This is a genomic window from Bacillus sp. PS217 (assembly GCF_037963535.1).
Classification (GTDB): domain Bacteria; phylum Bacillota; class Bacilli; order Bacillales; family Bacillaceae; genus Bacillus; species Bacillus subtilis.
The window spans coordinates 3,936,658-4,052,000 of the sequence record NZ_CP150157.1 but is presented as its reverse complement, the minus strand read 5'-3'; the positions used below and the strand labels follow the sequence as shown (position 1 = coordinate 4,052,000).

Sequence of the window (115,343 nt, the reverse complement as noted above, 5' to 3'; positions counted from 1 at the left end):
AAGTGCTTCAGTCGACAGCTGCTTATGCGGCGGAAACGGTGTTTTCTCAAAATAATGGAGCATCTGGCTTTTTGCCAGGAAGATATGATGTACAAGCGATGGCGCCTGCCATGTTTAACTGGTCACGCGAAAGCCGGTTCGCCGGAAATACAGACGGGACGCTGAAATGGCAAAACGACATCAGAACGACTCCGCAAAATGGAGCGGGGGCTGTGATTGACGGAGACGGCACAGTATATCTTCATTCCAGAGACGGGGAAATGAAAGCCTTTAATCCAGACGGCTCAGTCAAATGGGTGACTGGCAATCTTGGAAAAACATATACGCAATCTCCTGTACTTGGGACCAACGGCGTTATCTATTTGGCATCCTATGACAAAAAGATTTATTTTATTGACAAAGAAACGGGAGAAATTTTAACAACGGTTCCGTTAAGCGGCGGGCCAAGCTCTGAAACGGTGATCGGTTCAGACGGGACGTTGTATTTCTCAACACTTGATAATTATGTTCACGCGATCAAACCGACGTCAAAATCAACCTGGACAGAGCGCTGGAAGTTGAAAACAAATGGTGTCGTCAGCTCTGTGCCGGTGCTTGCCAAAAACGGCACCGTGTATGTCGGCACATATAATTACGTGTTTTATGCGATCAACTCCGGAACCGGACAGGTGAAATGGTCCAGAACGACGTCAAATGCGTTTAAAGGATATCCGGTGATTGATAAGGACGGAAACATTTATGCCGGCAACCAAGATGGACAGCTGTATGCCTATACATCAACAGGCAGTTTGAAATGGACATTCCCGTTAAACGGGTTCTCCAGCTCATCTCCTGCGATTGATCATAATGGCAATATCTACATCGGCTCAGGAAGCGGCGAGCTGTTTTCCATCAGCAAAAACGGGGATATGAACTGGTCATTCTATACAGACGGTCCTGTCAGAACGGCGCCGCTGATTGACGCGAAGGGAACGGTGTATTTCGGGTCAGATGATATGAAGGTTTATGCGGCAGACGCAAACGGCAATGAATTATGGAGCTATCAAACCGACAGCAACGTCGTGTCTTCTCCTCAGCTCGCTGAGGACGGAACGCTTTATATTGGAAGTTATACGAAGCTGATGGCTTTTGGGAAATAGTAAAACAGGCTGGCGAGGTTAACTCGGCAGCCTGTTTTTTTGATCAATCAAGATATTTATTTTTATAGACAACCTTTGTCCCGCAAATATAATCATGTAATGCCAGTTTAGAGGGAAAGGCCGCCATGATAAAACCGATATATAAGATCTTAGATAATGTGTAAGCGAAGAAACGGCCGAAGCTGTGCCAAAAAGAAATACGCTCGCCATACTGATTGACAACGATGATGCCCATGAGTTTTTTCCCAATGTTGCTTGCATGTTTGAGGAAGTCAGCAAGCTATAGTAAAGAATAGCGAAAATAAATATGATGGCCAAAACAGGGATTGTGCCAATGATCAACATGAAAAACTCATATTGGGCTTCTGACATGTGTGTACCTGCTGCATCAATGAGTGGCAACACAATGAAGGTGTTAATGAAAATCATAATGAAAGAGAATATAGCTATAATAAATACATCAATAATCGAGGCGGCTGCCCGAATCCAAAATCCTGCTGGTTTTTCCATGTATCATTTTACTCCTTTAAAGTTTTCTGGGTATTATACGTTAGGGGCTGCAGGGTTTCAATGAGATAGACTAGAGGAATTTTGTCTCGTTTGAAAATTGTATTTTATCACTTTTAATCTCTTTATTTAGGTGATATAAAGATAAAAAAAGAACCTGCAAGATGATGCAGATTCTCTTCATTATGATTATTTAGAGGCTTGAATAAATACACCCTTCTCATGAGAAAACTCTTTGAATCCGTATACCCCATGATAGGAGCCGATTCCGCTTGTGTTGACGCCGCCGAATGGCAGGTTGACGTCACTGAAATGGACGACGACATCATTGATGGCCGCATTTCCTGATGTCGTGTGCTGAAGGACGTTGTCAATCAGGTCTTGGTTTTTGCTGAACACATAAAGTGCAAGCGGTTTATCGCGGTCATTTACGTAATCGATGACCTCGTCGATGTCTTCATAGTTCATCATTGGCAGAATCGGTGCGAAGATTTCCTCCTGCATGATTTTCATATCAGGCGTGACGTTTTTCAAAACGGTTGGCGAGATCGTGCGGTCGCTGGCATCAAATACGCCGCCGAACACCACTTCCGCCCCTTTTTCGATGGCATCGTCGAACAGATCTTTGACGCGGTTGAAGTTGCGGTCATTGACGATCTGCGTAAATTTGCTGCGGTCTGGGGTATGATCATCCTCCATAAATCCAGCGTTGACGACTGTTTGTAAAATCCCCGCGAACCTGTCCTGAACGTCTTTTTTAATGAACAGGTAATCAGGTGCGATGCAGGTTTGGCCGGCGTTTACGAATTTCCCGACGGCGATCTTTTTCGCTGCGTCCATCAGATCGTATTCACTGTCAATAATCGTCGGGCTCTTGCCGCCAAGCTCAAGTGTGACAGATGCCAAGTGTTTGGCAGCCGCTGTCATGACGATTTTCCCGACATTTGTGCTTCCAGTGAAGAAAATATGGTCGAACGGCTGATCAAGTAGTTCGGTTGCCACCTCAACCTCTCCTTCAAAAATCGCGACTTCTTTTTCATCAAAAGCGTCTCTTATCACTTTAGCGGCAATGTTGCTCGTGTTCATCGTGAAATCGGACAGCTTCACAATCGCGCTGTTTCCGGCTGCGAGAGAAGCGGCAAGCGGCGCCATCGTCAGCATAAACGGATAGTTCCACGGGCCGAGGATGAGTGTGACGCCTTTAGGCTCGTACATAAGAATTCCGTTTGCGTCAGGGCTTAACGATGAACCGACTTCTTTAGGCGCCATCCATTGTTCCAGGTTATTCATATTATCTCTAATCGCTTTTTTTGTTCCTTCGATTTCCGCTTTTTTGACTTCGTGATATGGTTTGCGGACGTCTTTGCGGATCGCTTCGATGATTTCTTCTTCATGGGCGATGACGGAATCTAAAAAGCGCTGAAGCTTTTCTCTCCGCTGTTCCGCTGTTGAAGCGCGCAAGGCTTTTTGCTGTTTTTTCTGAAGCTGAAAGACACGCTGGATGTCGTCCTTTACTTGCTGTTCCATTGTAAAATCCCCCTCATTTGCTTTCTTCTTTTCTCGGACCTATTATAAGGTGGTACCTTTTCTGTAAGAAAGACAACGGTGAACCATCTATACGTTACCGTACATATATCGAAGATCTGTCTAATGATTGGAGGTGTCTTTTGTGCCGGAATCTGCCGAAGCTCAAGTGAAAGAGGCGCTGCTGGCTTTATTGAAAGAAAGAGATATTCAACACATCACAATGAAAGAAATCGCTGAGAAGGCCAAAGTGAGCCGCGGATCGCTCTACCTTTATTATGAGGATAAGTTTTCAATCATTGAGGATGTGATCGAAGATATGAAGGAAGGACTGGGCAAAGCGCTTTTTGATGCCTTCAGTCATATGGATACCCTCCATTTGAACAAAAAACGGCAAACGGTGCATCCGACGCTGTCCTTTGTTCATGAGCATCGATCCTTTTTTTCTGTGATGATGAACAGAGGGCATTTCCATCGTTTTTTTAAGGATGTGTTTCAGCAGGATGTTCTGCTGACTCCGGTCCATGTGAATTTGACGCCGATCGAACGGGAAATTTACGGACATTACCGGGCCTTGTACACGTACGCGATTATCCTGTATTGGCTGAATGAGGATGCGGCCGCGACTCCGGAAGCTATCAGCCAAAAGGTATGGGAGCTTGTTTCTCAAAAGAGATTTTATTGGCTGTTTGGACAAGCTGTGCCAGGAGAGCGAGAGAAGGACAAGCAAATCGACAGGCGTGTGGTTCGAACGAGAGAGGCGCTCCAGAAGGCATTTCTGGACGTGCTGGCGGAGAAAAAAGACTACGCAGCCATCACGATTTCGGATATTACCCGAAAAAGCAATATCCGCCGCGCAACCTTTTATGATCACTATGCCAATAAAGAGGAATTGCTCCAAACCATGATACAGCGATCATGTGCGGAGATCATTGATCACCTGACGATTGCCTCCAGCCCGAATGAATTTTCCTTAAAGGAAGCGGAGAAGGCGCTCGCCAGTCTGCTTTCTGCTTTGTCAAATATGCCCATTGTCCATTTTCTCAATCGGGAATGGGGTGTTCCTCATGTGATACCTGATATGTTCAAAGCGCTGGAATCGTTTTATCTGCATCAGCAAACTGATATTCACGCAGAGAAAAAGCTTTATGCCCATTATGTATCCGCAATGATTATCGGGTTGCTTTTGTATCGGCTGGATGAAGGAAAGTCGCATCCGCCTGAAGTGCTGGCCAGGGAATTTTTGCAGTTTTTGGATGTGAAAAAGTATAAGGTTGTATTGCTTTGAAAGACAATAAGAGAGGGACATCCCCTCTCTTATTTCGTTTCTTTCTTCCATTTCTCATCAATCAGCATTTTCCCTGGCCATGTGTATGCCATGATGCCGCCGTCTGCGGTGATGTCCTCTCCTGTGACGTATGAGCTGTCGTCTGACGCGAGAAACAGCGCCACTGTCGCCATTTCCTTCGGCTGGCCGAGGCGGCCGAGCGGCGTGATCCATTTGTTGGCTTCGCGGAACTTTTCACCCATTTCCTGTTCTGTGGTGCCTGCTAATTTGTCAATCAGCGGGGTTTCGATCGTACCCGGTGAAATGGAATTGACGCGGATGCCGTTTCGTGCGTAGTCGATTGCCATTGCCTTTGTCAGGTTGGTGATGCCGCCTTTTGCGGCGTTGTAGCCGGAGCGGTCAAGGTCCGCGGCACGGCCTGACATGGAGGAGGTATTGATGATGGAGCCTCCTTTTTCGAGCATGAGCGGAATCAGATATTTGCTGCAAAGGAATGTGCCGCGCAGGTCGACAGCGATAATGCGGTCAAACAGGTCAACCGGATATTCGTGCACCTTTCCGCCTTCCTGATCAACGCCGGCATTATTAAACAGAATATCAATCGTTCCGCATGCATCCTTGATTTGATCAGCAAATGCTTTCACACTGTTTTCATCTGACACATCGAGGTGAAAGGATTCGGCCTGTCCTCCGTTTTTTCTGATTGCGTCAACTGTTTCTTCCATTTGATCTTTATTGATATCTCCGATGATCACACGCGCGCCTTCATTGGCAAAAACTTCTGCCGTCGCTTGCCCAATGCCTGTCGCGGCGCCTGTGATCACTGCTGTTTTGTTTTCAAGTCTTCCCATGATACGAGACCTCCTTTTTCTATTTGTCTTCCCGCTATGTGCAGTGATAAACATGCGAGAAAAGAAAGGCCAGCATATGTTAAGATGAATTAGAAATTGTTGGGAGGTTTGTATGTTTGAAGGTACAGCATAAGAAGGAGCTCAAGTTTTATTGCTTCATTACCATTCCATCTGCATTTGTTGTGCTGACTGTCATCTCTTTTTTATTGCAAGAGATTACGTTTCCGGTGACTGCAAGCGCATTTCTGAATGCTTCATGGCATAATCTTTTGTTTTTGATACCGTTCGGTTTGTTTTTCTACCCGGTGCATATATGGATGAAGCGGGAGTTTGGCCGCTGGAATGACACAGAAAAAAAGAGAGGATGATGAAGCCTCTCTTTTTTATGAGAATGAGTGAGAAAAAGAGTGAAAACAAATCCAACTAATGTTAAATTTACATATATATGCATCTATCAATCTAATTGACAATTGTCATCTTATGTGATAAATAGATGCTGAAAAGGGTTTACATAATGGTAAAGGAGCGATCAAGAGTGGCGAAAAAAGAGTTTAAAGCAGAGTCTAAACGCTTGTTGGATATGATGATTAACTCCATTTATACCCAAAAAGAAATTTTCCTGCGCGAGTTAATCTCCAATTCGAGTGATGCGATTGACAAAATCTATTACAAAGCGCTTACGGACGATGCGCTTACGTTTGATAAAGACAGTTACTACATAAAGGTCGCAGCTGACAAAGATGCGAGAACATTAACCATCTCTGATACGGGGATCGGAATGACAAAGGATGAGCTTGAACAGCATCTTGGAACAATTGCAAAAAGCGGTTCCCTCGCGTTTAAAAAGGAAAACGAGCTGAAAGACGGACATGACATTATCGGGCAGTTCGGTGTCGGTTTTTACGCGGCATTTATGGTTGCCGATGTCGTGACAGTCATCAGTAAAGCGCTTGGCAGCGAAGAGGCTTATAAATGGGAGTCTGCGGGTGCAGACGGCTATACGATTGAGCCGTGTGAAAAGGATTCTGTCGGTACAGACATTATCCTGAAAATCAAAGAGAACACAGAAGATGACAGCTATGACGAGTTTTTAGAGGAATATCGTTTAAAAGCGATCATCAAGAAGTACTCCGACTTCATTCGCTACCCGATCAAAATGGATACAACCATTAATAAGCCGAAGGAAGGCAGCGAAAATGAATTTGAAGAGGTGCAGGAAGAGCAGACGGTCAACAGCATGGTGCCGATCTGGAGAAAAAACAAAAGCGAGCTGACAGATGAGGATTATGAAAAATTCTATGCTGAAAAGCATTATGGGTTTGATAAACCGCTCACACACGTTCATATCAGTGTGGATGGAGCCGTTCGCTACAACGCAATTCTATTCGTCCCTGAAAACATGCCGTTCGACTACTATTCCAAGGAATATGAGAAAGGCTTGGAGCTGTATTCCAATGGCGTGCTGATCATGAATAAGTGCGCAGACCTGCTACCGGACCACTTCAGCTTTGTGAAGGGCATGGTCGATTCTGAGGATCTATCGCTGAATATTTCCAGAGAAATGCTGCAGCATGACCGCCAGCTGAAGCTGATCGCGAAAAACATCAGCAAGAAAATCAAAAGCGAGCTGCAAAGCCTGTTGAAAAAAGACCGCGAGAAATACGAGACGTTCTACAAGTCGTTCGGCAGACAGCTGAAATTCGGCGTGTACAATGATTTTGGCGCGAATAAGGATCAATTGAAGGATCTCCTATTATTCTACTCTTCAAAAGAGAAAAAACTGGTCAGCTTAGACGAGTATGTTTCCAGAATGCCAGAGGAGCAGAAATTCATTTATTACGCGACCGGTGATTCTTACGACCGCATTGAGAAACTGCCGCAAACGGAAATGGTGGCGGACAAAGGCTATGAAATCCTCTACTTTACTGAGGACATCGATGAGTTTGCAATTAAAATGCTGGCTTCTTATCAGGAAAAAGAATTCAAGTCCGTATCAAGCGGAGACCTTGGCATAGACACGGATGAGGATCAAAAGCAGTCCGAGGAAGAGGAAAGCAAGTATAAGGATCTGTTTGAGGAAATGAAAAACATTCTGTCAGACAAAGTGAAAAACGTCAGAATCTCAAAACGGCTTAAATCACATCCAGTCTGCCTTGCTGCTGACGGCGAAGTGACAATTGAGATGGAAAAAATCTTAAACGCGATGCCTGACAGCCAAAATGTGAAGGCGGAAAAAGTGCTGGAAATCAACCCGAATCACGAGGTATTCCAAACGCTGCAGGACGCGTTTGAACAAGATAAAGAGAAGCTGAGCCTGTACACAAACCTTCTGTACAATCAGGCGCTTCTCATCGAAGGCCTGCCGATTCAGGACCCTGTGGAATTTACGAACAATATTTGCAAGGTCATGGTGTAAACAGAAAAAGGAATCGTCCCATAAGGAGACGATTCCTTTTTTTATAATGTACGCTCATTCAGCACTTGGTTTTGGGTGCTTTTCTTCTTTTTAAACCGTTTTTTCAGGCTTGCTTCAATTTCCTCCAAGCTTTTCCCTTTGGTTTCGGGTACCATGTAGAACGCGAAGAAAAATGAGAGAAGACAAATGAATGAGAAAACCATAAAGACCCATGCGATGCCCATCGCGCTTAGCATCAGCGGAAAGACAAGCGACACGATCAGGTTAGCCGCCGATAACACCAAAGTCGTGAACCCTGTCGCGGCTCCGCGTGCTTTGGACGGGAAGAGCTCAGGCATGAGCACCCACACTACCGGACCCCATGTCGCCTGGTAAAAGACGATATAGACACCTAGAAAGACTACTGTCATCCACGCTGTAGATGCGGAAAGCCCCAGTGTCAGGAGCACGCCTGATAAAGCAGCAAGGCTCAGTGTGATGCCGACACTTCCCCAGATCAGAAGTTTTTTGCGGCCGACACGGTCAATTAAGATCATGGCAGTGATACACATGATGACGTTGAGGATGCCGATTCCCATTGTGCCGAGCGCCGAAGCTGATGGGCCAAGACCGGCCTTCGTAAAAATGGTTGGCGCGTAGTAGATGACCGTGTTAATGCCGACCGCCTGCTGGAAAATGGCAAGGCCGACGCCAATCAGAAGCATAGGGCGAATCCACTTGGCTTTTAGGACGCTGAGTGTCGTTTCTTTTTTCTCTGCTTCTCCTTGCTTCATCTCTGCCAATTCCATTTCGATGTCTTTTGGATCATGAGTGATGTTCATGATTCGTCTCGCTTCTTCTTCACGGCCGCGCTTCACGAGCCATCTTGGCGATTCTGGCATGAACGCGATGCCGATTAATAAAAGCACGGCAGGCACTGCGGCCAGACCGACCATCCAGCGCCACGCTTCAAACGGTGTGAACAGGTAGTTAACGATATAGGCGAGCAAAATCCCGGTGACAATCATTAAGTTGTTCATTGTGCCGAGTGTCCCGCGAATTTTCGTCGGTGCCATTTCGGAAAGATACACGGGCACAAGTGCCGTTGAACCGCCGACGGCCAACCCGAGTATCACCCTAGATGCAATCAGCATGCCGATTGTTTGAGAAAATGCGCAAGCGAGCGCGCCGATAATAAAAATGATGGAAAGGACAAATACAACCTTTCTCCTGCCCCAGCGGTCTGAGCATGTGCCGCTCAAGGCAGAACCGAAAATCGCGCCAAGGAGCAGCATGCTGACAACCAATCCTTCTGTCAATGTCGTTAAAGGAATATCGTTATTGATAAACAGGAGTGCTCCGGAGATAACACCTGTATCGTAACCATATAGCAGTCCCCCTAAAGCGCCGAAAAAGTAGATCATATATTTCCTTGTGTCTTTCTTCACAAATGTCTCCTCCTCAGTTGTTGAGCCAATGAGTATCTAAAATGTATAACAAAGTTAATAGATTAGTACCCATTTCCTATCTCATTTGAAACATTTGTTTTGAACAAACGGAAACGTTAAAGCCAAAAGAGATGATCACAGATCCGCTGAGTTTAGGAAAAACGAAATAACTTTATGCTCAGAGAAACCATTAAAAAAACCTTACCCGCGCGGAGTAAGGTTTTGATTAAGACATTTTTATTCTTATGCTTCGTTGACGAAAACCAAGGCGGAGAAGCCTTTTTTCTTATCAAATTGCAATTCAACGACGGTAACGTCCGGATTGAAGTTGTGGTATTCCTCTAAGAACTGAATAATGCCTTCTGAAATGTCATCTGACATAAGCTGCTTGTGGTGCAGGCCAAATGTAGCTTCAGCGAAGAACCCTGTACGCTTGTTATAAGATAGCTCCTTTACTTCAACGTCTTCAGGGTAGATATCTTCTTCATTGGAAATATACACGCAAATTCCGTCTACAATTTCTTGCTCATTTAATATTAATCTCATCGCCTAAAATCTCCTTCTGTACGTCTTCGGTGCTTTAAATGCGCGAATCAATGCGATGACAATGATTAAAATAATGATCAAAGCGATGATATCCACGATCCAGGCAATGGGTGAAGCGCCATAAGAAACATAGCCGGGGCCTCCGGCTGGATGATAGGTGTAACCCCACGGGTGCATCATGCTGATCATGAACATACCCATTGTAAATCCGCTATAATATCCAAACCATCCTGATGGCGCGAAACCTGCGTGATAGTAATGATTGACTGAAACATATCGTCCGCCAACATAGGCTTTAGACGTTTTTCCGCTGTATGTCTTTCCGGTTACTTTTGATGTAGCGCCGGAAAAGGTGCCTGACGATTTTTTAGAGCTTGAGGAGCTTGCCTTTTCTGAAGGCTTCTTTTTAAGCGAAATCGATGATGATGAATCGTCAGACGTCTTGGATTTTTTGCTAGAAGAGCTTGATCCTGAGCTGTAGCTTGATTTCGGGCTTGATTTATAGCTTCCGCTGTATGACGAGCTTGAACTTCGGCTGCTGTAACTAGATGATGAGCGGCCGCTGAAGCTCTTTGCATGAGAAATCGTTGATGGTAGCAGTACACCTAAAGCAACGGTTACTGCAACTAAGGCTTTTACATATTTAAGTTTCATTCTGTTTCCTCCATAGACCGCCGAAAAGGTCCGCTATTCTGACCAGCAAATAAAAGAAGCTGGGTCAGCTTTATTTCATATGAGCTAGATGATATGAACGTTTCATACTTTTGCTTTCTCAATCACTTTCTTTCTGAGATAAACTACCTTTATTTTATCGGATTTATGGCTCATTTTGTAAGGTTTTGCTTCAAAATCAGTTATTTAGGAATTTATCGCACAAAAAAACAGCCTTCTCCAATGGAGAAGGCTGCTTTCTTCTTATGCGAACAGCTTATCAATAAATGAAATATCCTCTTGAGAAAGCGTCACGTCGGCTGTTTTGATGTTATCAATCAGCTGATCGGCACGTTTTGCTCCCGGGATTAAAATATCAATTTCCGGTCTTGCTAAATACCAGGCCAATACGATGTGAGGGATATCCACGTTGTGTTTTTCGGCAATCGGCGCAAGCTTGTTGACCTTTCTGATATTTTCTTTGAAACGCTCGCCCTTGAAGTGTTCCTGTTCGTTTCGCAGGTCGCCTTCTGGGAACGTTGTATCTTCTGTATACTTTCCTGCCAATAAACCTGATACGAGCGGGAAGTAAGGGATAAATGAAATATTATGCTCCTTCGTATACGGGAAGAATGTTTTTTCCGCTTCACGGTTTAACAGGTTGTATTCGCCTTGCAATACATCTACCAAACCGTCTTTGTTTGCTTCTTTCAATTGCTCTAAAGAGAAGTTGGATACACCGATGGAGCGGATTTTTCCGGCTTTCTTCATCTCATTCAGCGCGTTAACGGCTTCATCCTTAGGCGTATGTTCGTCAGGGAAGTGAATGTAGAACAAATCGATATAATCGGTATTCAAGCGCTTCAGGCTTTCATCAACTGATTTTTTAAGAAATTCTGGTGAATTATCAAAGACAAAGTCATTGCCTTGTTTTCTGTGAGCGGCTTTTGTCGCGATGACAACATCTTCACGGTTGAATTCACGCAGCACTTCACCAATTAATTCTTCGGAACGGCCGATCCCGTAAATATAAGCGGTGTCTAACATTGTCACGCCATTACGGATCGCCTCGCGCACCAATTCTTTTCCGGTTTCTTCATTTAGGTTCGGGTAGAGGTTATGTCCTCCGACAGCATTTGTTCCTAATCCGATAGGGAATACCTGCAAGTCTGATTTTCCGAGCTTCGCTTTTTTCATGATCTGCCTCCTAGAATAAAATGGATGATAGACTCTCAACACTATTGTAAACGTTAGGCTAGATGAATGCCGATCTGATGCTCATTGCAGTACTGCGTGTACTCGTCGTCTAATGGCTGAGAGGTTACAATGCAATGCAGCCTGTCAAACGGTGCATACGTCAGAAGCGTTGATTTTCCGAATTTAGAATGGTCAGCCAATAGATACACTTCTTTTGCTTTTTCTGAAATCCTCTTTTTAATTTCATACTCCAGCAGATCCGAATTGGTCAATCCGTGTGTCAGCGTCGTTCCGGTAGCGGACATAAAGGCTTTGTTGATATTGTACTTATCAAGCATAGCCGGGTCGTCCATGCCGACAAAGGAGCGGGTTTTTCTCTTATAGTTGTTTCCGATAATGATTAAGTTGATATTCTTCAAAGCTGACGCCGCATTGATAATGTCTAAACTGTTGGTTAAGATGGTGACATTTTTGGCTGGATCAAGCGTATCAAGAATAGACTTTGTCGTCGTTCCTGAATCAATGAAGACCAAATCGTGATCTTCAATAAATCGGGAAGCATAATGGGCGATTTTTGTTTTTTCATCCTGGTGCTGAATGGTGCGATTTTCAAAAGGAACTAATGCGGTTTTTTCAATAGATGTTACGCCGCCGTATACTTTTTCAATCGCACCCTTTTCTGTTAGCTTGTTGATATCACGTCTGACTGTGTTTTTGGAGACATTGAACACCTGGCATAGCTCATCTAAGGAAACAGTGCCATGCGATAAAATGTACTCCTCCATTTCCTGAATCCGCATCAGTTTCATATTAAAAACTCCTTCTTGAATCTTTACGTAACATAAATATATAATAAAAACCAAAAGTTAATCAATAGTTGCTTAAAAAATGATAACATCGGTGTATATCTTTTGCAAGATTCGGCGGGCTTCTCTTACCTCTCTTACTTGATTAAAAGATTAATATAATAAAAATAATGAAAAAATGTAGTGTTTATGATTGACTTATGGGTATTATACGATTAGAATATAACCAAGAAATGACCAAAAAGTAACCTGTTGTGCATGAAATGGTTGCTTGTATGTAAATATGCATCCGCCATTTATTTTTTTGGTTTTTTTGAAAGCGTTTAATTCTTGGCTTACTGAAAAGTGGATATTGATATGAATCTATCCTGAACCATCCATACAAGTGTATGTGTTTACTAATGAAGGAGGCAATAAGAATGGAAGAAATCAGAAAATTAAAAAACTATATCAACGGTGAATGGGTTGAAAGCAAAACAGATCAATATGAAGATGTCGTCAATCCGGCGACGAAAGAAGTGCTATGCCAAGTGCCGATTTCTACAAAAGAAGATATTGATTACGCAGCGCAAACAGCGGCTGAAGCATTTAAAACATGGTCGAAGGTGGCGGTTCCGCGCCGTGCCAGAATTCTATTTAACTTCCAGCAACTGCTGTCCCAGCATAAAGAAGAACTGGCTCATCTGATTACCATTGAAAACGGAAAAAACACAAAAGAAGCTTTAGGTGAAGTGGGACGCGGGATTGAAAACGTAGAGTTCGCCGCTGGAGCACCTTCCCTGATGATGGGAGACTCGCTTGCCTCCATCGCAACGGACGTTGAAGCGGCGAACTACCGTTACCCAATCGGAGTTGTCGGCGGAATCGCGCCATTCAACTTCCCGATGATGGTTCCTTGCTGGATGTTCCCGATGGCGATCGCGCTCGGCAACACATTTATTTTAAAGCCGTCTGAGCGGACTCCGCTATTAACAGAGAAATTGGTTGAGCTTTTTGAAAAAGCGGGCCTTCCGAAAGGGGTATTCAACGTCGTATACGGTGCGCATGACGTTGTGAACGGCATCCTCGAGCATCCCGAAATTAAAGCGATTTCATTTGTAGGCTCCAAGCCAGTCGGCGAATACGTCTACAAAAAAGGAAGCGAAAACTTAAAACGCGTTCAATCTCTGACTGGTGCGAAAAACCATACGATTGTCTTGAACGATGCGAATCTTGAAGACACGGTCACAAACATCGTCGGAGCTGCCTTCGGTTCTGCCGGTGAACGCTGCATGGCTTGTGCGGTTGTGACGGTTGAAGAAGGAATCGCCGATGAATTTATGGCGAAGCTGCAGGAAAAAGTGGCGGACATTAAAATCGGTAACGGCCTTGATGACGGCGTGTTCTTAGGACCGGTGATTCGCGAAGACAACAAGAAGCGCACGCTCAGCTATATCGAAAAAGGTCTTGAAGAGGGTGCCAGACTCGTATGTGACGGACGTGAAAATGTGTCTGACGACGGCTACTTTGTCGGCCCGACGATCTTTGACAATGTCACAACAGAGATGACGATCTGGAAAGATGAAATTTTCGCTCCGGTCTTATCTGTCATTCGTGTGAAAAACCTGAAAGAAGCGATTGAAATCGCCAATAAGTCTGAGTTTGCGAACGGCGCCTGCTTGTTCACATCCAACTCAAACGCAATCCGCTACTTCCGTGAAAACATTGATGCGGGAATGCTAGGCATCAACCTTGGTGTGCCGGCTCCAATGGCGTTCTTCCCATTCTCAGGCTGGAAATCTTCATTCTTTGGAACGCTGCATGCGAACGGAAAAGACAGCGTCGACTTCTATACACGTAAAAAAGTGGTGACGGCAAGATATCCGGCACCTGATTTCAACTAAACGACGAACAGCCGAACGGCGTCCATGTGCGCTGTTCGGACTCATTCTGCCAATAGAAAGAGGAGGGCTTCACTATGAGTTATTTGTTGCGTAAGCCGCAATCGCATGAGGTATCTAATGGGGTCAAACTCGTGCACGAAGTAACGACATCCAACTCTGATCTCACTTATGTAGAGTTTAAAGTGTTAGATCTTGCTCCAGGTTCAAGCTATACAGAAGAATTGAAAAAACAAGAAATTTGTATTGTGGCGGTAACGGGGAAAATTACAGTGACAGATCATGAGTCGACTTTTGAGAATATCGGCACGCGTGAAAGCGTATTTGAACGAAAACCGACAGACAGCGTCTATATATCAAATGACCGTGCATTTGAGATCACAGCGGTCAGCAACGCAAGAGTGGCGCTTTGCTATTCTCCATCGGAAAAGCAGCTTCCGACAAAGCTGATCAAAGCGGAAGACAACGGAATTGAGCATCGCGGGCAATTTTCAAACAAACGTACTGTTCATAACATTCTTCCGGATTCAGACCCTTCAGCTAACAGTCTATTAGTAGTTGAAGTCTATACAGACAGCGGCAACTGGTCCAGCTACCCGCCTCACAAACATGACCAAGACAACTTGCCGGAAGAATCTTTCTTAGAAGAAACGTACTACCATGAGTTAGACCCGGGACAGGGCTTTGTGTTTCAGCGCGTATACACAGATGACCGTTCTATTGACGAGACAATGACTGTAGAAAATGAAAACGTTGTCATCGTTCCTGCGGGATACCACCCGGTAGGCGTTCCGGACGGATATACATCCTACTATTTAAATGTCATGGCAGGGCCGACGCGAAAATGGAAGTTTCATAACGACCCGGCGCATGAGTGGATTTTAGAACGCTAACAAGTGAGGAGTGGCTGTTTACGATGAAGTATACATTCAATGAAGAGAAGGCTTTTGACATTATTGCCATCGGCCGGGCATGTATTGACCTGAACGCAGTCGAATACAACCGCCCAATGGAAGAGACGATGACATTTTCCAAATACGTCGGCGGTTCACCTGCGAATATCGCGATCGGCAGCGCGAAGCTTGGCTTAAAAGCGGGCTTCATCGGCAAAATTCCGGATGACCAGCATGGAAGATTCATAGAGTCCTATATGAGAAAGACCGGCGTTGATACAACACAGATGGTTGTTGATCAAGATGGACACAAAGCAGGCCTTGCATTTACAGAAATCCTCAGCCCTGAAGAATGCAGCATTTTAATGTATCGCGATGATGTGGCGGATCTTTATCTTGAGCCTTCAGAGGTAAGCGAGGACTATATCGCAAATGCGAAAATGCTGCTTGTTTCCGGGACAGCGCTCGCCAAAAGCCCGTCACGGGAAGCGGTATTAAAAGCTGTTCAATACGCGAAGAAGCATCAGGTTAAAGTGGTGTTCGAACTGGATTACCGCCCGTATACGTGGCAGTCATCAGATGAAACAGCCGTTTATTATTCTTTGGTTGCCGAGCAGTCTGATATCGTCATCGGCACACGCGATGAATTTGATGTGATGGAAAACCGCACAGGCGGAAGCAATGAAGAATCCGTCAATCATTTATTTGGCCATTCAGCCGACCTCGTTGTCATCAAACACGGCGTCGAAGGCTCTTACGCATACAGCAAATCCGGCGAGGTATTCCGCGCCCAAGCGTACAAGACAAAAGTGCTGAAAACTTTTGGAGCTGGTGACTCCTATGCGTCAGCCTTTATCTATGGCCTTGTCAGCGGAAAAGACATTGAAACGGCATTGAAATACGGCAGTGCTTCAGCTTCCATTGTGGTGAGCAAGCATAGTTCGTCAGAAGCGATGCCGACTGCGGAAGAAATCGTACAGCTTATTGAAGCACAGTCATAATTGAAAAAGATCGAGTAAAGGTGGGATCGTTTGTGGGCAAGAAAATTCGCTTAACAACAGCACAGGCGCTGATTAAATTCTTAAACCAGCAGTACATCCATGTTGATGGAAAGGAAGAGCCTTTTGTCGAAGGGATTTTCACAATTTTCGGCCATGGAAACGTATTAGGGATCGGGCAAGCGCTTGAGCAGGATGCAGGCCATTTGAAAGTCTATCAAGGGAAAAATGAACAAGGAATGGCGCATGCGGCCATGGCGTACAGCAAGCAAATGCTGAGAAGAAAAATATATGCGGTGTCTACATCCGTCGGACCGGGAGCGGCTAACTTGGTGGCGGCAGCCGGCACTGCATTGGCAAACAATATCCCAGTTCTCTTGATTCCGGCAGACACATTTGCGACAAGACAGCCAGACCCTGTACTGCAGCAAATGGAGCAAGAATACAGTGCGGCGATTACGACAAACGATGCATTGAAACCTGTATCGAGATACTGGGACCGCATTACGCGCCCTGAGCAGCTGATGAGCAGTTTGCTGCGCGCGTTTGAAGTCATGACTGATCCGGCAAAAGCAGGTCCGGCAACGATTTGTATTTCTCAGGATGTTGAAGGGGAAGCATACGATTTTGATGAAAGTTTCTTCGTCAAACGGGTTCACTATATTGATCGCATGCAGCCGAGCGAGCGCGAGCTTCAAGGTGCGGCGGAGCTGATTAAATCCAGCAAAAAACCTGTGATTCTCGTCGGCGGAGGCGCAAAATATTCCGGTGCGCGCGATGAATTGGTTGCCATTTCTGAAGCCTATAACATTCCGTTAGTTGAAACGCAGGCAGGAAAGTCTACTGTTGAGGCAGATTTTGCGAACAACCTTGGCGGAATGGGCATCACAGGTACACTTGCGGCAAACAAAGCGGCCCGCCAAGCTGATTTGATTATCGGCATCGGCACAAGGTATACAGATTTTGCGACATCCTCTAAGACCGCTTTTGATTTTGATAAAGCGAAGTTTTTGAACATTAACGTCAGCCGAATGCAGGCGTATAAACTTGATGCATTCCAAGTGGTAGCGGATGCGAAAGCGACGCTTGGCAAACTGCATGGCTTGCTTGAAGGCTATGAGAGCGAGTTCGGCACAACGATTCGGGAGCTGAAGGACGAATGGCTAGCTGAACGCGAGCGTCTCAGCAAAGTGACGTTTAAGCGGGAAGCATTTGATCCGGAAATCAAAAATCATTTTTCTCAAGAGGTCCTGAATGAATATGCTGACGCGTTGAATACGGAGCTTCCGCAAACAACGGCATTGCTGACAATCAACGAGACGATTCCTGAAGACAGCGTCATCATCTGTTCAGCAGGCTCACTCCCAGGAGATTTGCAGCGTCTGTGGCATTCTAATGTTCCGAATACGTATCACCTGGAGTATGGGTATTCTTGCATGGGCTATGAAGTGTCCGGGACACTCGGTCTTAAACTGGCCCACCCTGACAGAGAAGTGTATTCAATCGTCGGAGACGGCAGCTTCCTGATGCTTCATTCTGAATTGATCACGGCGATTCAATACAACAAGAAAATCAATGTGCTGCTCTTTGACAACTCAGGATTCGGATGCATCAACAACCTGCAAATGGATCACGGCAGCGGCAGCTACTATTGCGAGTTCCGCACAGATGACAACCAAATCCTGAATGTCGATTACGCGAAAGTCGCTGAGGGATACGGCGCGAAAACCTACCGTGCAAACACAGTAGAAGAATTAAAAGCGGCGTTAGAGGATGCGAAGAAACAGGATGTATCAACATTAATTGAAATGAAGGTTCTGCCTAAAACAATGACGGACGGCTATGACAGCTGGTGGCATGTCGGGGTGGCAGAGGTATCTGAACAAGAAAGCGTTCAGAAGGCATACGAAGCAAAAGAGAAAAAGCTGGAATCTGCGAAGCAGTATTAGAGGGGAGGCACCAAGATGGGCAAAAATGAAATCCTGTGGGGAATCGCTCCCATTGGGTGGCGGAATGATGACATGCCTGAAATTGGAGCGGGAAATACACTTCAGCATTTGTTAAGTGATATCGTTGTCGCACGTTTTCAAGGCACGGAAGTCGGGGGCTTTTTCCCCGAACCTGCCGTCCTGAACAAAGAGCTGAAGCTTCGGAACTTACGCATTGCAGGAAAATGGTTCAGCAGTTTTATTTTGCGTGACGGACTTGGTGAAGCGGCAAAGACATTTACCCTGCATTGTGAGTATTTGCAGCAAGTAAACGCGAATGTCGCAGTTGTCTCTGAACAAACGTACAGCGTGCAAGGCTTGGAGAAAAATGTGTTCACAGAGAAGCCGCACTTTACGGATGATGAATGGGAGCGGCTTTGCGAAGGGCTGAATCACCTTGGCGAAATTGCCGCTCAGCATGGCTTGAAGCTTGTCTATCATCATCATCTCGGCACTGGTGTCCAAACAGCGGAAGAAGTGGACCGCCTGATGGCAGGAACAGACCCTGCGCATGTACACCTCCTCTATGATACAGGCCATGCGTATATTTCTGACGGCGATTACATGGGGATGCTTGAGAAGCATATCGGGCGCATTAAGCATGTGCACTTTAAGGATGCCCGCCTGAATGTCATGGAACAATGCAGGCTCGAAGGACAATCGTTCCGGCAATCATTTTTAAAAGGCATGTTTACGGTTCCCGGTGACGGCTGCATTGACTTTAGAGAAGTATATCAGCTGCTGTTGAAGCACAGTTATTCCGGATGGATTGTCATTGAAGCTGAACAGGACCCCGATGTTGCAAACCCGCTGGAGTATGCATTGATTGCGAGAAACTATATTGATCAGCAGTTGTTGGATCTGGCTTAATGGGGAATGAACATATGGGCAATACCAATGGAGATTCAGCCTTCAATAAACGGACAATCGCGGCAGCATTGGCCAACTATATTGATGCCGGTTCAATTGTGGCAGGCTCCGCCGGTTTATCATTATGGGTCAGTTACCTTAAGCTATCCGATACGCAAATCGGGCTGCTTGGCGCACTGAGCGCAAATGCGATTTCTGCCGCTGTCGGCGCGCTGCTTGGCGGGTTTCTGGCTGATAAAGTCGGACGGAAGGCTGTTTATACCAATAGTATGCTGGTTTATGCACTAGGGATTTGTTTGGTTTTGTTCGGGGTTAATTTCCCCATGTTGTTAAGCGGTTACATCATTATCGGTTTATCAGTAGGAGCTGACATAACTGCGTCATGGACCATTATTGCGGAAAATGCGCCAAAGAAGAATCGGGCCAGACATTGCGGCGTAGCACAAGTCGCTTGGGCCGCGGGCGCTGTCGTTGTACTGCTCCTCTCCGTACTGGCCGGTGACTTGGGACTCTTGGGGAATAAAATCGTATTTGCCCATCTGCTTGTGATTGCGCTGATTACGTACATCCTGAGAATCAGGCTTCCGGAATCAGACGCCTGGCAGACAAAAAATCAGCCGGAGGATGCTCAGGCAGAGAAGCCGGCTGTACTGAATAAGACATCGTATTTTGATTTGCTCAAGCCTATGTATCTCAAAAGCATACTGTTTTTGATGGGTGTGTACTTGGTTTGGAACTTAGCCGCCGGAGTCATGGGCTTCTTTATGCCATACATTTATCAGCAGGTCGGCGGTGTATCTGCCAACATGGCCAACCTTTTGCAAATGGGGCTGTTTATCTTCACAGGATTGGGGGTCGCCTTGATCTTCATGCCCTTTGCCGACAAATATAGAAAAACCGTATTTGGAATCGCCGCTTTCATGGCGGTGATCGGGTGGACACTGTTTCTGCTGCCAGTTGAAGGCCTGCCGATTCTGCTCCTGTTTATTGTCGTGATCGGCATCAATAACGGAGCAGGGCAGCAAGCGAACTATCAGTTATGGGCCAGTGAAATCTTTCCTACGCAATATCGTGCTTCCGCACAAGGGCTGATGTTTTTCCTTGTCCGTATTTCAATAGGGATTTGGAGTCTGTTTGTCCCAATGATTATCACCAATTTCGGCATTGGAACGATGGCTGCAATTCTTCTCGGATGTGTGACGGCCAGTATGATCATCGGGCTGCTCTTTGCGCCGAATACGTCTGGCAAGTCGCTTGAACAAATTCAAGAGGAACTCTACGGATCTCCTCAGAGCCAAGTAAAGCAAGGAACAGAAAGCAAAATCATGTAACCAACAGAAGGAGTGGCTGTCAATGAGTTTACGTATTGGCGTAATTGGAACTGGAGCAATCGGAAAAGAACATATTAACCGCATCACCAACAAGCTGTCCGGCGCGGAAATTGTAGCTGTAACGGATGTTAATCAAGAAGCTGCACAAAAGGTCGTTGAGCAATACCAATTAAACGCGACGGTTTATCCAAATGATGACAGCTTGCTTGCAGACGAAAATGTAGACGCTGTTTTAGTGACAAGCTGGGGGCCTGCGCATGAGTCAAGCGTGCTGAAAGCCATTAAAGCCCAGAAATATGTGTTCTGTGAAAAACCGCTCGCGACAACGGCTGAAGGATGCATGCGAATCGTCGAAGAAGAAATCAAAGTGGGCAAACGCCTTGTTCAAGTCGGCTTCATGCGCCGTTATGACAGCGGTTACGTACAGCTGAAGGAAGCACTTGATAACCATGTGATTGGCGAACCGCTTATGATTCACTGCGCGCACCGCAACCCGACTGTAGGAGATAACTACACAACCGATATGGCCGTAGTCGACACGCTCGTTCATGAAATTGATGTGCTGCACTGGCTCGTCAACGATGACTACGAGTCCGTTCAAGTCATCTACCCGAAAAAATCGAAAAACGCGCTGCCGCATTTAAAAGATCCGCAAATCGTCGTGATTGAAACAAAAGGCGGTATCGTCATCAATGCTGAAATCTATGTGAACTGTAAATATGGCTATGACATTCAATGTGAAATCGTCGGAGAAGACGGCATCATCAAGCTTCCTGAACCATCAAGCATCAGCTTGAGAAAAGAAGGCAAATTCAGCACAGATATTTTGATGGATTGGCAGAGACGCTTTGTTGCTGCGTACGATGTGGAAATCCAAGACTTTATTGATTCGATTCAAAAGAAAGGCGAGGTCAGCGGACCGACGGCATGGGACGGCTATATTGCTGCTGTCACGACTGACGCGTGTGTAAAAGCCCAGGAATCTGGACAAAAAGAAAAGGTTGAATTGAAGGAAAAACCGGAATTCTATCAATCTTTTACAACAGTTCAAAACTAAAAAACAGAGGAGTGAAAATATGAAGTTAGCATTGGATCCATCCATGTATCGTGATGATTTAACTTTAGAGGAAACGGTCTATAAAACGGCGGAGCTTGGCTATGAATATATCGAATTGTCTCCGCGTGAGGATTTTTGCCCGTTTTATAAATATCCGAAAGTCGATTCAGCAAAGATCAAACAATTAAAGCGCCTTTTAAGAGATACAGGTGTTAAGCTTTCATCGCTTCTTCCTCTTTACCACTGGGCGGGTCCTGATGAAGACCGCCGGCAGGCAGCGGTGCGCAATTGGAAACGGGCAATCGAAATTGCGGTTGAACTTGAAGTGGATTTGATGAACAGCGAATTCAGCGGTTCAAAATATGATCCTTTAACAAGTGAAGAAAAATTTATCAAATCCATGGATGAGCTTCTGCCAGTCTTTGAAAAAGAAGGTATTAAACTTAATCTTCAAGCCCACCCATACGATTTTATCGAAACGCACAAAGGTGCGATGGATATGATCCGCGCGCTTGACAAGGATTGGATCAATCTTGTCTACTCGACTGCGCATACGTTCTTCTATGATGACGGCAAAGGCGACATCGAGACCATGTTTGACGAAGCCGGCGACCGCCTCACACATGTTTTATTTGCAGATACCTATAATCATAAAGCGGCTCATGGTCTTCGCTATATCGTCAATCCGCCTGACGCGCAAGTAACGGTTCACCAGCATTTGGACATTGGTCAAGGCGAGGTTGATTTTGATACGATTTTCAGAAAACTGAGAGAGATGAAGTTCGACGGAATTGCGACGAATGCCGTATTTGCTTGGGTCGATGAAAGAGCGGATGAATCAAGCCGATTTATGCTTAAGAAAATGAAAGAAGAATTAGGTCTGGCATAAGCTGAGCATGGAGTTCGGCGGGATATGGCGACAGCCTTCCTGCCGAACTCCCTTCATATCTAAAACGCAGATGGGGGAGTCTGGCATGAAACTTTGTTTTAATGAAGCGACAACATTGGAAAACTCAAACCTTAAACTGGATTTAGAACTATGCGAAAAGCACGGCTATGATTATATTGAAATCCGTACTATGGATAAGCTGCCGGAGTACTTAAAAGATCATTCATTGGATGACCTTGCGGAATATTTTCAAACCCACCACATCAAACCGCTTGCCTTAAACGCACTCGTTTTCTTCAACAACCTTGATGAAAAGGGCCACAACGAGATCATCACTGAATTTAAAGGCATGATGGAAACATGCAAAACCCTCGGTGTGAAATATGTGGTGGCCGTTCCGCTTGTGACAGAGCAGAAGATTGTAAAAGAAGAGATCAAAAAGAGCAGTGTAGACGTGCTGACTGAGCTGTCAGATATCGCGGAGCCGTACGGCGTAAAAATCGCGCTTGAATTTGTCGGCCATCCGCAATGTACGGTCAATACGTTTGAACAGGCGTATGAGATCGTAAACACAGTTAACCGTGACAATGTCGGGCTTGTCCTTGATAGTTTTCACTTCCATGCAATGGGTTCAAATATTGAGAGCTTAAAGCAGGCGGACGGAAAGAAAATCTTCATCTATCATATCGATGATACAGAAGATTTCCCAATCGGCTTTTTAACAGATGAGGATCGTGTATGGCCGGGACAAGGGGCAATTGACTTAGATGCCCACTTATCAGCACTGAAGGAAATCGGCTTCTCTGATGTTGTATCGGTTGAGCTCTTCCGGCCTGAATACTATAAGCTGACTGCTGAGGAAGCCATTCAAACAGCGAAAAAAACAACAGTGGACGTCGTATCAAAATACTTCAACATGTAATGGATAAAGGAGGGGTGGACATGGCTTTTGTATCGATGAAAGAGCTTCTTGAAGATGCAAAGCGGGAGCAATATGCAATTGGCCAGTTTAATATCAACGGCCTGCAATGGACGAAGGCGATTTTGCAGGCGGCGCAAAAGGAGCAATCACCGGTCATCGCCGCGGCTTCCGATCGCCTGGTCGACTATTTAGGCGGATTTAAAACGATTGCTGCCATGGCCGGCGCGTTAATGGAGGACATGGCGATTACCGTTCCCGTGGTGCTTCATCTCGATCACGGAAGCAGTGCGGAACGCTGCAGACAGGCCATTGATGCCGGATTCAGCTCAGTGATGATTGACGGCTCCCATCAGCCGATTGACGAGAATATCGCAATGACAAAAGAAGTCACCGATTATGCCGCAAAACACGGCGTATCAGTAGAAGCCGAAGTCGGCACGGTCGGCGGAATGGAAGACGGACTGGTCGGCGGGGTCTGCTATGCCGATATCACGGAATGTGAGCGGATCGTCAAAGAAACCAATATCGACGCGCTGGCCGCCGCCCTCGGCTCTGTACACGGCAAATATCAGGGTGAGCCGAATCTCGGATTTAAGGAAATGGAGGCTATCTCCCGCATGACTGATATTCCCCTCGTTCTTCACGGGGCATCCGGGATTCCGCAGGATCAGATCAAAAAAGCCATCACACTCGGCCACGCGAAGATCAATATCAATACGGAATGTATGGTAGCGTGGACAGACGAAACACGCCGCATGTTCCAGGAAAACAGCGATCTGTACGAACCGCGCGGCTATTTGACACCCGGCATTGAAGCCGTGGAAGAGACAGTGCGAAGCAAAATGAGAGAGTTCGGATCAGCCGGTAAAGCAGCTAAGCAGCAGGTCGGCTAAAGAGACCAGAAACCGCCGAGATGGCGGTTTTTTTGTGCGGTGTTGCGTCCATACGCCCAAAACGATTATGATGATGGCAGCAGTGTAAGAAACGGGAGTGGTTCAGTTTGAATAAAATCATGATTGTGGAAGACAGTGAAGACATTCGCGGACTATTGCAGAATTACCTTGAAAAATACGGATATCAAACAGTGGTCGCCGCGGATTTTACAGCTGTTCTTGATGCCTTTTTGCGGGAAAAGCCCGATGTGGTGCTGCTTGATATCAATTTGCCGGCATATGACGGATATTATTGGTGCCGGCAAATCCGCCAGCACTCCACAAGCCCGATCATCTTTATTTCTGCCAGAAGCGGGGAAATGGATCAGGTGATGGCGATTGAAAATGGGGGAGACGATTATATCGAAAAACCGTTTTCTTATGATATTGTGCTGGCGAAAATCAAAAGCAAGATCCGGAGGGCGTACGGGGAGTACGCCGCAAAGCAGGGAGAGAAAGTGGTTGAATATGCCGGCGTTCAGCTCTTTGTGGAACGGTTTGAACTGCGTTTTCAGGATGAAAAAAGCGAGCTTTCTAAAAAAGAAAGCAAGCTTTTGGAAGTGCTGCTTGAGCGGGGAGAAAAGGTGACGAGTCGGGACCGTCTCATGGAAAAGACGTGGGACACCGACATATTCATCGATGATAATACACTTAACGTGTATATCACGCGGCTCAGAAAAAAACTGCGGGAGCTGAATGCGCCTGTTTCTATTGAAGCGGTGCGGGGCGAAGGCTACCAGCTGAGGGCGCAGTCATGAAGCTGTTTCTCCGGTCTCATGCAGTGCTGATTCTGCTTTTTCTCCTTCAAGGGCTGTTTGTCTTCTTTTATTACTGGTTTGCGGGTCTGCATTCTTTTTCTCACTTGTTTTACATATTGGGCGTGCAGCTTCTTATTTTGGCGGGTTATCTTGCCTATCGCTGGTACAAAGACCGCGGCGTGTATCATTGGCTCAGCTCGGGGCAGGAAGGGACGGATATCCCGTATCTCGGTTCTTCAGTGTTCTGTTCAGAGCTGTATGAAAAGCAGATGGAGCTGATCCGGCTGCAGCACCAGAAGCTCCATGAGACTGAAGCCAAGCTGGACGCGCGGGTGACGTATATGAATCAATGGGTGCACCAAGTAAAGACGCCGCTGTCGGTCATTAATTTAATCATTCAAGAAGAGGATGAGCCCGTTTTTGAACAAATCAAAAAAGAAGTCCGGCAGATTGAATTCGGGCTGGAGACGCTTCTTTATTCTTCAAGGCTCGACCTGTTTGAACGGGATTTTAAAATCGAAGCGGTTTCCCTGTCCGAGCTTCTCCAATCAGTCATTCAAAGCTATAAACGATTTTTTATTCAATATCGCGTTTATCCGAAAATGAACGTTTGCGATGATCATCAGATTTACACCGATTCCAAATGGCTCAAATTTGCGATTGGCCAAGTGGTCACAAATGCGGTCAAGTATTCAGCGGGCAAGAGTGACAGACTTGAGCTGAATGTCTTTCGCGATGAAGACAGGACGGTGCTTGAAGTCAAAGATTACGGTGTCGGGATTCCCTCACAAGACATCAAGCGGGTGTTTGACCCTTATTACACGGGTGAAAACGGGCGGCGTTTCCAAGAATCTACGGGAATCGGCCTCCATCTCGTCAAAGAAATTACAGATAAGCTCAATCATACGGTGGACATCAGCTCGTCTCCCGGTGAAGGGACATCAGTTCGATTTTCATTTCTTACAAAAATGTAAGGCTGCGTTAAGAAAACAACATAGCCCGCTTTGTTTCCCCTTGATAACATGGATTTATGTCAAGGGGATTTTTATGTTGAACGTCCCGGCACTACATGAAAGCAGCCCAGATCAACAAGAATAAAACCATAAGGAGGATTTTCATGGCGAATATGCTTGAAGTCAAACATATAAATAAAACCTATAAAGGACAAGTGTCCTATCAGGCCTTAAAGCAAATTTCATTTTCAATAGAAGAAGGCGAGTTCACGGCGGTGATGGGGCCGTCCGGGTCCGGAAAAACAACGCTTTTGAATATCATTTCAACGATTGACCGTCCAGATTCAGGCGATATCCTGATTAACGGAGAAAACCCGCATCGCCTGAAGCGGACAAAGCTCGCTCATTTCCGCCGCAAGCAGCTCGGATTTGTGTTTCAGGATTTCAACCTTCTGGACACGCTGACGATCGGTGAAAATATCATGCTGCCGTTAACGCTTGAAAAAGAAGCGCCGTCTGTCATGGAAGAAAAACTGCACGGCATCGCGGCAAAGCTCGGTATCGAAAACCTGCTTAACAAGCGGACGTTTGAAGTATCCGGAGGCCAGCGCCAGCGGGCCGCCATCGCAAGAGCGGTCATTCATAAGCCGTCACTCATTCTGGCCGATGAACCAACTGGAAACCTTGATTCCAAAGCGACAAAAGACGTCATGGAAACGTTGCAGAGCCTGAATCGGGATGATCATGTCACGGCTTTGATGGTGACCCACGATCCGGTTTCGGCAAGCTACTGCCGCCGCGTCATCTTTATAAAAGACGGCGAATTGTTTAATGAGATTTACCGCGGGGAAAACCGCCAAGTCTTTTATGAACAAATTCTTGATGTGCTGTCTATGCTGGGGGGAAATGCAAATGACCTTTCTTCAGTTCGCTTATAAAAACGTCACGAGAAACAAAAGGGCCTATCTTGCATTCTTTTTAAGCAGCGCCTTTTCCGTTTTGATTTTCTTTACCTTTGCGATGTTCCTGTTTCATCCGGCATTAAAGGAAGGCTACCTGAATAACATCGCCAAAAAAGGCTTAACCGCTGCGGAATGGATGATCTTTGTTTTTTCTTTCTTATTTGTTCTGTATTCGGTTAATGCATTTTTGAAATCGAGAAATAAAGAATTCGGCATTCTGCTCATGCAGGGCATCACGCCGGGGCAGCTGAGAAAGCTCATTACTGCGGAAAATATGATCATCGGCGTCATGTCAATTGCAGCCGGCATTATCGGTGGATTCATTTTTTCAAAGACGTTCTTTACGGTCGGCGCTTATATTTTAGAAATGGACGCGCTGCCTTTGTATATGCCTTGGAAAGCGCTCGGTATTACGGCCTGCGGATTTCTGCTCTTATTTTTCTTTTTATCGCAGTTTACGATTCTTTTTGTCAGATCAAATACGGTTATCAAATTAATAAAGGGCACTGGCAAGGTTAAACCGGAGCCTAAGCCGTCCGTGCTTCTGTCCTTATTCGGCATCGCCTGTCTGTGCGGCGGGTACGGCATGGTTCTTAAAGGCAATGTCCACGGGGCCGAACCGTTTATCATTTTACTGCTCACCGTCATCGGAACATATTTCTTTTTCAGCCAAAGCAGCATATGGATTCTGCGCGCGCTGAAGAAGTGGAAAACCTTTTATCTGCGCGGGAAAAACGTCATTTGGGTTTCTGACCTTGTCTATCGTTTAAAAGACAACGCCCGCCTGTTCTTTATTGTCAGCATTATTTCCGCGGTTGCGTTTACTGCGACAGGCGTGCTTGCAATGTACAAATCGACCGTCGGAGCGGAAGAGTCCGCTTATGAAATGGAGTATTTATCTTACAGCAACAATCCAAAAGAACAGACTCATTTGAAAGATATTGACCATGAACTGAAAACACACGGCTTTACGTATAAGAAAGACAAAATAGATGTTTCCTATGTTCGCTATCAGGAAGGAGAAACTGTTCCCCCTGTTTACATGATCAGTGAATCGGATGCGGCAAAATACTTCCATGTCAAAGTGAACGGCCTGAAAGAAGACGAGGCTGTCTATTTCCCGGGAACGTATGACCGCAATTTCAAAAACGAAGCGCCGGATCAGCTGAAGCTGCTGAACCAAAAAGGGGAGCTGTCTGATCAAAAACTGTCGGTAAAAGAAGTCAAAAAACCGCTGATCTCATTGAATGCCATCATCGCGGTGAATGATCAAACCTTTGATCAGCTGAAATCACTCGGTGATCAAGCGTCATTATACGGCTACAGCTATGATCATTGGAAAGACAGTCTTGAGATCAGCCAATCCTTGCAAAATGAGATTTACGGCAATTATATCGACGTGCATTCTGATTTTGCTTCAAAAGCCGGGACTTACTATGATACGGTGCAGCTGCCGAGCCTGAGTTTATTTATCGGCCTGTTTATCGCAATTGTATTCTTTGTCGCGGCAGCAAGTTTCTTATATTTCAGGCTGTTCACTGATTTAGATGAAGACCGGGAGCGCTACCGTTCACTGGCCAAAATCGGCCTGAGTGAGCGAGAAATGGCACAAAGCGTGACAATACAATTGGCCATTCTTTTCTTCTTTCCATTTGTCATTGCCGTCATGCATACACTGTTTGCCTTGAGAACATTGGCTGTGGAAGGCTATTCCGATGTAGCGGGGCCGCTCAGTCTCACCATCGGAGGGTTTTTCATTTTTCAGCTTCTATTCTTCCTCGCGGTGCGGTCAAGCTATTTGAAAAAAATGAACAAGTAAGGGGAGTGCAAAGATGAAAAAAGCAATGGCAATCCTGGCCGTCTTGGCGGCTGCTGCCGTAATATGCGGGCTTCTCTTTTTTCATAACGATGTTACAGACAGATTTAATCCGGTTATTCACCAGCAAGATGTCTATGTTCAGATTGATCGAGATGGCAGACATCTTAGTCCGGGCGGTACTGAATATACATTAGACGGATATAATGCATCCGGGAAAAAAGAAGAAGTGACCTTTTTCGCCGGCAAAGAGCTTCGGAAGAACGCGTATTTGAAGGTGAAGGCGAAAGGAAAGTATGTCGAGACTTGGGAAGAAGTCAAGTTTGAAGATATGCCGGACTCCGTACAGTCAAAATTAAAGTGAATCATAAAAAACGGCACAGCGTCATGACTGTGCCGTTTTTTTATTTTTTATTTTCTTCGGCCCGTTTGATCAGCATGTCGGTGATGATATCCACCTGTTTGCTGACAGAAATCGGGTCGTACGGGTAGAACGTGTCAAAGTCATTGATAAACACGCGATTATGTTTAACAGCGTCAAGATTTTTCCAAATAGAGGAATTCTCCAGCTTGTCGAGTGTTTTGCTTTCGCCTTTCGGGTTGTAATCCGTAATGAACATATAATCTGCGGCATACTCAGGAATAACCTCTTGAGAGAGCTGTTTCATCTCTCCTTTTTTGATGACATCTTGCTCAATTTTTTCAGGCGCTTTTAACCCAAGTGCATTGTATACAGCTTGGCCGCCGCGTCCGCCATTGTCATTGAACACCCAGAATTCGCCCTTGTCTGTGTTTTCATAAATGCCGAAGGTCGCATCTTTGTCGATGACGCCGGCAATTTTCTTTTTAGCTGCTTCAGCTTTTTTGTTAAAGTCAGCCATAAATGATTTTGCTTTGTCTTTCGCTCCGGCGATATCTCCGAACATGCTGACTGTGTCTTCTACGTTTTTCGCTGTGTTATAAGGTATGACAACAGTCGGAGCGATTTTCTTTAATTTATCAACATTCTCTTCATTCATGACAACAATTAAGTCAGGCTGAAGCTCCATCACTTTTTCAACGCTGATTGGATCACCAACATCCTTCACATTTTTCAGCTTTGATTTTAAAAACGGATTATCAAATGACCATGAGCCTGAGCCGACAACATTGGCCCCGACAGACAGCAATTCACCGGCATAAAAATCAGTGACGATGCGTTTCGGATGTGCAGGAATGTTGACGTTCCCTTTTGGTGATTTGTATGTTCTCATTTCTGTTTTTTCGGAAGCAGAATCGCTTGAGCTCCCTTTAGAAGCCGTGCCGCTGCAAGCGCTGACAAACATGAGAAGCAGCACAAGCATGCCCACGAGCAATATGTTCTTTTTCATCAAGAACCCTCCCACTATGTAGCTCAATAGATTAGTAATGATTATCATTATCAATTAATAATATAGCAAGAAACCTGTTCTCCGTCTATCACTATTTTTAAGGGAAAAAGTTTTTCCCGTTTATGGGTGACGCGGTATGCCTAATCGATTATTATAGGTAAATAGGAGGAGAAAAATATGGGAATTACAAAAAGAGGTTCCGCTTGGGAATGGCTGCATAGCTGGTGGATGCTGTTTATTTTCATGCCTTTTGCCATTACCAGTTTTTTTGCCTTTTTATTTATTGGCATCAAGGTTAGAAATAGAAAGTGGATCATGTACGGCATCATTTATTTTTTCATTTTTGCGTTTGGTTTTGTTTTGCCCGATCTGCCCGGTGTTTTTATTGTGGTTCCGTTATGGGCGGTAACCATTATTCATGGATTTAAAGTGCGCCCGCTGTATTTGATTCAGCTGGATGTCTACAAAGATCATGTAGAGGCGCGGGCTTTTGCCGAGGCAAGAAGTGAAGCCGAGAGCAGATTTCATGCACCGAAACAGTCTATTCAGGATATACATATTCGCAAAGAACAGTAAGAAAAAAAGCTCAACACGCGCATTGTGTTGAGCTTTTTATATGTTACTGCTGGTAGGATTGCTGCTGAAATGGCGTGTTTTGGCCGAATGGAAGTGTAGACACATTCGTATTCATGACGCTGGATTGTCCAGTAAGTTCCTGTTGCATTTGGTTGCACATGTTGACAACCTGCTGGCACTTTTGAATCGCCATGTCATGCCCGTGCAGTGCTTGCTGAATGGTATGTGCAGCTTGTTGTTCGTGGTTTAGAATCTGCTGCAGCATTTGGATGTTTTGCTGTTCCTGATGAAGCATGTGGCGATATTGCTGGCTGCTTTGCTGTGTTTGCTGAATGAGCTGCTGAGCAGTTTGGCGGCATTGGTTCAGCTGCTGCAAGCCGTGTTGTGTATTATGCATGAATGATCCCTCCATGTGATCGATTGACGTGAGTCGGTATTATCATGCAACTTGAATGAAAAGAAATTCTGTCAAAGAGGAACTACAATTATTTTCCTCAGCCCCTCTATCTTTGAATGAAAACGGTAAAGATTGTATACTGGGTACAAACCCTTTTTATGTAAATGTTCCGTTTTAACATATAAGAAATGCGGAAAACGAAACCCTGAGATGGGAGAATCGTATTCCGCTTTTTTTCTTTGTTTCGCTCAGAAACCGCCTTCCCCTGCAGTAAATGGGATATTCAGCCGGTTTTCTACTGTACGGAGGCGCTGATTGAGCCGATTTAGGCGGCGTGTATGGCGTTCAACAGCCTGGCTTAACTGATTGACCTGTTCGGCAATCCGTGCAATTTCCCGATTTTGACGGCGGTCTTCGTTTGTCAGACGGGTTAATTCTCTTGACTGCTGTTCATTTTGCCGTTCAAGTGCTGCGATTCTTCTTTCCAATGCCGGCTGTCTGTCCATTTGGTATGGATCGTATACATCCTGCTGCGGATAAGGATTGTACTCATAGTGGCTATAGTAAGGTTCCTGCTGAGGCAGCTGAGGGCTGTAATATTGATAAGGGTTCATGTGATCAGTCTCCTTGTGGGTGAATTCCTTATAACTTATGTAGTCATTGGCACAGTGGCACGGCATTCGCCCAAAAAAGGAGGAAAGAATGGTGATCCCCTTGAGAAACAAATATGGCATTTTGTTTTTAATTGCTGTATGCATCATGGTATCGGGCTGCCAGCAGCAAAAAGAAGAGACGCCGTTTTATTACGGAACGTGGGATGAGGGGCGTGCCCCCGGGCCAACGGACGGTGTGAAATCAGCAACAGTCACATTTACCGAAGACGAGGTTGTGGAAACGGAAGTGATTGAAGGAAGAGGAGAGGTACAGCTGCCTTTTATGGCATACAAGGTGATTTCCCAAAGCACTGACGGGTCTATCGAGATTCAGTACCTCGGCCCCTATTATCCGCTCAAAAGCACGCTGAAAAGAGGAGAAAACGGGACATTGATATGGGAGCAAAATGGACAGAGAAAAACGATGACAAGAATCGAATCAAAGACCGGCAGGGAGGAGAAAGATGAGAAATCAAAAAGCTGAAAGACTGGTGGCAGCGGGGCTTGTTTTACATATCATTCAATGGATATTTATATTATGGGCTTTTCTCAAAGTCAAACATTTATTTAGTGACTATACGATCTATAACCCTAATGTCATCAGCGGCTCCATGCAGTCCTTATCGTTTATACAAATGATGCGCGCTATGATGTACTCAGGGGCAATCGTGAATTATGTTTTGTTTTTTGCCCTTGTATTGCTGATTTATGGCATAGTGCTTCATGCCATCCTGATCGTTCTGGAAATGGCGGCTTACGTCATGATCAGACGGAATCCATCATCTTCATGGGGGTTCTTTTTCATCGCGGCGGGTGTGAAGCTTGCCATCTTGAATATAACCGGCATTCCTTTTCTAGCTGCCGGCTTTCTGCTGATGAAACAGAAAAAAGCAGAAAACGGCGTCAAGGCAGAAAGAAAGCGGAAACCGCGCTTGCGTATCCGAAGACAAGGGCGTCGTCTAAATAGAATTCGGAGAAAACCATCCCTTCCGGTTGAATATCAAAAAGAAAAAACGATATGATGGGACTATAGCCTGAAAACGACATGAAGGAGATGCAGGATGTACAAACTAATTGCAATTGATATGGATGGAACACTTTTAAATGATCATCATGAAGTAACAGAGGAGGTCCGCGACGCCCTTCACGCGGCAAAAGCGGAAGGTGTCAAAATTGTGCTTTGCACCGGCCGGCCTATCGGGGGTGTGCAGAGATATTTAGATGAACTGAATTTAATTGAAGAAGGCGACTATGTCATTGCGTATAATGGAGCGCTTGTTCAAAATACGCATACAAATGAAGTGGTCTCGGAGCTGTCTCTCGGTTATGATGATTTGGCTTCATTATATGACCTGAGCTTAGAGCTGAAGACGCCGATGCATTTCTTTGACTCATCTAATCTGTATACGCCTAACCGGGATATTAGCGAATTTACCGTATACGAATCCTATGTGACACAGGTGCCGCTTCATTTCCGCAAGATTGACGAGGTGCCAAAAGATATCCTCATCCCGAAAGTGATGTTTATTGATAAACCGGAGAACTTAAGCCGCGTCATTACATCGATTCCAAAAGACGTGAGAGAAAAATATACAATGGTCAGAAGTGCGCCTTTCTTTTATGAAATTCTGCACCCGGAAGCCAGCAAAGGAAATGCTGTACGCCAGCTGGCTCAGCTGCTTGGAATTGAACAGGCGGAAGTCATGTGCATAGGCGACAATGGGAACGACCTGACAATGATCGAATGGGCGGGCTGCGGGGTTGCCATGGCAAACGCCATCCCAGAAGTATTGGAAGCCGCAAACTTTCAAACACGCTCCAATAATGAACATGGTGTTGCGCATGCGATTCACGAGCTTGTTTTGGCTAAATAATAAAAAATCCAGCCTCTTAGAAGGCTGGATTTTTTCGTTTTATTTGATGTAATGTCAATTCTTTGACGAACCGATTTGACTTTCGTTATGCTGATAAAACCAATTCGTTCACAATATGTATGATATTAATCTGAATTGAAAAGGGGACTGAATCAGATGTGCACAAGTCTTACATTGGAAACTGCTGACCGGAATCATTTATTAGCGAGAACAATGGATTTTGCATTTCAGCTGGGGACGGAGGTCATTCTCTATCCGCGCCGTTACAGCTGGAAGAGTGAAGCTGACGGAAAGGCCCATCAGACACAGTACGCATTTATCGGTATGGGAAGAAAACTTGGTAATATTTTATTTGCAGACGGCGTTAATGAAAGCGGTTTATCTTGTGCGGCACTTTATTTTCCTGGCTATGCGGAGTACGAAAAAACGATACGGGAAGATACCGTTCACATTGCCCCGCATGAGTTTGTGACATGGGTGCTGTCAGTCTGTAAGTCTTTGGAAGACGTAAAAGAAAAGATTCGATCTTTAACGATTGTAGAGAAAAAATTAGATCTATTGGATACAGTTTTACCGCTTCACTGGATATTGTCAGACCGGACGGGCCGAAGCCTGACGATAGAACCAAGAGCAGACGGCCTCAAAGTCTATGATAATCAACCTGGTGTCATGACGAACAGCCCCGACTTTATATGGCATGTAACCAATCTGCAGCAATATACAGGAATCAGACCGAAGCAATTAGAGAGCAAAGAGATGGGTGGATTAGCCCTTTCTGCTTTTGGCCAAGGCTTAGGAACTGTTGGTCTGCCGGGGGATTACACACCGCCTTCCCGGTTTGTCAGAGCTGTTTATTTGAAAGAACATCTAGAGCCGGCGGCCGATGAAACGAAAGGTGTAACAGCCGCCTTTCAAATTTTGGCAAATATGACGATACCAAAGGGCGCAGTGATAACGGAAGAAGACGAAATTCATTATACGCAATATACTTCCGTGATGTGCAACGAAACTGGAAACTACTATTTCCACCACTATGACAATCGGCAAATCCAAAAAGTAAATTTATTTCATGAAGACCTTGACTGTTTGGAGCCTAAAGTGTTTTCTGCTAAAGCAGAAGAGAGTATTCATGAGCTTAATTAATTCACATCAATCAGCTGATTCCGGTTTGAATATCTGGAGTCAGCTGTTTTTTTATACAATCGTTACGGCGTCTGAATGGATAGGCGGTTTGCAAAAGCGAAGAAAAGGAAGAAAAGGCAAAGGAAATGGCGAAATCTTATATGAAATTCTTGGATGAAAACTGAGTCTTTGCTTCATTAGACTCAGTTTTCTTGCCGATATAGAGGTTGCACTAGTTGAATGAATCAATGCCGTTCCATCATGGTCACGCAAGGGTCTTTTCGCTTGAATAGAAAAAATTAATCTTAACTCATTGACAAACGTCCAAGACAAAGGTACATTTTGATTTATTCATATTAAACGACTAGGAATATAGGAGTTTATTTTTCGGATTATTCAGCCTAAAAACATGATAAAAGGAGTATCGTCATGACAAGCAAAAAGAAACAAATCAAATTAGGGGTATTTTTAGCAGGTACAGGCCATCACGTCGCGTCTTGGCGGCACCCGGACGCGCCGTCAGATGCGAGCATGAATTTGGATTATTTTAAAGAGCTTGCGAAAACAGCGGAGCGAGGCAAGCTTGATATGCTGTTTTTAGCGGACAGCCTTTCGATTGACAGCAAATCACACCCAAATGTATTAACAAGGTTTGAGCCATTCACCCTGCTCTCTGCTTTGGCGCAGGTCACATCAAAAATCGGACTGACAGCAACAGCCTCCACTACATACAGCGAGCCATTCCATATTGCCAGACAGTTTGCGTCATTGGATCATTTGTCCAACGGCCGTGCCGGATGGAACGTCGTCACTTCATCTATTGAATCAACAGCGCTGAATTTCAGCGGTGAAAAGCACCTTGAACACCATTTGCGCTATCAGCGGGCAGAGGAATTTGTCGAGATTGTAAAGGGGCTTTGGGATTCATGGGAAGAGGACGCCTTTATCCGTAATAAAGAAACGGGTGAATTCTTTGACAAAGAAAAAATGCATGAGCTGAACCACAAAGGAGAATATTTCTCGGTTCGCGGACCTCTAAACGTTTCAAGAACGCCGCAGGGCCAGCCGGTCATTATCCAGGCAGGATCATCAGGAGACGGAAAAGCGCTGGCTGCCAGAACAGCAGAAGTGATCTTCACAGCACAAAACCACCTGGAATCAGCTCAGGAATTTTATCAATCCATTAAAGAACAGGCTGCGGAATTCGGACGTGATCCAGAAAAAATTGCCATCATGCCGGGTATTTTCCCAATCATTGCCGATACAGAAGAAGCAGCGCAAGCCAAATACAAGGAGCTTCAAGATCTGATTATCCCATCTGTCGGTCTGCAAATTCTCCAAAATTACTTAGGCGGAATTGATTTGTCGGCATATCCGCTTGATGGGCCGCTGCCGAAGCTTGACGCAGAAGCTTCCAATGCGGTGAAGAGCCGCTTCAAGCTTGTTCAGGAAATGGCTGAACGGGACAATATGACGATACGAGAGCTTTACAAATACGTTGCAGGCTCCAGAGGCCACCATATCTTCGTCGGCACGCCGGAGCAGCTCGCCGACAAGATGCAGGAATGGGTGGATAAGAAAGCGTGTGACGGGTTTAACATCATGCCTCCGCTTCTTCCAGAAGGAATTGAAGTGTTTGTTGATCAAGTGGTTCCGATTTTACAGGAGCGCGGCGTGTTCAGAAAAGAATATGAAGGCACAACATTACGAGAGCACTTCGGTTTGGAAAAGCCGGTAAACCGCTATGCAAAGTAAGGAGGAACGCTAGATGAAGCCACAATATCGCCTTGCAGTTGAACGTGATGCTGAACAGCTCCTCGCGCTGACATTGCGGGCTTATGAACCGATTCGAAAGCTCGGCATTCGTTTTGCTGCCGCTCATGCGGATTTAGATTTGGTGCTGAAAAATATTCGGCAAAATGCTTGCTACGTCATGGAAGAAGACGGGCGGATCATCGCGACCATCACCTTGAGAATGCCTTGGGGAAAACAGCCGGGACCGTATGGTGTTCCGCATATCTGGTGGTTCGCTGTGGACCCCGACACCGGAAAAAAAGGAATCGGAACAAAGCTGCTTCAATGGCTGGAGGAAACAATCCTTCGCGATACGTTAAAGGTTCCGTTTGTCTCACTCGGAACAGCGGATAAGCATCCGTGGCTGATTGAGATGTACGAACGAAAAGGATATGTCCGCTCAGGTGAACAAGACCTTGGAAAAGGGCATATCACAGTCTATATGAAAAAACAATTGCGACATGATCTATAAAAATAGAAAAGGCGGGAAAATCAAATGAAGATGAAAAAATGGACAGTGCTGGTCGTTGCTGCATTATTAGCGGTGCTCTCAGCTTGCGGCAATGGAAATAGCAGCAGTAAAGAGGATGACAATGTGCTTCATGTCGGTGCGACAGGACAAAGTTACCCATTTGCTTATAAAGAAAACGGAAAGCTGACAGGCTTTGACGTTGAAGTGATGGAAGCAGTCGCTAAGAAAATTGACATGAAACTGGACTGGAAGCTGCTTGAATTCAGCGGGCTGATGGGAGAGCTTCAAACAGGCAAGCTTGACACCATTTCCAACCAGGTAGCTGTGACAGACGAACGTAAGGAAACGTATAACTTTACGAAACCATACGCTTATGCGGGAACACAGATTGTCGTCAAAAAAGACAATACAGACATCAAATCAGTAGACGATTTAAAAGGCAAGACAGTCGCAGCCGTTCTCGGTTCAAACCACGCGAAAAACCTTGAAAGCAAAGATCCTGATAAAAAAATCAATATCAAAACGTATGAAACACAAGAGGGTACGCTGAAGGATGTTGCGTACGGCCGTGTAGACGCTTATGTCAACAGCCGAACTGTATTGATCGCGCAAATCAAGAAGACCGGTTTGCCATTAAAGCTTGCAGGAGATCCGATTGTTTACGAACAGGTTGCATTCCCATTTGCCAAGGACGATGCGCACGACAAGCTCCGCAAAAAAGTCAATAAGGCGCTAGATGAATTGCGTAAAGACGGAACACTGAAAAAACTCTCTGAAAAATACTTTAATGAAGATATCACAGTAGAACAGAAGCATTAAGAAACGGCGGTGACTCACCAGAATGAACACGATTGATTGGGAATTCATGATATCAGCGTTCCCGACTTTAATTCAGGCCCTTCCGATCACGTTGTTTATGGCCATAGCGGCTATGATTTTTGCCATTATCGGAGGACTTATTCTCGCACTCATTACAAAGAACAAAATTCCAGTGCTTCATCAGCTGTCAAAGCTGTATATATCCTTTTTCCGAGGCGTGCCGACACTGGTGCAGCTGTTCTTAATCTATTATGGGCTGCCGCAGCTATTTCCAGAGATGAGCAAAATGACAGCTCTCACAGCCGCTATCATCGGGTTAAGCTTAAAAAATGCAGCATATTTGGCAGAAATCTTCCGGGCTGCCCTCAATTCTGTTGATGACGGGCAGCTGGAGGCGTGCCTGTCTGTCGGTATGACAAAATTTCAGGCATACAGACGGATTATTTTGCCGCAAGCGATCCGAAATGCGATTCCGGCAACGGGCAATACATTTATCGGTCTCCTGAAAGAAACGTCACTGGCCTTTACATTAGGGGTCATGGAGATGTTCGCCCAAGGGAAGATGTACGCTTCAGGAAACCTCAAATATTTTGAGACGTACTTGGCGGTTGCGATCGTCTATTGGGTTCTTACCATGATCTACAGCATGTTGCAGGACTTGTTTGAACGTGCCATGAGCAAGCCATACCGGACTTAGAGGTGAAATCAGTTGATAACAGTAAAAAATATTCGCAAAGCGTTTAAAGATCTCGTCGTGCTAGATGGAATCGATCTAGAAGTGAAGCGCGGAGAAGTGGTGGCGATCATCGGTCCGTCCGGTTCCGGAAAATCAACGCTTCTCCGGTGCTTGAATCTATTAGAACGTCCGGATCAAGGCCTCATTGAAATCGGAGAAGCCAAACTGAACGCGGAAAAATTTACACGCAAAGAAGCACACCGGCTTCGCCAGCAAACGGCCATGGTCTTTCAAAACTACAATCTGTTTAAAAATAAAACGGCTCTGCAAAACATTACAGAAGCTTTAATCGTGGCTCAACATAAACCACGCGACGAAGCGAAACGTATTGGAATGGAGATTCTGAAACAAGTCGGTCTGGAGCATAAGGCTGATAGCTATCCGATCACAATGTCCGGCGGCCAGCAGCAGCGAATCGGCATTGCGCGGGCGCTTGCGGTCAATCCGCATGCGATTTTGCTGGATGAACCAACGTCAGCGCTTGACCCTGAGCTCGTCACAGGGGTGCTTCAGGTCATCAAGTCCATTGCGGAAAAACAAACAACGATGATCATTGTTACACACGAAATGGCGTTTGCAAAAGAGGTTGCTGATCAAGTGATTTTTATGGCAGACGGCCATATTATCGAGCAGGGAACGCCAGAGGAATTGTTTGACCATCCGAAAAACGAACGGACGAAACGATTTATCAAGCAGGTGGGAGAGCCTGCAGAGCTTATATAAGAAGGAGAGAAGAACAATGGCCGACAAAACGTTTCATACCCGTTTAATCAATATGCGGCGTGATCTTCATGAACATCCTGAACTGTCATTTCAAGAGATTGAAACGACGAAAAAAATCCGCCGCTGGCTTGAGGAGGAGCAAATCGAAATACTTGATGTTCCTCAATTGGAGACTGGCGTGATTGCAGAAATTAAAGGACGGGAAGACGGCCCCGTGATAGCAATACGAGCGGACATTGACGCGCTCCCGATCCAAGAACAGACGAATCTTCCATTTGCATCTAAAGTTGATGGCACAATGCATGCGTGCGGACACGATTTTCATACTGCTTCTATTATTGGCACAGCGATTTTGCTGAATCAAAGAAGGGCCGAGCTGAAAGGTACAGTCCGCTTTATCTTTCAGCCGGCCGAAGAAATTGCAGCAGGAGCAAGAAAGGTCATAGAAGCTGGCGTACTTGATGACGTTTCTGCGATTTTCGGCATGCACAATAAGCCGGATCTGCCTGTCGGGACCATTGGTGTAAAGGAAGGTCCGCTCATGGCAAGTGTTGACCGATTTGAGATCGTCATCAAAGGGAAAGGCGGGCACGCCGGCATCCCAAATAACAGTATTGATCCAATCGCTGCAGCCGGACAAATCATCAGCGGGCTGCAATCTGTGGTCAGCCGCAATATCAGCTCACTGCAAAACGTAGTCGTCAGTATCACAAGAGTACAGGCGGGCACCTCGTGGAACGTAATTCCAGACCAAGCTGAAATGGAGGGGACGGTTCGAACCTTTCAAAAAGAAGCGAGGCAGGCTGTTCCGGAGCATATGAGACGAGTGGCTGAAGGAATTGCAGCGGGCTATGGGGCACAAGCAGAATTCAAGTGGTTTCCTTATTTGCCTTCCGTTCAGAATGACGGCACATTTTTGAATGCGGCATCCGAAGCTGCGGCACGGCTTGGCTATCAAACCGTTCACGCTGAGCAGTCTCCGGGCGGAGAAGACTTCGCTCTGTATCAAGAGAAGATTCCGGGATTTTTTGTCTGGATGGGAACGAACGGGACGGAGGAGTGGCATCATCCGGCCTTTACACTGGATGAAGATGCCCTTACGGTTGCCTCTCAATACTTTGCGGAGCTGGCGGTTATTGTAATGGAGACCATCAAATGAGCAAACAAGGGCTGACAGCAGGTCTTGCAGCGGCTGTGAGAACGTCACAACCTGAGCATTCAGTTGACGCGATTCACGAAGCAAAAAAGGGATTACTTGATTTTACTGCCGCTTCATTCGCAGGAAGAGAAGATAAAGGAATTCAAAAGCTGCTCCGGCTGATAGAGGATGAAGGAGGCCTGCCTCTTGTTCCTATTATCGGACAGGGCAAAAAGGCCGCGCCATTACAATCCGCGATGCTCAATGGATTTATCGCTCATGCATTGGATTTTGATGATGTCCACTCCGATGTAAGAGGACACCCCAGTGCAGTCATCGTACCGGCCCTTATTGCATCTGCCGCTCGCGGACATAACGAGCGGCTTCTTGGCGCTTATGTTGTTGGTGTTGAAGTGATGGCACGGCTGGGAGAATCAATTGGCAGCCGCCACTATGAAAAGGGCTGGCATAATACAGGAACGCTTGGTGCCATCGCTGCTGCCTGCGCCGTAGGTTATGCTGAGGAGCTGACTCAGGAAGAGTTGGAAAAAGCAATTGGTTTTGCGGCTACGCAATCTGCTGGGATGAGGGTGCAATTTGGAACAGAAATGAAACCGCTGCACGCCGGTTTGGCGGCTCAGGCTGGCTTGCTGGCCGTTAAGCTGGCACAATCAGAATTTGGCGGGTCCCGCACGGCATTTGATGGAGAAACTGGTTTCTTCAGTCTGTACGGTGACGTTGAAAAACCACAACATACTTTGCTAAACGATTGGGGGGCACCGTGGAGAATTGTGCAGCCAGGTCTATGGTTTAAAATCTATCCATTTTGTTCCGCGGCACACCATGCTGCAGATGCGATACGGCAGCTTATCTCCGAAGAAACCATTTCTGCTGCCAATACCGAACGTATTGAAGTGATCTTTCCGCCAGGCGGAGATGCTGCATTGACGGAAAGATCTCCAAAAACTGGAGAGGAAGGCCGTTTCAGCGTTGAATATGTGATTGCTCTTGCTTTGCATGGACACGACCTGACCGTTGAACATTTCAACAGCCAGCCGATCCCAAACGGCATTCAAACGACAATAGGGCATATTCAGCGCGTATATGACAATGCTATTCAGCCGGCTCCTCATGCCGTTCCAAAAGGCCGTTTCACGATTGTCCGGGCCTATTTATCAGACGGCCGGATTTGCGAAGCGCGTGTGGACTGCCCAAAAGGGGCGCCAGGAAATGAGCTGTCTGAAGAAGACATAAAAGAAAAATTGACATTAACGGTCCCGCAAGAAAAAGCGCGGAGCATCATAACAGCCGTTGAAAAAGCCGATATAAAAGAATTTTTAGCTCATATTGAATAAGATCAACTCTATTCGGTGATTTCAGATGATATGATAAAACCAATCATACGTTTGAAAAAGGAGAAAACCATGACGGTGAATGACGCGGTTGTATTCATTTTGGCTGCCTTTTTACTATGGGGAGCGGCGGATTATTGTTTGGGAAACAGATGGGGGCTAGGCGAGCGGTTTGCGGCCGGCTTTAAGGCTATGGGGCCGCTGGCGCTGTCCATGATCGGAATTGTGTCGCTGGCGCCCGTGCTGGCAGCAATCCTGATTCCCATTGTTGCTCCGTTTTACACGGCGATTGGCGCGGACCCTTCTTCCTTTGCGAACACCATTTTGGCGATTGATATGGGAGGATATGCGCTGGCTGGAGAAATGGCGAAAGATCCGCAGGCCGGGCTGTTTTCATGGGTGTTTTTAGGAACAATGATGGGACCGGCAATCGTCTTCACGATTCCCGTCGCTCTTGGCATCATCGAAAAAGAGGATCATCCGTATTTTGCGAAAGGCATATTAATCGGGCTGTGCACAGTGCCGATCGGTTGCTTAATCGGCGGATTATGCGCAGGCTTTGACATCGGCATGATAGGTAAAAATCTTCTGATCCCGAGTCTGTTATCTGCTGTGATCGCTTTTGGGTTATGGCGATACACCGACAGAATGATTCAGTTGTTTCATCTCTTCGGGAAAGCGGTCAGTGTGGTTGCGATTATCGGGCTTGCAGCTGTTTCAGTTGAAACGATGACCGGCATTGTGCTGATTCCGGGAATGGAGAATGTCGAGACAGGGATACAAACGACAGGGATCATCGCCATTGCCTTGGCAGGGGCGTTTCCAATGACGGCTTTTATTACAAAAACCTTTAAAAAACCGCTTCAGGCCCTGGGGAAACACCTTCATTTAGATGAGACAGCAACAGCAGGATTAGTGACCTCTTTGGCGCATCATATCCCGATGCTGGCTTCATTAAAGAATATGACGCCGAGAGGAAAGGTCATCAATGTCGCGTTTGCGGTCAGCGGCGCCTTTGTACTCGGCAGCCATCTCGGTTTTGTGGCTGGAATGAAAAAAGAAATGGCGGCGGCCATGATCATTGGGAAATTAGCAGGCGGAGTCACAGCTGCCGCAGCGGCTGCTTGGATGACACCTGCACAATCAGCTAATCAGCAAAAACGTATCTCAGCCGGCCATAGCTGAGGCAGAAGCTGTTTCAACTTTGTCCAATCGGGAATGTTACAGTAAAGATTTCTGTGAAAGAGGGTTGGACACATGGCGGTGAAAGACCGGTACATGTCAAAAATAAAACAGGAAACCAAGCCTTGGATCAAACGATTCGGGAGGCTTGGTTATTTTGCATTCGGCGGCGTTTTTATTCTGCTTGGGGTTTTGGCCTTTATGACGACTGCCGGGGCAGGCCGCGCGAAAGATTCGAGCGGAGCGCTCCAAACGCTATCATGCATGCCGTATGGGTCACTATTGCTTTTTTTAATAGGTATTGGCCTTATCGGCTATGTGATCTGGATGGTGTTAAGCGCAATCAAGGACACGGAGGGGCACGGAAACAGCAGGCGAGGCCTGTCACGGAGAATAGGAAACTTTTTCAGTGCCGCCGTTTATACATCCATCGCTTGGAATGCCTTGCGATTTGTGTTTGGCCAAGGGGACGGCGGCACTTCAGAACAGACGTGGTCCGCTTATGTATTGGAGCAGCCATTCGGCCAATGGCTCACAGGGCTTACGGGTGCGGGTTTTATCGTATTTGCGATTGTTCAATTTATGAAAGGCGTTCGGGCTGCTTTTATGAAAGAATTTGATACGTCAAAAATGAACAAACAAATGATATGCATCACGAAAAACACCGGACGCGCAGGCAATATCGCCCGGGCCATTATTTTCTCTGCTATCGGCTACTTTCTCATCAAGACAGCCATGACCGCTGATCCCGACGACACAAGAGGCTTTGACGGCGCGCTCGCCGAACTCGCGCAGCAGCCGCATGGCAAATTGATTCTGTCTATATTGGCATTAGGCCTGATCCTATATGGAATGTACGCCATTATGAAAGGCATTTATCAGCATATGACCTGGGAGAAGTAAGCTCTGGGCAGGTCCGCGCCCAGAGCGTTTTTCAGTTTCTTAGAAATCAGGTGGATGAAAGTTGGCGCCAGCCTGTATAATAAAAGCAAATCAAAAGCAGTTTTATCAGGACTGATCCACAGGGAGGTGCAGAATGGATCGGGAAAAACAACAATTAAGCATAGAAGCGGCAAGGCTTTACTATCAGTCTGACTACAGTCAGCAGCAAATTGCTGAGCAGCTCAACATTTCAAGGCCAACCGTTTCCCGGCTGCTGCAATATGCAAAGGAAAAAGGGTATGTCCAGATTCGCGTCATGGACCCTTTTGAGGATTTGGATGCGCTCGGTTCCATACTTGAAGAGAAATACGGGCTCCTTGAGGCGCATGTTGTGTTTTCCCCGACACCCGATTATGCAGGAATTACACATGACCTAAGCCGCTATGGTGCAGAATATATGCATGAAACGGTAAAAGACGGCGACATTGTCGGCGTCAGCTGGGGAACCACCATGTATCAAATCGCACAAAACATGCAGCCGAAGCAAGTAAAAGGCGTCGAGGTCGTCCAACTGAAAGGCGGCATCAGCCATTCCCGGGTAAACACGTATTCGGCTGAAACGATTCAGCTGTTTGCAGAGGCTTTTCAAACGATGCCGCGCTATCTCCCGCTTCCCGTCGTGTTTGATAATGCGGATGTGAAGCGAATGGTGGAGAAAGACCGTCATATTGAACGGATCATTGAGATGGGCAAGCAGGCGAATATCGCTCTCTTCACGGTCGGGACTGTCCGTGACGAAGCGCTGTTGTTCCGGCTCGGATATTTTAACGAAGAAGAGAAAGCCCTGCTGAAAAAACAGGCCGTTGGCGATATTTGTTCACGCTTTTTTGATGCGAAAGGGAATATTTGCAGCAGTGCCATCAATGACCGGACCATCGGTGTTGAGCTTGAAGACCTCAGGCTGAAGGAACGCTCTATTTTAGTGGCTGGCGGAAGCAGAAAAGTATCTTCCATTCACGGAGCATTAACCGGAAAATATGCCAACGTTTTAATCATTGACCAGCATACCGCAAGGGCGCTTGTTAATGATTTGTGACACGTTCAAACCTTTCATTGAACAAAATTTCAATTACCAATTTACATATGTTCAAAAGTCGGTTATGCTAAAAAATATCTTAACAAAAAAGGAAGTGTGCGAAGGATGTCATTAGCCAACATAATTGATCATACAGCTTTGAAACCGCATACACAAAAAGCGGAAATTCTAAAATTAATTGAAGAAGCGAAAACATACAAATTTGCTTCAGTATGTGTCAATCCGACATGGGTGGAGCTTGCTGCAAAAGAGCTTAAGGGAACTGGAGTCGACGTTTGTACGGTCATCGGCTTCCCGCTTGGTGCCAATACAACTGAAACAAAAGCGTTCGAAACAAAAGACGCGATTTCAAAAGGCGCCACTGAAGTGGATATGGTCATTAATATTGCCGCTTTAAAAGACAAGGAAGACGATGTGGTGGAAGCTGATATCCGCGGTGTAGTGGAAGCTGCAGCCGGAAAAGCGCTTGTCAAAGTCATTATCGAAACGTGCCTTCTGACTGATGAAGAAAAAGAACGTGCATGCCGTTTAGCGGTGTCTGCGGGAGCGGATTTCGTAAAAACATCAACAGGCTTTTCTACAGGCGGCGCAACGAAGGAAGATATCGCCTTAATGCGCAAAACAGTAGGACCTGATATCGGCGTGAAAGCATCTGGCGGCGTCAGAACGAAAGAAGATGTAGACACAATGGTTGAGGCTGGAGCAAGCCGAATTGGCGCCAGCGCAGGCGTTTCTATCGTAAAAGGAGAAAATGCATCAGGCGGAGACAACTATTAAGAGCTGACGGAAGGCAGACTGCTTTCCGTTTTCTGAGGAAACAGTGATTGTAAGCGAATACAAATAAAGGAGAAACACATATGAAGTATTTGATTGGGATTATCGGTTTAATCGTGTTTTTAGGCCTCGCGTGGATCGCGAGCAGCGGCAAAAAAAGAATTAAGATCCGCCCAATTGTTGTTATGCTCATTTTGCAATTTATTCTTGGCTACATTCTCCTCAATACCGGGATAGGGAATTTCCTCGTAGGAGGATTTGCAAAAGGTTTCGGTTACCTGCTTGAATACGCGGCAGAGGGAATTAACTTTGTGTTTGGCGGCTTGGTGAATGCGGACCAAACGACATTCTTTATGAATGTTCTCTTGCCAATCGTGTTTATTTCCGCTCTGATCGGGATTCTGCAAAAGTGGAAAGTCCTCCCGTTTATTATTAGATATATCGGCCTTGCCCTCAGCAAGGTAAACGGTATGGGAAGATTGGAATCGTATAACGCAGTGGCTTCTGCGATTTTAGGGCAGTCAGAAGTATTTATCTCCTTGAAGAAAGAACTCGGTCTTTTAAATCAGCAGCGCTTGTACACGCTTTGTGCATCTGCGATGTCAACTGTATCAATGTCGATTGTCGGCGCGTATATGACAATGCTGAAACCGGAATATGTTGTAACAGCGCTGGTCTTGAACTTATTTGGCGGTTTCATAATTGCTTCTATTATTAATCCGTACGAGGTTGCAAAAGAAGAGGATATGCTTCGTGTTGAGGAAGAAGAAAAACAATCCTTCTTCGAAGTGCTCGGAGAATACATCCTTGACGGTTTCAAAGTAGCGGTTGTCGTCGCTGCGATGCTGATTGGATTTGTCGCGATTATTGCCTTGATCAATGGCATTTTTAATGCAGTATTCGGTATTTCGTTCCAAGGCATTCTTGGATATGTGTTTGCTCCATTCGCTTTTCTTGTCGGTATCCCATGGAATGAAGCTGTTAATGCTGGAAGCATTATGGCAACAAAAATGGTATCGAATGAATTTGTCGCCATGACGTCGCTTACGCAAAACGGTTTCCATTTCAGCGGCCGTACAACAGCGATCGTATCGGTATTCCTTGTGTCATTTGCGAACTTCTCCTCAATCGGAATCATTGCCGGTGCCGTAAAAGGACTGAATGAAAAGCAAGGAAATGTCGTCGCTCGTTTCGGCTTGAAATTATTATACGGTGCTACGCTTGTCAGCTTTTTATCAGCAGCAATTGTGGGCTTGATTTACTGAACTTAATCGAAAAGGATCGGTGACCAAATATGAGAATGGTAGATATCATCATCAAAAAACAAAACGGAAAAGAACTCACCACTGAAGAAATTCAATTTTTCGTGAACGGCTACACAGACGGAAGCATTCCTGATTATCAGGCAAGCGCGCTTGCTATGGCGATTTTCTTCCAGGATATGAGTGACCGTGAACGCGCGGACTTGACGATGGCTATGGTGAACTCCGGTGAAACGATTGATCTTTCTGCCATTGAAGGAATTAAAGTGGATAAACACTCCACCGGCGGCGTCGGCGACACGACAACACTCGTTCTCGCTCCGCTTGTTGCGGCTCTTGATGTGCCGGTTGCCAAGATGTCCGGCCGCGGCCTCGGCCATACGGGCGGCACGATTGATAAGTTAGAGGCAATCGACGGCTTCCACGTGGAACTGACGAAGGATGAATTTATTAAACTTGTGAACCGCGACAAGGTTGCGGTCATCGGCCAAAGCGGCAATTTAACGCCTGCTGATAAAAAACTGTACGCGCTTCGTGATGTAACGGGAACGGTCAATTCCATTCCGCTCATTGCAAGCTCGATTATGAGCAAAAAAATCGCTGCCGGGGCGGACGCCATCGTGCTTGACGTAAAAACGGGAGCGGGCGCCTTCATGAAAACAGAAGAAGACGCAGCTGAACTTGCCAAAGCGATGGTACGCATCGGAAATAACGTCGGCCGTCAAACAATGGCTGTCATTTCAGACATGTCCCAGCCGCTCGGCTTTGCGATCGGAAATGCGCTTGAAGTCAAAGAAGCGATCGACACGCTCAAAGGCGAGGGACCCGAGGATCTTCATGAGCTTGTCTTAACGCTCGGCAGCCAGATGGTTGTGCTTGCGAAAAAAGCCGATACATTGGACGAAGCGAGAGCGAAGCTGGAAGAAGTCATGAAAAACGGCAAAGCACTTGAGAAATTCAAGGATTTCCTGAAAAACCAAGGCGGCGACAGCTCAATTGTTGACGATCCGTCTAAGCTTCCGCAAGCCGCATATCAAATTGATGTGCCCGCCAAAGAAGCGGGTGTCGTCTCTGAAATCGTTGCGGACGAAATCGGCGTCGCAGCGATGCTGTTAGGTGCCGGCCGCGCCACAAAAGAAGACGAAATCGATTTAGCCGTCGGCATCATGCTCCGCAAAAAGGTCGGGGACAAAGTAGAAAAAGGCGAACCGCTCGTGACGCTTTACGCCAACCGCGAAAACGTTGATGAAGTCATTGCTAAAGTCTATGACAACATCCGCATCGCCGCGGAAGCGAAGGCGCCGAAGCTGATTCATACGTTGATTACTGAATAAAAAAAGCACATCCCATCCTGAGTGGGGTGTGCTTTTTTGATTAAAGGATGTGATCGGCTGGATATTCCTCTTGGCTGATTTTTTTCGCTTTTGTAACATTTCTTTTGAAATGGTAGATGAGATAGCAAAGGATGATACAAGGAACTCCGCAGAAAAGTGCGATTCTTTGATTGGGATCAAAAGCAAGACCGATACAAGAAGCTGAGCATAATAAAAGAGCGGCTATAGGCATAAGAGGATAAAGCGGCGTGCGAAATGTCAGATCTTTTACATTCCCCCCTTTTTTCAGAAATCTCTTTCGAAACAAGAGCTGGGACAAGGCAATGCTCATCCAGACCACGACTCCTGCAAATCCAGCAATTGCGACCATCACCACATAGACAGTTCCAGGGGCCACGATACTGGAAACGAGAGATAAACAAGATACAGCCATACTGATCATTAAGGCATTTAAAGGAATACCTTTAGAGGTCACTTTCTTAAAACGGGAACTGATCATGTTTTCATTTGCTAACGACCACATCATACGGGTCGAAGCATATAAGCCTGAGTTGGCGACAGACAGCAAGGCTGTTAATATCACGAAATTCATAATATCAGCAGCGTAAGGGATTCCGATCTCCGCAAATACGGCGACAAACGGGCTTTCAATCACGCCTGCGTCCTTCCACGAAATCAACCCGGATAATATGAAGACAGCGCCAATGAAAAAAATCACGGTTCTCCATGCGACATTACGGATGGATCGCGGTATATCCTTTTGAGGATTTGCTGATTCTCCTGCTGTAACGCCGATTAACTCTGTACCGGAAAAGGCGAAGCTCACAGATATCATCGCGATAAAAACGGCGAGAAAGCCATTTGGAAACAACCCGCCATGATCTGTGAAGTTTGACAACATAGGAGCATCCGCCGTTCCGTTTAAAGAGATCAGGCCAAACATGGCGGCTCCTCCTAAAATGATAAATAAAATAATGGTGACAATCTTTACGCTGGAAAACCAAAATTCAGTTTCCGCAAATAACTTAACTGAAAATGCGTTGCATATAAAAAGAAGGGCTGCAAAAATCGCACTCCACATCCATACACTGCTGTCAGGGAACCAGCGCTGCATGAGAATACCGGATGCGGTAAACTCAGAGCCTACCGTCACCACCCAATTGATCCAGTACATGATGCCGACCATAAAACCGGTAGATGGACCGATAAATGTTGTAGCATATTTTTGAAAAGAGCCGGTCACCGGCATGGCAACCGACAATTCGCCGAGACATTGCATGACGAGGTACATCATCAACCCGCCGATTACATAAGCGAGTATCGTACCGCCGGGTCCGGCTTGATGTAGCGTATAGCCGGTACTGAGGAAAAGTCCTGTGCCTATGACGCCTCCCAATGAGATCATAAATAGGTGCCTGCTTTTCATTGTGCGTTTTAGCTGTTGGCTGCTGTTCTCCTGAAGATTCACTGTCTCGCCCTCCTTTTAGCTGCCATTCCTTAGGCAGATGAGTTTCTTATACCCAAAATACAACCTGCCAGAAGATCACTTGAATGGGGAGAGTTTCATTCCTTTTAATGCGTGTAACAGAACATGAGCTGCAGCTCTGCTTGTCATATCTCGAAAATCGAGGGTAGGGTCGACTTCAACAATTTCAATCCCGGCAACATTGGGCTGTTGTGCGATGTACTTAACTGCTTCAAGCAATTCGTCTGTATAGAGGCCGCCCGGGCCAATCGCTGGACAGCCGGGTGCATGGGACTGGTCTAAGACATCCATGTCAACAGATATAAAAATGAAATCTGTTTTATCTTGAACAACAGGCAAAATCTCTTTTATCGTTGGGATTAGTCCTTTTTCCTGGATCATGTCCATCGTGTGAATGTTCACGTTATGTTTTTTTGCATATGCTTCATAGGCCTGGCTGTTGCTGAATTCTCTGATACCGAGCTGGATCAAATGTTGACCTTCAATGATCTCTTCATCCAAAAGGCGGCGGAAGGGGGTGCCGTTTGTCGGCCCCCCGTCCTCCGTATTGCGAACATCGTGATGGGCATCAAATTGAATCACCGCTGTCGTTCCTTTTGTTTGTGCTATCGCTTTTATTGTGGAGTAGCTGATAGAGTTATCTCCCCCAAGTATGAGCGGCACCCAATCCGGATGATCCGAAAGCAGAGCGTGCATGGTTTGGAAAATGTGATGATGTGACTTTACGATATCAGTGACATGAATATCGATATCCCCCAGGTCATATAGAAGCTCTGATACGACGTGCTCTCCAAGCTCAGCAGAATAGGCTGATGAATGTTTCAGAGCCTGGCGTATTGTTCCGGGTGCAAAGGAAGCGCCTGAATGACTGATGGAGGATTTTGATAGGGGGACACCTATCAACGCCGGTCCCTTAATGTCCTGGCCGTCCCATGTTGCGATCAGGTCGCTCATTTTTGTGACATCCCGGTCTTTAAACGAAGATCCGGCCTCTCTGAGAAAAGGGTACTTATCCAAGAATGGCTCCCTCCCTGTTGACAACAATTGTTCCATTTTTCATGACTTGATGTACATGATTGACCCCGTAGTGATACGGAATATACATATAGTTCGGGGCTTGCCAAATGACAAGATCAGCTGAGCGGCCGACTTTGAGCTGACCGGCTTCTTCTCCTTTCCCTATGGCATATGCGGCATTGACTGTGACCGCATGCCAAATTTCTTCTGCAGTCATTTTCAGATGAAGCGCGGCAATCGACATGATCAGCTGGATATTTTCAGTCGGCGAGCTGCCAGGATTAAAATCCGTTGCCAAGCTGACACATACACCTTCATCAATCATAGCTCTAGCCCTGGCGTATGTGCTTTTGCCAAGATAAAATGTCGTGCCCGGCAAGAGGACGGCGATCGTTCCTGCCTCAGCCAATTTCTTTATGCCTTCGTCCGATGCACCTACCAAATGGTCGGCTGAGACGGCCTTTAGCTCACCTGCTAATTCAGCGCCTCCAAGCGGATCGATTTCATCTGCGTGTATTTTTAATCCGAAGCCTGCCTCAGCTGCTTTTTGTAAATAACGGCGGGATTGGCTGACTGTAAAAACGCCTGTTTCTGTAAAAATATCAGCAAAGCTGGCGAGCTCCTGCTCTTTGATTTCCGGCAAAAGGGAAAGCATTTGATCCAGAAATTCATCTGGATCGTTTTGATATTCGGGAGGAATCGCATGGGCTCCCATAAATGTGGAAACAAGGTCAACAGGCTGGCTTTCATGCAGTGTCTTTGCGACACGCAACTGTTTGAGCTCTGTCTCTTTTTCCAAGCCGTAGCCGCTTTTCACTTCTGCTGTGGTTGTGCCGTAGGACAGCATTCTTTGCAGATGAAAATGGGCTTTTTGCAGCAGCTCTTCTTCTGAAGCCGCCCTGGTATCCTTGACTGTAGACAGAATCCCGCCGCCCTGCGCCAGAATATCCAAATATGAAATGCCCTGAAGCTTAAGGTTCATCTCCTTTTCACGAGATCCGCCAAATACAAGATGGGTGTGCGGATCAACGAGGCCAGGCGTTACAAGGCGTCCCGAACAGTCAATGATTTCGTCTGCCTCGTAACCGGCTTCAGCCCCTTTTTGTCCGGCGAACACAATTTTCTGTTCATGGATGCCGACAACAGCGTCTTCGATCACATGAAGATCCTGCATGCTTTTGCCTGCCCGCGGGCCGCTGCTTTCCATCGTCAAAAGCTGACCGATGTTGATGAGAATCGTATCAATTTGCTTTGGCATGTCATCACTCCTTTATTTTTGCATCGGCACGATAATGTCCTGTTCCTTCGCTACTTCAACGGCACGTTCATAACCCGCATCCGCATGACGGATAATGCCCATTCCTGGGTCGCTCGTTAAGACCCGCGCGAGCCGCTCGTCGGCCAGCTCACTTCCATCGGCCACTGCAACCATGCCGGCATGAAGGGAATAGCCCATTCCGACGCCGCCGCCATGGTGGAAGGAAACCCAGCTTGCACCCGCCGCCGTGTTGACAAGCGCATTTAGCACAGCCCAGTCACCGACAGCGTCACTTCCGTCCTTCATCGCTTCTGTTTCCCGGTTTGGAGAGGCGACAGACCCGCAGTCCAAATGATCTCTCCCAATAACGACAGGCGCTTTTAGCTCCCCGGTTCTAACCAGCTCGTTAATGGCGAGGCCCATCTTTTTTCGTTCTCCATATCCAAGCCAGCAGATACGGGACGGCAAGCCTTGGAAGGTGACTTTTTCCTGTGCCATATCAATCCAGCGGTGAAGGGCTTTATTTGTCGGGAACAGCTCTTTTAATAACGCATCCGTACGGTAAATATCTGCCGGATCTCCGGAAAGCGCCGCCCAACGGAACGGCCCTTTTCCTTCACAGAATAAGGGGCGGATGTAGGCAGGGACAAACCCCGGAAAATCGAAGGCATTCTCCAGCCCTTCATCCTTTGCGACTTGCCGGATATTGTTGCCGTAGTCAAATACAATAGAGCCCTTTTGCTGAAAGGCCAGCATGGCTTCGACATGTTTTTTCATGCTTTGCTTCGCAAGGCGCACGTAAAGCTCTGGAGTGTCTTGACGCAAACGGTCAGCTTCATCAAGGGAATAGCCCTCGGGAACATAACCGATTAAAGGGTCATGGGCAGATGTCTGATCTGTCACAATATCAATTTTGACGCCTCGGTTCAAAAGTGTGTGATGCACCTCAGCTGCGTTTCCGAGAAGTGCAATGGACAAAGGTTTTCCTGCCCGCTTTGCCTCTTCAGCCCAAGCTAAGGCTTCCTCAATCGATGCTGTTTTTCGATCGCAGTATTTTGTTTCGATCCGCTTGTCGATGCGTTTCTCGTCAACCTCGACGGCAATCACGACGCCTTCATTCATCGTGACTGACAGCGGCTGGGCGCCTCCCATTCCGCCGAGACCCGCTGTCAGCGTCAACGTTCCTTTTAAGCTGCCCCCGAAGTGCTGTCGCGCCAGCTCAGCGAAGGTTTCATAGGTTCCTTGCAATATGCCTTGTGAGCCAATGTAAATCCAGCTGCCAGCCGTCATCTGTCCGTACATCATTAACCCTTTTTTCTCAAGTTCGTGGAAATGCTCCCAGTCTGCCCACTTCGGAACAAGAACAGAATTTGCTAGGAGCACGCGCGGGGCCTGCGGGTGTGTACGGAACATGCCAACGGGCTTTCCGGATTGCACGAGCAATGTTTCATCATTTTTTAATGTTTTCAAGGAATGCTCAATGGCGTGAAAAGCGTCCCAATCTCGTGCGGCTTTGCCAATCCCGCCATATACGATGAGGTCCTCCGGCTTCTCGGCGACTTCTGGATCAAGGTTGTTTCGAAGCATCCGAAGCACTGCCTCTTGCTCCCATCCTAAGCATTCAAGCTCTGTTCCTCTGTTGGCACGGATTGATTTTTTTACATCAGTCATATGTTCATCCCCCTTAGTTCTTTATTCTGATGATCAGGAATTAAAGATTCCTTCTTCAGCCAGTCAGTCAAGCGTTCAATGTCATAGGAAAAAACACGGTCCTGCTGAATGGACGGCACGACTTTTCTCATTTCTTGAAAAAGCTGTTTCGTATAGGACGCTGCATGTTCTATGCCTCTGTATTCAACAGCCTGCAATGCGCAAATCGCTTCGATCGCAATGACTCTCCTTGTATTTGCGATCACCTGATAAGCATGCCGAGCGGCGATGGTTCCCATGCTGACATGGTCCTCTTGGTTGGCGGATGACGGAATGGAATCCACACTTGCAGGATGGGCCAGTGTTTTATTTTCAGAAACGAGTGAGGCCGCGGCGTACTGCATGATCATTGCACCGGATTGCAGACCGGGATGAGGGCTCAGGAACGGCGGCAGGTCATTCAGCTGCGGATTCACAAGTCGTTCGATCCGGCGCTCTGCGATATTTGCAAGCTCTGATATTGCGATTTTCAGAAAATCCATGGCAAAGGCGATCGGCTGTCCGTGAAAGTTTCCGCCGGAAATTACTTTGTCACCGTCATTGAAAATGAGTGGATTGTCTGTAGCTGCGTTCATTTCAATCTCTAATTTTTCTTTGACATAGCCTAGTGTCTGCCAAGTCGCACCGTGTACTTGCGGAATACAGCGCAATGAATAGGCATCCTGTACCCGCAGTTCTCCCTGGGAGGTTGTCAGGCCGCTGTCAGATAGATAAAAGCGAATTCGTTCTGCGACATCGATCTGCTCCTGATAGCCGCGGGCTGAGTGAATATCCTCGTCAAATGCATCGATAATTCCCCGCAAGCCTTCAATCGTTAAGCTGGCAATTCGCTCTGTTTGATAGGCTAGTTTCTCAGCTTCAATGTAGGCGACAACTCCCATTGCAGTCATGGCCTGAGTCCCGTTAATCAAGGCAAGCCCTTCCTTGGATGTCAGCGTTACCGGTTGAATACCTGCTTTTTTCAAGCCTGTCATTGCCGGCATTCTTTCCCCCTCAAAAAAGACTTCTCCTTGTCCGATCAGCGCAAGCGCCAGGTGGGAAAGCGGCGCCAGATCTCCGCTTGCGCCAAGTGATCCTTGCTGAGGGATGACAGGATGGACGCGTTTATTTAAAAAAGCAAGCAACTGTTCGATCAGCTCAGCGCGGACACCGGAAAAGCCTTTTAACAGCGCATTGGCGCGCAAAAGCAGCATTGCCCTGGAAACACACTCGGGAAAAGGGTCGCCGACTCCGCAGGCATGAGAAAGGATTAAATTCAGCTGCAGCGCCGCCGAGTCTTCTTTCTGAATCAGGACATCGCTGAATTTGCCAAATCCGGTGTTGATGCCGTAGATTGTCTTTTCGTCGCGTACAATCCGTTCCACTGCCGCTCTGCTTTTTTTCACGCGCTCCATACTTTCCTCGGAAGCCGCTGCCTCCTCAAAATCAAACAGCACACGAGCGACGTCGGCTGTTGTCAATGAAGAACCGTCTAAAGTCACCATAAGCCCAACTCCTTTTTCTTTACTTTGGTAAAGCGCCCATACAAAAAGGAGCTATGCTGTGAACATCTGTTTTCACGCATAGCCCCCTATCGTCTAAGATCTATGGGCTGTTTCATATGTGATTAATTCCAACACCGAATGTCTCGTGCTCAAGACCTTTAATCGGCGCACCGATTGTTCCGTAAAGCGAGACAGCAATCCAATCGCCTTCCGCTTCACTTTCATAAGGATTTCCCCTCAAAACGGCAAACCTCAAGCCCACCGTCCGAAGCAGCGATCCCAGCAGCATTTCACCTCTGGTCACGCCATGCAAAGCCTCCATCGTCGCATGATAAAGCGCATGTGACTCCCGATAACCCTCAGATTGAATGACACCGCTCTTTTTGGAAGCGGTTTCAATTGCGGCTACTACTTTATGCGCGTCCATTGATCCTACCTTGCCAAGACAGACCTTCCATCCGTCTCGCTCCAGCTCCTCAACCTGCGTACTCTCTTCCGCCTCATTCAGCAGCAGGAGAACAGACAGCCGGCCGATCCGACGCTCTTTGTGCAGTGTCATATGAATCACTCAATTCCTAAAAATTCTGATAACTATTAACTGAGTATTATATTAATTGGTTCAACAGCAGAAGTCAAAAGGTTTTTTACAGTCTTTAACAAGTTAGATTGCTATTGTAATAGCGCGACGCAGAAAGCAGCACATTGCACACGAATACCCAGACAGAAGTGCAAGCGGCCGCTGTTATATTGTTGACAATGAGAGGTAAAGTGCCAAAAAGAGGCGAAGTTGCCGGAGAAAAGTCGACGACTTTACAAGACCGGACAAAGCGTTCATTATGTACGCAAATGAAGAAACAGAAGTAATTGAAGAAGGAGAAACGGCAAAAGGGTTGAACTATGAATAGAGGTATGCAAGCAGCAGTTCTGCGCAAAACAGACAGACATCAGTCTGACTATGTAAGAGAACAGTGAGAAATCACCTATCTGTTTGAATATGAAAACATTCGGCTGTTTTAATAGGCCGGGGTATCTTCATAGGGAAATGTAAGCGTTTAAAATTTAATAAAAAAGAGAGGCGAATTGTTTAGATGTTCAACCGATTGTTTCGTGTATGTTTTCTTGCAGCTCTTATCATGGCCTTCACCCTGCCAAACTCCGCCAATGCACAAAAACCCGTATTTAAAGAAGTCAGCGTTCATGATCCTTCCATCATTGAAACAAATGGCACCTTTTATGTTTTTGGATCTCATCTCGCTTCAGCAAAAACAAATGACCTCATGCAATGGCAGCAGCTGACCACCAGCGTAAGCAATGACAACCCACTTATCCCGAATGTCTATAAAGAATTAAAAGATACCTTCGAATGGGCGCAATCCGATACTCTTTGGGCGGCTGACGTCACGCAGCTGGCGGACGGCAAATACTACATGTACTACAACGCCTGCCGCGGCGACTCACCTAGGTCCGCCATGGGTGTTGCCGTCGCTGACAACATCGAAGGGCCATACAAAAACAAAGGCATCTTTTTGAAATCAGGAATGGAAGGCACAAGCAGCGATGGAACACCGTATGACGCAACCAAACATCCGAATGTCGTCGACCCGCATACCTTCTTTGATAAAGACGGAAAGCTGTGGATGGTGTACGGATCATACTCAGGCGGCATTTTCATACTTGAAATGAATCCGAAAACGGGCTTCCCGCTTCCTGGGCAGGGCTACGGCAAAAAACTGCTCGGCGGCAACCACAGCAGAATCGAAGGCCCGTATGTTCTCTACAATCCAGACACCCAATACTACTACTTATACCTATCATATGGCGGTCTCGATGCAACAGGCGGCTATAACATTCGTGTGGCCCGCTCCAAGAAACCAGACGGCCCTTACTATGATGCAGAAGGCAATCCAATGCTCGACGTCCGCGGCAAAGAAGGCACATTCTTCGACGACCGTTCCATCGAACCATACGGCGTCAAACTCATGGGCAGCTACACTTTTGAAACAGAAAATGAAAAAGGCACCGGGTACGTCTCACCAGGCCACAACTCCGCATACTATGATGAAAAAACCGGGCGTTCCTATTTAATCTTCCACACCCGCTTCCCGGGCAGGGGTGAAGAACACGAAGTCAGAGTCCACCAATTGTTCATGAACAAAGACGGCTGGCCGGTAGCAGCACCATATCGTTATGCGGGCGAAACATTGAAAGAAGTAAAACAAAAAGACATCACAGGAACATACAAACTTATCCAGCACGGAAAAGACATCTCAGCCGACATCAAACAAACCATCAACATCCAGCTCAACAAAAACCACACCATTTCCGGGGAAATGACCGGAACATGGCAGAAAACCGGAAAAAACACAGCCGACATCACGTTAGCGGGCAAGAAGTATAACGGGGTATTTTTACGCCAGTGGGATTCGGTGAGAGAGAAGAACGTCATGACGTTTAGTGTGTTGAATGGCAACGGTGAGGCTGTTTGGGGATCTAAATAAGATGGAGAAGCGCCTTCGTAGGAAGGCGTTTTTTTATGAGTTTTATTGACTATAAGAAACAGTTAAGTGGGAGAAAAAATAAAAATGAAAGAGAGATTAAAGACTTAAATAAAAAGTCCCTCCTATGATTATTTTCTCCCTCTCATAAGGTGATTAGATCTATTTTTAGCATTTTAGAACCAGTTAAACACCTCTCAAGACAAACTTTTTTACCTATTTATCCAATATGATCCATCATGTAATATGAAAATAGTCTGTATTGTAAAGAATTTACACAGTTTGATAGAAACACGAGGTGTTGCGGCATGCATAGTGAAATGTTGTTACATTCGGTAAAAGCCGACTTACATGAAAAGCAGGAACAGATCCATCAATTAAAACGAGTGCTGCACGAAATTAGGCAAATCAAACACGATTTCTCTGAGGCCCAGCATCTCATTCACCGGCCTCATCTTAACCGGGAGGCATGGAGAGGAACACATGCTCAGCGGTTTGAAGATATTCGTGAAGGAATGAACAAAGCATATCAGCAAATCAAAAGCGATCAAGTCAGCGGAATCATCGAAAGCATAGAAGGAAAAATCCATTCATTAGAGGGCGATGTGTATTCTATAAGACGCCAAATTACGAGGATAGAGCATGAAATAGAGAAGGAAAAACATAAAAAGTGAGGTGAGCACAAATGGCACAGGAAATCAAAATGGTCTATGGCACAGTGAAGCAAGGGCTCTCTCAGCTTAAGAATTCAGCGGAACTCAAGTCCTCCTTGCCCGGCCATCTCTCAGGGCGAAACCATTTGAATGTGGTAAAGTCCATCGAGCAATTAAATGAGGACATCAAAGAGCTCACTGAAGCATATGCGTCCGTTCTGGACAAGCATATCGCACAAACGGAAAGCGCGGTAAACGCCATGAAGGAAACGGACGAAAACATATCATCTTCCATGAAATAAAGCGCGGGAGGACAAGGGATTGAAAACATTAGATGTCCACGCTCTTCACGAGGGCATTCAGCATACGATTGAGAAACTGGACAAGCAAAAACAACAGCTGGAAAAGCTGGAAAAAAGCGTTGAGCATCTGGCAGGCATGAAGGATGCGCTGAAAGGAAAAGGCGGAGATGCCATCCGGACCTTTTACGAGGAGTGCCACAAGCCTTTTCTCCTTTTCTTTGGCATGTTTATCGACGAATACAAAAAAGTGCTGAAACAAACACAGCATGCGATTTCCTCTGTAGAATCTGACTCCCACGGCATGATCGCAGAGGCTTTTCTCTCACACGATGCGAGACATGGGGTCAAGCATGCACGAGAAGTGACAGAGCAGCTCACTGACGCAGTCAATCGCCAGACATCAGCCATCGGCCACATCGTCAGCTTGCCGGCAGTCAATGATACCTTTTTCCGAATGGAAACAGAACAGGCTGAGCGGCTGATTTCAGACACCCTGCATAAGCTCTTTCAATTTGACGGCCAGCAAACCCAAGCACTAGAAACCGCAAAATCAGATTTTCAAACGATGAAAAAATATATAGACCAGCTCGGAACCATGTATACCGGTCCGAAAATTGAAATCACAGGCTACAAAAGCGGCTCTATCCTGAAATCACAGGAAGAAGAAAACATCAACCAAACCTTCGGCGCGATTAACCCGCAAATGAAGCAGGCGGATGATTCACCGATGGAGATGATGCTGAAGAAATTAGCCGAGAATGAAAAGTCTAAAGTGGATTCAGTTGTCAAAACGGGTCATTCTAAAAAGGTAAGTAAAAATATCATCGTTATCAATGGTAAAGTGTATAATACGAGTGAACATAGAGAACATATAAAAACTGATTTCTCAAATGCAGAGGTTAAGCAAGTCGTTTATAATGATACACTTTACAATGTATACATATCTGGTAATGACATGAAGCTTGAGCCTGTCGTCTCGCTTTCGGACATTAAAGTGGATGAGAATGGATATGTGAAAATTTTAGAGACAGCTGTAGAACTTACCGGCGTGTATGATCTTTTTAAGGCAGCCACGGGCAGAGATCCGGTATCAGGCGAAAAAGTCACAGGGAAAGACCGTGTTGTTGCCTCCATAAACTCAGTACCATTTGCCAAAATAGCTAAGTTAGAAAAGTTAATAGATATTAATAAACTTATTAATGATGGGAAAAAGGCTAAGAAGGCTTCGGAAGTTAAAAACGTTGCTAAGGATACGGGTAAGGGTGTACCTTCTTATGGAAAGAAGTCAGTACCTAAAGGACCTTACAGAGAAGTACATGGATTCCCAGTTAAAGTAAAGCCAGGTGCTCAAGAGAAACATATTCCTAATACGCCAAATTACAAACAAGAAATAGCAAATGGTAAAAACAAGAGTATTTTCTATGGTGATAATAAAACAGCACAGGAATTGCTTGATAAGTTTGCAGGAAAAGGTCAACTACTACCAAACGGTAAAAAAGAAAGAGTAGACTTTGGTAAACCAATTGGAAAATACTATGATCGTGATACTGGTGAATACATTGAAACTACTAGAGGAATGATTCATTACGGAAAAGACGGAGCGCATATAGTGCCTTCAGAACCATTAAAGAAGTAATAAGAGGAGGATATACATGGAATATGATCCTTTAATAAAAGCGTTAAAAGAGTATAAAGATAGTGACTTGATAATAGAGTGGGATAGTGGATTAAAGATTATTGGTGAACCAGACACACTCTTTGAAACAGACAATGGGTTGGATGACGATGATGTGAATTTTATCGAATATTATGCAGTTACATTTCAAGTAAATGATATTTTAGCTCATCCTACTAGTGAAGAAAGTAGTTTATATAATTGGTTAATACAAAAGAAAGGTTCATTAGTTGAAATTTCACTTTATGATGATCCGCCAAGTGCAGTTTTTTTAACTGACGGAGAAAGTATATGGAAAAGGAATAGTCAAAAATAAAACATATACCTTGATGGGCTAAATTGCCTTTCAAGGTTTTTTACTTTTATATTAAGTCAGCTGATATATTTGATAGTATTTTCGGAAAAATAAAACAAAATAGCTTCCCTCTATAACAAAACAGTCCTCAATAAGTATTCCCTTTAGTCAAAACCCAAAAATGAAAGCGTTGACATCCCTTGAATCTAGTGCTAAAGTATACCTACAAACAAATAAAACGACCCGTCAGGATTGTTACTGCGAAAGCAGGCAAAACCTAAATGGTGCAGGTGCAGGAGGAGACTCTCGCAATCTGTGTCCATTTAGGTTTTTTTTATTCTCTTTTAGGAGGTGATGCAGCATTTGATACAAAAAAAGCTGGTGAAAGGCGGCCACCTTTCTTCCAGCAGTCCCCTCATAAAAAGGAGGTATACACATGGATTATGATAAATTATCGAAGGACATATTACAACTCGTAGGCGGTGAAGACAACGTTCAGCGCGTGATCCACTGCATGACGAGGCTGCGTTTTAATCTTCATGACAATTCGAAGGCGGATCGCAGTCAGTTGGAGCAGCTGCCTGGAGTGATGGGCACCAATATTAGCGGCGAGCAGTTTCAGATCATTATCGGAAACGATGTGCCGAAGGTGTATCAGGCGATTGTGCGGCACAGCAATCTCAGTGATGAGAAGAGCGCTGGTTCATCCTCTCAGAAAAAGAATGTGCTGAGTGCGGTCTTTGATGTGATTTCTGGTGTGTTTACCCCGATTCTGCCTGCGATTGCGGGAGCGGGGATGATCAAAGGTCTTGTTGCGCTGGCAGTTACGTTTGGCTGGATGGCGGAGAAGAGCCAGGTTCATGTCATTTTGACGGCTGTCGGTGACGGCGCGTTCTACTTCCTGCCGCTCCTGCTAGCGATGAGTGCGGCGAGAAAATTCGGAAGCAATCCGTACGTAGCGGCAGCCATTGCGGCGGCGATTCTGCATCCGGATTTGACAGCCCTGCTCGATGCGGGGAAACCGATTTCCTTTATCGGGCTTCCTGTAACCGCTGCCACTTATTCGTCAACGGTCATCCCAATTTTGCTGGCGATTTGGATTGCTTCGTACGTAGAAAAATGGATTGACCGTTTTACACACTCGTCTCTCAAATTGATTGTGGTTCCGACATTCACGCTATTGATTGTCGTGCCGCTGACATTGATTACAGTCGGTCCGCTTGGCGCTATTTTAGGAGAATACTTGTCTTCTGGGGTCAATTATTTGTTTGATCATGCAGGGCTTGTGGCAATGATTTTGCTGGCGGGTACATTCTCTTTAATCATTATGACGGGCATGCACTATGCCTTTGTGCCGATCATGATCAACAACATCGCTCAAAACGGCCACGATTATTTACTGCCGGCTATGTTTTTGGCGAATATGGGGCAGGCGGGAGCATCATTTGCCGTCTTCCTTCGCTCCAGAAACAAAAAATTTAAATCACTCGCGCTTACCACAAGCATCACGGCGCTGATGGGGATCACAGAACCTGCGATGTACGGCGTGAATATGCGATTGAAAAAGCCGTTTGCGGCCGCTTTGATTGGCGGTGCAGCCGGTGGCGCGTTTTACGGCATGACGGGTGTTGCTTCCTATATCGTCGGGGGGAATGCAGGTCTCCCGAGCATCCCTGTCTTTATCGGCCCAACGTTTATTTACGCGATGATCGGCCTTGTGATTGCGTTTGCGGCGGGAACAGCAGCTGCGTATTTGCTTGGATTCGAGGATGTGCCTTCTGACGGCAGCCAGCAGCCGGCAGTGCATGAAGGCAGCAGAGAGATCATTCACAGCCCGATTAAGGGAGAAGTGAAAGCATTAAGTGAAGTCAAAGACGGAGTGTTTTCTGCCGGGATCATGGGAAAAGGATTCGCCATTGAGCCTGAAGAAGGAGAAGTTGTGTCGCCTGTTCGTGGAAGCGTTACCACCATTTTTAAAACAAAACACGCAATTGGCATTACGAGTGATCAGGGAGCTGAAATACTCATACACATTGGATTGGACACGGTGAAGCTGGAGGGACAATGGTTCACGGCTCACGTCAAAGAAGGCGACAAGGTCGCACCGGGAGATCCGCTCGTGTCCTTTGATCTGGAGCAAATCAAAGCCGCGGGATATGACGTCATTACCCCGGTGATTGTGACCAACACAGACCAATATTCATTTTCGCCGGTGAAAGAGATCGGTAAAGTACAGACAAAAGAAGCGCTGCTTGCTTTATCTTGAAAAAACTAATGGGGTGATCAATATGAGTTCAAACGCAAAACGATTTCCAGAAGGATTTTTATGGGGCGGCGCAGTTGCTGCCAACCAAGTGGAGGGTGCTTATAACGAGGGTGGTAAGGGGCTTTCGACAGCTGACGTATCGCCGAACGGGATCATGTCTCCATTTGATGAATCAATGACTTCCTTGAATCTGTATCACAACGGGATTGACTTTTATCATCGTTATAAAGAGGATATCGCCTTATTTGCAGAAATGGGATTTAAGGCGTTCCGCACATCGATTGCGTGGACGAGAATTTTTCCGAATGGCGATGAAGAGGAGCCCAATGAAGACGGCCTCAGATTTTATGATGATCTGTTTGATGAGCTGTTAAAGCATCATATTGAGCCTGTCGTAACCATCTCTCATTATGAAATGCCGCTCGGTTTAGTGAAAAATTATGGCGGCTGGAAGAATCGCAAAGTCATAGGGTTTTATGAACGCTATGCCAAAACGGTTTTCAAACGCTATCAACACAAAGTGAAGTATTGGATGACGTTCAATGAAATTAACGTGGTGCTCCATGCGCCATTTACCGGAGGCGGTCTTGTTTTTGAAGAAGGAGAAAACAAATTAAACGCGATGTACCAGGCGGCACACCATCAATTTGTGGCCAGTGCTCTTGCTGTCAAAGCGGGTCACGACATCATTCCTGATTCGAAAATCGGCTGTATGATAGCGGCAACCACAACCTATCCGATGACTTCTAAGCCGGAGGATGTCTTCGCGGCAATGGAGAATGAGCGCGAAACACTTTTCTTCTCAGATGTTCAGGCAAGAGGCGCATACCCGGGATATATGAAACGCTATCTGGCAGAAAACAATATTGAAATTGAAATGGCTGAAGGCGATGAAGAGCTCTTGAAAGAACATACGGTGGATTACATTGGATTCAGCTACTACATGTCGATGGCGGCGAGCACTGATCCGGAAGAGCTTGCAAAATCAGGGGGCAACCTGCTGGGCGGAGTCAAAAACCCTTACCTCAAATCATCAGAATGGGGCTGGCAAATTGATCCGAAAGGCTTGCGCATCACGCTCAACACCTTATACGACCGTTATCAGAAGCCGCTGTTCATTGTTGAAAACGGCCTTGGCGCTGTAGACAAGGTTGAAGAGGACGGCACGATTCAGGACGATTACAGAATCAACTATCTTCGTGATCATTTAATTGAAGCGCGCGAAGCCATTGCGGACGGCGTTGAATTAATCGGATACACATCATGGGGGCCAATTGACCTTGTCAGCGCATCTACTGCGGAAATGAAAAAACGCTACGGTTTCATTTATGTGGACAGGGACAATAAAGGACATGGAACATTTAATCGCATCAAGAAAAAAAGCTTCAACTGGTATCAGCAGGTCATCGCCACAAACGGAGAGAGTCTCTGACAATTTTTTGAAAACTCATGCGCTTCAATTGACAATAACGAAATGCAGGCGGACAATAAAAGAGAAAGATGAACCACCCACAGTCCGAAAGGCGGGAAGAGCATGTTTAACAAAATGTTAGTAGCGATTGACGGATCAGACATGAGTGCAAAAGCGCTTGATGCCGCAGTGCATTTGGCAAAAGAGCAACAAGCGGAACTAAGCATTCTTCATGTGGGGAGAGAAGCCGTCGTCTCGACTTCTTCTCTGACGGGAATTGTCTATGTGCCTGAACACTTTATTGATGAAATCAGGAACGAGGTTAAAAAAGAGGGCCTGAAAATCCTTGAGAATGCAAAAGAAAAAGCAGCCGAAAAAGGCGTTCAAGCTGAAACCATTTACGCTAATAGCGAGCCGGCGTATGAGATACTAAATCACGCAAAAGAGAAAGGCGTCAGCCTGATTGTAGTTGGCAGCCGGGGGATCAGCGGCCTGAAAGAAATGATGCTTGGAAGCGTCAGCCATAAAGTGTCTCAATTATCAACATGCCCGGTTTTGATTGTTCGATAGATTTGTAAAAAAAGCGCCCTTGGGCGCTTTTTTTTATTTAGAATAGAAGTGTTATAATATCTACATGTAAAAAAGAGGAATTCTATGTGTAGATTTCTGAATTCATAAAAAACAGTTTATGCTATGCAGTACTGGAGGTAGAATACGTTTGATGCAACAGGATCTTTCCATATCGTCAAAACAAAAATCAACAGCCGTAATCAAAATGGTCATCTCTATGGTGATTTTCGGCTCCATCGGCTTTTTCTCAGAGCATACCAATCTGCCGTCATTTGAATTGGTCTTTGTCCGCTGCCTTTGCGCAACGCTGTTTTTAGGTCTTTGCTGGCTGGCGTCCGGCCAGTATAAAACTGAAAAATGGAGCAAGAGAGACGTGCTGCAAACATTGGCGTGCGGTTTCTTTCTTGTATTCAACTGGGTGTTTTTATTTAAGTCTTTTGAAGAAACGTCCGTTACAATTGCCATCTCCGTTTATCATCTAGCGCCGGTGCTTGTTCTTCTTCTGGGGAGCTTCTTCTACAGAGAGAAATTAAATGTGATCTCCGTCAGCTCCATTATCATCTGCTTTCTGGGAACTGCGCTGATTTCCGGGATTAACGGCAGCACTTCATTGACACAGCTGATGGGATCAGGGATCATATGGGCAGTTCTCGCCGCACTGTTTTATGCGTTCACCACTTTATTGGGAAAAGGCATTCACAATCTCAGTCCTTACACGACCACCTTCTTGCAGACGGGTTTAGGGGTTATCATCTTGATTCCGTTTATTCACTTTGGCGCTTTTGCTGACCTATCTCAGGGAAACTGGATTATGGTGGTATCTACCGGCATTATCCATACGGGTATTGTATATTTGTTGTTTTTTGACAGCTTGCGATTTTTATCAACGAAATTTATTTCAATCATTGTATTTCTCGACCCCGCTGTCGCAATCGTGCTCGATACCGTCTTCACAGGCTTCCGCCCTGACCTCTATCAAACGCTTGGCATCGTAATGATCTTTGCGGGCATGGCCTTGACGCTTGTCAGGAGGCAGGGGAAGGTGAATGTGGCAGCTGAGGGTACGGATATTGAACAAATGCAATAATGGAAAATGTAAAAAGGCCTATGCGGCCTTTTTTTGTTTTAGGTCAATTGACTCTCGCTAATCCTTAAAATAAGATAAATTTTCTAGAAAAATATTGTAATAATATTTCAGTCTAGTTAAGATTATTGAGTAAATATTACTTTTATTACAGAAGGAGAGAGAAAATGAAAAAAAGAAAGAGGCGAAACTTTAAAAGGTTCATTGCAGCATTTTTAGTGTTGGCTTTAATAATTTCATTAGTGCCAGCCGATGTACTGGCAAAAACCACAGAAGAAGAGAATGGAAATCGTATTGCTGCCGATGATCCAGAAGAAACTCTTCAGAAAGAACAATCTGAGGAAGCTGTACCTTTTGATCCAAAAGATATAAACAAAGAGGGTGAGATCACCTCTGAAAGAACAGAAAATACAAAACTCTATTATGAAGGTGACGGTGTCTATAAACAGGAAGTATACCTTGATCCTATTCATACAAAGGAAACACCTGATGCCGACTGGGAAGACATTTCTCCTGAGTTAAAAGAGTCGACAAGCAAACAAGTCCAGACAGAGAACGCTATTTTGAATTCAGATTTTCAAAAGCAAATGAAGAACGGGCTTTATGCGACTTTTGAGCATAATGACCATAAGGTTACATATTCACTTGTAGAAGCGAAAGGCCCGAATAAAACTTCACTTACTCCGAAAGATACCTCAGCAGATTATAAGACTGACAGTAATGAGATTGTGTATCCGGATGTTTTTCCGAATATTGATCTTCAGACTTTCACATTCAATGAAAACATAAAAGAAGATTTAGTCCTTCATCAGTATGATGGATACAACACATTTACATTTCAGTTAAAAACCGATTTGCAGGCTAAAGAACAAGAGGATGGATCCATTGATTTTTCTGATGAAAAAGGCAAAGTTGTTTTTTCTGTGCCTAAACCTTTTATGACGGATTCAAAACTAGATGAGCTTTCCGGCGAGGTTGAACGGTCAGACAAAGTCAGCTATAAGCTAGAAAAGAATGAAGAAGGGTATTTGCTTCATCTTACGGCAGACGAGAACTGGCTGAAAGACCCAGAACGCGTATATCCAGTATCTATCGACCCGTCAACTTCTTTATCTGTTTCATCGGATACGTTTGTCATGAGTGCCTACCCGACGACGAACTATTCGGCCTCCTCACAAAAATGGGATGCTAATTTAAAGGCCTATGTACTGAAAACGGGCTATTATGACAAAACAACAGGCACAAACTATGCGTTCATGAAATTTAACAACCTAAAGCCAATTCAAAATATGACTGTCACTAAAGCTACATTAAAAACATACGTAGCCCATTCCTATTATGGAACAAAGGCAACCGGTCTTTGGCTGGATACGGTCAACAGCAATTATGATAATGCAAAAATGACATGGAACACCAAACCGGCATCTAAAAATATCGGAAAAGCCGACGTCCATAAAGGACAGTGGGCGAGTTATGATGTGACCGCTGCTGTAAAGTCATGGAACTCCGGCGGGGCCAACTATGGGTTTAAGCTTCATACAAACGGAAACGGTAAGGAATACTGGAAAAAACTAATTTCTTCAGCGAACTCCGCCAATAAACCGTATATTGAAGTGACGTATACCATACCAAAGGGAAACACCCCTACAATTAAAGCCTATCACAATGGTGATTCCACTGGTTATTTTGATATCAGTTGGAAAAAGGTTGAAGGTGCGAAAGGGTATAAGGTATGGATTTACAATGGTAAAGAATATCAAGCGATCTCTACAGGCAACGTCACGTCGTGGAGCACAAAAGGGAAAAAAATCTGGCCTACGAGCGCAGAAATTGCCTCCAAGCGATATAAACTGCATCTGGACGGCAAGGATGGAGCTGAATTGGCATTAGACCCATCCCCGGTCTATAAGAACTCCGGCGGAAGCTATGCCACAAGCAAAAACTATTGGATTGGCGTCAGTGCGATATTTGACCAAGGTGAAGGAGCGATGTCCGCACCGGCAAAGCCCGTTATCCCTAATGTAGGAAAAGCACAAGCACCGTCAGCAAAGGGCTACAATAATGGGAATGCCACAGGATACTTCGACCTTTCTTGGAAAGCTGTATCCGGTGCAACCGGCTATAAGGTTCAGGTGTTCAATGGGAAAGGCTTTGAGACACTTGATCTCGGAAATCAGACGTCTTGGACCACAAAAGGGAAAAAGATCTGGCCGACAAGTGCAGAAATCAAGGCGGGAAAATATGCTCTTCACCTAAAGGACGGAAGCGGAGCAGAGCTGCCGATCAATCCCGGACCAACCTATAAAAACGCCGGGGGAGATGGAGCCAAAAGAAATTACTCGTTTAAAATTATCGCATACAACAAAGACGGCGAAGCCATTGCATCCCCGGCTGCTAACCCGGCACTTCCTGATATCGCTAGGCCAAAGAATGTAACTGGCTATTTGTATACAAATACAAAATCGAGTCAAACGGGTTATGTGAATTTGATATGGGAAAAGGTTCAAAATGCGAAAGGCTATAAAGTTAACATTTACAACGGTAAGGAATATCAGTCCTTTGATGTGGGTGACGCGGATCATTGGACAACCCAAAATAAAAACATTTGGCCGACTTCTGAGGAAATCAAAGCCGGAAGCTATAAGCTTCATACAGATGGAAAAGGCGGGGAATTAGCCCTCGATCCGTCACCTGTCTATAACAATGCAAATGGAAATTACAAAGGGAAGAAGAATTATTCTTTCACGCTTGTCGCTTATGATGCGAATGGTGAAACGATTCCGACAGCGCCCTTTAACCCAACGTTCCATGAAGGAGCAGAATTCCTTGGGACAGAAGAATACTGGTCTATCATTGATATCCCAAGCGGCCAGTTAAATGGTGCGACAGGCAATGTCATTGTGAATGAAGAAGATTTGTCAATTGACGGACGTGGTCCGGGACTTGGCTTATCGAGAACCTACAACAGTCTTGACAGCTCTGATCATTTATTTGGGCAAGGCTGGTATGCTGATGCAGAAACATCTGTCATCTCAACGGATGGCGGGGCAATGTATATCGATGAAGACGCTACGACACATCGATTCACGAAAAAAGCCGATGGCACCTATCAGCCGCCGACCGGTGTATATCTTGAATTAACAGAAACAACTGATCAGTTCATATTAAAAACAAAGGATCAAACCAACGCTTATTTCAATAAAAAAGGCGGCAAACTCCAAAAGGTAGTGGATGGCCACAACAATGCAACTGTCTATACTTACAATGACAAAAATCAACTGACCGCCATTACAGATGCATCAGGCCGCAAGCTTACATTTACCTATGATGAAAACGGCCATGTGACGTCCATCACCGGACCTAAGAATAAGAAAGTCACCTACTCATATGAGAATGATTTGCTGAAGAAGGTTACAGATACAGACGGGACTGTCACAAGCTATGACTACGATAGCGAAGGGCGCCTTGTCAAACAGTATTCAGCCAACAGTACCGAAGCAAAGCCTGTCTTTACCGAATATCAGTATAATGGACACCGTCTTGATAAAGCGATTAACGCTAAGAAAGAAACATATGTCTATAGCTATGATGCTGATAAAAAGACGCTTCTCATGACACAGCCGAATGGCCGGAAAGTACAGTACGGCTATAATGAAGCGGGAAATCCGATTCAGGTCATTGATGATGCGGAAGGGTTAAAAATTACAACGAATACAAAGTATGAAGGCAACAATGTTGTAGAAGATGTCGATCCAAACGACGTCGGCACCGGAAAAGCAACGGAAAGCTATCAATATGACAAAGATGGCAACGTTACGTCTGTTAAAGACGCATATGGAACTGAGACATACGAATACAACAAAAACAACGATGTCACAAAAATGAAGGATACCGAGGGCAATGTCACGGATATTGCTTATGACGGACTGGATGCTGTATCCGAAACCGATCAGAGTGGAAAATCATCGTCAGCAGCCGTTTATGATAAATACGGAAATCAGATTCAATCCAGCAAAGATTTATCAGCTTCAACTAATATTTTGAAAGATGGAAGCTTTGAAGCGCAAAAATCCGGCTGGAATCTGACTGCTTCTAAAGACAGCGGCAAAATCTCAATTATCACCGATAAAAGCGGGGTTCTTTCCGGATCAAAGGCATTGGAAGTCTTGAGCCAATCAACGTCTGCCGGAACAGATCATGGGTATTCGTCAGCAACACAAACAGTTGAGCTGGAGCCGAATACAACCTATACATTAAGCGGGAAAATCAAAACAGATCTTGCGAAATCAAGAGCCTACTTTAACATTGATTTGCGAGACAAAGATCAAAAACGAATTCAATGGATTCACAATGAATACAGTGCATTAGCCGGAAAAAACGACTGGACAAAACGGCAAATCACTTTTACGACTCCAGCGAATGCAGGAAAAGCCGTTGTGTATATGGAAGTCGATCATAAAGATAAAGATGGCAAAGGAAAAGCATGGTTTGATGAAGTCCAGCTGGAAAAAGGCGAAGTATCGTCAAGCTATAACCCAGTTCAAAACAGCAGTTTCACCTCAGCAACGGAAAGCTGGAATGTAAGCGGAGCATCCGTTGATTCTGAAGAAGGCTTTAATGATGATGTATCATTAAAAGCTGCCCGGACCAGTGCGTCCCAAGCCGGATCAGTAACAAAACAAACCGTTGTCTTAGGGCAAAGCGCAAATGACAAATCGGTTTATCTCACACTGACAGGAATGTCGAAAGCAAGCAGCGTCAAATTTACAGATGAAAAAGACTATTCTCTGCAGGCGAATGTCACTTACGCTGACGGCAGCACAGGCGTCTACAATGCGAAATTCCCTTCTGGAACACAGGAATGGAACCGGGCAGCTGTCGTCATCCCTAAAACAAAGCCGATCAATAAAGTAGATATTAGTATTCTGTTCCAAAAGAGTGCGACAGGCACAGTCTGGTTTGATGATATCCGTTTGATTGAAGGAAGCCTTCTGACTAAAAGCACGTATGACAGTAATGGCAACTATGTGACCAAGGAAGAGGACGAACTAGGTTACGCCACTTCAACTGATTACGATGAAACTGGTAAGAAAACGTCTGAAACAGATGCAAAAGGTGAAAAAACAACCTATACGTATGATCAGGCAGACCAATTGACAAACATGACGCTCTCTAACGGCACGTCTATCCTTCACAGCTATGATAAGGAAGGCAATGAGGTAAGCAAAACCATCCGGGCGGGAGCAGATCAAACCTATAAATACGAATATGATGTGATGGGCAAGCTTGTCAAAACAACTGATCCTCTGGGCAATGTGTTAGCAAGCGAATATGATGCCAACAGCAACCTGACCAAAACCATTTCACCAAATGGCAACGAAGTGTCTCTTTCTTATGATGGAACAGACCGGGTGAAATCAAAGTCGTATAACGGTACAGAAAAGTACAATTTCACGTATGACAAAAATGGAAATGAAACGTCGGTCGTCAATAAAGAGCAGAACACCACAAAAAAACGGACATTTGACAACAAAAACCGTTTAACCGAATTGACTGACCGCGGCGGCAGCCAAACTTGGACATATCCTAGTGACTCCGATAAGCTGAAAACCTTCTCGTGGAGCCATGGAGATCAAAAAGGAACGAATCAATTTACGTATAACAAACTTGATCAAATGATTGAGATGAAAGACAGTACATCTTCCTATTCATTTGATTATGATGAAAATGGAAACGTCCAAACCTTTATTACGGGCAACGGCGGCGGAACAAGTTTTTCATATGACGAAAGAAACCTTGTAAGCTCGCTGCATATCGGCGACAAAAATGGCGGAAGCATTCTGACAGAAAGCTATGAATACGACGCCAACGGCAACCGCACAACGATAAACAGCTCAGCAAGCGGCAAGGTGCAATATGAGTATGGGAAGCTGAATCAGCTTGTCAAAGAAACCCATGAAGACGGTACTGTTATTGAATACACATATGATGGATTCGGAAACCGGAAAACCGTTACAACTATAAAAGACGGCTCAAGCAAAACGGTGAACGCTTCCTTCAACATCATGAACCAGCTGACAAAAGTCAATGATGAAAGCATCTCTTACGATAAAAACGGCAACCGCACATCCGACGGCAAATTCACATATACGTGGGATGCAGAAGATAACCTGACCGCCGTTACCAAAAAAGGCGAAGACAAGCCATTCACAACATATAAGTATGACGAAAAAGGAAACAGAATCCAAAAAACCGTCAACGGAAAAGTCACGAACTACTTCTACGACGGAGACAGCTTGAACGTCTTGTATGAAACAGACGCGGACAACAACGTCACAAAATCATACACGTACGGAGACAGCGGCCAGCTGTTATCCTACACAGAAAATGGTAAGAAATATTTCTATCACTACAACGCACACGGCGACATCATCGCGATCTCAGACAGCACTGGAAAAACCGTTGCCAAATATCAGTACGACGCATGGGGAAATCCAACAAAAACCGAAGCAAGCGACGAAGTAAAAGACAACCGCTACCGCTACGCAGGCTACCAATACGACGAAGAAACCGGCCTGTACTACCTCATGGCCCGCTACTACGAGCCAAGAAACGGCGTGTTCCTATCGCTCGACCCAGACCCGGGCAGCGACGGCGACTCATTGGATCAGAATGGGTATGCTTATGGAAATAATAACCCGGTGATGAATGTTGATCCGGACGGGCATTGGGTGTGGCTAGCCATTAATGCTGGATTTGCGGCTTATGATGCTTATAAAGCATATAAATCTGGTAAGGGCTGGCGAGGAGTTGCTAAAGCTGCAGCATTTGGTTTTATTGGTGGGGGAAGGTTAAAAATTGCTAGTAGGATAGGAAAATGGGCTACTACGACTAGATATTGGAGTAAAGGCACTTTTAAGAGTGCAAAGGCTTCTTTAAATTATCATCATAAAAAACATGTCGTTTGGAAAGGGAGATCTTACGGTAAAAAAAGATACACTAATGCAGCTAGGGCTTTTTATAGATCTAATAAACATTTAAGACAAAAACATGTTCTTTCTAACGGGAAAAAAGGCTATAAAATTAAGAATGGCAAAAGAGGAGGGTATTATACGAGAAGTGGTAAAATTATTACATTTTGGCATAACGGTTGGAAAAAAAGAAGATAGTGTTTTGTAAGACACAAATTATTTGGGGAGGGATAATAATTAAAAAGTATAAGCGTTACAATTTAGATAATGAGTTAATTTCCACCCTTGAGAGAATTAAAAGAGATTTAGAAGGTCCATTTCCTTCTGATATTGAGAAATTAGAGGAAGATTATAATGAATTTTGTTCAGCGGAAGATTTTTATGAATTTTTTATGCTCATCGTTGGAAGTCTAAGTTATGTTTTAGCAGATAAAAAACTGCCCAAACGCCAACTTGATTCATTATCAAAATCTTTTTTTGAACTATACCCAAGGTACTCTCAAATGAATGGAATTTTAGAAAACTATCCTGCACTAAAGCGAGAACTAGAACTACACGAGCGAGCAAGGAGATTATTAATTAAAATAATTTCTAATTAGCTAGCACTTTAAGAAATAGGTACGTACTACTTTCAATTTGAAATGATAGTATAAGCTTAGAAAATGTATTTAGAACTGGCACGGAAAGTTATTAAAAAGCAAAACCCCAGCCTTCACTCAAGGTTGGGGTTTCTGCATATGACGCGCCAAATTCTGAAGACAGTGGCTGCGTAAGTGAGGATAGCCGGAATAGTGATGCAATGAGAAAAATAGAAAGGATGTTTATGGTGTTATGAAGTATGGAAGCTTCAGCAGAAATAAACATTGAAAGCCGCAGTAAGACAGAGCATGAACAATATGATATAGCGGAGGGTATATTCACTTTGTTTGTATTTATCAATCATGGTTGAACGGTCGGAGTAAATCGGCTTCGTTCCGGGTGCGGCGGCAAAGATATGTGTGGTGTATTCAGAATAAACATGCTCCCATCCGGCATTTTCGAATATTTCAAGGTACTCATCTATGTTGTCATTATCGACGGCACGATAGTCTAAGCTGTAGATCAATTTCCGCGGCTCAGTTTTTCTAAGCTTATACCCCATAAACGCAAAAGAATCGAGTACCCAGCCTTTGCTGGCCATATCACTTAGTCTCTTCATATCCTTTTCTTCTGAAAAGGCCAATCCTTCAGACATCATAAATTTTTTCTGTTTCATGATGAATCCCCTTTCAATTGTTGAAAAGCACGTTGACCGTGTTCAGCCATCACTTTTCTGCGCTGAATTTCTTTTTTGAGTAGTTCTTGGCCGTGCAAGGTGGTTTGGTACACTTTGCGCCGTGGGTTGTCATTGTTGACAAGCTTAATGATTTCTTCTTGCAGTAATTTCTTTAACAATGTATATAAGGTAGCCGGGCCGATCGTAAAGGAGTCATCGGTCATGTCCTCAATCTCCTGCATGATCGAATATCCGTGTTTTGGCTCCAGCAAGGTTAAGACAATATAATAGGCTGGATCGGTAAGCTGATCCATTTCCTGCGGACGCTGCTTTGGCAAGCGGTCACCTCATTTCTTATATCAACTAATGATATATCACTTATTGATATAATAAAATCTTCCTTTTTGTTTGTCAACGCAATTTTTTTCTTCCTTCAGTCATCATAAAGAAACAATCACCGAGTATGGATTAATGTATTCGTTTTCATAGAGGGGGAGTCTTGATGAAAAAATGGATGGCAGCGGTTTTTGTGATGATGCTGATGCTGTGTTTTGGCGGGAATGAGAGTGTGAAGGCGGCGGAGCCGAAGGTGTATCAATTTGACTTTGGAAGCGGTTCGGTGGAGCCTGGTTATATTGGTGTCAGGGCGTTTGATCGATATGATCGGTCAAAGGGCTACGGTTTTCAAACACCGGAGAATATGAGGGATGTGGCGGCATCCGGGACTGGTGTGAAGAGTGATGCGGTTCAGTTTTTAGCGTATGGGACGAAAAGCAATAACACGTTTAATGTGGATCTCCCGAACGGCCTTTATGAGGTGAAGGTGACGCTTGGCAATACGGCAAGGGCCAGTGTGGCGGCGGAGGGCGTGTTTCAGGTTATTAATATGACAGGGGATGGCGCGGAGGATACGTTCCAAATTCCTGTCACCGACGGGCAGCTGAATCTGCTGGTGACAGAGGGGAAAGCTGGCACCGCTTTTACGCTTAGCGCCTTGAAAATAAAGAAATTGTCTGATCAGCCGGTGACGAACCGAACCATTTATGTCGGCGGCGACTCGACGGTGTGCAATTATTATCCGCTCAACAGCAGCAAGCAGGCGGGCTGGGGGCAGATGCTGCCTCACTATATCGATAAACACACCTTTCAAGTGAGAAACATGGCGTCCGGCGGGCAGATCGCGAGAGGGTTCAGAAATGATGGACAGCTTGAGGCGATCCTGAAGTATATTAAACCGGGAGATTATTTTATATTGCAGCTTGGCATTAATGACACAAATCCGAAGCATAATGAATCTGAAGCGGAGTTTAAAGAGATGATGCGTGATATGATTCGTCAGGTAAAAGCGAAAGGAGCGGACGTCATCCTATCAACGCCTCAGGGCCGGGCGACCGATTTTACTTCTGAAGGCATCCATTCGTCTGTAAACAGATGGTACAGGGCCTCTATTTTAGCTTTGGCCGAAGAGGAAAAAACACACCTCATTGACTTAAATGTCCTCAGCTCGGCATACTTTACATCGATCGGTCCGGAAAGAACACTCGGGCTTTATATGGATGGAGATACGCTGCATCCGAATCGCGCGGGGGCCGACGCACTGGCGCGATTGGCTGTTCAGGAGCTAAAACGCCAGGGAATCGATGGCTTTTAATACATCACTTTTCGACAAAACACATATGCCTTCGTCAATTAGAGTATAATGAGAACATCTGCAAGAGACAGGAGTTTATACATGAGTCATTTTAAAAACTATCAAATCAGTCATGACATTTTACGAGCATTGGAAGGACTGGGATATACAGAACCGACCAAGGTGCAGCAGAGCGTGATCCCCGCTGCCCTTGAACGAAAGGATCTTGTCGTCAAATCACAGACGGGAAGCGGGAAAACGGCTTCGTTCGGAATTCCTCTCTGTGAGCTGGCGGATTGGGATGAAAACAAGCCGCAGGCGCTTATTTTAACTCCAACCCGTGAGCTTGCGGTGCAAGTAAAGGAAGATATCACGAACATCGGACGATTTAAACGGATCAAAGCGACAGCCGTATTTGGAAAATCCTCCTTTGATAAACAAAAAGCTGAGCTTAAGCAAAAAAGCCACATTGTTGTCGGCACGCCGGGACGTGTTCTGGATCATATCGAAAAAGGCACGCTGCCGTTGGATCGTCTCTCTTATTTGGTCATTGATGAAGCGGATGAGATGCTGAATATGGGCTTCATTGAGCAGGTGGAGGCGATTATCAAGCATCTTCCGACTGAGCGTACGACGATGCTGTTTTCGGCGACGCTTCCGCAGGATATCGAGAAGCTGAGCCGTCAATATATGCAAAACCCCGAGCATATCGAAATCAAAGCGGCCGGGCTTACCACAAGAAATATTGAACATGCGGTGATTCAAGTAAGAGAAGAGCATAAATTTTCATTGCTGAAAGATGTGCTGATGACGGAGAATCCCGACAGCTGCATCATTTTCTGCCGAACGAAGGAGCACGTCAATCAGCTGACCGATGAATTGGATGACTTAGGATATCCATGCGATAAAATTCACGGCGGAATGATTCAGGAAGACCGATTCGACGTCATGAATGAATTTAAACGTGGCGAGTACCGTTACTTAGTCGCGACGGATGTCGCCGCGCGCGGGATTGATATTGAAAATATCTCCCTTGTCATCAACTATGATCTGCCGCTTGAAAAGGAAAGCTATGTCCACCGCACGGGCCGAACGGGACGCGCAGGGAACAAAGGAAAGGCCATTTCGTTTGTCACGGCCTTCGAAAAACGGTTTTTAGCCGACATTGAAGAATATATCGGATTTGAGATTCAAAAAATAGAAGCCCCTTCTCAAGAGGAAGTGGCAAGGAAGAAACCAGAATTTCTAGCTAAAATGAATGACCGTCCGGAAAGCAAAAAAGACAAAAGCGAAGAGCTGAATAAAGACATTATGAAGCTGTATTTTAACGGCGGAAAGAAAAAGAAAATCAGAGCCGTTGATTTTGTAGGAACGATTGCAAAAATTGACGGTGTGTCAGCTGACGACATCGGCATCATTACGATCATGGATAACGCCTCATACGTTGAGATTTTAAATGGTAAAGGTCCTCATGTTCTCAAAGTGATGAAGAACACAACCGTCAAAGGGAAAAAGCTGAAGGTGAATAAAGCGAATAAATGATGAATGACCTGCTCCCAGTTAAAGGGGCAGGTCATTTTGCTGCTGGCTGACATTGGCGCTGGTCTCCTCCGGAACAAAGGCAAGAATCACAATACCAATTACAAACAAAATGATCAGACTGAACACCGCAGTCGAGGATTTCCCGGTCAGCTGGGCTGTCACGGCAATGAGCAGCGGTCCCATAATTGAGGCGAATTTTCCAAAAATGTTGTAAAAACCGAAGAATTCATTGGCGTGGCGCTTTGGCACAAGCTTGGCGAAATAGGAACGGCTTAGGGCTTGAATACCGCCCTGCGAGGTGGCGACAAGCATAGCCAGTATCCAGAAATCAAGCGTTGTCTCCATAAAATAGGCATACACGCAAACGATCATATAAATGACGATCCCGACGTACAGCATGGTCTTCCCCGTGAAGCGTTCTGCCAGTTTTCCGTATATAATCGAAAACGGTGCAGCGACCACCTGAGTGACAAATAGGATGATCAGAAGGCTTGAGGAGCCGATCCCTAAATCTGATCCATAGGATGTCGACATCGTAATAATTGTGCCGACTCCGTCGATATAAAAGAAATAAGCGAGCAAGAAGAGGAAAAGTGCCCGGTATTGCCTGATCCGTTTCATCGTTTGGCCGAGCCGCTTAAAGCTGTTGATGACAATATGAGGTTCTTTTTTGATGTAATAGCGTTGATGGACATGTTTAATCATTGGGATAGTGAACAGCCCCCACCAGGCAGCCGTTATGAAAAAGGACAGCTGGCTTGCGGCCGATACAGACACTGGAATCGTCTCTGCTTGCGCGAGCAGGATGACAGCAATACTGATGATAAATGGAATCGTGCTGCCAATGTATCCTAAGCCAAAACCCCGTGCCGAGACGAGATTCATCCGTTTCTCAGGCGTGACGTCCACGAGAAAGGCATCATAAAACACATTGGCGCCGGAAAAACCGATAGCCGATATCGTATAAAACAGCAACAATAGCAGCCAATGTTCACTAGGGATAAAGGCGAGCATCGCGGTGCTGGCGACACCGACTGACACAAAGAAACCGAAGAACTTTTTCTTGCACCCTTCATAGTCGGCGATTGTGCCTAAAATAGGGCCGAGCATCGCAAGAATAAACGTTGAAATCGCAATGGTATAGCCCAGATAGGCAGTCGATTGAGCGGCGCTGACACCGCTTTCCGCAGCTGCTGATTTATAAAATAACGGAAATACCGCGGTGGTCACGACAATTGAGTAAGCAGAATTTGCCCAGTCATATAATACCCAGCTGTTTTCTTGTTTCGTAAAACGTTTCATCATCAGAGCCCCCTCTCCGGTAACGATACTTCTATTGTACGAAAAATGGGCCTGAAAAGAATGGAATGCACGTCAATTTTTACAAAATATTTATGCTTTTGCGCTTCAAATCATACTTTTGATTTATTGCTGGGGTTAGGTGAATCTGGTACCATTTAACTATATTTTATGGTATTTTCCAGAAGGGATTCAGCAGAGAGGAGACAGAGCATGAGGCGAATAGGCTTGTGTATAAGCCTGCTGGTCACAGTTCTTGTGATGAGCGCATGCGAAAGTGAAGGTGAGGCTCAGATGTTCGCAGACTGTGATCAAAAGACAGTAAAACAAACCGCAGCCAAACCGATGAGCAGTAAGAAAAAGCAGGATTTCCAAGCCCTCGCAAGCGACAGGCAGCTGGCCATTGTGTTCAGTTCCATGATACAAGTGAGCGAAGCATTTGATTATGGAATCGGTAATCCAGAATACTTCGTGCGAAGCAACATGACTGAAGAAGAAGCAGACATTGCGAAGGAGAATCTCGAATCGATTAAGCTTGAGAACAAATCGCTCAAAAAACAAAACAGCGAGGCGGTCGCCTTGCTACAAAAAACGCGTAATCAAGACATGAGCCGCATCGAAATTCAGCAGCTGACAGAAAATAGAGCCGCTTTTTTTGAGACCGCAGACAGTATGATCAAACTCATCGGCCAAGTCACACCGAAAAACGCGAAGAAGACAAGACAGCAGCTGGATCAGCTGAAAAAACAATATACACAATACAGCGCTGAAAGCATTAAAATCATGAACAGCATTGTCAAAAAGCAGAAAGCTGACAAGGCATCATTTGAACGCCATCTGGAGGCGCTGCTTCAAAAACAGCCCGGGCAGCAGGTACGGAGTGAATTGTACTGACCAGCTTCCGTCTTTCCCTGATGATATTGACCTAGTACAAAAAGAATGTACAATCAAGATATAGTCTATTCTTAGTTGATTGGAGGGACATGCCATGAAAATTGCGAAGGTGATCAACAATAATGTGATCAGCGTGGTCAATGAACAGGGAAAAGAATTGGTCGTCATGGGCAGGGGGCTCGCGTTTCAGAAAAAGTCTGGCGATGATGTCGATGAAGCCCGCATTGAGAAAGTGTTCACGCTCGATAACAAGGATGTATCAGAAAAGTTCAAAACCCTTTTGTATGATATACCGATCGAGTGTATGGAAGTATCCGAAGAGATTATCAGCTACGCAAAATTACAGCTCGGCAAAAAGCTCAACGACAGCATCTATGTGTCGCTGACCGACCATATTAACTTTGCCATCCAGCGCAACCAGAAAGGGCTTGATATCAAAAACGCCTTGCTGTGGGAAACAAAACGGCTGTACAAAGACGAATTTGCGATCGGCAAAGAAGCGTTGGTTATGGTAAAAAACAAGACTGGTGTGTCTCTGCCAGAGGATGAAGCGGGCTTTATTGCTCTGCATATTGTAAATGCCGAGCTGAATGAAGAGATGCCCAATATTATCAACATTACAAAAGTCATGCAAGAGATTTTGAGTATTGTAAAATACCATTTTAAGATTGAATTCAACGAAGAATCGCTTCACTATTATCGGTTCGTCACCCACTTAAAGTTTTTCGCGCAGCGTCTATTTAACGGCACTCACATGGAAAGCCAGGACGATTTTTTGCTGGATACAGTGAAAGAAAAGTATCATCGCGCGTATGAATGCACGAAGAAAATCCAAACCTACATTGAGCGGGAGTATGAGCACAAGCTCACAAGTGATGAGCTGCTGTATTTAACCATTCACATAGAAAGGGTAGTTAAACAAGCATAATGAGAGCGCTGACATTTTTGTTTCCTTGTATTCATTTTTTCTTACATTCACATATGAAAATGATAGGATTGTTACTGATAAAGCAGGCAAAACCTAAATTACAATGAGTGCGGATCATCTCTGTCTGTGCTGATGGTAATTTAGGTTTTTATTTTTTTCAGAGGGAAGATGATGATAGTTACAGGATTCAAGTCAGTAAGATTCGATATTATCATTATTTTGACCGATGTTCCCTTTTAAAAGAATCATGTAAGATCAACATAGAAAACGCTTTCAATGAAAGGGGAATGCCAATATGCCTTATCTGAAACGAGTGTTGCTGCTTCTTGTCACTGGATTGTTTATGAGTTTGTTTGCAGTCACTTCTACTGCCTCAGCTCAAACAGGTGGATCGTTTTTTGACCCTTTTAACGGCTATAACTCCGGTTTTTGGCAAAAAGCAGATGGTTATTCGAATGGAAATATGTTCAACTGCACGTGGCGGGCTAATAACGTATCAGTGACGTCATTAGGTGAAATGCGTTTAGCGCTAACAAGCCCATCTTATAACAAGTTTGACTGCGGGGAAAACCGTTCTGTTCAAACATATGGCTATGGACTTTATGAAGTCAGAATGAAACCAGCTAAAAACACAGGGATCGTTTCATCGTTCTTCACATACACAGGTCCAACAGATGGAACCCCTTGGGATGAGATTGATATCGAATTTTTAGGAAAAGACACAACGAAGGTTCAATTTAACTATTATACAAATGGTGCAGGAAACCATGAGAAGATTGTGGATCTCGGGTTTGATGCAGCCAATGCCTATCATACGTATGCATTCGATTGGCAGCCAAACTCTATTAAATGGTATGTCGATGGGCAATTAAAACATACTGCAACAAGCCAAATTCCGACAACACCTGGAAAGATCATGATGAACCTGTGGAATGGCACGGGTGTCGATGAATGGCTTGGCTCCTACAATGGTGTAAATCCGCTATACGCTCATTATGACTGGGTGCGCTATACAAAAAAATAATGCCAAATGTGAAAGAGCCTGCTGCAATATAGCAGGCTCTTATGATTGTAATGAGAAGTTGTTGGCATGAATCTTCTATTCACTCATAATATCCTATTTGATCTTCTCCCCTCTGTAAATCACGTACTCACTCAATGCTACGATCAAGCTCATACATTTAGAAAGAAATAATCCCAATCAAAAGTGCGGCAATCGTCATCACAATCGTTGTTCCCACGGCCCATTTAATAGTGAATTTTTGATGGTCGCCAAAGCTGACGCCTGCCATCCCTACCAATAGATAGGTGGAAGGCACAAGCGGGCTGAGCAGATGCACAGGCTGCCCCAGCAAGGAGGCCCTTCCGATTTCAGCGGCATCTATTCCGTAAGCGGAAGCGGCTTCGGTGATGATGGGAAGGACACCGAAGTAAAAGGCGTCATTCGACATGAAAAAGGTGAATGGCATGCTGACGATCGCAGTGATCAACGGCAGGTGCGGGCCCATGGCATCAGGGATGAGTGAAACGAGAGAATGCGCCATGGCATCCACCATTTTTGTGCCGGAGAGAATGCCTGTGAATATGCCCGCAGCAAACACCATCGAGACAACGTTTAACGCATTACCCGCATGCGCCGAGATTCGTTTCTGCTGCTCTTTGACATTTGGATAGTTAACCATCAAGGCAACGGCGAACGCAGTCATAAAAAGAACAGGAAGCGGCAGCAGGCTGGTGATCAGTGCGGCCATCAGAGCGACAGTCAGCAGCAGGTTAAACCATTGAAGAGCGGGACGCTTGAGCGGTGGGGCCTCCGGATCGGAAGACGGTGCGTGATCAATCGAAATGACGCCGAGCCGCTTCCGCTCTTTCTTTCCGAGGATATAAGCAACGGCGATCACCCAGAGAATGCCGGCGATCATAGCGGGAATCAGCGGCGTGAAAACCTCTGACGTGTCCAATTTTAAGGAGGCCAAAACCCTCGCAGTCGGCCCGCCCCACGGGATAATATTCATAACCCCCGAACCGAGCATCGCTATTCCCGCTAACACCAAACGGTTCATGCCGAGCCGTTTGTAGAGAGGCAGCATCGCTGCAATGGTAATCATATAGGTTGTTGTCCCATCTCCGTCCAGCGAAATGGTCATGGTCAGAACCGCTGTGCCTACGGCGATTTTTAACGGATCTCCTTTGACAAACGATAAGATTTTGGCAATGAGAGGATCAAACAGGCCTGAGTCAATCATAATGCCGAAATACAGGATGGCGAATAACAGCATGATACCGGTAGGGGCGAGGTCTGTAACGCCCTGAATCATCATCTCGCCGAGATCTTTGCCAAATCCGCTGATCAGGGCGAACACAATAGGAACGACAATCAAAGCAATAAGAGCGGAAAGCCGGTTAGACATAATAAGGTACATAAAGACAATCATCATCACAAAACCGAGTATGGCAAGCATGATATGACCTCCCCTATTCAACAGCTTTTTTAGTAAGCGCTTCCATCCTTTCTTTCTGTGAAGAAGGCTTATTTCAAATGTGTATGACCGCATATTTATATGTAGACCAAAAATCCTAATGAGCGGATTAGCAGTTTATATGAAGAACGCCACGGGTAAATGTGCTGTAGAATGTTTCGTTTTAAAAAGGGGGAGCAGACATGAGTGATGACCAAAACAAACGTGTAAATGAACACTCAAAGGACGAGCAGCTTGAGCAGTACAGGACCGATAACAGCGGGAAGAAAATGACGACAAACCAAGGCTTGCGAGTGTCAGAGGATGAGCATTCGTTAAAAGCCGGGGTTCGCGGTCCGACGCTGATGGAGGATTTTCACTTTCGGGAGAAAATGACGCACTTTGACCATGAGAGGATTCCGGAGCGCGTTGTGCATGCGCGCGGGTATGGCGTGCATGGCTTTTTTCAGGTTTACGAACCAATGACGGAATATACACGGGCCAAATTTCTTCAGGACCCTTCGGTGAAGACACCGGTATTTGTCCGTTTTTCTACGGTCGCGGGTTCTAAAGGCTCCGCAGACACGGTGCGGGATGCCAGAGGCTTTGCGACAAAATTTTATACTGAAGAAGGAAACTATGACCTTGTGGGAAATAACATTCCGGTGTTTTTCATTCAGGATGCGATCAAATTTCCGGATTTGGTTCATGCGTTTAAGCCTGAGCCACACAATGAAATGCCTCAGGCCGCGACTGCTCACGATACGTTTTGGGATTTTGTCGCCAATAACCCTGAGTCGGCTCACATGGTGATGTGGACGATGTCAGACAGAGGCATCCCGCGCAGCTACAGAATGATGGAAGGCTTCGGCGTTCACACGTTCCGTTTTGTCAATGAACAAGGAAAGGCACGTTTCGTGAAATTTCACTGGAAGCCGGTGCTCGGCGTGCATTCTCTCGTATGGGATGAAGCGCAAAAAATTGCCGGGAAAGATCCAGATTTCCATCGCCGTGACCTGTGGGAAACAATTGAAAACGGCGGCAAGGTTGAATACGAGCTCGGCGTGCAGATGATTGATGAGGAAGATGAATTCAAGTTTGATTTTGATATTCTTGATCCGACTAAGCTGTGGCCGGAAGAGCTTGTGCCGGTGAAGATCATTGGGAAAATGACGCTGAACCGCAATCAGGATAATGTGTTTGCGGAAACAGAACAAGTCGCATTCCACCCGGGAAATGTCGTGCCGGGCATCGACTTTACAAATGACCCGCTCCTGCAGGGACGGCTTTTCTCTTATACAGACACACAGCTCATCCGTCTTGGCGGCCCGAACTTCCATGAGCTTCCGATTAACCGGCCTGTATGTCCATTCCATAACAATCAATACGACGGCTATCACCGGATGACGATCAATAAGGGACCTGTCGCTTATCATAAAAACTCTCTGCAAAACAATGATCCGTCGCCAGCGACAGCTGAAGAAGGCGGCTACGTCCACTATCAGGAAAAAGTCGAGGGCAAAAAAATCCGCCAGCGAAGCGACAGCTTCAACGATTATTACTCACAGGCGAAGCTTTTCTGGAACAGCATGTCTCCTGTGGAGAAACAGCATATCATTTCTGCTTTCTGCTTCGAGGTCGGGAAGGTCAAAAGCAAAGACGTACAGCGGCAGGTCGTTGATGTCTTCAGCAATGTCGATGCTGATTTAGCAGAAGAAATCGCCAAAGGAGTAGGCGTGGCGGCGCCCGCGAAGCGTAAAGCATCTAAAGAAATTCTTACTTCGCCTGCGTTAAGCCAAGCCCGTACAGTGAAAACCGCGTCAACAAGAAAAGTCGCTGTACTCGCCGGAAACGGATTTCATGAAAAAGAGCTGCAAACAGTGCTGGAAGCCTTAAAGCAAGAAGGAATCACAGTAGATATCATCAGTCAAAATCTGGGGTATATGACAAGCGGCAGCGGACAGCAGCTTGAGGCCAACGGCACGTTCCTGACGGTTGATTCTGTTCTGTATGATGCCGTCTATGCCGCAGGAGGACTGGAGTTAAAAGACAACAAACAAGCGATGGCGTTTATCAGAGAAGCTTACAATCACTACAAGGCAATCGGTGCGGCAAATGAAGGAATTGACCTTCTTCAATCCTCTGTCGGGACGACAGAGGGACCAGGCATCGTAACGGCTGAAGAAGAACCTGACTACGCCGCTTTCAGCAAGGCATTTATCGATGCGGTTTCTGCTCATCGCCATTGGGATAGACGAATTTGATCGGCTCCTGTATCTTTAAGGAAGATACTTTTCATAAGGAGCATGACAAATGAACGAAAAACAGCTCGCTGAAGCTAACGAACGCGATGAAAATATGATGATTTTGGTGTTTGCCCAGTGGTGCGTGAACCATGATCTTGATCCGATGGAGCTGTACGCCAAAGCGTATCCGCAGCAAAAGCTGAATGAAAGCTTGAAAAAAACCATGGACGATCTGGTCGTGCCAAAACACGAAGCAGAGCACATTCCGGACCAGACTGTCATTGCGGTATTAGAAATGTTCGGAAATACAGATTTGGCACAGGCCGTTCATGAAGCGATTTCTGGGCGCAAACAGTAAAAAAAGAGACATCCTGTGTCTCTTTTTTTATTGGAAAAATCATGCTGTTAGACCTAGAAACTTCTTTCGATTTAATCAGTCTATAAAAGTGTGTATTGCTTAAATAAGGGAATGATAAACAACGACATCAAAGGAGGAGATTGTATGAAATGGAATAAAATGATGAAAGCCGCGGGGATTGCAGTCTTGCTTTTTTCCGTAGTTGCATATGCGGCCCCATCTTTAAAAGCAGTTCAAGCGAAAACACCGACTGTCAGCACCCATACGTACAAAAAGATCAAGGAGTTAACGTATCCACAAGTGCATCACGTCGGGAATGCCGCGTTTGAAAAGAAAATCAATCAAGAGCTGAAAGCCTACATTGAACAATCGTATCAGGAATATCTGAAAAACAAAAAAGCAGGCGAACAGCAGGGCTTTAAAACCGAATATCAAGCATCCTTCAGCGTCAAATACAATGCGGCAGGCAAGCTCAGCATTCAAACACTTAATTATATCTATTCAGGAGGCGCCCACGGTTTAACGTCTGTCCAGTCCTTCAACTATGACTTGAAAGCACAAAAGCGGGTGACGCTGGATCAGATTCTGAACACCAAAACAAAAGTCAGCAAAACGAGAGATTACCTATATAGCTATATCAAAAAACACGATGAGCTGTTTTTCCCTGATGTTAAGAAAGAGGATATAACCCTAAACAAAGACACAATGTTTTACTTTACGGCAAACGGGATCGCCATCGTCTTTGGCCAATATGACTTGGGGCCTTATGCAGCGGGAATCCGGAATGTGCAGGTGCCAGCCTCTATTTATCAATAATGAAAAGAGCCATATCCGAAAAGGGATATGGCTCAATGTTTCTACCACACAAACAGGCCGACAATCGCAGCACTTAATAAAGATACTGCAATTCCGCTGACGAGCAGCTTCCACACGTTTCTCCCGATGACCGTTGACTTTTCTCCGTCAAGGATCGAATTGTACGTGCCGTAAATCATGCCGACCGTACTGAAGTTTGCAAAGGACGTCAGGAATGTCGTCGCCACCGCAACGGTGTGAGGCGGAAGGGATTTGAGATTGTTTTTCAAGTCAAGCATCGCAACAAACTCGTTCGTTGCTAATTTCATGCCCATCAGCTGAGCAACATACATCGCATCGTGCACTGGCAGTCCAAGCAGGAATGCGAACGGACTGAACAGATAAGCAAAAATTGTCTGGATGGTCAGGCCATGTACGAAAACGCCAAGAATGCCATTAACTGCTGACGTTAATGCGACATATCCGATCACCATTGCCAAAATAACGATAACCATGTTCATGCCGACAAGCATACTGTTAGAAATCGTAGAGAAAAAGTCTTTCTTCTCTTCTTTAGGCGGTGTATAGATGATATCTTCATCCTCCGGCACGTGAACAGGATTCAGCAGGTTTGCGATAATCAGCGCGTTTAAGCAGTTCAAAGGAATGGCTGTAAACACGTATGTCGCAGGCACCATTGAAAGATAAGATCCGATAATGGAGCCGCTGATGCTGCTCATGCTCATTAAACCGAATGTGAGCAGGCGGTTGTTGCTTAAAACCGTAAGCTGCTGGCGGATGACCGCAAGTGCTTCGGTATTTCCAAGGAACATCATTTGAATAGAGAAAAAGCTTTCTAATTTCGGCAAGCGGGAAGCCTTTGAAATCACCCATCCGATTTTATCAATCAGCCAAGGCAAAATGCCGAAATACGTTAAAATATCAAAGAATGTGACGATAAAGATAATTGGAAGAAGCGCACTAAAGAAAAAGTCTACTGTTTCATTCGCCATCACTGACGGAAAGGCAAACGCGATACCGTCACTGGCGCAAGCAATCAGCCAAGTGAAGAAATCACCGATTTTACCGATGGCCCAGCTTCCGACTTTTGTTCCCAGCATAAACCAAGTAATCAGCAATTCCAGAACAATTAACGTAATGATCGGGCGCCACTTGATTTTCTTTTTCTGCGGAGAACATAGGAATACAACTGCCATAATCACAATGAGACCGACAAGGTTTAGTAAAAAGTACATGATAGCAACTCCTATGAGGGTTATTATGGAAACAAAAAAAGCTCTTATCCTTCACAAATTCTGGAAGTGCAGAAAGTGTGAAAAATAAGAGCAAACAGAAAAGAACTTGTCCTTTTCAACTCGTTCAAATTTATTCAAACTTTCTTGTAGTCTAGTTTTTTACGGTTACTAGGTAGAAACAATCAGACCATATTACTGATCATATACAAGAATGTCTTTTTCTAAGATGATAGCAGTATTTTATCCTTTCACTTTTTGAAAATCAACCTTTTTAACTATTTTCACAATAATAAAATTTATATTCTAAAATGAGAAAATAAAGGAAAAACATGCTGGATTGCTATGCTGATATGATGTTGGCGGGATACCAGCATGTCAGTACTGATTTTTCTTCACTATAAGGTTCTAGCTCCTGGAGATTTGTTGTATAATGGAAATGGGGAAACCATACAGCAGAAAGGGAGTTTTTTTCATGATTATCCAATTCATTCGTTATAGATAATGACAGGTGTAGACAAACTGCCAGACCTGGCCAATTTTTGAGATAGGCCTAGGTTTATTTGTCTATGCCTTTTTCATTTATCTAAAAATGAATGAATGGGGTGTTTTTTATCATGAAGCGAACAGTTGATTTCAGCATGTTTCGATGCCCGCTCTGCGATTCTTCTATGGATGCGGCATCAGGGAAAAGCTTGATTTGTACAGAACGAGGACATACATTTGATCTATCTCGGCACGGCTACGTGAACTTTCTGACGAAGCCGGTCAAAACTAGTTACGGTACTGAGCTTTTTGAAGCGAGGAGCAGGCTGATTGGAGAATGTGGTTTTTTTGAGCCGCTCCATGATGCGGTTGCAGAACTCATCAGTCATCCCAAATCTGGTCATGAGGCATTCACCATCCTGGACAGCGGTTGCGGTGAGGGTTCTCATTTGAATGCGCTTTGCGGGTTTGATTATGCAGGGAAAGCAGCGATAGGAACCGGCATAGATCTTTCGAAGGATGGGATCTTAAAAGCTTCTAAGGCATTCAAAGATCAGATGTGGGCGGTTGCCGATGTGGCGCGTGCTCCTTTTCATGATCGTCAATTTGATGTTGTGCTGTCTATTTTTTCGCCGTCCAATTATGCAGAGTTTCATAGACTGCTGAAGAATGATGGCATGCTCATAAAAGTAGTGCCGCGAAGCGACTATTTAATAGAATTAAGGCAATTTTTATATACTGATTCACCAAGGCGCACGTATTCCAATACGGCAGCAGTTGAGCGTTTTACAGCAAATGCAGCACACAGCCGTCCTGTCAGGCTGCGCTATGTTAAAACGCTTGACCAGCAGGCAATTCACTGGCTTCTCAAGATGACGCCGCTTGCCTGGTCGGCGCCGAAAGATCGAGTCAGCCTGCTGAAAGAGATGAAATCAGCCGATATTACGGTTGATGTTGATATCCTAATAGGAATGAAATGAATGGCAGAGGAAAGCTCCGAAAAAAGGAGCTTTCCTTTTTTAATCGGAATAGTTGGCCCACGCTTCTCGTACATATGGAAAGGGGACGGAAACAGCCGATGCGGACAGGTTTTTGTAAACGCTTTCTAGTTCGCGGAAACGGGGGATGTGTGTGTGGAACTGATCATCATTCTATTGGCGTTAGGTTTGCTGATGTTTACGGCGTATCGGGGATTTTCTGTCATATTGTTTGCGCCGATTTGCGCGTTATTCGCGGTGCTCCTGACAGATCCAAGCCATGTGCTTCCTTTTTTCTCATCAATTTTTATGGAGAAGATGGCGGGTTTTATTAAATTGTATTTCCCAGTGTTTTTGCTCGGTGCCATTTTTGGAAAGGTCGTTGAAATGGCCGGGCTTGCGGCATCAATCGCGAAAACAATTGTCCGGCTTGTCGGGGCAAAAAGAGCGATACTTGCCATTGTGCTGATGGGCGCTGTCTTGACGTACAGCGGCGTCAGCCTGTTTGTTGTCGTATTTGCCGTATATCCTTTTGCGAAAAACATGTTTCAAGAAGCAAACATACCGAAACGCCTCATCCCGGGAACGATTGCTTTAGGTGCTTTTACGTTTACGATGGACGCACTTCCGGGGACGCCGCAAATCCAAAATGTCATCCCGACGTCGTTTTTCAAAACAGACATTTATGCCGCCCCTTGGCTGGGCTTGATGGGCGCAGTGATTGTGCTGGCAGCTGGGATGCTCTATTTGGAATCAAGGCGGAAGAAAGCGCAGGCATCTGGCGAAGGCTATGGCGGTTTTGATTCGCAGAATGCTGCTGCTCCTGAATCGATTGAGTCCGCGGCTGAACCGGACAAAAGCCCGATTCGGCACGCACTTGCCTTTGTCCCGCTTATTCTCGTCGGTGCAGTGAATAAATATTTTACCATTTACCTGCCAAAGTGGTATCCGAATGGATTTGATTTTTCTTCCATAGGATTAAAGGAGTTCGGCAGGCTTGATATTTCTTCAGCGGCTGCTATTTGGTCGGTGGAGATTGCTTTAGTGATTGGCATCATCACAACGTTTTTATTTGATTGGAGAAGTGTGTTTGCCCAATTGAAGGAAGGGCTGAATGAAGGGATTGGCGGCGCCTTGCTGGCATCTATGAATACGGGTGCCGAGTACGGGTTCGGAGGCATTATCGCCGCGCTGCCGGGGTTTCATAAGCTGAGCAGCGGAATTTCACATACTTTTACCGATCCGCTTGTAAATGGCGCCGTTACGACAACTGCGCTGGCGGGAATCACCGGCTCGGCTTCAGGAGGAATGGGCATTGCGTTAAGCGCGATGTCAGAACAATACTTACAGGCGATTCAGGCTTACAATATTCCGCCAGAGGTGATGCATCGGGTCATTTCAATGGCATCAGGCGGGATGGATACACTGCCGCATAATGGCGCCGTTATCACGCTTCTGGCCGTGACGGGTTTGACCCACCGGCAATCCTATCGCGATATTTTTGCGATCACGCTCATTAAAACGGCTGCCGTATTTGCTGTGATCGCGATTTACAGCCTGACTGGTCTAGTGTAGAAGAAAACGAAAGGAGTATCAATATGGGAAAAGTGCTGTCATCAAGCAAGGAAGCTGCGAAACTGATTCATGATGGGGATACGCTGATCTCGGGAGGGTTTGGGCTGTGCGGCATCCCTGAACAGCTCATTTTGTCTATAAGAGATCAGGGAGTAAAGGATTTGACCGTTGTCAGCAATAACTGCGGAGTCGATGACTGGGGGCTTGGTTTGCTTCTGGCTAACAAGCAAATCAAGAAAATGATTGCTTCCTATGTCGGTGAAAATAAAATTTTTGAGCGGCAGTTTTTAAGCGGAGAGCTTGAGGTCGAGCTTGTTCCCCAAGGAACGCTCGCTGAGAGAATTCGTGCAGGCGGTGCAGGCATACCGGGATTTTATACGGCGACAGGCGTCGGCACCTCCATAGCCGAGGGAAAAGAACATAAAACATTCGGCGGCCGGACTTATGTGCTGGAGCGAGGCATTACCGGCAATGTGGCGATCGTCAAAGCGTGGAAAGCGGACACCATGGGCAATTTGGTTTTTAGGAAAACGGCGAGAAATTTCAATCCCATTGCCGCCATGGCAGGCAAGATCACGATTGCCGAGGCGGAAGAAATCGTGGAAGCAGGAGAGCTCGATCCAGATCACATCCATACACCGGGAATTTACGTACAGCATGTCGTGCTTGGCTCGAGCCAAGAAAAACGGATAGAAAAACGAACAGTTCAGCAAGCATCGGGAAAGGGTGAGGCCAAGTGAAGGAAGCGAGAAAACGAATGGTCAAACGGGCTGTACAAGAAATCAAGGACGGCATGAATGTGAATCTCGGGATTGGAATGCCGACGCTTGTCGCAAATGAGATACCTGACGGCGTTCACGTCATGCTTCAGTCGGAAAACGGCTTGCTCGGAATCGGCCCCTATCCTCTGGAAGGAATGGAAGACGCGGATTTGATCAATGCGGGAAAGGAAACGATCACTGAAGTGACGGGCGCCTCTTATTTTGACAGCGCTGAGTCATTCGCGATGATAAGAGGCGGGCATATCGATTTGGCTATTCTCGGCGGAATGGAGGTTTCGGAGCAGGGGGATTTGGCAAATTGGATGATCCCCGGCAAAATGGTAAAAGGGATGGGCGGCGCCATGGATCTCGTCAACGGGGCGAAACGAATCGTTGTCATCATGGAGCACGTCAATAAGCATGGTGAATCAAAGGTGAAAAAAACATGCTCCCTTCCGCTGACAGGCCAGAAAGTCGTACACAGGCTGATTACGGATTTGGCTGTATTTGATTTTGTGAACGGCCGCATGACACTGACGGAGCTTCAGGATGGTGTCACAATTGAAGAGGTTTATGAAAAAACAGAAGCTGATTTCGCTGTAAGCCAGTCTGTACTCAATTCTTAATGGGAAGGTGTTTGACATGAGAAAACAAGTCGCCTTGGTGACAGGGGCTGCCGGCGGAATCGGATTCGAAATGGCAAGAGAATTCGCCCGGGAAGGTGCCAGCGTCATCGTTTCAGACCTCCGTCCGGAAGCATGTGAAAAAGCAGCCTCCAAGCTTGCAGAAGAAGGCTTGGACGCGGCGGCCATTCCGTATGATGTGACAAAGGAAGCGCAAGTTGCTGATACGGTGAACGTCATCCAAAAACGATACGGTCGCTTGGATATACTGGTGAACAATGCCGGTATTCAGCACGTCGCTCCGATTGAAGAGTTTCCGACAGACACCTTTGAACAGCTGATCAAGGTCATGCTGACGGCCCCCTTTATTGCAATGAAGCATGTTTTTCCGATCATGAAAAAACAGCAGTTTGGCAGAATCATTAATATCGCGTCTGTTAATGGATTAGTCGGCTTTGCAGGGAAATCCGCTTATAATAGCGCCAAGCACGGCGTCATTGGACTCACAAAAGTAGGGGCGCTGGAAGGCGCGCCCCACGGCATAACAGTCAATGCGCTCTGTCCGGGTTATGTCGATACCCAGCTTGTACGCAATCAGCTTAGCGATCTATCGAAAACTAGAAATGTCCCTTACGACTCTGTACTTGAACAAGTCATTTTTCCGCTTGTGCCGCAAAAGCGACTGCTTTCCGTCAAGGAAATTGCGGATTATGCCGTGTTTTTGGCAAGCGAGAAGGCGAAGGGCGTCACTGGGCAGGCTGTCGTCCTTGATGGGGGCTACACCGCACAATGACATAAAAAACACACTTGCTCCGCTAGGGAATCAAGTGTGTTTTTTCTTTTCTTATTTCCAAACATCATTAGCGATCTCAACCACATGGCGGAGCTTCGCCCATTGCTGTTCTTCAGTCAGCTTGTTGCCTTCCTCAGTTGAAGCAAATCCGCATTGAGGGCTGAGGCAAAGCTGGTCTAAGCTTACATAACGGGACGCTTCTTCGATACGGCGTTTCACGTCATCCGGATTTTCAAGCTCACCGAATTTAGATGTCACTAAGCCAAGAACAAGCTGAAGATCAGACCGTTTTACGTAACGGAGCGGCTCAAATCCGCCTGAGCGTGAATCATCATACTCTAAGAAAAGTCCGTCAAGATTCAAGCCGTCAAAAATGGTTTCGGCTGCTGCGTCATAGCCGCCTTCCGCTGTCCAAGTGGACTGGAAGTTGCCGCGGCAAATATGCATGGTTACCGTCAAGTTATCCGGGCGGTCTGCAATCGCGTCGTTAATCGATTTCGCAAACAGCTGACGAAGCTCATCAGGCGTTGTTCCGAACGCTTCGATTTGTTTTAAGCCTTTTTCAGATAAGAAAACGGCCCACGCTGTATCATCAAGCTGAAGGTAGCGGCAGCCTCTGTCATAAAACGCTTGAATCGCTTTTTTATATGCTTTGGATACATCATGCTGGAAAAGGTGATAGTCGTTTTTGTATGCACCTTTTTCCAATTTCCCGCGGAAAAACAGCATATTCGGGCTTGGAATGGTCATCTTTGGCGTCGCGTCACCGGCAATGCTATGGAGAAATGAGTAATCTTCAAGCATTGGGTGAGTTGAAAAGTCGATATCGCCTGTGACTTTAATGCCGCGTGCTTTTGTCTGTACGTTATGGAATTGAATGCCTTGCTCAGGAGTAAACGGCTCAACGCCATCTAAGTTTTCCAGGAAATCAAAGTGCCACCATGCTCTGCGAAATTCACCGTCTGTCACGACGTTCAGGCCGATTTCCTTCTGTTTTTCCACAATACGGATGATTTCATCGTTTTCAATTTGGCGAAGCTGCTCAGCGGTAATTTCGCCGGCCGCTTTTTGCAGCCGCGCTTTTTTGACGGGCTCAGATCTCAGCAGGCTTCCGACTTGATCCGCGCGAAACGGCGGTTTTTTTCTTTGAAGTGATTTTTGTTCTGCGGGTGTTGTTTGTTGTGACATGTTGTCCATTCCTTCTTTCCATTCAAATATAAAAAAGCTCTTCCTTTGGATAAGGAAGAGCTTGCGTGACAATCTCAACCTTATCTTCAAGAGCAATCATTGCTCTAAAGGATTTAGCACCATTCTGTTAAACAGCGGTTGCCGGGTATCGCAGGGCCAGTCCCTCCACCTCTCTTGATAAGGAAAACCTTTTTATGAAATTTTCTGATAGTATCTATTATTCACACATTTTCTATTTCTGTCAATGATAGATTATCTCCACACATCGTTGGCAATGTCGATGACATGGCGAAGCTTTGCCCATTGCTGCTCCTCTGTCAGAAGGTTGCCTTCTTCTGTAGAGGCGAAACCGCACTGCGGGCTCAGGCATAGCTGGTCCAAGCTGACAAAACGCGCGGCTTCATTGATACGGCGTTTCACATCCTCAGGATTTTCAAGCTCGCCGTATTTCGATGTGATCAAGCCGAGCACAATTTGCAGATCCTTGCGCTTCACAAAACGGAGCGGATCAAAGTTTCCGGAGCGGTCATCATCGTACTCCAAGAAAAGGCCGTCAAGGTTTAAGCCGTCCAAAATCGTTTCCGCTACAGCGTCGTACCCTCCTGATGCCGCCCAGGTTGAGCGGAAGTTGCCGCGGCAAATGTGCATTGTTATCGTTAAATCGTCAGGCCGGTCTGCGGCGGCATCGTTAATTGTTTTGGCAAATATGGCTGGCAATGTTTCTGGATCACCGCCGAGCGCCCGGACAACCTCTCTGCCTTTTTCCTCAAAGAAGAGAGACCATGACGTATCATCGAGCTGAAGATAACGGCAGCCAGCATCATAGAAGGCTTTGATTGCTTTTTTGTACGCTTGGGCCAGATCATGAAAGTATTCCTCTTGATCGTCATAAATCCCTTTATCCGCCTTTTCGCCAAAAAACAGCATATTTGGGCTGGGAATGGTCAATTTTGGCGTCGCGTTACCGGCAATCTCATGTAAAAATTGATAATCAGCGAGCGCTGGGTGGCTCGTAAAATCGAGTTTTCCCGTCACTTTGATGCTGCGCGCTTTCGTTTTTGTGTTATGGAACTGAATTCCCTCAGCCGGGATGAACGGTTCCACACCGTCAAGCCCTTCCAGGAAGTCATAATGCCACCAGGAACGCCGGAATTCCCCGTCTGTTACCACGTTGAGACCGATTTCTTTTTGTTTTTCCACGATGCGGGTGATCTCTTGATTTTCGATATCACGAAGCTGTTCCGCTGTCATCTCACCAGCCGCTTTTTTTTGCCGGGATTCCTTCACCGGAACGGAACGAAGCAAACTGCCGACATGATCGGCGCGGAAAGGTGCTTTGCGTTGTTTTTCTGTTTTTTGTCCTGCAACATTCGTTTGTTGAGCCATGTTATTCGCCTCTTTTCTGAAATATTGAGCATGTAAAAAGCTCTTCCTTTGTGAAGGAAGAGCTTGAACGATCAAATCTCCGCCTCATCTGCAAGAACGCAATGTTCTTAAGGATTTAGCACCATTCTGTTTGAAACAGCGGTTGCCGGGTATCATAGGGCCAGTCCCTCCACCTCTCTTGATAAGGTACAACTTCATATTCAGATTTCAATTATCTTAATATTATTACTTTTGGATCAATTGTCAATGCTTTTTAGAAAATACTTTCATCTTCATCGTTATATAAAACCATATCAAGCACGATAGCGATGGCAGTGCAAATCAGAACATCTTCCTCGTTTGCAATCTGCAAGTGATAGGAATCACCCCAACTGAGCCACTTTTTGCTCACTGACATCCGGACATTTTCCCCGTCCGTCAGCTGGAATTCATCCCTCCATAAATCACCATCGATTTCCCAGTTAAGCCCGGAAATCACAAATTTCGGTTTGAAAAACGTTACTTTCTTCGTTACCTCACAAACTGTTTTCCCGCCAATTGAAATCTCATAGCGCGGCAATAAAGACATTAGTTTTTGTTCTATGGAAACGAGCGTTTTCCCAGATGAGTCTGTCATTTGTAATGAGTCTCCTAACGAGAAAAAACGCCCCTCCACCTTGAATGTTTCTTGTTCATCCCGGTCATAAATGTGAAATGCATCTTTAAATGAGAACATTTTTTGTTTCATAAATAACTCGATCATTGCTGAAGTCTCCTTTGGGTTTGCCTTGTATGAAATTACGGATATGTGGCGAAAAGGTTTCAGGCTCTAAATCAAAACAATTTTAAAAGGCTGCGTGATTCAGCAGCCTTTTCGTTTGAAATATAGAATTAGGAAAGATGCATCCGGCGTTTTTGGCGGATGGCGTCAAGGTCGATTAGGTTGTTGTGATGAGGTGCGGCTGCTGGCAGAGGGCTTGTCTTTTGCGGTTTGCGGCGATTGTCCTTGCTGAAAGAAAAAAGAAGATAGCCGCATAATGCGATGATAATAAATAGGATCATATTACATACCTCCCAAAAAAAGTTTTGGTACTCTCTATTGTACGGATAAAATGCCAAAAAGTATTCAAAAAATTCTAAATCAATAAATAACAAGAAACTGTCCCTCTAAAACAGTATTACCTGATGACCTGAAAATAGTCTTGAATTACGCTGTTTGCTCTTGTTGATGATTGGTTCTATAGTTACTATCGACGATAAAATAAATTACTTTATATAACTTTTAACCTAAGTTTACGTAATTCGAATTGCCTGTTTTTGGGTGCTGTTTTCTTGCTTGTTTGGTTTATACCCTATTTTGCGGAATTGAACACAAAAAACCCAAATTACGGAGCATTTGGGCGGTACGGGTGAATACGGATTGTATTTAGGGGATTTGAATGTTTTATTTGAAGAAGCGTTTGAACATTTTTCTGATTTTTTGAAATGGGCTGGATTTCTTTTGCATGTTAAGCGGCCTGGAAATGATCCATTTTTTCAAGAGACTCTTTGCAGCGATTGCATGTTTTGTCATTGTTTTTCCTCCTCATTTGTTAATACTTGTTTTACGGAGGACGCGTTTAAAATGTTTCACTTTCACACAAAAAAGCCAGTCCTTTTTTGGACTGGTTTTTTGGCATTAGGCTTGCGCTTCAAACTGCTTTGCAATCTCAACGATAACATTTACGGCTTTGACCATGTTGTCAACTGAGATGTATTCAAATTTGCCGTGGAAATTTTCCCCGCCTGTAAAGATGTTTGGCGTCGGAAGCCCCATATAGGACAGCTGCGATCCGTCGGTGCCGCCGCGGATGGGAGAAATCTTCGGTTCGATGCCGAGGTTTTCCATCGCTTGCTTGGCAATGTTGACGATTTCGATGACAGGTTCAATTTTCTCTCTCATGTTGTAGTATTGGTCGTTCATATCCAGCAGAATCCTGTCTTGTCCGTATTCGTTTTGAAGTTCTTCAACGACACGCTTCATTGTTTCTTTTCTGTTTTGGAAATTCTCTTTGTCAAAGTCTCTAATAATGTAGTGGAGCTTTGTTTCCTCTACGTCTCCTTGAATCGACAGCAGGTGGTAGAAGCCTTCATAGCCTTCCGTATATTCAGGCGCTTCGTCTGCCGGCAGCAGGCTGTTCAGCTTCATCGCGATTTTCGCAGAGTTGATCATTTTCCCTTTTGCCGTGCCGGGATGTACGTTGTTGCCTTTAATCGTAATTTTTGCGGCAGCGGCATTGAAGCTTTCGTATTCAAGCTCGCCGAGCGGCCCGCCGTCAACCGTGTAGGCAAAGGAAGCATTGAACCGTTTCACATCAAATTTGTGCGGCCCTCTTCCGATTTCTTCATCAGGCGTAAAGGCGACTCTGATCGCGCCGTGCTTGATTTCAGGGTGTTTGATGAGGTAATCCATGGCTGTCATGATTTCAGCGATACCGGCCTTATTGTCTGCGCCGAGAAGGGTAGTGCCGTCTGTGGTGATGAGTGTATGGCCCTTATAGCCAGACAGCTCAGGGAATTGATCAGGTGACAGGGTGACCTGCAGCTGTTCGTTAAGAACGATGTCTTTTCCATCATAGCTTTCGATGATTTGCGGATTCACGTTTTTGCCGGTAAAGTCTGTAGCGGTGTCGACGTGAGCGAGAAAGCCGATTGTCGGCACGTCTTTTTCAGTATTGGAGGGAAGAGTTGCCATGACATAGCCGTTTTCATCAATGGCTGCATCCTGCATGCCGATGGACTTCAATTCATCAACGAGCATGTTTCCTAATGTCAATTGGCCGGGTGTGGAAGGACAAGTGTCAACGGATTCATCGGACTGTGTGTCGACTTTTACATATGTAGTAAACCGTTCAATGATTTCTTCTTTCATTTCCAATCATCTCCTTTGTCTTATTTTAGCATGGCGGGATGAGAGATTTCTATTGCACAATACCGTTTCGAATGGCAAAAACGACTGCCTGTGTCCGGTCTTGGGCATTGCATTTTTGCAGGATGCGGTGCACGTGGGTTTTCACAGTGCTTTCACTGACGAAAAGCTTTTCAGCAATATCCTCATTTCTCAATCCGTAGGCCATTTGCTGAAGAACCTCAAGCTCTCTTTTGGTGAACGGCTCTGCCAGTTCTTCGGCATGGGGCTGTTGCTTCGCTCGAAATGTCTCACTGATAATTTTAGCAGCTGTGACTGTACGGAAAATCGCCTCGCCTCTCGCCGCAGCGCGAATCGCATCTATCAACTCCTCAGGAAGTGTATCCTTCAGCAGATAGCCGACTGCGCCCGCACGGATGCCTTCAAATACGTATTCTTCCGTGTCAAAGGTGGTTAAAATGACTATCTTTGTATTTGGAAGTGCGGACATAATGTCTTTCGCCGCTTCGATGCCTGAGCAACGCGGCATCTGGACATCCATGAGGATGACATCGGGTTTTGTTTGTTTTGCGAGTGCTATAATATCGTGACCGTCGCCGGCCTCACCAGAAACCGTCATATCCGTCTGTGCGTTGATGACGTAGCGGAAGCCTTCACGCACAAGCGGCTGATCATCGGCAAGCGCGACGCGTATTTTATCTTTGTTCATCTTTTTGCTCCTTATTCGTTGTCATGAGCGGCAATGACAGCTCAATTTTCAGGCCGCTCGGCTGTATGGCACTGAAAGTAAGGGAACCGCCTGCTTTTTCTGCGCGCTCTTTCATTCCTGTTAGGCCAAATCCATAAGTAAGGCTGCCGGTGAATTGTCCGTCGTCGGTGATTGTGACATAGAGATGGGACTTGTCGTTAGAAATGACGGCCGCCGCATGGGAAGCGTCAGCGTGACGAATAATATTGGTCAGCGCTTCCTGCAAGATGCGGTAGATCGTTTCGCTCACGTTTGGAGGCCAAGACTCTTCTGACAGTCCGGCAGTATCTAAAGAAACGTACAAGCCGCTCCGTTCCTCCACTTGATGAATGAGCCCCCGCAAAGCGGTAAGCCCCACCATCGATTCACTACGGCCCATTTGGTGAACGACAGACCGTACTTCTTGAAGACATTCCCTGGCGACACTCAGTACATTTTGAATGACTTTTTCTGAATCTTCCTTGCTGCTTTTAAGGATATAGGGAAGAGATTGAAGCTGAACAATCACAGAAGTCAGCTCGTGACCGATGCTGTCATGAATGTCGCGGGCGATTCTTGTACGTTCCTCAAGGACCGCGTACCTTAATGAAAGAACAGAAGCCTCCTGCAGCTCTGCATGCGCTTTCTGGAGTTCTTTATGAGCATGCTCCAGCTGCACATGCATTTTCGCCAATTCAGCATGATTTCGTTCAGCCTCCCTTCTCGCTTCTCGTCTGAAACGCATGGAGGAGAAGAAGACGTAGAGTCCGATCATGATCGAGATGTTGCTGATGATGGTATTCAAGCTTCCTCCATGTGAGGATAGGAGTAATATGTTGCCTCCAATTAAACATGCTGTGAAGATCAAGGATAGCCGTGAAGGGAGTCTAAAGGCGGCATATATCATTAAAAATACAATCAAAAAATAGGCGGCACCCTGCTCTTGGCCGGAAACAGCCCAAAAGAAATCGGTCAGGAGCCAGAGTCCGATGAATATGCACAAACTAACAGCAGTGGATGCCACATAGGGAATGATCCAAATGAATGCTAAGTATACCGCAAATACAAATGCTAACAAAATGGGATCAGCTTTGGCTGGGTGAGATAAAAATTGTATGCAATTCAAAATGAGAATAAGGCTCGGCACAAGCTTCTTGTAGTAGTGCCGAGCCGGAGTTTGTCCGTTCATGCTGATCCTTCTTTCGGTTATTGAATGGATACTTTGCCGTCGGTCAGCCGTCGGTATGCTTTGTAAAGCATGATGTTGCGTGCTGTGATGGTGCCGAGGGGAATGAAGAACATAGAATGAATAATGGCAATAAACATCTCGTTGCTCTCAGGCAGCCATGTTCTCGCGGCCATGCGCAAAGAAAGTATCACTAGAATGAGAATAACACTTCCAAGGGAGCCGCGTGAAGTGACCTTTCCGGTTTCCGGGTGAATCCGCACGTTTACCATCTTTCCAATGCCAAACCCGCAGGCCAGCCCGATTAATAATAAAATGCCGCTGATCGCCACATGTAATACGGAATGAAAATACGCCGGCTGAAACGATGCTGATACGCCCCATAAGAGCAGCAGCGGAATGATCAGCAACTTCCCGGGTCTGACAGCTCTCTCTCGGTACATCGATAAAATAATAAGAATCAATACAATAAAAATATATGGGCTCATCGCCATGTCATCAAATCCTTTCTGCATTAAGCATAGCGAAAAAGGGAAAGAAAAACGTCAACCGGCAGATTGATTTTTCAGCTGCTATACTTGTTCACGCTGCATAAAGGTAAGAAAATGCTGATAATATATGAAAAAACTATTAATAAACGATTAAACTTCTTAAAAATGGATGTGGACCGGTTTTAAACACTATATAATGAAAACAGGTCATTTTTTAGGAGGGTTACATCATGGCAATACTTGTTACTGGCGGTGCCGGGTACATTGGCAGCCACACATGTGTTGAACTATTGAACAGCGGCTACGAGATTGTTGTTCTTGATAATCTGTCTAACAGTTCGGCTGAAGCGCTGAACCGTGTCAAGGAGATTACGGGAAAAGATTTAACGTTCTACGAAGCGGATTTATTGGACCGGGAAGCGGTAGATGCGGTTTTTGCTGAAAATGAAATCGAAGCTGTGATTCATTTTGCTGGGTTAAAAGCAGTCGGTGAATCTGTGGCGATTCCGCTCAAATATTATCATAACAATCTGACAGGAACGTTTATTTTATGCGAGGCCATGGAGAAATTCGGCGTCAAGAAAATCGTATTCAGTTCATCTGCGACAGTGTACGGCGTTCCGGAAACATCGCCGATTACGGAGGACTTTCCATTAGGCGCGACAAATCCTTATGGGCAGACGAAGCTCATGCTTGAACAAATATTGCGTGATTTGCATACAGCCGACAATGAGTGGAGCGTTGCGCTGCTTCGTTACTTTAACCCGTTCGGCGCGCATCCAAGCGGACGGATCGGTGAAGACCCGAACGGAATCCCTAATAACCTTATGCCGTATGTGGCACAGGTAGCAGTCGGGAAGCTCGAGCAATTAAACGTATTCGGAAATGACTATCCGACAAAAGACGGGACAGGCGTACGCGATTATATTCACGTCGTTGATCTCGCAGAAGGCCACGTCAAGGCGCTGGAAAAAGTATTGAACTCTACAGGAGCCGATGCATACAACCTTGGAACAGGCACAGGCTACAGCGTGCTTGAAATGGTCAAAGCCTTTGAAAAAGTGTCAGGGAAAGAGGTTCCGTACCGTTTTGCGGACCGCCGTCCGGGAGACATCGCCACATGCTTTGCAGATCCTGCGAAAGCCAAGCGGGAACTGGGCTGGGAAGCGAAACGCGGCCTTGAGGAAATGTGTGCTGATTCCTGGAGATGGCAGTCTTCTAATGTGAATGGGTATAAGAGTGCGGAATAAGAATGGAGGCCTTCTCAATAGAGAAGGCCTTTAAAGAACAAGGGTGCCTGAACAGGCACCCTTGTTAGCTGTTATTTGATTTTCACAATAACATCATTACTGAATTTTAGTTTCCAAGTGCCTTTTGCATAAGCTTCCTTGTCAACTTCAAATGCTTTTACACCTGTTACTTTAATATTAGGATTTAGATCACTCAAAATTTTAGAGTTATCAACTTTTGTCTCAGTTGCATAGTTTACAGAAGCATCAATATCAGAATCATAAGAAGTACCATCAGCATCAACTAATTTAACAGTTGGAATTGAAAAAGAACTTATTGGCTTTTTAGATACGTTTTTAATTGTATATTGAACAGCTACAATTGTACCACCATCAGATGCTTTCTTTTCAACATATTGAGTACCGACAGTATCTCTGTCCTCTACCTTCGTAACTGTCACTTCAGTTTTTTCAGTTTTTACAGTATCACCGATATTGTATGTTTTTTCAGTTTCTGCTTTGCTTCCGCTTGATGTTTTGGAAGTGGCTTCTGAACCGCCTCCGCCGCCAATCATATTACCGATAATAATGATGACAACAACTGCGAGAATAAACGTAATGATTTTATGTCGCATAAAAAAGTTACGTTGATCCTTACCGCAGTTAGGACATTTTTTTACACCCTTTGCAATTTCTTGACCGCAAGCTTTACAGGGTACTAGTTTTCCTGCCATTATATTTCCTCCTATGTAATAAAATGTACGAAACATATGTACTATAATGCCTATATTATTTCACTTAGTCAATATAAAATTATGAATTTCTCATAATTATTATCATTTATAGTTAAATTTACTTGTAAAATATATGCTTTTTTTCTTATCGGTTATATCTGTTCTTTTTTAATAGATAAATCGTTTTTTCTTCCAGCTTATCTGATGAAAACTCCGCAAATACCCCTTGAACCAATTCGAACCGTCCCTTATAATGCTAATATTGGAAAGTGAAAAGGATATGATAAAAACAGTGGTTTTCTAGGGTTCCGCAATGCAAATTGGACTGTGACCGAGAGAAAACACATAGCAGCTTGGCTGTTATGACACGGTGGGATAAAAGCCCAGGAGTTTCTGCTCTTTTTCGAGAGCGTTCTCCTGGGTTTTTTTATTTGCTAGTAGAACAGAACAATGAGAAGGAGTGTTTTCGTGATGAAAAAGAGAATGCTGGATGTACTTATGCTTGTGATTGGCGCTTTTTTCTTCGCGCTTGCGGTTAATTTATTTGCGATTCCCAATGATCTTGGGGAAGGCGGAGTCACTGGGATTACGCTGATATTGTATTATCTGTTTCAATGGTCTCCTGGTGTCACGAACTTTATCTTAAATGCGTTTTTGCTTTTAATCGGCTACAAGTTTCTGGATGGAAAAACAACGGTTTATACGATCATTGCGGTTGCGGCAAATTCGCTTTTTCTTCATCTGACACATGGGTGGAGCATTCCGTCTGATGAATTGATCATTAATACGATTTTCGCAGGTGTATTTGCCGGAGTCGGGATCGGCATGATTATCCGGGTCGGCGGGACGACGGCTGGTTCCGCGATTCTGGCCAGAATTGCTAATAAATATTTAGACTGGAATATCAGCTATGCACTCTTGTTTTTTGATTTAATCGTAGTATTTAGCTCTTATTTTATTATTGGTGCAGAAAAAATGATGTTTACGATCGTGATGCTGTATATCGGTACCAAAGTGATGGACTTCATTATTGAAGGTTTGAATACGAAAAAAGCCATTACGGTCATTTCAGAAAATAAGAGTGAGATTGCAGAGCAGGTGAATACCTTGATGGATCGGGGCGTGACGATTTTATCAGGGAAGGGAAATTATACGGGCCAATCAAAAGAGATTTTGTATATCGTCATTAACAAACAGGAGCTGTCTATGCTGAAAAAAATCATTAGAAGCTGCGACAAAAAAGCGTTTGTGATCGTTCATGACGTACGCGATGTGTTTGGCGAAGGGTTTGTGGATATATCTAAATAAAGAAAAATCCCTCTGTACTTGAAGCAGAGGGATTTTTTCATTTAGAACGGATATTTGCGGTATTGCTTCTGTATCGAAATCCATTTCGTCACGGTAAATTCCTCGACGACCCACGGATTACCGAAGCGGCCGACACCGCTTGCTTTGTTTCCGCCAAAGGCAATATTCGGCGAATCATTGACGGACTGGTCGTTGACATGGGTCATGCCGCTGTCAATTTGCAGGGCGAACTTTTCGCCTTTTTCTAAATCAGAAGTGAAAACCGCAGAGCTGAGGCCGTATTCGGTATCATTAGCCATGTCAATCGCTTCCTGATCGCTGCCAGCTTTAATAATGGTCGCGATTGGGGCAAACAGCTCCGTTTGGGCAATTTTGCTGTTGTTGTGCGCACCGACAAAGACGTACGGCGTCAGCACGTTTCCGACGCGTTTTCCTTCAACCGCAAGCTCAATGCCGTCTGTCTTTGCCTGCTCAATGATCTCCAGCGCTTTCTCGATTTGGCGCTCGTTAATCAGCGGGCCGACAACGGTTTTCGGATCGGTTTGATCGCCATACGGAAGCTGTTTGACACGGGCGGTGAATTTTTCTACAAACTCATCGTATACATCTTGATGAACGATGATCCTGTTGATAATCATACAGATTTGTCCCTGGTGAATAAATTTTCCGAAAATCGCGGCATCCACAGCACGATCGACATCCGCATCTGAAAGAACGGCAAATGGATTGTTGCCGCCGAGCTCAAGTGCCATTCGTTTGAAGGCACGCCCGGCGATTTCACCGATGTGGCGCCCGACTGCTGTTGACCCTGTAAAGCTGATTAATCTCGGGATTGGATTGGTGAGCATGCCGTCCCCGATTTCCCTTACATCCGTCAGCATGACGTTAAGGACACCGGCAGGAAGACCGGCGTGTTCAAACGCTTTCGCAATGATGGTCCCGCCGGAAATAGCAGTTTGGATATCAGGCTTGTGAACAACACTGTTACCCAGCGCAATTGCGGGCGCAATGGATCTCATAGATAAATTCATTGGAAAATTAAATGGAGAAATCGATGAAATGACACCTAGCGGAAGGCGGTAAATCTTATTGGTTTTCCCTTCAATGTCGGATGGCACCTCTTTGACGCCGCCTAATTCACCAGTATACGTCATGGCTTCATCTAAAATCGCAATCGTTTGTTCCAGCTCGATTGTTGATTTAATGATCGTTCCGCCAGTTTCGCGGGCGATCATCAAAATGATGTCATCACGGTTTTCCTGTAAATAGCCGCGCGCTATTTGCAGGACGGCTTTTCGGTCTTCCGTTGTGCTCTTGGCCCACTCTTTTTGGGCTTTCTGTGCAATGCCAAACGCATCCTCCAGCTGTTTGCCCGTTGCCAAAGTTGCTGTTGTGATCACAGACTGGTCATACGGATTCAAAATGTCCTCCGTACGTCCGCTTTCTCCCTCAGTCCATTTTCCGTTGATAAAACTTTTGTTTAACGTTTCGAAACTCATAAGATGACCCTCCTTTGGTCCTGCATATCCTCTTCTATTTCCGCTGAAGCCAATATGTAAACGAATGAGGTTTCCCTTTCAGTTTCTCGTCTATCTATACCGGATATACTCTTTTTTAGTGGAGAACATGTGTGTTTCGCCTTATACTGAATATACAGATCCTTACATAAGAGAGGAGACTCTATGAAATCGCTGCTGGCTATTTATCCCGGTTCGATTGTGTCTGAGGAGCTTTGCATAAGGGAAGGCTGTCTATGTTTTTTTGATGAGAGCAATCAGAGATATATCTCCATTCCGAAAACAGAGATCAGTGAAAAAGAAGTATTGGTGCTGCAATCATTTTTGACGCCTGCGGATGAGGGCAATCAACTGTCTATGAAATCACCTGAGGAAAACAAGTGGTTTTCGTTCCTTTTTTCCAGAGGGGAATTGCCGGCGTACATAAAGAAACGGACGAGATTTGTTCACTTTCATTTATTCGGCAAAATAGAAAGGACGTCCTTTACGGAAGCGGTTCGCCATTTTTGGCCGGTGTCTTTTGTGATTGTGTGGATTCATGAGGACAGAGGCGTGATTGTCGAGCAGGAAAGTGAAGCGGCGGCGAAGAAGGGCGAACTGGAATCGCTCGCAAAAGTTCTTGAAAGTGATTTCTACTTCAGTGTCCGTTTTTACGCCGGAAGATTTTACGAGCCGGATGAGTGTCTGCGAAAACATTACACTCGTGAACAGGCGTATTTCCTGTTTGCTGAAAAACGGCTGCCTCAGGTGCAGAGTGTGACCTTTGAGATGATCTTTCCTTTTCTATTATTAGAAACAGAAAAAGAAAAACTGGAAACACTGCTCTCTGAAGAAGCTGAGCTTTTATTTGGAAGTGAATCTGAGCTAAGGAAGACCATTAAGCTGTTTATTGAAAACAACTCAAACGTCACATTAACAGCGAAAAAGCTGCATCTGCATCGCAACAGCCTGCAATATCGGATTGATAAATTTATTGAGCGGTCAGGGATAGATATCAAATCGTACAAAGGCGCGCTTCTTGCCTATTTTATCTGCCTGCAAAATGAAAGTTCAGAATAAATTGGAAATATGCACGAAAAATGGCTGGATGATTTTATGAACGCTGCCCATTTTAGCGAGAGGGAATTGCTGTTACACTCAATATAAGAAAGCGTTTACAATAACAAAGGGGGATGTTAGATGGCTGAATTGCGGATGGAGCACATTTATAAATTTTATGATCAAAAGGAACCGGCGGTTGATGACTTTAACCTTCATATTGCCGATAAGGAATTTATCGTATTCGTCGGCCCGTCCGGCTGCGGGAAATCAACGACGCTGCGAATGGTCGCAGGACTTGAAGAAATTTCGAAAGGCGATTTTTATATTGAAGGAAAACGGGTTAATGATGTAGCGCCAAAGGACAGGGATATCGCGATGGTATTTCAGAACTACGCGCTCTATCCGCATATGACGGTCTACGATAATATCGCGTTCGGGCTCAAACTTCGGAAAATGCCGAAGCCTGAAATCAAAAAAAGAGTCGAAGAAGCCGCTAAAATTCTCGGGCTGGAGGAATATTTGCACCGTAAACCGAAAGCGCTCTCAGGCGGACAGAGACAGCGGGTTGCGCTGGGCCGGGCAATTGTGCGGGATGCAAAGGTGTTCCTGATGGATGAGCCTTTGTCAAACCTGGACGCGAAGCTGAGGGTGCAAATGCGGGCGGAAATCATTAAGCTCCACCAGAGACTGCAAACTACAACGATTTATGTGACACATGACCAGACAGAAGCGCTGACGATGGCGACACGGATCGTAGTCATGAAAGATGGGAAAATTCAGCAGATCGGGACGCCGAAGGATGTTTATGAATTCCCTGAAAACGTCTTTGTCGGCGGGTTTATCGGATCACCAGCGATGAACTTTTTCAAAGGGAAGCTCACGGATGGCTTAATCAAAATCGGTTCTGCGGCATTAACCGTCCCGGAAGGAAAAATGAAAGTGCTGCGTGAAAAAGGCTACATCGGCAAAGAGGTCATCTTCGGCATCCGTCCTGAGGATATACATGATGAATTGATTGTCGTGGAATCATATAAGAACTCTTCGATTAAGGCCAAAATCAATGTTGCAGAGCTGCTCGGTTCTGAAATCATGATTTATTCGCAGATCGACAACCAAGACTTTATTGCGCGGATCGACGCCCGCCTCGATATTCAATCGGGCGATGAACTGACGGTTGCATTTGATATGAATAAAGGCCATTTCTTTGACAGTGAGACAGAAGTGAGAATTCGATAAGATCAAAAAAACCGGACATGGAGACATGTCCGGTTTTTTGCTATTGAAAATCTCAAAATCAAACCGATGAAAAAGGAGGAAGAAATAGACAGAAAGCAGGAGAATGATGAAACGATTGTTTTTAAGCATCTTTCTTTTGGGCAGCTGTTTGGCTCTTGCGGCTTGCGCTGATCAAGAGGCGAATGCAGAGCAGCCGATGCCAAAAGCGGAACAAAAGAAACCGGAAAAAAAGGCAGTACAAGTTCAGAAAAAAGAAGATGATACATCCGCATGGATCAAAACAGAGAAACCGGCAAAGCTGCCGATTTTGATGTACCACAGCATTTCTTCAGGAAACAGCCTCCGTGTGCCAAAGAAAGAATTCGAGGCGCATATGAAGTGGCTTCATGATAACGGCTATCAGACATTAACGCCGAAAGAGGCATATCTCATGCTGACGCAGGATAAAAAACCGAGTGAGAAGTGCGTGCTGATCACATTTGATGACGGGTACACCGACAATTATCAAGATGCGTATCCGGTGCTGAAAAAGTACGGGATGAAGGCAACGATTTTTATGATCGGCAAATCGATCGGACATAAGCACCATCTGACAGAGGAACAAATGAAGGAAATGGCACAGCACGGGATATCGATTGAAAGCCATACGATTGACCACGTTGAGCTGAACGGATTAACGCCTCAACGGCAGCAAAGTGAGATGGCGGATTCGAAAAAGCTGTTTGACCACATGTTTCATCAGCAAACCACCATCATCAGCTATCCGGTAGGGCGCTACAATGAGGAGACGCTGAAGGCCGCTGAAAAAACAGGCTATCAAATGGGCGTGACAACAGAACCGGGCGCGGCTTCGAGAGACCAGGGTATGTATGCCCTCCATCGAGTGCGCGTGTCCCCAGGCATGTCAGGCTCGGCTTTTGGTGCGTACATCGAATCAATGAAATAAAAAAAGGCGGCGTTTAATCGCCGCCCCCTCCGCCGCCACAGCCGGAATCGCTGAAACCTCCGTCACTGCTGCATCCATCATGGTGTGAGCTATGATCTGAATAACCGAAATACCCGCTGTCCGCCTGCTGGCGGCTTTTATTTTCCGATGGCTGCGGCTGAATCACTGAAAGAAAAACAATAATAGCTATTATCAATAAGATCACTATCACTTCTGGTCACTCCCTTTTTTTACCATATCTGTTATACGGATGAAACGCTGACCGGTTTCATTTCAAAGTGATCGATTCTTTCAGGCGGTCTCTGAGCCAGCGCTTTAGCACCCCATGTCCTTTGTTTGACAATAAAGTGCCGACACGCCAATACATAGGGGGATGAGGAGCGAACTGAAAATCAATCAATCTGAAAAACCAGCTTTTATCACGGGTGAGAGAATCAATTTGAAGCTCGTCTTCACCTGCTTCAGAGCTGTAGGCACTTTGTTTCTGTATGTCCTCATCCTGCCGAACCGCCAAGATTCTCAAGGCTTCAGCCATTTGTTTGTAACCGCCCTCCAGCAAGGATGCGCCAAGGTTGTCAGCACGTACCTCCATCCATTGTGAACAAAAGGATTGATAGAGCTGGAACAGGATAATGATTGCCATAATGAAAGCCCAAAGCGCAATTTTGTGGGCCTCGGGATGGGTGATATGCTGCTCAAACAAGAGGAAAATCCCAACGACAGCTCCAAGATATAGAAAACGCAAAAGCTGTGATGACAGAACGTCACGTTTTTTGATATGAATTGCCTCATGGGCCAGAATGCCTTCGATGACACGCTGTGGAAGTGTTAGTGTGGCGCTTGTCAGGATGACCATTGACCTCCCGACATTCATGCCTACTGCCATTCCGTTGTAATCATCACTCTCCGTTTCGTATATGCGGACATGGGAAATGCCGGCCGCTCGGAAAATCTTATCGGCCGCTGCCTGTACATGCGGATGATGACAAGGCTTGGCGTCCATCGCCGCCCGCAACACACGGTCTGACATATACATGTTGAATACCCAATATAGGATTACGGCAACAGCCATGACCCATGGAGAGGCGTGTAATGCGTATAACGCGAGCACCAATAAGGCGTAAGCGGATACCCCTTTTACGCTGGCGGCAAAATAAAGCTTCCCGAGCAGCCGCTTCACATTTTTTCTATGATAAAACGGCAAAACAGAAATCACATTGTCCACATTGTTTTCTGCATCTGTGTATTCCTGGAGAATTGTTTTCCATTTTTGCGGTTCCTTCACCGTCAGAAACAGTGTTTCGCCGGGAAGAGACAGTTTAATGACTTGCTGAAAGCTTGTTGTTAAATCTAGACGTGATGAATACATCGTCAGAAGCGGATGGAGCTTTAAGAGATCTGCCGTTGATTCAAGCTGAATATCCTTCAAATCGGAAAGCGGGTATGTACGGGTTTCATAGTGTGAGCTGATATGCAATTTTTCTAAGGCAGCTGAATAAAAAACCTTTACGCTGAAAACATTCAGTATACGCTTCACCAGTGCCCCTCCGCCGGAGATCATGCCGAGAAGGATCACATATTTGAGAGGGCTTGGGTCAGGTCCATAGATGAAAAAAATAACAGCCCCTGCAAACACAATGGCGGTCAGCGTAATGTCTGACAGGAGACGTGTTTTGTTTCTGGCCAGCTCGATTTCCTGCCAGTCTCCCGAAGGTTTTTCCACACGCTCTGAAACAATGAGATCCATTGCGGTCCAATAGCAGTAGAACATTGTCGCGAGTGAGACAATGCCGTCCATGAATGAGAGATGAGAGAAGATGTAAACTGCAGCGCCGACCCATAGAACAATATCAATCCAGAAGTCTATGGCCGGAATGAGTTTTGCAGCTAGGGCTGATATCAAATAAAATCCCAGCCCGAGAAGCATAAAGAGAAATAGATGAGTTCCCATAGGCATGCCAGATTCCTTTCTATCTAGTATTTCCAACTATTACTATAGCATGGGATGGGAACTTGCAAAAATATGGACATGCAAAAAAGCAAGCTCTTTCGTTTGACGAAGAACTTGCTTGCGGGGATCAATAAAACTGGTGCAGCAGCAATAAGGTTAAGGATACTGTGATCGCGCCCCCGATGCGGGTAGATACCTGGGCGAACGGCATCAACTCAAGCCTTTCAGCGGCGCTTAAAATGGCAACGTCACCCGTGCCGCCTTGTCCAGAATGGCACGCATTGATAATGGCGGTTTCAATCGGATACATGTTCAGCCATTTTCCAGTGAAGAAGCCAACGGCCATCATGGTCACAACGACAGACAGAATCGTAATAATATTACTGAGGTTAAAAGCGGCGACAAGCTTGTCCCACGGCGTCATGGATACCCCAATCGCAAAGAGAAGCGGGTAGGTCACAGCTGTTGAAAAAAAGCGGGACACTCCAAACGCGCCATTTTCAATTGAGGCAGGCACCAATCTGAACAGCTTGATTAGAACAGCCAGTAACAGCATGGCAACGGGTGCCGGAAAACCGAAAAAATCGTGAGCGAGCATGCCGACTAAGTATAAAGAAACAGCAAGGATACCGCCTGACGCAAATAAAGAAAGGTTGAACATTTGCTGTCCGCTTTGAGATTCCTCCAGCGCAGGGGACTCTTCTTCGGAGCGGTCCACTTTGCCGTTGCCTGTCCATTCCGGTTTTTTCTTTCCGATGCGGTTCAGCAATCCCGCTAGAATAATCGCGCACAAGCTGCCCAGCATAATCGATGGCAGAACAAGTGCAAACGCTTCCCCTTGAGAAATGGGCATGATGTCAGAATATCCGATGGACAGCGGGATAGCGCCTTCTCCGACTCCTCCAGCCATAATCGGAATGACAATGTACAGCAGGGTATGCTGAAATCCGAGTCCGAGCAATGTCCCGACAGCCAGCCCGACAATAGCGGCTGTGACAGAACCGACAATAAGCGGAATAAAGATTTTCATAAATGCTTTTACGAGTGTTTCTCTTTTCATGCCAAGAATGCTTCCGACGACAATACCGGCGATAAACAAATAAAGAAAGTTTGAGTTTTCTGTAAATTCTGTGGTGGATTTGACGATATCATTAGGCAGCAGGTGATAGTACACGACAGCGGATGGAATAAAAGTAGCTAGGATGGCCGGGCCGCCGATAGAACGCACAATCGGTATCGATTTGCCGATTTGGGCAAAGGTAAACCCGAAAAACGCCATGACGGCAATGGATGTCAAAATGTCACTTTTTACATCGTGATGCATAACAAAAACAGTGATTAATATAAACAGCAAGGCATACACAGGAAGCGGTATGATGCCTACTTTTATATTCATGGCTTTCGCAAACCAATTCTCTTTTCGAACCCCTTCGTGAATTGTATCCGTTTGCAATTGCATGTGTGTTTGAAGCTCTCCCATTGAAAAACCTCCCCTATTCTTGATGCAGTGAAATTGTTCACTATGTTAAGTATACTAAAAAATTGAAATTATTAATATATTAGAAATTTACTATTCAACTTTTCTCCACTTGCCGGTTCAAATGAAAAGAGGCATCCTGCCTAAAATCTGTTTATGACGGAGTGCTGAGAAACGAGTGCTGGTGCGGGGCAAGCATTTTGTTCGCAAGGAACGATGTGTTGATGTACGATAATAAAGGGTCATTTATCCTAGCAGCCGACATAAATAAGCAACAAAATAGACAAAAATCCGTCACATAGGGCGGGACTTTTTAGGTATTTTAGGCTTTATTTTTGAAATGAATCGTTGTAAAGTACTTAATATGAACCAGTCAGAGATTGTGTCATTTGGTCAGTCTGGCAATTTTGCCTCATATTGAACGACTTTTTGACACATTTGTGAAATATTGAACAATATTTTTTTCGTCTATTTTGTGAATTACTGATCAAAGTCTCGGTTCTATTTGTGAAGTAGTGAGCAAATTAACAGTTTTAACCGGAAATGGAGGAGAAAGCATGAGTGAATTGGTATTAGCCCGCATACAATTTGCATCAACAACGTTGTTTCACTTCTTGTTTGTGCCGATGTCTATCGGGCTTGTGTTTATGGTTGCGTTGATGGAGACTCTTTATCTTGTAAAGAAAAATGAGCTGTATCTCAAAATGGCAAAGTTTTGGGGGCACTTATTCTTAATAAATTTCGCAGTCGGTGTTGTAACGGGGATTTTGCAAGAATTCCAGTTTGGACTGAACTGGTCTGATTACTCCCGTTTTGTCGGAGATGTATTTGGCGCTCCCCTTGCGATTGAAGCATTATTGGCGTTTTTCATGGAATCTATTTTTATCGGATTATGGATTTTTGGCTGGGACCGCCTGCCGAAGAAAATTCACGCTCTCTGCATATGGCTCGTATCATTCGGAACGATCATGTCATCTTTCTGGATTTTAACAGCAAACTCCTTTATGCAGGAGCCGGTCGGCTTTACGATCAAAAACGGCCGCGCGGAAATGAATGATTTTGGCGCGTTGATTACAAACCCTCAGCTTTGGGTTGAATTCCCGCACGTTATTTTCGGTGCGCTTGCCACTGGAGCTTTCTTTATTGCCGGAGTGAGTGCTTTTAAACTGCTGAAGAAAAAAGAAGTGCCGTTCTTTAAGCAATCTTTTAAACTGGCAATGATCGTCGGCCTTTGTGCCGGTCTTGGCGTCGGCCTTAGCGGACACATGCAGGCTGAGCACTTGATGGAATCACAGCCGATGAAAATGGCTGCCAGTGAAGGCCTATGGGAAGACAGCGGTGACCCTGCTGCTTGGACCGCTTTTGCGACGATCGATACAAAAAATGAAAAAAGCTCAAATGAAATCAAAGTTCCTTATGCCTTGAGCTACTTGGCTTATCAGAAATTCAGCGGAAGTGTCAAAGGGATGAAAACCCTTCAGGCTGAGTACGAAAAAATATACGGAAAAGGCGACTACATTCCGCCAGTGAAAACGACATTCTGGAGCTTCCGCATCATGGTAGGAGCAGGTGTTGTCATGATTCTTGCTGCGTTAGGCGGCCTTTGGTTAAACCGCCGCAAAAAGCTTGAAAACAGCAAATGGTATTTGCGCATCATGATCGCGTTGATTTCCTTCCCGTTTCTTGCGAACTCCGCGGGCTGGATTATGACAGAAATCGGACGTCAGCCTTGGACGGTTATGGGGTTAATGACAACCGCTCAATCTGTGTCGCCTAACGTAACAGCGGGTTCCCTGTTATTCTCAATCATCGCATTCGGTGTGATGTACATGATTCTGGGCGCACTGCTTGTCTTCTTGTTTATCCGTGAGATTAAAAAAGGTGCGGAGCATGATAATCATCATGATGTGCCTGTATCAACAGATCCATTTAGTCAGGAGGTATACCATGGCATCTCTTCATGATCTTTGGTTTATACTCGTTGCCGTATTGTTTGTAGGTTTCTTCTTTTTGGAAGGCTTTGATTTCGGGGTCGGCATGGCGACCCGTTTTCTTGGCCATAATGAATTAGAACGCAGAGTGCTGATCAACACGATCGGGCCGTTCTGGGACGCGAATGAAGTGTGGCTTTTGACTGGCGCAGGCGCCATTTTCGCGGCATTCCCAAACTGGTATGCAACGATGCTGAGCGGTTATTACATTCCGTTTGTCATAGTGCTGCTTGCGTTAATGGGCCGCGGGGTCGCGTTTGAGTTCCGCGGCAAGGTGGATCATTTAAAATGGGTAAAGGTTTGGGACTGGGTCGTTTTCTTCGGCAGTCTGATTCCTCCGTTTGTGCTTGGTGTGCTGTTCACGACATTATTCCGCGGGATGCCGATTGATGCCGACATGAACATTCACGCACATGTATCTGATTATATCAATGTATATTCTATACTTGGCGGTGTGACGGTAACACTTCTTTGCTTCCAGCATGGATTAATGTTTATCACGCTGCGTACGATTGGTGATTTGCAAAACCGCGCCCGGAAAATGGCGCAAAAGATAATGGGTGTTGTTTTTGTAGCGGTTCTTGCCTTCGCGGCCCTTTCTGCGTATCAGACAGACATGTTTACACGCCGCGGCGAGATTACCATTCCGCTCGCTGTTTTGATTGTCATCTGCTTTATGCTCGCGGCTGTATTTATTCGTAAGAAAAAAGACGGCTGGACATTTGGGATGACAGGCGCTGGTCTGGCGCTGACCGTGGGAATGATCTTTATTTCCCTATTCCCTCGTGTAATGGTCAGCTCGCTTCATAGCGCATACGATTTAACAGTAGCTAACGCTTCTTCCGGAGATTATTCGCTTAAAGTCATGTCAATTGCAGCATTAACGCTATTGCCGTTCGTCATCGGCAGCCAGATCTGGAGCTATTATGTCTTCCGGAAGCGCGTCAGCCATAAGGAGCCTATGACTTATTAATGGGAAAAGACCTGTTTCGATATAAAGGAATGAAGCGGATTCTCACCTTGATTACTTGTTTAACGATGATTCAGACAGCCGCCATTATTATGCAGGCAGAGTGGCTGAGTGAGGCCGTAACCGGACTGTTCAACGGGAAGGGCATTACCTCCCTTTTTCCGATGATCGGCTTTTTCCTCATCGCTTTTATCGCCCGGCACGGGGTGACGGTGGCGCGACAGAAAATCGTCTATCAATACGCCGCCCGGACAGGAGCAGATTTGAGGAAAAGTTTTCTTGATCAGCTGTTCCGATTAGGCCCCCGCTTTGCAAAGAAAGAGGGGACGGGGCAAATGGTGACGCTGGCGATGGAAGGCATCAGCCAGTT

At 45.5% G+C, this 115,343-nt stretch carries 104 protein-coding genes, 2 pseudogenes and 4 riboswitches (2 of these 110 only partly in view); of the genes and pseudogenes, 70 read left to right on the top strand and 36 right to left on the bottom strand.

Annotated elements, in window-relative coordinates; all coding sequences use genetic code 11:
• Positions 1–1,139, top strand: the 3' portion of a protein-coding gene (locus tag NSQ83_RS20920; protein WP_017696075.1) for a PQQ-binding-like beta-propeller repeat protein. 94 nt of this gene lie to the left of the window's left edge; 1,139 of the gene's 1,233 nt are visible here — the last part of the coding sequence; its start codon lies beyond the left edge, outside the window; the stop codon is at positions 1,137–1,139.
• Between the two features lie 43 nt (positions 1,140–1,182).
• Here the strand turns inward: NSQ83_RS20920 and NSQ83_RS20915 are convergent.
• Positions 1,183–1,649: pseudogene (locus NSQ83_RS20915) on the bottom strand (RDD family protein).
• A gap of 186 nt (positions 1,650–1,835) precedes the next feature.
• Positions 1,836–3,173, bottom strand: coding sequence for an aldehyde dehydrogenase family protein (locus tag NSQ83_RS20910; RefSeq protein WP_069837885.1), 1,338 nt, complete (start codon positions 3,171–3,173; stop codon positions 1,836–1,838).
• A gap of 142 nt (positions 3,174–3,315) precedes the next feature.
• Between NSQ83_RS20910 and NSQ83_RS20905 the strand changes: the two genes are divergently transcribed.
• Positions 3,316–4,458, top strand: a complete 1,143-nt coding sequence (locus tag NSQ83_RS20905; protein ID WP_339238821.1) for a TetR/AcrR family transcriptional regulator — start codon at positions 3,316–3,318, stop codon at positions 4,456–4,458.
• A 29-nt stretch (positions 4,459–4,487) separates the two neighbouring features.
• Here the strand turns inward: NSQ83_RS20905 and NSQ83_RS20900 are convergent, their stop codons facing one another.
• On the bottom strand, positions 4,488–5,309 hold the full coding sequence (locus NSQ83_RS20900; RefSeq protein ID WP_198878368.1) for an SDR family oxidoreductase: 822 nt from the start codon (positions 5,307–5,309) through the stop codon (positions 4,488–4,490).
• 116 nt (positions 5,310–5,425) lie between these two features.
• Here NSQ83_RS20900 and NSQ83_RS20895 point away from each other — a divergent pair, with 116 nt between their 5' ends.
• Together NSQ83_RS20895 and htpG are read left to right on the top strand one after the other, a co-directional pair.
• A complete protein-coding gene (locus NSQ83_RS20895) occupies positions 5,426–5,677 on the top strand; it encodes a hypothetical protein (protein WP_014481429.1) in 252 nt (83 codons plus the stop codon).
• A 167-nt stretch (positions 5,678–5,844) separates the two neighbouring features.
• Positions 5,845–7,725, top strand: a complete 1,881-nt coding sequence (gene htpG / locus NSQ83_RS20890; protein ID WP_003243561.1) for a molecular chaperone HtpG — start codon at positions 5,845–5,847, stop codon at positions 7,723–7,725.
• A 41-nt stretch (positions 7,726–7,766) separates the two neighbouring features.
• Here htpG and NSQ83_RS20885 read toward each other — a convergent pair whose 3' ends face one another.
• The 5 genes from NSQ83_RS20885 to iolR all read right to left on the bottom strand — a co-directional run bounded on the left by NSQ83_RS20885 (position 7,767) and on the right by iolR (position 12,355).
• The gene (locus NSQ83_RS20885; RefSeq protein ID WP_198878369.1) at positions 7,767–9,152 is read right to left on the bottom strand and encodes a sugar porter family MFS transporter; all 1,386 of its coding nucleotides are present in this window, start codon (positions 9,150–9,152) and stop codon (positions 7,767–7,769) included.
• Positions 9,153–9,395: 243 nt separating this feature from the next.
• Entirely contained in the window at positions 9,396–9,698 is a 303-nt protein-coding gene (locus NSQ83_RS20880; RefSeq protein WP_198878370.1) for a YxcD family protein, read from the bottom strand.
• A gap of 3 nt (positions 9,699–9,701) precedes the next feature.
• Positions 9,702–10,352 carry a hypothetical protein gene (locus NSQ83_RS20875; protein ID WP_003227047.1) on the bottom strand — a complete coding sequence of 217 codons (651 nt, stop codon included), beginning with the start codon at positions 10,350–10,352 and terminating at the stop codon, positions 9,702–9,704.
• A gap of 261 nt (positions 10,353–10,613) precedes the next feature.
• Entirely contained in the window at positions 10,614–11,546 is a 933-nt protein-coding gene (locus tag NSQ83_RS20870) for an aldo/keto reductase (protein WP_003227049.1), read from the bottom strand.
• A 53-nt stretch (positions 11,547–11,599) separates the two neighbouring features.
• Positions 11,600–12,355: a myo-inositol utilization transcriptional regulator IolR gene (iolR, locus tag NSQ83_RS20865; RefSeq protein ID WP_003227050.1), complete on the bottom strand. Its 756-nt coding sequence runs from the start codon at positions 12,353–12,355 to the stop codon at positions 11,600–11,602.
• A gap of 416 nt (positions 12,356–12,771) precedes the next feature.
• Between iolR and iolA the strand changes: the two genes are divergently transcribed.
• The 15 genes from iolA to NSQ83_RS20790 all read left to right on the top strand — a co-directional run bounded on the left by iolA (position 12,772) and on the right by NSQ83_RS20790 (position 28,965).
• Entirely contained in the window at positions 12,772–14,235 is a 1,464-nt protein-coding gene (iolA, locus tag NSQ83_RS20860) for a methylmalonate-semialdehyde dehydrogenase (RefSeq protein WP_088467466.1), read from the top strand.
• 74 nt (positions 14,236–14,309) lie between these two features.
• Positions 14,310–15,125 carry a 5-deoxy-glucuronate isomerase gene (iolB, locus tag NSQ83_RS20855; protein WP_038429916.1) on the top strand — a complete coding sequence of 272 codons (816 nt, stop codon included), beginning with the start codon at positions 14,310–14,312 and terminating at the stop codon, positions 15,123–15,125.
• A 23-nt stretch (positions 15,126–15,148) separates the two neighbouring features.
• Entirely contained in the window at positions 15,149–16,126 is a 978-nt protein-coding gene (iolC, locus tag NSQ83_RS20850; RefSeq protein ID WP_014478485.1) for a 5-dehydro-2-deoxygluconokinase, read from the top strand.
• A gap of 32 nt (positions 16,127–16,158) precedes the next feature.
• Complete coding sequence (iolD, locus tag NSQ83_RS20845; RefSeq protein ID WP_088467465.1) at positions 16,159–18,072, top strand: 3D-(3,5/4)-trihydroxycyclohexane-1,2-dione acylhydrolase (decyclizing); 1,914 nt, start codon at positions 16,159–16,161, stop codon at positions 18,070–18,072.
• A 15-nt stretch (positions 18,073–18,087) separates the two neighbouring features.
• Positions 18,088–18,981 carry a myo-inosose-2 dehydratase gene (iolE, locus tag NSQ83_RS20840; protein ID WP_088467464.1) on the top strand — a complete coding sequence of 298 codons (894 nt, stop codon included), beginning with the start codon at positions 18,088–18,090 and terminating at the stop codon, positions 18,979–18,981.
• Between the two features lie 14 nt (positions 18,982–18,995).
• On the top strand, positions 18,996–20,312 hold the full coding sequence (iolF, locus tag NSQ83_RS20835; protein WP_032725035.1) for a myo-inositol transporter IolF: 1,317 nt from the start codon (positions 18,996–18,998) through the stop codon (positions 20,310–20,312).
• Between the two features lie 22 nt (positions 20,313–20,334).
• Positions 20,335–21,369, top strand: a complete 1,035-nt coding sequence (gene iolG / locus NSQ83_RS20830; RefSeq protein ID WP_014481414.1) for a bifunctional inositol 2-dehydrogenase/D-chiro-inositol 1-dehydrogenase — start codon at positions 20,335–20,337, stop codon at positions 21,367–21,369.
• A gap of 19 nt (positions 21,370–21,388) precedes the next feature.
• A complete protein-coding gene (locus NSQ83_RS20825; RefSeq protein WP_014481413.1) occupies positions 21,389–22,258 on the top strand; it encodes a sugar phosphate isomerase/epimerase in 870 nt (289 codons plus the stop codon).
• 85 nt (positions 22,259–22,343) lie between these two features.
• On the top strand, positions 22,344–23,180 hold the full coding sequence (gene iolI / locus NSQ83_RS20820; RefSeq protein WP_198878371.1) for a 2-keto-myo-inositol isomerase: 837 nt from the start codon (positions 22,344–22,346) through the stop codon (positions 23,178–23,180).
• A 20-nt stretch (positions 23,181–23,200) separates the two neighbouring features.
• Entirely contained in the window at positions 23,201–24,073 is an 873-nt protein-coding gene (gene iolJ, locus NSQ83_RS20815) for a 6-phospho-5-dehydro-2-deoxy-D-gluconate aldolase (protein ID WP_198878372.1), read from the top strand.
• Positions 24,074–24,180: 107 nt separating this feature from the next.
• Positions 24,181–24,870, top strand: coding sequence for a two-component system response regulator YxdJ (gene yxdJ / locus NSQ83_RS20810; protein WP_198878373.1), 690 nt, complete (start codon positions 24,181–24,183; stop codon positions 24,868–24,870).
• A complete protein-coding gene (gene yxdK / locus NSQ83_RS20805) occupies positions 24,867–25,844 on the top strand; it encodes a two-component system sensor histidine kinase YxdK (RefSeq protein ID WP_198878374.1) in 978 nt (325 codons plus the stop codon). The genes yxdJ and yxdK overlap by 4 nt, the downstream gene beginning before the upstream one ends.
• 143 nt (positions 25,845–25,987) lie before the next feature.
• The gene (gene yxdL, locus NSQ83_RS20800; RefSeq protein WP_003243557.1) at positions 25,988–26,761 is read left to right on the top strand and encodes an ABC transporter ATP-binding protein YxdL; all 774 of its coding nucleotides are present in this window, start codon (positions 25,988–25,990) and stop codon (positions 26,759–26,761) included.
• Positions 26,736–28,604, top strand: coding sequence for an ABC transporter permease YxdM (yxdM, locus tag NSQ83_RS20795; RefSeq protein WP_015385107.1), 1,869 nt, complete (start codon positions 26,736–26,738; stop codon positions 28,602–28,604). Before yxdL ends, yxdM begins: the two co-directional genes overlap by 26 nt.
• Positions 28,605–28,617: 13 nt before the next feature.
• Positions 28,618–28,965, top strand: a complete 348-nt coding sequence (locus tag NSQ83_RS20790; RefSeq protein WP_198878375.1) for a YxeA family protein — start codon at positions 28,618–28,620, stop codon at positions 28,963–28,965.
• A 40-nt stretch (positions 28,966–29,005) separates the two neighbouring features.
• Here NSQ83_RS20790 and NSQ83_RS20785 read toward each other — a convergent pair whose 3' ends face one another.
• Complete coding sequence (locus tag NSQ83_RS20785; RefSeq protein WP_015715010.1) at positions 29,006–29,971, bottom strand: iron-hydroxamate ABC transporter substrate-binding protein; 966 nt, start codon at positions 29,969–29,971, stop codon at positions 29,006–29,008.
• 177 nt (positions 29,972–30,148) lie between these two features.
• Between NSQ83_RS20785 and NSQ83_RS20780 the strand changes: the two genes are divergently transcribed.
• Positions 30,149–30,547 (top strand): hypothetical protein, encoded by a 399-nt coding sequence (locus NSQ83_RS20780; RefSeq protein ID WP_003227087.1) that lies wholly within the window; start codon positions 30,149–30,151, stop codon positions 30,545–30,547.
• 43 nt (positions 30,548–30,590) lie between these two features.
• Here the strand turns inward: NSQ83_RS20780 and NSQ83_RS20775 are convergent, their stop codons facing one another.
• Both NSQ83_RS20775 and cotNE read right to left on the bottom strand, forming a co-directional pair.
• Complete coding sequence (locus NSQ83_RS20775) at positions 30,591–30,944, bottom strand: hypothetical protein (protein WP_043858345.1); 354 nt, start codon at positions 30,942–30,944, stop codon at positions 30,591–30,593.
• A 248-nt stretch (positions 30,945–31,192) separates the two neighbouring features.
• Positions 31,193–31,558 (bottom strand): inner spore coat protein CotNE, encoded by a 366-nt coding sequence (cotNE, locus tag NSQ83_RS20770; protein WP_003227093.1) that lies wholly within the window; start codon positions 31,556–31,558, stop codon positions 31,193–31,195.
• Between the two features lie 88 nt (positions 31,559–31,646).
• Between cotNE and NSQ83_RS20765 the strand changes: the two genes are divergently transcribed.
• From NSQ83_RS20765 to NSQ83_RS20680, 18 genes and pseudogenes are all read left to right on the top strand, one after another.
• Entirely contained in the window at positions 31,647–32,081 is a 435-nt protein-coding gene (locus NSQ83_RS20765; RefSeq protein WP_015250859.1) for a YxeF family protein, read from the top strand.
• Positions 32,062–32,619: a hypothetical protein gene (locus tag NSQ83_RS20760; RefSeq protein ID WP_003242636.1), complete on the top strand. Its 558-nt coding sequence runs from the start codon at positions 32,062–32,064 to the stop codon at positions 32,617–32,619. Before NSQ83_RS20765 ends, NSQ83_RS20760 begins: the two co-directional genes overlap by 20 nt.
• Before the next feature lie 39 nt (positions 32,620–32,658).
• A complete protein-coding gene (gene yidA, locus NSQ83_RS20755; protein WP_038428073.1) occupies positions 32,659–33,471 on the top strand; it encodes a sugar-phosphatase in 813 nt (270 codons plus the stop codon).
• Positions 33,472–33,627: 156 nt separating this feature from the next.
• Positions 33,628–34,614 (top strand): penicillin V amidase, encoded by a 987-nt coding sequence (gene yxeI / locus NSQ83_RS20750; RefSeq protein WP_198878376.1) that lies wholly within the window; start codon positions 33,628–33,630, stop codon positions 34,612–34,614.
• A pseudogene (locus tag NSQ83_RS20745) lies at positions 34,601–34,837 on the top strand (hypothetical protein). Before yxeI ends, NSQ83_RS20745 begins: the two are co-directional and overlap by 14 nt.
• 185 nt (positions 34,838–35,022) lie before the next feature.
• Complete coding sequence (locus NSQ83_RS20740) at positions 35,023–36,348, top strand: LLM class flavin-dependent oxidoreductase (protein ID WP_085185367.1); 1,326 nt, start codon at positions 35,023–35,025, stop codon at positions 36,346–36,348.
• A gap of 13 nt (positions 36,349–36,361) precedes the next feature.
• Complete coding sequence (gene snaB, locus NSQ83_RS20735) at positions 36,362–36,859, top strand: sulfur-containing aminoacid acetyltransferase SnaB (protein WP_088467459.1); 498 nt, start codon at positions 36,362–36,364, stop codon at positions 36,857–36,859.
• 24 nt (positions 36,860–36,883) lie between these two features.
• Positions 36,884–37,678 (top strand): amino acid ABC transporter substrate-binding protein, encoded by a 795-nt coding sequence (locus NSQ83_RS20730; protein ID WP_003227109.1) that lies wholly within the window; start codon positions 36,884–36,886, stop codon positions 37,676–37,678.
• A 22-nt stretch (positions 37,679–37,700) separates the two neighbouring features.
• Complete coding sequence (locus NSQ83_RS20725; RefSeq protein ID WP_003227111.1) at positions 37,701–38,375, top strand: amino acid ABC transporter permease; 675 nt, start codon at positions 37,701–37,703, stop codon at positions 38,373–38,375.
• A 12-nt stretch (positions 38,376–38,387) separates the two neighbouring features.
• Complete coding sequence (locus tag NSQ83_RS20720) at positions 38,388–39,137, top strand: amino acid ABC transporter ATP-binding protein (RefSeq protein WP_003243284.1); 750 nt, start codon at positions 38,388–38,390, stop codon at positions 39,135–39,137.
• Between the two features lie 16 nt (positions 39,138–39,153).
• The gene (sndB, locus tag NSQ83_RS20715; protein WP_088467458.1) at positions 39,154–40,296 is read left to right on the top strand and encodes an N-acetyl-sulfur-metabolite deacetylase SndB; all 1,143 of its coding nucleotides are present in this window, start codon (positions 39,154–39,156) and stop codon (positions 40,294–40,296) included.
• Positions 40,293–41,630 (top strand): MmgE/PrpD family protein, encoded by a 1,338-nt coding sequence (locus NSQ83_RS20710; RefSeq protein WP_172480846.1) that lies wholly within the window; start codon positions 40,293–40,295, stop codon positions 41,628–41,630. The genes sndB and NSQ83_RS20710 overlap by 4 nt, the downstream gene beginning before the upstream one ends.
• Positions 41,631–41,699: 69 nt before the next feature.
• Positions 41,700–42,812 (top strand): ethanolamine utilization protein EutH, encoded by a 1,113-nt coding sequence (gene eutH, locus NSQ83_RS20705; RefSeq protein WP_088467456.1) that lies wholly within the window; start codon positions 41,700–41,702, stop codon positions 42,810–42,812.
• A gap of 72 nt (positions 42,813–42,884) precedes the next feature.
• Complete coding sequence (locus NSQ83_RS20700; RefSeq protein WP_088467455.1) at positions 42,885–43,712, top strand: DUF1206 domain-containing protein; 828 nt, start codon at positions 42,885–42,887, stop codon at positions 43,710–43,712.
• Positions 43,713–43,845: 133 nt separating this feature from the next.
• Positions 43,846–44,787, top strand: coding sequence for a DNA-binding transcriptional repressor DeoR (deoR, locus tag NSQ83_RS20695; RefSeq protein ID WP_014478458.1), 942 nt, complete (start codon positions 43,846–43,848; stop codon positions 44,785–44,787).
• Positions 44,788–44,892: 105 nt separating this feature from the next.
• Positions 44,893–45,564, top strand: a complete 672-nt coding sequence (deoC, locus tag NSQ83_RS20690) for a deoxyribose-phosphate aldolase (RefSeq protein ID WP_015385091.1) — start codon at positions 44,893–44,895, stop codon at positions 45,562–45,564.
• Between the two features lie 80 nt (positions 45,565–45,644).
• Positions 45,645–46,826 (top strand): nucleoside permease NupC, encoded by a 1,182-nt coding sequence (nupC, locus tag NSQ83_RS20685; RefSeq protein WP_003244143.1) that lies wholly within the window; start codon positions 45,645–45,647, stop codon positions 46,824–46,826.
• Positions 46,827–46,855: 29 nt separating this feature from the next.
• A complete protein-coding gene (locus tag NSQ83_RS20680; RefSeq protein ID WP_003227132.1) occupies positions 46,856–48,157 on the top strand; it encodes a pyrimidine-nucleoside phosphorylase in 1,302 nt (433 codons plus the stop codon).
• Between the two features lie 40 nt (positions 48,158–48,197).
• On the opposite strand, the gene NSQ83_RS20675 is transcribed toward NSQ83_RS20680, so the two are convergent.
• The 6 genes from NSQ83_RS20675 to hutP form a co-directional block, all read right to left on the bottom strand.
• A complete protein-coding gene (locus tag NSQ83_RS20675) occupies positions 48,198–49,625 on the bottom strand; it encodes an amino acid permease (protein ID WP_032725050.1) in 1,428 nt (475 codons plus the stop codon).
• Between the two features lie 75 nt (positions 49,626–49,700).
• Positions 49,701–50,660, bottom strand: a complete 960-nt coding sequence (gene hutG / locus NSQ83_RS20670) for a formimidoylglutamase (RefSeq protein ID WP_160245444.1) — start codon at positions 50,658–50,660, stop codon at positions 49,701–49,703.
• Positions 50,653–51,918 (bottom strand): imidazolonepropionase, encoded by a 1,266-nt coding sequence (gene hutI / locus NSQ83_RS20665; protein WP_080529980.1) that lies wholly within the window; start codon positions 51,916–51,918, stop codon positions 50,653–50,655. The genes hutG and hutI overlap by 8 nt, the downstream gene beginning before the upstream one ends.
• A 12-nt stretch (positions 51,919–51,930) precedes the next feature.
• Positions 51,931–53,589, bottom strand: a complete 1,659-nt coding sequence (hutU, locus tag NSQ83_RS20660) for a urocanate hydratase (protein WP_064671744.1) — start codon at positions 53,587–53,589, stop codon at positions 51,931–51,933.
• Positions 53,586–55,112, bottom strand: a complete 1,527-nt coding sequence (gene hutH, locus NSQ83_RS20655) for a histidine ammonia-lyase (RefSeq protein ID WP_015385086.1) — start codon at positions 55,110–55,112, stop codon at positions 53,586–53,588. The genes hutU and hutH overlap by 4 nt, the downstream gene beginning before the upstream one ends.
• Positions 55,113–55,224: 112 nt before the next feature.
• Positions 55,225–55,671, bottom strand: coding sequence for a hut operon transcriptional regulator HutP (gene hutP / locus NSQ83_RS20650; RefSeq protein ID WP_003243875.1), 447 nt, complete (start codon positions 55,669–55,671; stop codon positions 55,225–55,227).
• A 529-nt stretch (positions 55,672–56,200) separates the two neighbouring features.
• On the opposite strand from hutP, the gene abnB reads away from it, so the two are divergent.
• From abnB to NSQ83_RS20595, 11 genes are all read left to right on the top strand, one after another.
• Complete coding sequence (gene abnB / locus NSQ83_RS20645; protein WP_198878378.1) at positions 56,201–57,610, top strand: arabinan endo-1,5-alpha-L-arabinosidase AbnB; 1,410 nt, start codon at positions 56,201–56,203, stop codon at positions 57,608–57,610.
• 305 nt (positions 57,611–57,915) lie between these two features.
• On the top strand, positions 57,916–58,281 hold the full coding sequence (locus NSQ83_RS20640; RefSeq protein WP_014478447.1) for a DUF5082 family protein: 366 nt from the start codon (positions 57,916–57,918) through the stop codon (positions 58,279–58,281).
• 11 nt (positions 58,282–58,292) lie between these two features.
• A complete protein-coding gene (locus NSQ83_RS20635; protein ID WP_198878379.1) occupies positions 58,293–58,562 on the top strand; it encodes a YwqI/YxiC family protein in 270 nt (89 codons plus the stop codon).
• 19 nt (positions 58,563–58,581) lie between these two features.
• The gene (locus tag NSQ83_RS20630; protein WP_198878380.1) at positions 58,582–60,198 is read left to right on the top strand and encodes a T7SS effector LXG polymorphic toxin; all 1,617 of its coding nucleotides are present in this window, start codon (positions 58,582–58,584) and stop codon (positions 60,196–60,198) included.
• A 16-nt stretch (positions 60,199–60,214) separates the two neighbouring features.
• A complete protein-coding gene (locus tag NSQ83_RS20625) occupies positions 60,215–60,553 on the top strand; it encodes a hypothetical protein (RefSeq protein ID WP_198878381.1) in 339 nt (112 codons plus the stop codon).
• A 415-nt stretch (positions 60,554–60,968) separates the two neighbouring features.
• Complete coding sequence (gene bglP, locus NSQ83_RS20620) at positions 60,969–62,798, top strand: PTS beta-glucoside transporter subunit IIABC (protein ID WP_198878382.1); 1,830 nt, start codon at positions 60,969–60,971, stop codon at positions 62,796–62,798.
• A 22-nt stretch (positions 62,799–62,820) separates the two neighbouring features.
• On the top strand, positions 62,821–64,230 hold the full coding sequence (bglH, locus tag NSQ83_RS20615) for an aryl-phospho-beta-d-glucosidase (protein ID WP_198878383.1): 1,410 nt from the start codon (positions 62,821–62,823) through the stop codon (positions 64,228–64,230).
• A gap of 102 nt (positions 64,231–64,332) precedes the next feature.
• On the top strand, positions 64,333–64,779 hold the full coding sequence (locus NSQ83_RS20610; RefSeq protein ID WP_198878384.1) for a universal stress protein: 447 nt from the start codon (positions 64,333–64,335) through the stop codon (positions 64,777–64,779).
• Between the two features lie 151 nt (positions 64,780–64,930).
• Positions 64,931–65,866, top strand: a complete 936-nt coding sequence (locus tag NSQ83_RS20605; protein ID WP_160245584.1) for a DMT family transporter — start codon at positions 64,931–64,933, stop codon at positions 65,864–65,866.
• A gap of 164 nt (positions 65,867–66,030) precedes the next feature.
• Positions 66,031–73,032 (top strand): tRNA nuclease WapA, encoded by a 7,002-nt coding sequence (gene wapA / locus NSQ83_RS20600; RefSeq protein ID WP_128471942.1) that lies wholly within the window; start codon positions 66,031–66,033, stop codon positions 73,030–73,032.
• Positions 73,014–73,433, top strand: coding sequence for a YxiJ family protein (locus tag NSQ83_RS20595; RefSeq protein ID WP_214287113.1), 420 nt, complete (start codon positions 73,014–73,016; stop codon positions 73,431–73,433). The genes wapA and NSQ83_RS20595 overlap by 19 nt, the downstream gene beginning before the upstream one ends.
• A gap of 248 nt (positions 73,434–73,681) precedes the next feature.
• Here NSQ83_RS20595 and NSQ83_RS20590 read toward each other — a convergent pair whose 3' ends face one another.
• Positions 73,682–74,089, bottom strand: coding sequence for a DUF2812 domain-containing protein (locus NSQ83_RS20590; RefSeq protein WP_128471941.1), 408 nt, complete (start codon positions 74,087–74,089; stop codon positions 73,682–73,684).
• Positions 74,086–74,427 carry a helix-turn-helix transcriptional regulator gene (locus NSQ83_RS20585; protein ID WP_128471940.1) on the bottom strand — a complete coding sequence of 114 codons (342 nt, stop codon included), beginning with the start codon at positions 74,425–74,427 and terminating at the stop codon, positions 74,086–74,088. The genes NSQ83_RS20590 and NSQ83_RS20585 overlap by 4 nt, the downstream gene beginning before the upstream one ends.
• Before the next feature lie 164 nt (positions 74,428–74,591).
• Between NSQ83_RS20585 and NSQ83_RS20580 the strand changes: the two genes are divergently transcribed.
• Together NSQ83_RS20580 and dbpA are read left to right on the top strand one after the other, a co-directional pair.
• Positions 74,592–75,740 carry a GDSL-type esterase/lipase family protein gene (locus NSQ83_RS20580; RefSeq protein WP_038428036.1) on the top strand — a complete coding sequence of 383 codons (1,149 nt, stop codon included), beginning with the start codon at positions 74,592–74,594 and terminating at the stop codon, positions 75,738–75,740.
• 81 nt (positions 75,741–75,821) lie between these two features.
• Positions 75,822–77,261, top strand: a complete 1,440-nt coding sequence (gene dbpA / locus NSQ83_RS20575; RefSeq protein WP_038428034.1) for an ATP-dependent RNA helicase DbpA — start codon at positions 75,822–75,824, stop codon at positions 77,259–77,261.
• Positions 77,262–77,279: 18 nt separating this feature from the next.
• Here the strand turns inward: dbpA and NSQ83_RS20570 are convergent, their stop codons facing one another.
• Positions 77,280–78,566 carry an MFS transporter gene (locus NSQ83_RS20570; protein ID WP_108029134.1) on the bottom strand — a complete coding sequence of 429 codons (1,287 nt, stop codon included), beginning with the start codon at positions 78,564–78,566 and terminating at the stop codon, positions 77,280–77,282.
• A 207-nt stretch (positions 78,567–78,773) separates the two neighbouring features.
• Here NSQ83_RS20570 and NSQ83_RS20565 point away from each other — a divergent pair, with 207 nt between their 5' ends.
• The 3 genes from NSQ83_RS20565 to bglS all read left to right on the top strand — a co-directional run bounded on the left by NSQ83_RS20565 (position 78,774) and on the right by bglS (position 81,406).
• Complete coding sequence (locus NSQ83_RS20565; RefSeq protein ID WP_069703586.1) at positions 78,774–79,454, top strand: hypothetical protein; 681 nt, start codon at positions 78,774–78,776, stop codon at positions 79,452–79,454.
• A gap of 94 nt (positions 79,455–79,548) precedes the next feature.
• On the top strand, positions 79,549–80,382 hold the full coding sequence (gene licT, locus NSQ83_RS20560) for a transcriptional antiterminator LicT (protein WP_003242598.1): 834 nt from the start codon (positions 79,549–79,551) through the stop codon (positions 80,380–80,382).
• 295 nt (positions 80,383–80,677) lie between these two features.
• The gene (bglS, locus tag NSQ83_RS20555; protein ID WP_069703587.1) at positions 80,678–81,406 is read left to right on the top strand and encodes a beta-glucanase; all 729 of its coding nucleotides are present in this window, start codon (positions 80,678–80,680) and stop codon (positions 81,404–81,406) included.
• A gap of 157 nt (positions 81,407–81,563) precedes the next feature.
• On the opposite strand, the gene citH is transcribed toward bglS, so the two are convergent.
• Entirely contained in the window at positions 81,564–82,844 is a 1,281-nt protein-coding gene (citH, locus tag NSQ83_RS20550; protein WP_069703588.1) for a citrate transporter CitH, read from the bottom strand.
• A 200-nt stretch (positions 82,845–83,044) separates the two neighbouring features.
• Here citH and NSQ83_RS20545 point away from each other — a divergent pair, with 200 nt between their 5' ends.
• The 3 genes from NSQ83_RS20545 (at position 83,045) to NSQ83_RS20535 (ending at position 86,261) form a co-directional block, all read left to right on the top strand.
• Positions 83,045–85,105 (top strand): catalase, encoded by a 2,061-nt coding sequence (locus NSQ83_RS20545; protein WP_069703589.1) that lies wholly within the window; start codon positions 83,045–83,047, stop codon positions 85,103–85,105.
• Positions 85,106–85,154: 49 nt separating this feature from the next.
• Positions 85,155–85,445, top strand: coding sequence for a hypothetical protein (locus NSQ83_RS20540; RefSeq protein WP_069703590.1), 291 nt, complete (start codon positions 85,155–85,157; stop codon positions 85,443–85,445).
• 144 nt (positions 85,446–85,589) lie between these two features.
• Positions 85,590–86,261: a DUF3298 and DUF4163 domain-containing protein gene (locus NSQ83_RS20535; RefSeq protein ID WP_069703591.1), complete on the top strand. Its 672-nt coding sequence runs from the start codon at positions 85,590–85,592 to the stop codon at positions 86,259–86,261.
• 41 nt (positions 86,262–86,302) lie between these two features.
• Here NSQ83_RS20535 and NSQ83_RS20530 read toward each other — a convergent pair whose 3' ends face one another.
• On the bottom strand, positions 86,303–87,496 hold the full coding sequence (locus NSQ83_RS20530) for a NupC/NupG family nucleoside CNT transporter (protein ID WP_003227216.1): 1,194 nt from the start codon (positions 87,494–87,496) through the stop codon (positions 86,303–86,305).
• 127 nt (positions 87,497–87,623) lie between these two features.
• Positions 87,624–87,725: riboswitch (purine riboswitch) on the bottom strand.
• Between the two features lie 385 nt (positions 87,726–88,110).
• Between NSQ83_RS20530 and NSQ83_RS20525 the strand changes: the two genes are divergently transcribed.
• From NSQ83_RS20525 to NSQ83_RS20505, 5 genes are all read left to right on the top strand, one after another.
• On the top strand, positions 88,111–88,959 hold the full coding sequence (locus NSQ83_RS20525) for a methyltransferase domain-containing protein (protein ID WP_069703592.1): 849 nt from the start codon (positions 88,111–88,113) through the stop codon (positions 88,957–88,959).
• Between the two features lie 153 nt (positions 88,960–89,112).
• The gene (locus NSQ83_RS20520) at positions 89,113–90,531 is read left to right on the top strand and encodes a GntP family permease (protein ID WP_063334897.1); all 1,419 of its coding nucleotides are present in this window, start codon (positions 89,113–89,115) and stop codon (positions 90,529–90,531) included.
• Positions 90,532–90,554: 23 nt separating this feature from the next.
• Positions 90,555–91,271 carry a CoA transferase subunit A gene (locus tag NSQ83_RS20515; protein WP_204551400.1) on the top strand — a complete coding sequence of 239 codons (717 nt, stop codon included), beginning with the start codon at positions 90,555–90,557 and terminating at the stop codon, positions 91,269–91,271.
• Positions 91,268–91,918 carry a CoA transferase subunit B gene (locus NSQ83_RS20510; RefSeq protein WP_017697224.1) on the top strand — a complete coding sequence of 217 codons (651 nt, stop codon included), beginning with the start codon at positions 91,268–91,270 and terminating at the stop codon, positions 91,916–91,918. Before NSQ83_RS20515 ends, NSQ83_RS20510 begins: the two co-directional genes overlap by 4 nt.
• A 16-nt stretch (positions 91,919–91,934) precedes the next feature.
• The gene (locus tag NSQ83_RS20505; protein WP_134991709.1) at positions 91,935–92,708 is read left to right on the top strand and encodes a 3-hydroxybutyrate dehydrogenase; all 774 of its coding nucleotides are present in this window, start codon (positions 91,935–91,937) and stop codon (positions 92,706–92,708) included.
• 51 nt (positions 92,709–92,759) lie between these two features.
• Here the strand turns inward: NSQ83_RS20505 and NSQ83_RS20500 are convergent, their stop codons facing one another.
• The 9 genes from NSQ83_RS20500 to NSQ83_RS20460 all read right to left on the bottom strand — a co-directional run bounded on the left by NSQ83_RS20500 (position 92,760) and on the right by NSQ83_RS20460 (position 100,576).
• A complete protein-coding gene (locus NSQ83_RS20500) occupies positions 92,760–93,896 on the bottom strand; it encodes a 5-methyltetrahydropteroyltriglutamate--homocysteine S-methyltransferase (protein WP_204551399.1) in 1,137 nt (378 codons plus the stop codon).
• Positions 93,897–93,973: 77 nt separating this feature from the next.
• Positions 93,974–94,080, bottom strand: a riboswitch (SAM riboswitch).
• Between the two features lie 68 nt (positions 94,081–94,148).
• Entirely contained in the window at positions 94,149–95,282 is a 1,134-nt protein-coding gene (locus NSQ83_RS20495; RefSeq protein WP_204551398.1) for a 5-methyltetrahydropteroyltriglutamate--homocysteine S-methyltransferase, read from the bottom strand.
• A gap of 81 nt (positions 95,283–95,363) precedes the next feature.
• A riboswitch (SAM riboswitch) is annotated at positions 95,364–95,470 on the bottom strand.
• A 65-nt stretch (positions 95,471–95,535) separates the two neighbouring features.
• Positions 95,536–96,024 (bottom strand): LURP-one-related/scramblase family protein, encoded by a 489-nt coding sequence (locus NSQ83_RS20490; protein ID WP_032725093.1) that lies wholly within the window; start codon positions 96,022–96,024, stop codon positions 95,536–95,538.
• 128 nt (positions 96,025–96,152) lie between these two features.
• On the bottom strand, positions 96,153–96,416 hold the full coding sequence (locus NSQ83_RS20485) for a hypothetical protein (protein WP_010886640.1): 264 nt from the start codon (positions 96,414–96,416) through the stop codon (positions 96,153–96,155).
• 289 nt (positions 96,417–96,705) lie between these two features.
• Entirely contained in the window at positions 96,706–96,834 is a 129-nt protein-coding gene (locus NSQ83_RS20480) for a hypothetical protein (protein ID WP_003227241.1), read from the bottom strand.
• 105 nt (positions 96,835–96,939) lie between these two features.
• The gene (pepT, locus tag NSQ83_RS20475) at positions 96,940–98,172 is read right to left on the bottom strand and encodes a peptidase T (RefSeq protein WP_069703597.1); all 1,233 of its coding nucleotides are present in this window, start codon (positions 98,170–98,172) and stop codon (positions 96,940–96,942) included.
• A gap of 49 nt (positions 98,173–98,221) precedes the next feature.
• Complete coding sequence (gene yxjL / locus NSQ83_RS20470) at positions 98,222–98,878, bottom strand: two-component system response regulator YxJL (RefSeq protein WP_024571477.1); 657 nt, start codon at positions 98,876–98,878, stop codon at positions 98,222–98,224.
• Positions 98,865–100,085, bottom strand: a complete 1,221-nt coding sequence (gene yxjM, locus NSQ83_RS20465; RefSeq protein ID WP_069703598.1) for a two-component system sensor histidine kinase YxjM — start codon at positions 100,083–100,085, stop codon at positions 98,865–98,867. The genes yxjL and yxjM overlap by 14 nt, the downstream gene beginning before the upstream one ends.
• Positions 100,086–100,102: 17 nt before the next feature.
• A complete protein-coding gene (locus tag NSQ83_RS20460) occupies positions 100,103–100,576 on the bottom strand; it encodes a DUF1453 family protein (protein ID WP_029726184.1) in 474 nt (157 codons plus the stop codon).
• A gap of 227 nt (positions 100,577–100,803) precedes the next feature.
• Between NSQ83_RS20460 and galE the strand changes: the two genes are divergently transcribed.
• A complete protein-coding gene (galE, locus tag NSQ83_RS20455) occupies positions 100,804–101,823 on the top strand; it encodes a UDP-glucose 4-epimerase GalE (protein WP_003227253.1) in 1,020 nt (339 codons plus the stop codon).
• 71 nt (positions 101,824–101,894) lie between these two features.
• Here galE and NSQ83_RS20450 read toward each other — a convergent pair whose 3' ends face one another.
• The gene (locus NSQ83_RS20450) at positions 101,895–102,437 is read right to left on the bottom strand and encodes a DUF4352 domain-containing protein (protein WP_003227255.1); all 543 of its coding nucleotides are present in this window, start codon (positions 102,435–102,437) and stop codon (positions 101,895–101,897) included.
• Positions 102,438–102,825: 388 nt separating this feature from the next.
• Positions 102,826–102,928, top strand: a riboswitch (guanidine-I (ykkC/yxkD leader).
• A 79-nt stretch (positions 102,929–103,007) separates the two neighbouring features.
• Between NSQ83_RS20450 and NSQ83_RS20445 the strand changes: the two genes are divergently transcribed.
• On the top strand, positions 103,008–103,844 hold the full coding sequence (locus NSQ83_RS20445) for a YitT family protein (RefSeq protein WP_003242615.1): 837 nt from the start codon (positions 103,008–103,010) through the stop codon (positions 103,842–103,844).
• A gap of 41 nt (positions 103,845–103,885) precedes the next feature.
• Here the strand turns inward: NSQ83_RS20445 and NSQ83_RS20440 are convergent, their stop codons facing one another.
• Positions 103,886–105,343 carry an aldehyde dehydrogenase family protein gene (locus NSQ83_RS20440; protein ID WP_080529964.1) on the bottom strand — a complete coding sequence of 486 codons (1,458 nt, stop codon included), beginning with the start codon at positions 105,341–105,343 and terminating at the stop codon, positions 103,886–103,888.
• 183 nt (positions 105,344–105,526) lie between these two features.
• On the opposite strand from NSQ83_RS20440, the gene NSQ83_RS20435 reads away from it, so the two are divergent.
• The 3 genes from NSQ83_RS20435 to NSQ83_RS20425 all read left to right on the top strand — a co-directional run bounded on the left by NSQ83_RS20435 (position 105,527) and on the right by NSQ83_RS20425 (position 108,584).
• Positions 105,527–106,420, top strand: a complete 894-nt coding sequence (locus NSQ83_RS20435) for a PucR family transcriptional regulator (RefSeq protein ID WP_046664013.1) — start codon at positions 105,527–105,529, stop codon at positions 106,418–106,420.
• Between the two features lie 120 nt (positions 106,421–106,540).
• Complete coding sequence (msmX, locus tag NSQ83_RS20430) at positions 106,541–107,638, top strand: maltodextrin ABC transporter ATP-binding protein MsmX (protein ID WP_003242648.1); 1,098 nt, start codon at positions 106,541–106,543, stop codon at positions 107,636–107,638.
• Between the two features lie 106 nt (positions 107,639–107,744).
• Positions 107,745–108,584: a polysaccharide deacetylase family protein gene (locus NSQ83_RS20425; RefSeq protein ID WP_041334479.1), complete on the top strand. Its 840-nt coding sequence runs from the start codon at positions 107,745–107,747 to the stop codon at positions 108,582–108,584.
• Between the two features lie 13 nt (positions 108,585–108,597).
• Here NSQ83_RS20425 and NSQ83_RS20420 read toward each other — a convergent pair whose 3' ends face one another.
• From NSQ83_RS20420 to cimH, 3 genes are all read right to left on the bottom strand, one after another.
• Complete coding sequence (locus NSQ83_RS20420) at positions 108,598–108,795, bottom strand: hypothetical protein (RefSeq protein WP_069703600.1); 198 nt, start codon at positions 108,793–108,795, stop codon at positions 108,598–108,600.
• Between the two features lie 57 nt (positions 108,796–108,852).
• The gene (locus NSQ83_RS20415; protein ID WP_198878391.1) at positions 108,853–110,541 is read right to left on the bottom strand and encodes a M56 family metallopeptidase; all 1,689 of its coding nucleotides are present in this window, start codon (positions 110,539–110,541) and stop codon (positions 108,853–108,855) included.
• Positions 110,542–110,662: 121 nt separating this feature from the next.
• Positions 110,663–112,015: a citrate/malate transporter CimH gene (gene cimH, locus NSQ83_RS20410; protein WP_003227271.1), complete on the bottom strand. Its 1,353-nt coding sequence runs from the start codon at positions 112,013–112,015 to the stop codon at positions 110,663–110,665.
• Positions 112,016–112,569: 554 nt separating this feature from the next.
• Here cimH and cydA point away from each other — a divergent pair.
• The 3 genes in view from cydA to cydD are tightly spaced (each overlapping or abutting the next) and all read left to right on the top strand, a layout consistent with a single transcriptional unit that may run on beyond the window.
• Positions 112,570–113,976 carry a cytochrome ubiquinol oxidase subunit I gene (cydA, locus tag NSQ83_RS20405; RefSeq protein ID WP_003243795.1) on the top strand — a complete coding sequence of 469 codons (1,407 nt, stop codon included), beginning with the start codon at positions 112,570–112,572 and terminating at the stop codon, positions 113,974–113,976.
• Positions 113,960–114,976, top strand: a complete 1,017-nt coding sequence (gene cydB, locus NSQ83_RS20400; RefSeq protein ID WP_003244559.1) for a cytochrome d ubiquinol oxidase subunit II — start codon at positions 113,960–113,962, stop codon at positions 114,974–114,976. Before cydA ends, cydB begins: the two co-directional genes overlap by 17 nt.
• Positions 114,976–115,343 carry the 5' end (the start) of a thiol reductant ABC exporter subunit CydD gene (cydD, locus tag NSQ83_RS20395; protein WP_198878392.1) on the top strand. 1,336 nt of this gene lie beyond the right edge of the window, so the window shows 368 of its 1,704 coding nt (coding positions 1–368); it begins with the start codon at positions 114,976–114,978; its stop codon lies off the right edge, out of view. Before cydB ends, cydD begins: the two co-directional genes overlap by 1 nt.

What these genes read in the sequence shown, in the direction of transcription:
- NSQ83_RS20910 (WP_069837885.1), bottom strand. Translation starts at nt 3,173, where the DNA reads ATGGAACAGCAAGTAAAGGACGACATCCAGCGTGTCTTTCAGCTTCAG.
- NSQ83_RS20900 (WP_198878368.1), bottom strand. Translation starts at nt 5,309, where the DNA reads ATGGGAAGACTTGAAAACAAAACAGCAGTGATCACAGGCGCCGCGACA.
- NSQ83_RS20880 (WP_198878370.1), bottom strand. Translation starts at nt 9,698, where the DNA reads ATGAGATTAATATTAAATGAGCAAGAAATTGTAGACGGAATTTGCGTG.
- NSQ83_RS20875 (WP_003227047.1), bottom strand. Translation starts at nt 10,352, where the DNA reads ATGAAACTTAAATATGTAAAAGCCTTAGTTGCAGTAACCGTTGCTTTA.
- NSQ83_RS20870 (WP_003227049.1), bottom strand. Translation starts at nt 11,546, where the DNA reads ATGAAAAAAGCGAAGCTCGGAAAATCAGACTTGCAGGTATTCCCTATC.
- iolR (WP_003227050.1), bottom strand. Translation starts at nt 12,355, where the DNA reads ATGAAACTGATGCGGATTCAGGAAATGGAGGAGTACATTTTATCGCAT.
- iolA (WP_088467466.1), top strand. Translation starts at nt 12,772, where the DNA reads ATGGAAGAAATCAGAAAATTAAAAAACTATATCAACGGTGAATGGGTT.
- iolB (WP_038429916.1), top strand. Translation starts at nt 14,310, where the DNA reads ATGAGTTATTTGTTGCGTAAGCCGCAATCGCATGAGGTATCTAATGGG.
- iolC (WP_014478485.1), top strand. Translation starts at nt 15,149, where the DNA reads ATGAAGTATACATTCAATGAAGAGAAGGCTTTTGACATTATTGCCATC.
- iolE (WP_088467464.1), top strand. Translation starts at nt 18,088, where the DNA reads ATGGGCAAAAATGAAATCCTGTGGGGAATCGCTCCCATTGGGTGGCGG.
- iolF (WP_032725035.1), top strand. Translation starts at nt 18,996, where the DNA reads ATGGGCAATACCAATGGAGATTCAGCCTTCAATAAACGGACAATCGCG.
- iolG (WP_014481414.1), top strand. Translation starts at nt 20,335, where the DNA reads ATGAGTTTACGTATTGGCGTAATTGGAACTGGAGCAATCGGAAAAGAA.
- NSQ83_RS20825 (WP_014481413.1), top strand. Translation starts at nt 21,389, where the DNA reads ATGAAGTTAGCATTGGATCCATCCATGTATCGTGATGATTTAACTTTA.
- iolI (WP_198878371.1), top strand. Translation starts at nt 22,344, where the DNA reads ATGAAACTTTGTTTTAATGAAGCGACAACATTGGAAAACTCAAACCTT.
- iolJ (WP_198878372.1), top strand. Translation starts at nt 23,201, where the DNA reads ATGGCTTTTGTATCGATGAAAGAGCTTCTTGAAGATGCAAAGCGGGAG.
- yxdK (WP_198878374.1), top strand. Translation starts at nt 24,867, where the DNA reads ATGAAGCTGTTTCTCCGGTCTCATGCAGTGCTGATTCTGCTTTTTCTC.
- yxdL (WP_003243557.1), top strand. Translation starts at nt 25,988, where the DNA reads ATGGCGAATATGCTTGAAGTCAAACATATAAATAAAACCTATAAAGGA.
- yxdM (WP_015385107.1), top strand. Translation starts at nt 26,736, where the DNA reads ATGACCTTTCTTCAGTTCGCTTATAAAAACGTCACGAGAAACAAAAGG.
- NSQ83_RS20790 (WP_198878375.1), top strand. Translation starts at nt 28,618, where the DNA reads ATGAAAAAAGCAATGGCAATCCTGGCCGTCTTGGCGGCTGCTGCCGTA.
- NSQ83_RS20785 (WP_015715010.1), bottom strand. Translation starts at nt 29,971, where the DNA reads ATGAAAAAGAACATATTGCTCGTGGGCATGCTTGTGCTGCTTCTCATG.
- NSQ83_RS20780 (WP_003227087.1), top strand. Translation starts at nt 30,149, where the DNA reads ATGGGAATTACAAAAAGAGGTTCCGCTTGGGAATGGCTGCATAGCTGG.
- NSQ83_RS20775 (WP_043858345.1), bottom strand. Translation starts at nt 30,944, where the DNA reads ATGCATAATACACAACACGGCTTGCAGCAGCTGAACCAATGCCGCCAA.
- cotNE (WP_003227093.1), bottom strand. Translation starts at nt 31,558, where the DNA reads ATGAACCCTTATCAATATTACAGCCCTCAGCTGCCTCAGCAGGAACCT.
- NSQ83_RS20765 (WP_015250859.1), top strand. Translation starts at nt 31,647, where the DNA reads ATGGTGATCCCCTTGAGAAACAAATATGGCATTTTGTTTTTAATTGCT.
- NSQ83_RS20760 (WP_003242636.1), top strand. Translation starts at nt 32,062, where the DNA reads ATGAGAAATCAAAAAGCTGAAAGACTGGTGGCAGCGGGGCTTGTTTTA.
- yidA (WP_038428073.1), top strand. Translation starts at nt 32,659, where the DNA reads ATGTACAAACTAATTGCAATTGATATGGATGGAACACTTTTAAATGAT.
- yxeI (WP_198878376.1), top strand. Translation starts at nt 33,628, where the DNA reads ATGTGCACAAGTCTTACATTGGAAACTGCTGACCGGAATCATTTATTA.
- NSQ83_RS20740 (WP_085185367.1), top strand. Translation starts at nt 35,023, where the DNA reads ATGACAAGCAAAAAGAAACAAATCAAATTAGGGGTATTTTTAGCAGGT.
- snaB (WP_088467459.1), top strand. Translation starts at nt 36,362, where the DNA reads ATGAAGCCACAATATCGCCTTGCAGTTGAACGTGATGCTGAACAGCTC.
- NSQ83_RS20730 (WP_003227109.1), top strand. Translation starts at nt 36,884, where the DNA reads ATGAAGATGAAAAAATGGACAGTGCTGGTCGTTGCTGCATTATTAGCG.
- NSQ83_RS20725 (WP_003227111.1), top strand. Translation starts at nt 37,701, where the DNA reads ATGAACACGATTGATTGGGAATTCATGATATCAGCGTTCCCGACTTTA.
- sndB (WP_088467458.1), top strand. Translation starts at nt 39,154, where the DNA reads ATGGCCGACAAAACGTTTCATACCCGTTTAATCAATATGCGGCGTGAT.
- NSQ83_RS20710 (WP_172480846.1), top strand. Translation starts at nt 40,293, where the DNA reads ATGAGCAAACAAGGGCTGACAGCAGGTCTTGCAGCGGCTGTGAGAACG.
- eutH (WP_088467456.1), top strand. Translation starts at nt 41,700, where the DNA reads ATGACGGTGAATGACGCGGTTGTATTCATTTTGGCTGCCTTTTTACTA.
- NSQ83_RS20700 (WP_088467455.1), top strand. Translation starts at nt 42,885, where the DNA reads ATGGCGGTGAAAGACCGGTACATGTCAAAAATAAAACAGGAAACCAAG.
- deoR (WP_014478458.1), top strand. Translation starts at nt 43,846, where the DNA reads ATGGATCGGGAAAAACAACAATTAAGCATAGAAGCGGCAAGGCTTTAC.
- deoC (WP_015385091.1), top strand. Translation starts at nt 44,893, where the DNA reads ATGTCATTAGCCAACATAATTGATCATACAGCTTTGAAACCGCATACA.
- nupC (WP_003244143.1), top strand. Translation starts at nt 45,645, where the DNA reads ATGAAGTATTTGATTGGGATTATCGGTTTAATCGTGTTTTTAGGCCTC.
- NSQ83_RS20680 (WP_003227132.1), top strand. Translation starts at nt 46,856, where the DNA reads ATGAGAATGGTAGATATCATCATCAAAAAACAAAACGGAAAAGAACTC.
- hutI (WP_080529980.1), bottom strand. Translation starts at nt 51,918, where the DNA reads ATGCCAAAGCAAATTGATACGATTCTCATCAACATCGGTCAGCTTTTG.
- hutU (WP_064671744.1), bottom strand. Translation starts at nt 53,589, where the DNA reads ATGACTGATGTAAAAAAATCAATCCGTGCCAACAGAGGAACAGAGCTT.
- hutH (WP_015385086.1), bottom strand. Translation starts at nt 55,112, where the DNA reads ATGGTGACTTTAGACGGTTCTTCATTGACAACAGCCGACGTCGCTCGT.
- hutP (WP_003243875.1), bottom strand. Translation starts at nt 55,671, where the DNA reads ATGACACTGCACAAAGAGCGTCGGATCGGCCGGCTGTCTGTTCTCCTG.
- abnB (WP_198878378.1), top strand. Translation starts at nt 56,201, where the DNA reads ATGTTCAACCGATTGTTTCGTGTATGTTTTCTTGCAGCTCTTATCATG.
- NSQ83_RS20640 (WP_014478447.1), top strand. Translation starts at nt 57,916, where the DNA reads ATGCATAGTGAAATGTTGTTACATTCGGTAAAAGCCGACTTACATGAA.
- NSQ83_RS20635 (WP_198878379.1), top strand. Translation starts at nt 58,293, where the DNA reads ATGGCACAGGAAATCAAAATGGTCTATGGCACAGTGAAGCAAGGGCTC.
- NSQ83_RS20625 (WP_198878381.1), top strand. Translation starts at nt 60,215, where the DNA reads ATGGAATATGATCCTTTAATAAAAGCGTTAAAAGAGTATAAAGATAGT.
- bglP (WP_198878382.1), top strand. Translation starts at nt 60,969, where the DNA reads ATGGATTATGATAAATTATCGAAGGACATATTACAACTCGTAGGCGGT.
- bglH (WP_198878383.1), top strand. Translation starts at nt 62,821, where the DNA reads ATGAGTTCAAACGCAAAACGATTTCCAGAAGGATTTTTATGGGGCGGC.
- NSQ83_RS20610 (WP_198878384.1), top strand. Translation starts at nt 64,333, where the DNA reads ATGTTTAACAAAATGTTAGTAGCGATTGACGGATCAGACATGAGTGCA.
- NSQ83_RS20605 (WP_160245584.1), top strand. Translation starts at nt 64,931, where the DNA reads ATGCAACAGGATCTTTCCATATCGTCAAAACAAAAATCAACAGCCGTA.
- wapA (WP_128471942.1), top strand. Translation starts at nt 66,031, where the DNA reads ATGAAAAAAAGAAAGAGGCGAAACTTTAAAAGGTTCATTGCAGCATTT.
- NSQ83_RS20590 (WP_128471941.1), bottom strand. Translation starts at nt 74,089, where the DNA reads ATGAAACAGAAAAAATTTATGATGTCTGAAGGATTGGCCTTTTCAGAA.
- NSQ83_RS20580 (WP_038428036.1), top strand. Translation starts at nt 74,592, where the DNA reads ATGAAAAAATGGATGGCAGCGGTTTTTGTGATGATGCTGATGCTGTGT.
- dbpA (WP_038428034.1), top strand. Translation starts at nt 75,822, where the DNA reads ATGAGTCATTTTAAAAACTATCAAATCAGTCATGACATTTTACGAGCA.
- NSQ83_RS20570 (WP_108029134.1), bottom strand. Translation starts at nt 78,566, where the DNA reads ATGATGAAACGTTTTACGAAACAAGAAAACAGCTGGGTATTATATGAC.
- NSQ83_RS20565 (WP_069703586.1), top strand. Translation starts at nt 78,774, where the DNA reads ATGAGGCGAATAGGCTTGTGTATAAGCCTGCTGGTCACAGTTCTTGTG.
- licT (WP_003242598.1), top strand. Translation starts at nt 79,549, where the DNA reads ATGAAAATTGCGAAGGTGATCAACAATAATGTGATCAGCGTGGTCAAT.
- bglS (WP_069703587.1), top strand. Translation starts at nt 80,678, where the DNA reads ATGCCTTATCTGAAACGAGTGTTGCTGCTTCTTGTCACTGGATTGTTT.
- citH (WP_069703588.1), bottom strand. Translation starts at nt 82,844, where the DNA reads ATGCTTGCCATACTCGGTTTTGTGATGATGATTGTCTTTATGTACCTT.
- NSQ83_RS20545 (WP_069703589.1), top strand. Translation starts at nt 83,045, where the DNA reads ATGAGTGATGACCAAAACAAACGTGTAAATGAACACTCAAAGGACGAG.
- NSQ83_RS20540 (WP_069703590.1), top strand. Translation starts at nt 85,155, where the DNA reads ATGAACGAAAAACAGCTCGCTGAAGCTAACGAACGCGATGAAAATATG.
- NSQ83_RS20535 (WP_069703591.1), top strand. Translation starts at nt 85,590, where the DNA reads ATGAAATGGAATAAAATGATGAAAGCCGCGGGGATTGCAGTCTTGCTT.
- NSQ83_RS20530 (WP_003227216.1), bottom strand. Translation starts at nt 87,496, where the DNA reads ATGTACTTTTTACTAAACCTTGTCGGTCTCATTGTGATTATGGCAGTT.
- NSQ83_RS20525 (WP_069703592.1), top strand. Translation starts at nt 88,111, where the DNA reads ATGAAGCGAACAGTTGATTTCAGCATGTTTCGATGCCCGCTCTGCGAT.
- NSQ83_RS20515 (WP_204551400.1), top strand. Translation starts at nt 90,555, where the DNA reads ATGGGAAAAGTGCTGTCATCAAGCAAGGAAGCTGCGAAACTGATTCAT.
- NSQ83_RS20505 (WP_134991709.1), top strand. Translation starts at nt 91,935, where the DNA reads ATGAGAAAACAAGTCGCCTTGGTGACAGGGGCTGCCGGCGGAATCGGA.
- NSQ83_RS20500 (WP_204551399.1), bottom strand. Translation starts at nt 93,896, where the DNA reads ATGTCACAACAAACAACACCCGCAGAACAAAAATCACTTCAAAGAAAA.
- NSQ83_RS20495 (WP_204551398.1), bottom strand. Translation starts at nt 95,282, where the DNA reads ATGGCTCAACAAACGAATGTTGCAGGACAAAAAACAGAAAAACAACGC.
- NSQ83_RS20490 (WP_032725093.1), bottom strand. Translation starts at nt 96,024, where the DNA reads ATGATCGAGTTATTTATGAAACAAAAAATGTTCTCATTTAAAGATGCA.
- NSQ83_RS20480 (WP_003227241.1), bottom strand. Translation starts at nt 96,834, where the DNA reads ATGACAAAACATGCAATCGCTGCAAAGAGTCTCTTGAAAAAATGGATC.
- pepT (WP_069703597.1), bottom strand. Translation starts at nt 98,172, where the DNA reads ATGAAAGAAGAAATCATTGAACGGTTTACTACATATGTAAAAGTCGAC.
- yxjL (WP_024571477.1), bottom strand. Translation starts at nt 98,878, where the DNA reads ATGAACAAAGATAAAATACGCGTCGCGCTTGCCGATGATCAGCCGCTT.
- yxjM (WP_069703598.1), bottom strand. Translation starts at nt 100,085, where the DNA reads ATGAACGGACAAACTCCGGCTCGGCACTACTACAAGAAGCTTGTGCCG.
- NSQ83_RS20460 (WP_029726184.1), bottom strand. Translation starts at nt 100,576, where the DNA reads ATGGCGATGAGCCCATATATTTTTATTGTATTGATTCTTATTATTTTA.
- galE (WP_003227253.1), top strand. Translation starts at nt 100,804, where the DNA reads ATGGCAATACTTGTTACTGGCGGTGCCGGGTACATTGGCAGCCACACA.
- NSQ83_RS20450 (WP_003227255.1), bottom strand. Translation starts at nt 102,437, where the DNA reads ATGCGACATAAAATCATTACGTTTATTCTCGCAGTTGTTGTCATCATT.
- NSQ83_RS20445 (WP_003242615.1), top strand. Translation starts at nt 103,008, where the DNA reads ATGAAAAAGAGAATGCTGGATGTACTTATGCTTGTGATTGGCGCTTTT.
- NSQ83_RS20440 (WP_080529964.1), bottom strand. Translation starts at nt 105,343, where the DNA reads ATGAGTTTCGAAACGTTAAACAAAAGTTTTATCAACGGAAAATGGACT.
- NSQ83_RS20435 (WP_046664013.1), top strand. Translation starts at nt 105,527, where the DNA reads ATGAAATCGCTGCTGGCTATTTATCCCGGTTCGATTGTGTCTGAGGAG.
- msmX (WP_003242648.1), top strand. Translation starts at nt 106,541, where the DNA reads ATGGCTGAATTGCGGATGGAGCACATTTATAAATTTTATGATCAAAAG.
- NSQ83_RS20425 (WP_041334479.1), top strand. Translation starts at nt 107,745, where the DNA reads ATGAAACGATTGTTTTTAAGCATCTTTCTTTTGGGCAGCTGTTTGGCT.
- NSQ83_RS20415 (WP_198878391.1), bottom strand. Translation starts at nt 110,541, where the DNA reads ATGCCTATGGGAACTCATCTATTTCTCTTTATGCTTCTCGGGCTGGGA.
- cimH (WP_003227271.1), bottom strand. Translation starts at nt 112,015, where the DNA reads ATGGGAGAGCTTCAAACACACATGCAATTGCAAACGGATACAATTCAC.
- cydA (WP_003243795.1), top strand. Translation starts at nt 112,570, where the DNA reads ATGAGTGAATTGGTATTAGCCCGCATACAATTTGCATCAACAACGTTG.
- cydB (WP_003244559.1), top strand. Translation starts at nt 113,960, where the DNA reads ATGGCATCTCTTCATGATCTTTGGTTTATACTCGTTGCCGTATTGTTT.